The organism is Nocardia neocaledoniensis, assembly GCF_003182135.1.
Taxonomy (GTDB): domain Bacteria; phylum Actinomycetota; class Actinomycetes; order Mycobacteriales; family Mycobacteriaceae; genus Nocardia; species Nocardia neocaledoniensis.
Genome location: NZ_QGTL01000013.1, coordinates 57,244 through 170,582 on the forward strand (window position 1 = coordinate 57,244; position 113,339 = coordinate 170,582).

Here is a 113,339-nt window from a genome sequence, read left to right on the forward strand (position 1 = left end):
CGCCCTGACCGCCCTGGCGCGGCAGGGATTCGACCTCACCACGCAGACCCCGCTGCGCGCGCAGCTGCTGCGCGTGGCGCCCGGTGAGCACCTGCTCGGCGTCGTCCTGCACCACATCGCCGCCGACGGCTGGTCGCTCGGCCCGCTCACCCGCGATCTGGCGTTGTCCTACGTCGCCCGCTGCGGCGGATCGGCGCCGGACCGTGCGCCGCTGCCGGTGCAGTACGCCGATTTCAGCCTCTGGCAGCGCGAGGTCCTCGGCGCCGAGGACGACCCGGACAGCATCGCCGCCACCCAGCTCGCGCACTGGCGGGAGGCACTGGCGGAACTGCCCGACGAGCTGCCGCTGCCGTTCGACCGGCCGCGTCCGGCCGAGCCGACGGGTGAGGCGGGCAGTGTGCGGTGCGAGATCTCGGCGCCGCTGCAGCAGGCGATGCGGGAGCTGGCGGCCGAGACCGGCGTCAGCCTGTTCATGGTGGTGCGCTCGGCGCTGGCGGTGCTGCTGCGCAGTGTCACCGGCGGCCGCGACATCCCGCTCGGAACGCCGGTCGCCGGGCGCACCGACATCCAGCTCGACGACCTGGTCGGCATGTTCGTCAACACGCTCGTGCTGCGCTCCGACGTCGACCCGGGCCGCAGTTTCGTCGAACTCCTGCACGCCGATCGCGACGACGAACTCGCCGCGATCGCCAACGCCGACCTGCCGTTCGAGCGCGTCGTCGACGCGCTCGGCCGCGACAGCAGGTCGACCAACCGTCACCCGCTGTTCCAGGTCGCGCTGAGCATGCAGGACGAGGCCGCGCCCGCGCTGGAGCTGCCCGGGCTGCGGCTGGCCGCCGAGGAGCTCGACATCGCGCGCGCCAAGTTCGATCTCGAACTGCGGGTCGCCCCGGACGGCGACCGGTACCGCTTCGACTTCGTCTACGCGACGGAGCTCTTCGACGCGGCCACCATCGAGACCATCGCCGCCCGGTTCCAGCAGATCCTGCTCCAGGTGACCGCCGATCCGCGGCAACTGGTGTGCGAGATCGAGCCGCTGACCGTCGCCGAACACCGCGCGCTGGTCCCCGCGCTCGGTCCGGCCGTGGTGACGCCGGTGGTCCTGGCCGACATCATCGAACGGGCCGCGACCAAGTTCGCGCACCGGCCCGCGCTGCGCTGGTTCGCCGGCGGCAGCGTCGCCGGGGCCGTGGGCGAGCTCGACTACGCCGAGGTCGGCGTCCGGTCGCATCAGCTCGGTCGCGCGCTCATCGCCCGCGGCATCGGCACCGGCGACCGCGTCGCCGTCGGCCTGACCCGCGGACTCGACTGCGCGCTCGCGATCTTCGGCGTCGCGGCCAGCGGCGGCGCGTTCGTGCCGGTCGACCCGCGCTATCCCGCGGATCGGGTGCGGCACATGCTCACCGACTCCGGTGCCGCCGCCGTCCTCACCACCAGGTCCGACGCCGAGGCGCTGCGCGCGGCGGCGGGCGAGCTCGACACCCAGTGGCTGCTCGTCGACGACGAGGACCTGCTGGCCGAGCTGGCCTCCTACGACGGCGCCCCGATCACCGACGCCGAACGGATCCGCCCGATCCGGCCGGCCGACCTGGCCTACCAGATCTACACCTCCGGCTCCACGGGCCTGCCCAAGGGCGTCACGGTCACCCACAGCGGTCTGGTGAGCCTCGCGGTCGATCTGCAGGAGCGGATGGGCCTGGACCGGTTCGCCCGCACGTTCTTCTTCTCCACGCCCAGCTTCGACGTGTCCGTGCTCGACCTGCTGCTCGCGGTCTGGTCCGGCGCCGAGATGGTCATCGGCCCGATCGACGTCTACGGCGGCGACGAGCTCGGTGCCCTGCTGGAGCGCGAGGACATCACCCACACCTTCCTCACCCCGGCGGTGCTGGCCTCCATCGACGCGAGCCGCTGGCCGCTGCCGCATCTGCGCGGTCTCATGGCCGGCGGCGAGGCCGTGCCGCCGGACCTGGTGGAGAACTGGGCGCCGGGGCGGCGGTTCGTCAACGCCTACGGCCCCACCGAGTTCACCGTGATCGCGGCGATGTCGCAGCTGCGGGTCGGCGTGCCGGTGACCATCGGCACGCCGGTGCGCGGCGCGCGGGTACTGGTGCTCGACGAGCGGCTGCGGCCGGTCGTCACCGGGGTGCCGGGCGAGCTGTACCTGGGCGGCGCGGGCATCGCACAGGGTTACCACGAGCGGTTCGGCCTCACCGCCGGTCGCTTCGTCGCCGACCCGTGCGGTCCGGCGGGCAGCCGGATGTACCGGACCGGCGACGTCGTGCGGTGGACCGCCGACGGCGAGATCGAGTACCTGGGCCGTAGCGACCATCAGGTCAAGGTCCGTGGCTTCCGGATCGAGCTCGGCGAGATCAGCGCCGCGCTCGGCAGCCACCCCGCGGTGCGGTTCGCCCACACCGAGGTCCGCCGGATCGCCGGCGACGACCGCATCGTCGCCTGGGTCCAGCTGGCCGACGGGACCGACCCGGTCGAGCTGGCCGCCGTGCGCGCGCGGGCCGCGGCCCGGCTGGCCGGGCACATGGTGCCCGCCTCGCTGAACCTGATCGAGCGGGTTCCGCTCACCCCGGTCGGCAAGCTCGACCGCGCGGCGCTGCCGGAGCCGGAGTTCACCGCCACTGCGGGCCGGGCGCCGCAGACCGCGTCCGAGCGCCTGGTCGCCCAGGTCTTCGCCGACCTGGTCGGCGCGCGCGAGATCTCGGCCACCGACAGCTTCTTCGACATCGGCGGCAACTCGCTGCTCGCCACCCAGCTGGTCGCCCGGCTGGCCGCGGCCAGCACCGTGCGGCTCGAGGTGCGCACGGTGTTCGCGTCGCCGACCGTCGAGGAACTCGCCGCGCTCATCGACGCCGGGCCGTCCGGTGACGAACGCAGGCCCGACCTCGTCAAGCGCGATCGCCCGGAACGGATCCCGCTGTCGGCGGCCCAGCGCAGGCTGTGGTTCCTCAACCGGTTCAACGCCGGCGCCGAGGGGGAGACCCAGTCGGCGGGCGCCTACAACATCCCGGTCGTCCTGCGCCTGCACGGGCCGATCGACCTGGATGCGTTGATTGCCGCTTTGCATACGGTGCAACGTCGGCACGAGACGCTGCGCACCGTGTTCCCGGAGAGCGCGGGCGAGCCGGAACAGCTCGTGCTCGACCCCGAGATCGGCGCGGTCACCCTGTTCCACGCGACGGCGAGGCCGGACGACGTGGACGGCGCGGTCACCCGCTTCGTGACCCCCGGCTTCGACCTGTCGGCCTCGGTGCCGATGCGGGCGGCCCTGATCACCGTCGACCACACCGGGCTGCCGGTGCCCGCGCAGGCCAAGCTGGCCGTCGCGGGGTCCAAGGAGCACGTGCTGGTGCTGGTCGTGCACCACATCGCGATGGACGGCTGGTCGCTGGAGCCGCTCGCGGCCGAGGTGGCCGCCGCCTACCGCGGCATCAGGGCGGGCGAGGAGTTCGGCGAGCTGGTCCCGGAGATCCAGTACACCGACTACACCCTGTGGCAGCAGGAACTCCTCGGCACCGAGGACGACCCGGACTCGCTGATCAGCAAGCAGCTCGCGCACTGGCGCGGCGTGCTGGACGGCCTGCCCGAGCTGATCACCGTCCCCGCCGACCGGCCGCGCCCGCCGGTGCCCTCCTACCGGGGCGGCACCGTGGACTGCGCGGTCGACGCGGCCACCCACCGCGCGCTGCGCGGGATCGCCACCGCGCACAACGTCAGCATGTTCATGGTGCTGCACGCGGCGCTGGCGGTGCTGCTGCACCGGGTCACCGGTGACGACGACATCGCCGTCGGCACCGCGACCGCGGGCCGCGGTCACCCGGCGCTCGACTCGATGATCGGCATGTTCGTCAACACCCTGGTGCTGCGCACCGAGGTGCGCGACGAGCGCGCCTTCGTCGACCTGCTGCGCTCGGTCCGCGACCGCGATCTGGACGCCTTCGCCAATGCCGACATGCCGTTCGAGCGGCTGGTCGAGGTGCTCAATCCGGCGCGCTCGCAGTCGCATCACCCGCTGTTCCAGGTGATGCTGTCGGTGCGCAACACCCCGGTGCGGATGCTGGAACTGCCCGGCCTGCGCATCGAGGCCGTGGACGCCGACGCCGGGATCGCCAAGTTCGACCTGCAGTTCACCTTCACCGAGACCCAGACCGCCGAGCGCGTCGGCGACGGGATCGGTCTGTCGGTGAACTACGCGGCCGACCTGTTCGACGAGGTCACCGCCCGCAGGCTGGGTGACCGGCTGGTGCGGCTGCTCACCGCGGTGGCGGCCGATCCGAACACCGCCGTGGGCGATCTCGCGCTGCTCGACGCCGTCGAGTGGACCGCGCTGGCCCCGGTGCACGGCGCCCGCGCCGACGTGCCGGTCAGCTTCCCCGCGGTGTTCGACGCGGCGGTGGCCAGGGCACGCGACGGCGTGGCGCTGAGTTCCGGCGACACGGTGGTCACCTACGACGCCCTCGACCGCTGGACCAACCGGCTGGCCCGGGTGCTCATCGGGCAGGGGATCGGGCCGGAAAGCCTGGTGGCGCTGGGTATTCCGCGGTCGGTCGAGTCGGTGGCGACGATGCTCGCGGTCGCCAAGGCCGGCGCGGCGTTCGTGCCGGTCGACCCGAACTACCCGGCGCAGCGGATCAGCCACATGCTCACCGACTCCGGCGCGGCGGTGGGGCTCACCCTGCTCGCGCACCGCGACCGGCTGCCCGGCGACTGCCGCTGGCTGGTCCTGGACGACCCGCAGACCCGCGCCACCGTGCTCGGCACCGACGACGCGCCGATCACCGACGCCGACCGGATCCGGCCGCTCCGGGTGGGCAACCCGGCCTACATCGTCTACACCTCCGGCTCCACCGGCACCCCGAAGGGCGTGGTCGTCACCCACGGCGGCATCTCGAACTTCGCCGCCGAGTGCGCCGACCGGTACGACGTGCGGCCGGGCAGCCGGATCCTGCACTTCGCCACCCCGAGCTTCGACGGCGCCATGCTCGACATCCTGTTCGCGCTCGGCGGCGCCGCGACGCTGGTGATCGCGCCCCCCGGCATCGTCGGCGGCGAGGAACTGCGGCAGCTCTACATCCGCGAACGCATCACGCACGCCTTCGTCACCACGGCGGCGCTGGGCACCGTCGACCCGACCGGGGTGCACTCGCTGGCGCACGTGCTCGTCGGCGGCGAGGCGCTGCCGCCGGATCTGCTGGCGCGGTGGGCGCCGGGCCGCAACTTCTACAACGTGTACGGGCCCACCGAGACCACCATCGTCACGCTGATGCCGCAGCCGATGAGCCCGCAGGGGCCGATCACCATCGGCGGCCCCATCCGCGGCGTCGCGGCGACCGTGCTCGACCGGCGGCTGCACCCGACTCCGATCGGCGTCACCGGCGAACTGCAGCTGGCCGGGTCGGCGCTGGCCCGCGGCTACCACAACCGGCCGGGGCTCACCGCCCAGCGCTTCGTCGCCAATCCCTATGGCGCGCCGGGCGAACGGATGTACCGCACGGGCGACCTGGTGCGCTGGCGCGACGGCGCGAAGTCGGCGCTGGACGTGGAATACGTCGGCCGCACCGACCACCAGGTGAAGGTGCGCGGGTTCCGCATCGAACTCGGCGAGATCGACGTCGCGTTCGGTCGTCACCCCGATGTCGAGTTCGCGCTCACCATCGGGCACAAGACCGCGGCGGGCTCGACCGCGCTGGTCTCGTACGTGAAGGCGCGGGCGGGCCTCGCGCCGACGGTGCGGGAACTGCTCGACCACGTCGGCGCGCACGTGCCGAACTACATGGTCCCGCAGTCGGTCATGCTGCTCGACGAGGTGCCGCTGAACCCGGTCGGCAAGCTCGACCGGGCCCGGCTGCCCGAACCGGTCTTCACCGCGACCGAGGGGTACCGCGCGCCGGTGACCGCGGCCGAGGTCACGCTGTGCGCGGTCTTCGCCGACGTGCTCGGCGTGGAACGGGTCGGCGCCGACGACGGCTTCTTCGAACTCGGCGGCAACTCGCTGCTGGCCACCAAGGTCGTCGCGGCGCTGCGCGAGCAAGGCTACGACATGCCGGTCCAGCTGATGTTCGGCGACGCGACCCCGGCCGGGATCGCGGCCAGGCTCGACGGCGCCGACGCGGGCGCGGCGATGGCGGCGGCCACCGCCCCGGTGCTGCCGATCCGCCCGTCGACCGGTCCGCACGACACCCCGCTGTTCTGCGTGCACCCGGCCATCGGCCTGTCCTGGTGCTACGCGGGGCTGCTCGCGCACCTGGCGCCGCAGCGCCCGGTGTACGGCCTGCAGGCGCCGCACGTCTCCGGCGACGAACGCTTCACCTCCATCCCCGAAGCCGCCGGACACTATGTGGCCCACATCAAGTCGATCCAGCCGCACGGTCCCTACCACCTGCTCGGCTGGTCGCTCGGCGGCCTGATCGCGCAGGAGGTCGCCGTGCAACTGCAGGACGCGGGGGAGGACGTCGCCCTGCTGGCCATGCTGGACAGCTACCAGCTCGGCGATCGCTGGCTCGACACGTCGATGCCCAGCGTCGCCGACATCCTCGGCGAGTTCGGCGCCGACGTCCTCGGTGGGGCACCGGTGCCCGCCGACATCGACCTGCACGAAGCGGCGGATCTGCTGCGGGCACAGCCGGGCCCGTTCGCCGCGCTCTCGGTCGAGAACCTCGAACGGCTCTACACCGGCTACGCCGACGGCACGGTGATGGCGAACCGGTTCCGGCCCCGCACCTTCGACGGTGATCTGCTGTTCTTCACCGCCGCGGCGGACGAGATCAACGCCGCCGACCCGGCGCGCCGGGCCGAGGCGTGGCAGCCGTTCGTCACCGGCAACATCCACAACCACGACCTGCCCTGCAGGCACGCGGCGATGACGACGCCGGAATCGCTGGCGGTGATCGGCCCCGTGCTGCATCGCCACCTCGACGCCGTCCCGGAGATCACCGTGTGCGGCGGCGGCCAGAAGGAGATGCGTCCGTGAGTTTGGCGGTAGAAGTACGCGGCCTCGCCAAGAGTTACGGCAAGGTGCGGGTACTGAAGGAGATCGACCTGGAGATCCCGGCGGGCACCGTGCTCGGCCTGCTGGGGCCCAACGGCGCGGGCAAGACGACGACCGTGCGGATCGTCACCACGCTGTTGCGCCCCGACGCCGGCTCGATCCGGGTCGCCGGGGTCGACGTGCTGGCCGACCCGGCCACCGCGCGGACCCGGATCGGCCTGTCCGGTCAGTACGCGGCGGTCGACGCCAACCTGACCGGCTACGAGAACCTGCGGATGGTGGCGCGCCTGTACGGCATGTCCCGCAAGCAGGCGGTCGAGCGGGCCGAGCAGCTGCTCACCGCGCTCGGCCTCGACCACGCGGCGAGCCGCCGGGCAGGCACCTACTCCGGTGGCATGGCGCGCCGGCTCGACCTGGCGGGCGCGCTGGTCGCGCGGCCGCCGGTGGTCGTGCTCGACGAGCCGACCACCGGCCTCGACCCGCGCGGGCGGCTCGACATGTGGCAGGTGATCGGCGAACTCGTCGACGACGGCACCACCGTGCTGCTGACCACGCAGTACCTGGAGGAAGCCGACCTGCTCGCCGACCGCATCACGGTGATCGACAAGGGCACCGTGATCGCGCGCGGCTCGGCCGACGAGCTCAAGACCTCGATCGGCGGCGACCGGCTCACCGTCACCCTGGCCGCCGGGCAGGACGCCTCGGCCGCGATCACGGTGCTCGGGCAGGTCGGCGTCGGCGAACCCATCCACGAACCGGGCAGCGACGAAGTGTCGGTGGTGGTCGGCAACGGCTCGCGCACCATGGTCGAGGCGCTGCGCCGCCTCGACGACGCGGGCGTGTGCGTCGTCGACGCCGTGGTCGTGCGGCCCACCCTCGACGACGTGTTCCTGTCTCTCACCGGCACCCCGGCCGAACCGGCCGTCGAGCCCGAAACCGACGATGTGCAAGAGGAGATTCTCTCGTGAGTTTGGTGCCGGATATCGCGGAAGATCCCGACACCCGCGACATGCCGATCCCGGCGAGTTCCCCGCGGCCCGCCGCCCCCGAGCAGGCTGCGCCGCGGGCGCGGTTCCTGCGCGACAGCGCGATCGTGGCGCACCGCAACCTGCTGACCATCCTGCGGGTGCCGACGCTGCTGGTCACCGCCACCATCCAGCCGCTGATGTTCGTGTTCCTGTTCGCCTACATCTTCGGCGCCTCGCTCGGCGGCGACCAGTACCGCGAGTTCCTGCTGGCGGGTATCTTCACCCAGACGGTGGCGTTCAACGCCGCCTTCACCACCGTCGGCCTGGCCGGTGACCTGCAGAAGGGCATCATCGACCGGATGCGGACGCTGCCGATGTCGCGGCTGGCGGTGCTGATGGGGCGCACGCTGTCCGACCTCGTCGTCAACATCCTGAGCCTGGGCGTGATGGTGTTCTGCGGCTACATCGTGGGCTGGCGCATCCACGGCAGCCCGGCCGACGCCGCGCTGGCCTTCGCCATCATCCTGTTGTTCGCCTTCGCGATGTCGTGGGTGGGCGCGCTGACCGGGCTGATCTCGCCGACGGTCGAGGTGGCCCAGAGCGCGGGCCTGATCTGGATGTTCCCGCTGTCGTTCATCTCCTCGGCGTTCATCTCCGCCGAGACCCTGCCCGGCCCGCTGCGCACCATCGCGGAATGGAATCCGATCACCGCGGTGTCGGCGGCCGGCCGCAAGCTGTTCGACAACGACGCGCCGCCCTCGTTCGCGCCCGCCACGGGCTGGGCGGCCGACAACTGCATCCTGTACGCGGTGATCTGCTCGGTCGTCATCCTGGCGATCGCGATGCCCGCCGCGCTGCTGCAGTACCGGAAGGTCGCCAGCCACTAGCGCTGCGAACGACGAAGGCCGCCGCCCCGATTCGGGGTGGCGGCCTTCGTCGTCGGGGTGGGTACCCGTTACCCGCGGCGGCGGGTCTTGAGCAGTTCGAGGCGCTCCTTGAGCAGCTCCTCGAGCTCCTCCTTGCTGCGCCGTTCGAGCAGCATGTCCCAGTGGGTGCGCGGCGGCTTGACCTTCTTGGTCTCCACCGTGGTGCCCTCCATGAGCTGCCCCTCCTGGCCGTTGCGGCACAGCCAGGTGGGCGGGATCTCCGCGTCGTCGGCGAACGGGACGTCGAATTCCTCACCGTTGTCGGTGCGGTAGCGGGCGATCCGGCGCGGGGCCAGGTCGTGGTCGCGATCGGTCTCGTAGCTCACCGCTCCGAGCCGACTGCCTCGGAGTACGCGATCTGCCATGTGTGCTCCCTGTCTTCGGCGGCTGACGCCGCGGGTCCGCGGCCGTGGCGGTTCTCGGCGCGCGAACTGGTCGTGGTCCTACCGTTAACGCGCGGGACGTCTGAACTGTTCCATTGTAGTGGAACCGCCGAAGATGCCGAGCGCGCCATGAGCCGTGCCCGCTGAGCGAGACCTGAGCCGGTGTTTCGGCCGCCGGACGGCTAGGGTTTCGCAGCATGTCGCGCAGTCGCCTGCTGTCCTGCCTGTGGTGCGGGCGGGAGATCGTGGATTCCGAGTCGGGTCGCCGCCGCCGCTATTGCCGCCAGTCGTGCCGTCAGCGCGCCTACGAGCATCGCACCAGCCTCAGGGGGACGGGGATTCCGGAGGACGCCGTGGTGCTCTCCGCCCAGGAAGCCGCCGATCTGGCCGACCGGTGGTTCGCCGCCCGGTGCGCCGCCGAGGACGTGGCCACCGCGGTCGATGAGGGCGCCGAGCACGACGAGCTGGCGAAGCTGAGCGCGACCCTCGTGCAACTGGCGCGCGAAGCCGAACGGTTGCGCTGACGCCGCGCCCCCGGTCAGGCCGGGTCGGCGCCGGCCCGGTCGAGCTCGCGGGCGCGCAGGTACACCGCCGTCACCCCGCCCGCCACCAGCACGGCGAGCGCGGCCGCCGCCCCGGCGGTCGCGAGGTCGGGGGCGGTCAGCGGCTGGCCACGCAAGGCCTGCCACAGCACGAGCGTGAGCAGCCCGAAGTACCCGAGGACCGCGACACCCAGCACGGCCGCCCTGACCTTCTCCGTGCGCAGCCACCGGTACCGGGGGGCCAGGGCGACCAGGCCCACCGCGAGCAGCAGCAGCACCTGGATGCCGTGCAATCCCACGAAATGCGGGATGCGCAGGTCGCCGCCGCTGGTGCTCCAGTGGGTGATCGGCATCGCGCCGACGCCGTCGCGTGCCGCGTCCCCGGTCGCGCCGCCGGCGTGCACGGTGTGCCCGGCCATCAGACCGACCACGGTCCCGTCGGCCTGGCGAACCAGCTGGGGTCCGGTGAAGCCCATGAGATAGCCGAGCGCCATGCCGGTCACCGCCAGCCACAACCCGGCCTTCAGCGCGATCGTGGTCGGCCGGTCGGCCAGCTTCTGCCACGAGATGATCACCGCCAGCACGAGATTGGCGAGGAACAGGCCGGGGACGCCGGAGGCGAACACCTGCTGCCCGATCTGGTTGACCGGATCCTGTGCGGTGTTGAAATGGCTGAACGTCCCGCGCGCGGCCTGCAGCGCGATGAAGCCGACATCGAGTACCCCGGTGACCGCGAAGACGGTGCCCAGCCACCAGGTCGCGCGGCGCCCCCGGTGCGGCAGCCGCAGGATCCAGGCCAGCGTGAGGCCGTAGAGGGCGAAGGCGAGACCGAATTTCGCCGGTTTGAGCCACACCGATTCGCCGAGCAGCGGCCGGTCGTCGACCACCATGCCGATCATCGACACCAGGACCAGCGCGCCCATCAGCGCGGAATTCACCAGCAGCGGCCCGTGCCACGGCGCGGTCGCAGCGCCGTGGCGCGCCGGTGCGGCGCGGAACCGGGCTCGGGACAGGGTGCGGGAGAGATCGATCGTCGCCATGGGATCGACGGTAGAAATCCGGTGTGCCGCAAGACCTCCCGCCGCGGAGTGGTTCCGCGCCCCCTACTCCGGTAGGGGCCGCCCTACCGGAGTGCGGCTCAGATGCCCAGGCGCCAGATGACGGCGTCGACCGCGCGCGGCGACACGGTCGCGACGGCCTGCAGGATCCGGGTGTAGCGCGGGTACAGCTCGATCGGCCTGGTGCGCAGGGCGGTGCGGATCCAGTCGGCGGCCTGCTCGGCGGTGAGCGCCGCCGCGTCGTCGTAGGCGCCGGTGGGCGCGATCATCTCGGTGCGCACCAGCGGGAATCCGAGCGTGGTGACGTGTACGCCCCGCGATCGCGTCTCGGCGCCGAGGCTGCGCCCGAACGCGCCGAGGGCGGCCTTGGACGCGTGGTAGGCGGTGAACTTCGGCATGCTGCCCGCCGCGACGCCCCAGGTGGCGACGTTGACGACGTGCCCGTCGCCCGCGGCGAGCATCGCGGGCAGCAGTCCCATGGTGAGCCGCGCCGCGCCGAAGTAGTTCAGCGCCATCGTGCGCTCGTAGTCGTGGAAGCGGTCGGTGGCCTCGGCCGCGTGGCGCCGGATCGACCGGCCCGCGTTGTTCACCAGCACGTCGACGGTGCCGTACTCGTCGAGCACCGTCTTGACCAGCGCGTCGGTGTCGTCGGCGTCGGACAGGTCGCAGGTGACGGCCTCGGCCTGACCGCCGTTCGCGCGGACCGCGTCGCGCACCTCGAACAGTGGTTCCGCTGTGCGGGCGACGAGGATCAGCCGGGCGCCGTCGCGGCCGAGCGCGTGGGCCGCCGCCCGGCCGACACCGGAGGACGCCCCGGTCAGCAGCACGGTCTTGCCCGCGATCTCGTGGCGCTCGCCCAGCACGAGCCGCGCCACCGTCCGCGGTACGGCCGGGGGATTGAGCAGCAGGGACCGGGCGAGGCGTTCGAGCACGAGGACTCCTGGGTGTCGGCGCGGCGGCAGGAATTTACCAAGTAGTAAATTACAAAGGGGTCAATCCGGTGTCAACGTCCGACGGCAACAGCTCGGCGAGCAGGGGAGCCCATTCGTACCGGCGGGCCGGAAAACACCGCTCGAGCAGCTCGCGCATGATCGAGGGGGCGATCGACGCGCCCGGCGAGGCGCCGAGCAGCCCGGCCACGGTTCCGTCGGCGCCGGTCACCAGCTCGGTCCCGAATTCGAGCACCCCACCGCCCTTGCCGTCGGGCTTCACCAGCTGCGCGCGCTGCCCGGCCCGCACCAGCTCCCAGTCGGCCGGGTCGGCAGTCGGATAGAACCGGCGCAGCTGGGCGAACTTGCGCCGCCGCGACGCCAGCAGCTCGCTGATCAGAAACCGCACCAGATCGACGTTGCGCAGGGCGACGGACAGCAACGGCCGGATGTTGTGCGGACGCAGCGTGGTGAACAGATCGGTGAGCTTGCCGGAGCGCAACAGCCGGGTGCTGAAGGTGGCGTACGGGCCGAACAGCAGCGACGCGGCACCGTCGACCTCACGCCGGTCCAGGTGGGGCACCGACATCGGCGGCGCCCCGAGCGCGGCCTGGCTGTAGACCTTGGCGTGATGCTCGGCGACGACGTCCGGATTGTCGGTCCGCAGGAACTGGGCGCCGAGCGGGAACACGCCGTACCCGCGGACCTCCGGCAGCCCGGCCCGCTGCAGCAGGCGCAATGCGTACCCGCCCGCGCCCACGAAGACGAACCGGGTGCGGACCTGAAAACGCCTGCCGCTGCCGAGGTCTCGGCCGCGCACCGTCCACAGGCCGTCCTTCTCGCGGGTGAGTCCGGTGATCTCGCGGTGCAGCCGGACCGCGTTGCCCGCCGCCGTCATCGTCGCCAGCAGCGCTCGGGTGAGCGCGCCGAAATCGACATCGGTGCCGGCGAGATGCCGGGTCGCCGCCATCTGCTCCCGGTCGTCGCGGCCGCGCACGAGCAGCGGCGCCCACCGCTCGATCACCGCGCGATCCTCGGTGTACTCCATCTCCGCGAAGCCCGGCTGCTCGCGCAGGGTGGCGTAGCGCTGCCGCAGGTAGGCGATGTCGCGCTCGCCGAACACCACGGTCACGTGCGGCGTGGGATGGACGAAGGCGCCCGGGTCGGTCAGCGCGCCGCGGGCCGCCAGCGCCGCCCAGCACCGGCGGGAGAGCTCGAACTGCGCGGCGATGCCGGCGGGGCGCGTCCCGTCGTGCGGGTCGGGCATGTAGTTGAGTTCGCACAGACCCGAATGGCCGGTACCCGCGTTGTTCCACGGATGGCTGCTCTCGGCGGCCGGTTCGCCGAGCCGCTCGAACAGCGCGATCGACCAGTCCGGCGCGAGGGTGCTGAGCAGTGCGCCGAGCGTGGCGGACATGATGCCGCCGCCGATCAGGACGGCATCGAGCACGTCCTCGCCGGTGACGGAGTGCAGGGGCGTGGTCTCGGTCATCTCGAACCTCCCGTGAGCTGATGTCCTGCCATCGTCAGGCCGCAGGGAGTGATCCGTCCAATACGGAATCGCCGAGGATATGATCCGAAAATGGATGAGAACGCGGATGCGCAGGCGCTGGCTCCGCTGCTGGCCGCGTTCGACGCGGCGGCCGAGGAGGGTCACTTCACCCGGGCGGCGCAGCGGCTCGGGGTGCCGCAGTCCTCGCTGAGCCGCCGGATCAAGACGATCGAGCAGACGCTCGGGGTGGCGCTGTTCCAGCCGGTCGGCCGGGGCGTGACGCTGACACCGCAGGGCCGCGAGCTCTACGCGCACACCCGGGGGCTGGTGCGCGCCCTCGACGACGCGGTGCGCCGCGTACGGGCCGACGCCGACCCCGACAGCGGTCTGGTCCGCTTCGGCTTCCCGCTCACCCTCGGGCCGGTGAGCATCCCGACGCTGCTGGCGCAGTTCCACACCGGGGCGCCGCGGATCCGGCTGCACCTGGTGCAGGCGCACGGCGAAGCGCTGGCCGACCAGGTGCGCGCGGGCGCGCTGGACCTGGCGGTGATGATCCCGCCGCCGACCGACCTGCCGACGGTGCCGCTGGGCAGACAGCGCATCGACCTGCACGTGGCCCGCACCCACCCACTGGCCGGGCGCACCAGGATCGACCTCGCCGACCTGGCCGGCGAGTCCTTCATCGCCAATCCGCCCAGCTACCAGCTGCGCAGCCTGCTCGACACCTGGTGTGCCGCAGCGGGTTTCACCCCACGGGTGGCCTTCGAGATCACCGAGTTCGAGACCCTGCGCGAACTGGTCGCGCTCGGGCTCGGGGTCGCGCTGCTGCCCGCGGCCGAGCAGCCGCATCCCGACCTCGCGGTGGTGCCCATCGATGGCGAACGCGACCGCGAGATCGGCCTGGTCTCGGGAGACCATCGGCCGACGCTCGCGGTCGCGCGGCTTCGGGATTTCCTGATCGCGCGGGCGGCGCGGATCAGGGTGTCGTGAGGATCAGTCCTGCGGAACGCCGACGTCGATACCGCGCGCGGCCAGCCACGGGTGCGGATCGATCGGGGCGCCGTAGAGGGAGCCGTCCGGCACGTGCACCTCGTAGTGCAGGTGCGGCCCGGTCGACTGGCCACGGTTGCCGACGGTGGCGATGACGTCACCGGCGTTGACGTGCTGACCGGTCTCGACCAGGATCTCGTTGACGTGGCCGTACACGCCGATGGTGCCGTCGTCCTGCTGGATGCGGACCCACAGGCCGAACCCGGAGGCCGGGCCGGTTTCGATCACGGTGCCGTCGGTCACGGCGAAGACCGGCGCACCGATCGGATCACCGAAGTCGATACCGTTGTGCGCGGCGCCCCAGCGAGGGCCGAAGTAGGAGGTCAGCCGGCCGTTGACCGGTCGGACGGTGTGCGGGCGGGGCGGCGGCGGAGGCGGCGCGATCACGGGCAGCGGCGGCAGCGCGAAGGCTGCGGCCTCACGGTGCTCCTCCAGGGGAGCGGGCGCGGTGCCCTGGGGGCCCTGCGCCTCGGTCGGGGTGTGCGCGGTGAAGCGGTAGGGCGACTGACCCGCGGCGATGGACTCCGCGGCGCTCGCGGAGATCGTGGTGTCGGAGGCCGGGGTCTCGGGCTCACCGAAGGTGGCGGCGGAAGTACCCACGAGGGCGGACAGAGCCACCGCACCCGCGACAACGCCTCCCCAGCGACCGGCGAGGGCGTCGGAGACGCGAGCAGATAACGGGTTGGTCACGAACATGTCTCGAACGTAGCGAAGTCGTAACCTCGACACCGAACGATGTGGCTGTGATCACGGACGGCTATAACGCCAGTTGATCTATAACAACGGTATAACGAATGCGGAAATTCCGGGGACCGACCGGGGTATCTGCCCAGTTCGCAAGATCATTGCCGAATTGCTGCTTCCCGGGGACACTGATTCAGTGGACACTAACGGAGTTCGTGCCATCACGGCCCTGTCCGACCCCACCCGCCGCGCGATCTTCGAGGCCCTCCCGCAGGGTCCGCGCGCGGTGGCCGAGCTCGCCGCCGCCACGGGGATCACCAGTTCCGCCGCGTCGCAGCACCTGCGAGTGCTGCGGGAAGCGCATCTGGTGAGCATGCGCCGCGACGGCAACCGTCACCTGTATTCCCTCGACCCGCGCGGCCTCGCCGATGCCCGCGACTACCTCGACCAGTTCCGGCCCAGCGCACTGGCCGCGCACGCCGCGCGGTTGCGCGACGCGGCCGGTCCGGATCCGGCTCAGCCCACCCGGCGGTAACGCGAGCGGGTGGACTCGGCCCAGTCCTGCTTGTCCAGCTGGGCGTCGACCGCGGCCACGACCTCGGGGACACCGATCCGCAGCAGGCCCGGATCCGGCACCCGGCCGTCGGGATCGCCGACCTGTCCGGCCCACAGCACCGCGTGCCTGCCCAGCAGATGCGCCGGGGGGCCACCGCGCCGGGGCGGTGTCGGTCCGAAGAGTAGGACGGTGCGGGTGCCGAAGGCCGTCGCCAGATGCGCCACGCCGGTGTCGCCGCTGATGACCAGTGCGGCCTCGGCGACCGTGGCGGCCAGATCGGTGAGGTTCTGCCTGCCCGCCAGCACCCGGCCGTCGGGCAGTCCGGCCTGGGCGGCCACCTGCATCGCGATCTCGCGCTCGAACGGGTCGCCGGTGAGCACCACGTCGCGGCCGAGGACCAGCAGATGGCGCACCACCGCGGCGAAACGCTCCGGCGGCCACCGGCGCGCGGGCGCGCCCGCGCCGATGTGCACGACCACGCAGTCGCGCCGGCTGAGCGAGGCCACCGGCGGCACCAGTCCGAGGTTGCGGCGGTCGGCCACGATCCCCTCCGACTCGAGCAGCTGGCACCACCGGTCCACCGCGTGTGCCTCCGGGTCCCAGCGCGGCCCGGCGAGCTTGGGCAGCGCGGGGGAGCGGTGCCCGATGATCCGGTCGGCGCCGGTGTCGGCGAGCGCCCGCGCGCTGGCACTGTCCGCGCCGTGCAGGTTCACCGCCAGTTCGGGCGCCGGTCCGTCCCAGATCAGGGCCGCCGGATCGGCGGTGGGAACCAGTTCGTCGACCGAGGAGATCAGGTCGACGATCTGTTCCAATCGATGCGGCGCCGCCAGCACGATCTTGCTGCGCGGCTCGGCCCGACGCAGGGCACGCAGAGCCGGGACCGCGGCGAGCAGATCACCGAGGCCCCGAGCTTGCAGCACGAGTACAACCGACACTTCCATGACCTACCCGAGACCCAGGGGCGTTAAACGTTCGCGCGGGCAACGACGTGGCGGTGGTCACGAGCGGGCCCGCACCGGCATATTCGCGGCGGACCGGGTGGTCGCGACACGGCAACAGCGCCAGCTAATCTCCGGAAAACGAGAGTGGATCGGCATAACATCACGTCATGACGACAAATACCGTGTTGGAGAGCCCAATCGCGGCTCTTGCCAAGAAAACCTGGCAAACGATTCTCGTCACCGGCCTCCTCGCGGTGATCCTCGGCATCATCATGCTGGTGTGGCCGGGTCCGTCCTTGTTGGTCGCCGGCATTCTGTTCGGTGTCTACATGGTGGTCAGCGGCATTTTCCAGCTGGTCGCCGCGTTCACCCACCTGCCGAGCACCAGCTTCCGGGTGCTGTCCTTCATCAGTGGTGTGCTGTCGCTGATCATCGGTGTGTTCTGCTTCCGCGACGACTTCACCTCGATCGTGTTGCTCGGCTTGTTCATCGGCATCAGCTGGCTGTTCCGCGGCGTGGCCGTCCTGTTCGCCGCGCTCGCCGAGCCCGGCGTCCCCGGTCGCGGCTGGCAGATCTTCTACGGCATCATCAGCGCGATCGCCGGCGTGGTCCTGATCGTGTGGCCGATCGGCTCGATCGCGACCCTGGTGGTGGTGGCCGGCATCTGGCTGATCGTCATCGGGATCATGGAAATCATCACCGCCTTCGGCGTGCGCAAGGATTCGCATCTGCTCGACCAGCAGGCCGTCTGACACGCACGGAATTGTTCGTCGGAAATCGGCCGGTGTCTTCGGGCACCGGCCGTTTTCGCGTGAACTACGCTCGGCGTTCATGGAATTCGTTTATGACCTGGTGGTTGTCGCCCACCTGCTCGGCATGGCCGCACTGGTCGGTGGCTTCGTCGCCGCCCGCCCCGTCGTCTCCGAGCTCATGGTGTGGGGTGCGCGGGCGCAGCTGATCACCGGCGTGATCCTCGCCGGCCTGGCCTCGGGCGTCGAGTCGCTCGACAAGGAACCCGACACGACCAAGCTCGCGGTGAAGCTCGCGATCTCGGTGGCTGTCGCCGCGCTGGCCGAGATGGGCAGGGCCGACGCCAAGCGCGGCAAGCAGATCGACTGGATGACCGACGCCGCGGGCGGCCTCGCCATCGTCAACGTCGCCGTGGCCGCCCTCTGGAACTGAGCCGGACCACCGTCGTCGAGCCGCCCGCCGCGCGTCGGATCAGCCCGCCGCGCGCGCCCGGCGGGCCAGTTCGACCGTCGCCGAGCGCAACTCACCGATCTCGGTGAGCGGCTGCGCGTAGCCGACCCGCGTGCGGGCCACCCCGCGCGGGGTCTCCACCCGGAGCTCGAGCCCGTAGCGGTCGGCCCGCTCGCAGGCGGCGGCGGTGGCGTCGGGGAAGCCGCCGAGGTGCTGGGCCATGGCCAGCAGGGCGTCGGCGTGATCGGCGTTGAGGTGCGCGATGCCCGGCGCGGCCTGCGGCACGATCGGATCGGGACGCGCGGCCAGGTACTGCTCGGCGGAGGCCGAATCCATCCGCCCGTAGCCGCCGACCCACCGCACCCGCTGCACGCGCAGGACCCACAGCGTGAAGTCGCTGTAGTCGATGTAGTACTTCGCCGCCGGGATCGCGGCCAGGTGCGCGGCCCGCGCCGCCTCGGCCTCCGCGCCGACCGGCTGCTCCACCACTCCCGCCAGCGTGATGCGGGTGCCCGCCAGCGGATCGGCGGGAATGTCGGGCGTCACGATCGCGATGCTGGCCCGCGGATCGGCGGCCAGATTGCGGCCGTGCTCGGCCAGGCGCGAGACGCTCAGCACCGGCGCGCCGTCGAGCAGGCCGTAGGTGATGAACGAGGCCCACGGCGCGCCGTCGGCCGTGAGGCTGGCCAGCGTGCCCGTATTGGTCGCCGCCGCAATCGTTCTGGCCTCCTCGGCCGCCGACGGGCGCGCCTCGTTGGCCAGGGGGGTCAGCGGCAGCGGGATGGCGGGCGCGTCGCCGGGATCGCCGTGGTCGAGAGTCATGGCGACAGCGTATCCACCCCGACCGCCCTGCGGGGCGTGCTCGTCAGCCAGCCGTGCAGGGCGCGGTAGACCGCCTCGTGATTGAGCAGGCTGAAGTGGTGTGCCGCGGGGACGTGCAGGCCGTCGACGCCGCCCATGCCGATCCGCCGGGTCCGCCCCCGGCCCGATCCGCTGCCGGTGAGGACCAGGCCGTCACCGATGATCCGCCCGAGCGGATGCCGGGCGCTGCGCGTGACCGTGGCGGTGACGAAGTAGTGGTCGGTGTCGGCCAGCAGCGGCACCTCGCGGACCGCCCGCGCGCGCAGGGTGTCGACGTCGAGATCGCGCCAGTCGTCGTCGACCAGCGAGCCCTGCCGCAGGTCGCGGATGCCCGCGCTGCGTCTGCGCAGCAGAGTGGCCAGCGGCCGGGTCTCCGGCAGCCGGTCGAACGCGGCGGCGGCGTAGTGCGCGGCCTGTTCCAGCGGGGCGCCCAGGTGCGGCGAGCCGAGGCAGACGACTTGGCGGACCGCGCGCACCCACGCCTCGTCGGCTTCGTCGGCCTGATGGCAGGCGCTGCGCGCGACCAGCCCGCCCATCGAGTGGCCGAGCAGGCAGATCTGATGGACCGGCAGCGGCCAGGCCGCCACCAGCCGGTCCAGCAGCGCGCTGAGCAGTGCCGCGTTCTCGGAGATGTGCAGCCCGGTGTTGTAGCGGACGAAGATCGGGGTGTAGCCGAGGTCGAGATCCAGGCGCTCGCCATAGGCGGGACGGCCGCCGAGCCGCCAGGCGTGCTCGGTCTCCACCAGTCCGTGGACGTGGACGACGAGCCGGGAGGTCGGCACCGCGAAGTGCGCGGCCAGCTGCTCGGGCGGGACCGGGGCGCCCTCGACGCGGAAGGTCATGGGGGCGGCCAGGATCGGGGCCTCGTCCTCGAGCTCGTCGCCGATCAGGCCCTGCAGGGCGGCCAGCGCGCCCGCGCCCCACACCGTGCGCGAGGGCGCGGGCAGCTGGGGGAGTTGCACGGCGCCCGCGACCTCGCTCACCACGAAGCCGGTCCCGCCGACGGCCGCGTACACGCCGGCGGTGATGGCATCGTGCACGGCCTTGACCGGCGCTGCGGCGGGGCCGACGCCGATCCGCACGGCCGCGAACACGCGGTCGGAGATGGCACGGTGGATCGCCGCGATCCCGTCGACGGCGCCGAGGAACTCGTCGCCCGCCAGCCGCGTGAGTGCCTGTACTTCGGCCTGGGACTGGGGGATCTGCTCGGTCACGGAATTGAGAGTACAACTGTGCACTGAAAAACGCGCGGGGTGGGTGCCGACTCACGAGGAAGGCCGCCGTGCACGGGGCATCGTCACAAAGAAGAACATGAAAGTACCGAGATATGCGCATCTAATTATGTGTTTGCCATGGGTAGAACCACCAAAAAGAAGGCGAAGGACGGCGGGGAAGAGACCCGCCGCCCTCGGCCACGGATCACGGTTGATGGACGATCGCGTACCACAGCGCGCCGAGCGTGCCCAGCACGAAAAGCGGCGAGATGACCCAGGTTTCGACCCGGTTGCCGGTCCGGTCGATCAGCGGCACCCGCGTGCGCAGCGGGAACGGCCACAGCAGCCGGACCCCGCGGTCGGTGAGGCAGTCGCCGAGCAGATGCGCCAGACAGCCCAGGCCCACGCAGATCGGCAGCCACGCGGGCCGGTCCACGATCCAGTGGTCCACCGCGAAGGTGCCCGCCGTCGCCAGCACGATGACCGTCCCGTACGTCCGCAGGCTCTTGCCCGGCGGGCACAGGTGCAGCGAACGCACCGCCAGGGCCAGCAGGAAGAAGACGAGGGCCAGGGTGAACGGCCTGCCCAGGTAGTGCTCGCCCGCCCACGTGGCGGCGATCGCGACGACCACGAACAGCAGCGAGTGCGTGCCGTGCCGGTGCCCGCCCGAGGCCCAGGAGATCAGCCGGCACAGGTGATGGGACACCGGGCCGAGCACATGCGAGATGGTCCCGCTCGGATGATCCGCGTCCGGCAGCAGCGCCGCGCCCGCCGTGAGCAGTGTCCCCATGATCAATTCGGCGATCCCGAATCGGGTTGTGTCGCTGTCGAACAGGGGAAACGCGGCGACCGTGAGGGGGAGCGCCGCGGCGGTTCCCGCCCAGGCCAGCGCCCCACTCGTCGCATGTGAATGTCCAAGCACCCCGCAACGTTAGAGGAGCTCACTACTTGGGCGCATATGCCGAGGAAGACGCCCGGCGGCGAAACACACCGGGCCGTCGGGGAGTTCGTCGCGCGCTCGAGCGGAAGGCTTGCCGGGGCGGCGCGGCGCTGGTTCGATCGGCCCGTGACCGAAACCTCCGACGCGCCCCGCATCGTCCATGCCACCCGCGATGTCGCGGCGAGCGCCGCCACCGTCTTCGAGCTGATCGCCGACCCCGCCCAGCAGCCGCGCTGGGACGGCAACGACAATCTCGCGCAGGCGAAGCCGGGTCAGCGGGTCCGCGCCGTGGGCGCGGTGTTCACCACGACCCTGACCAACGGCGCCGACCGCGACAACCACATCGTCGAGTTCGAGGAGGGACGCCGCATCGCGTGGAATCCGTCCGAGCCCGGCCAGACCCCGCCCGGTCACCTGTGGCGCTGGGAGGTCGAGCCGATCGACGAGCACACCGCGCGCGTGACCCACACCTACGACTGGACGAACCTGCACGACGAGAAGCGCGAGGTGCGGGCCAGGGCCACCACCGCCGACAAACTGCTGGCCTCGGTGGACCGGCTGGCGGCGATCGCCGAAGGCGAAGCCTGAGTTCGCCCGCCCCACACGACAACACCCCGCGATCCCGGTGATCGCGGGGTGTTTTCCGTCGGAGGCTCAGACCAGGTCGAACCGATCCAGCTCGCTCACCTTCGTCCACGCGGCGACGAAGTCGTGCACGAACTTCTCCCCGGCGTCGTCGGTCGCGTAGGCCTCGGCCAGGGCGCGCAGCTGCGAGTTCGAGCCGAACACCAGGTCGGCGCGGCTGCCGGTCCAGGTCACCGCGCCGGAGTCGCGATCCCTGCCCTCGTAGAGGTTCTCGTCAGCGGCCGAGGGTGCCCACTCGGTGCCCATGTCGAGCAGGTTGACGAAGTAGTCGTTCGTCAACGCCCCCGGCGTCGCGGTGAACACGCCGACCGGCGACTGCTGGTGGTTCGCGCCGAGCACCCGCAGCCCGCCGACCAGCACCGTCATCTCGGGTGCGCTCAGGGTGAGCAGGTTCGCCTTGTCGACGAGGAGATACTCGGCCGGGATCTGCTGATCCTTGGCCAGATAGTTGCGGAACCCGTCGGCCGTCGGCTCCATCGCCGCGAACGACTCGACGTCGGTCTGCTCCTGGGTGGCGTCGGTGCGACCGGGTGTGAACGGCACGCTGACGTCGTGGCCCGCCACCTGGGCCGCCTGCTCGACGCCGACGGCGCCACCGAGAACCACCAGGTCGGCGAACGAGATCTGCGAGCCCCCTTCGGCGTTGAAGCTCGCCTGGATGGTCTCGAGCGTGCGGACCACGTGCGCCAGTTCGTCGGGCTGGTTGACCTCCCAGCCCGCCTGCGGCTGCAGCCGGATCCGGCCGCCGTTGGCGCCGCCGCGCTTGTCGCTGCCACGGAACGTCGACGCCGCCGCCCACGCCGTCGACACCAGCTGCGCGACGCTCAGCCCCGAGGCCTGGATGTGGCTCTTCAGCATGGCGATCTCGGTGTCGCTCACCAGCGGACCGGTGTGCGCGGGCACCGGGTCCTGCCAGAGCAGCTCCTCCTGCGGCACCAGCGGGCCGAGGTAGCGCGCCACCGGCCCCATGTCGCGGTGGGTGAGCTTGTACCAGGCCCGGGCGAAGGCGTCGGTGAGCTCGTCGGGGTGCTCGAGCCAGCGGCGGGTGATGCGCTCGTAGGCGGGGTCCATGCGCATCGAGAGGTCGGTGGTCAGCATGACGGGGGTGCGCTTGACGGCGGGGTCGAACGGATCGGGCACCGTGCCCGCGCCGGCGCCGTCCTTGGGGATCCACTGGTTGGCGCCCGCAGGGCTCTTCGTGAGCTCCCACTCGTAGCCGTAGAGGGTTTCGAGGAAGTTGTTGTCCCAGGTGATGGGGGTGCTGTTCCAGATGCCTTCCAGGCCGCTGGTGATCGCGTCCGCGCCGACCCCGGTGCCGTGGGCGCTGTGCCAGCCCAGGCCCTGCCGCTCGAGCGGGGCGGCCTCGGGTTCGGGGCCGACCAGGTCCGCGGGTCCGGCGCCGTGGGTCTTGCCGAAGGTGTGGCCGCCGACGATCAGTGCCGCGGTCTCCTCGTCGTTCATGGCCATCCGGGCGAAGGTCTCGCGGATGTCGATCGCGGCGCGGAGCGGATCCGGATGGCCGTTGGGGCCTTCGGGATTGACGTAGATCAGGCCCATCTGGACCGCGGCGAGCGGACGCTCGAGGGTGCGCTCGCCGGAGTAGCGCTCGTCGCCGAGCCAGGTCTGCTCGGGACCCCAGTAGACGTCCTCCTCGGGCTCCCAGGCATCCACCCGGCCGCCACCGAAACCGAACGTGGGGAAGCCCATCGACTCGAGCGCGACGTTGCCCGCGTAGACGATGAGGTCGGCCCAGGAGAGTTTCCTGCCGTACTTCTTCTTCACCGGCCACAGCAGGCGGCGCGCCTTGTCCAGGCCGGCGTTGTCGGGCCAGCTGTTGAGCGGCGCGAACCGCTGCATGCCCGAACCCGCGCCGCCGCGGCCGTCGCCGACGCGGTAGGTGCCCGCCGAATGCCAGGCCATCCGGATGAAGAACGGGCCGTAGTGGCCGAAGTCGGCGGGCCACCACGGCTGCGAGGTCGTCATGACCTGCTCGATGTCCTGCTTGACCGCCGCGAGATCCAGCGTCGCGAACTCCGCCGCGTAGTCGAAGTCCGGGTCCATCGGGTTCCCCGCGGGCGGATTCTTGTGCAGGATCGTGAGATTCAGCTGATGCGGCCACCAGTCGCGGTTGCTGCCCCGCGCGTCCGCCGAGGCGAACGGTCGTCTGCCGGTGACGGGACAACCGCTCGCGCCGGGCTCGGTGTTGGCTTCCGCGATGGGTGGATGGTCCTCGGGCACGGTGATTCCTTTCACGAGTGCACCGCGCCGAAGGGTGACCCCGACCCGGCTCAGGAAGTGTCCTGCATGGACACGTTCCGGATTATTACTCGTTCCAGATGGCACCGGTGCCGTTTCGGCACAAGCGAGGTCTAGGTGGTCACCGGGGTCCGGGTCGCGCGCTCGATCAGGTACTCGACGAGGTGGGTCAGCACCGCCTTGGCCGACGGACGATCCCGCGCGTCACACAGCATCACCGGTGTGTTGGGGTCGAGATCGAGCGCGTCACGTACCTCGTCGACGGTGTAGCGGGGCGCGCCCTCGAAGCAGTTCACCGCGATCAGGAACGGCAGCCCGCGCCGCTCGAAGAAGTCGACGGCGGCGAAGGAATTGCTCAGCCGCCGGGTGTCGGCGAGCACGATCGCGCCGAGCGCGCCGCGGCACAGCTCGTCCCAGAGGAACCAGAACCGGTCCTGGCCCGGCGTGCCGAACAGGTAGAGCACCAGATCGCGATCGATGGTGATGCGGCCGAAGTCCAGCGCCACCGTGGTGGTCGACTTCTGCTCCACCCCCGACAGATCGTCGACGCCGGTGCTGACCTCGGTGATCAGCTCCTCGGTGCGCAGGGGCGCGATCTCGCTGATCGAGGAGACCATCGTGGTCTTGCCGACGCCGAAGCCGCCGGCGATGAGGATCTTCACCGAGGCGGCCAGGTGCTGCCCGCCCGATGCTGTGGGGTCAAAGTTTTCGGATGCCATCCAGAACCGCTCGCAATACGTTGAGGTCTCCCGCGCCGGCCTCGGCCGCCACCGGAGCCCGGAAGATGAGGTGGCCCTCGCCGATGAGATCACCGACGAGGATCTTGGTCACCGCCAGAGGAAGTTTCAGCACGGCCGAGACCTCGGCCACCGACTGCGGACGCTTGCACAGCCGTGCGATCGTCGCGTACTCGGGTTCGGGCCTGCGCAGGGTGGGGGCGGGGTGCACGGCCACCACCACCGTGAGCATGTCCAGGTCGTGCGCCGCACCCATGGTGCGGCCGCGGGTCACCGCGTACGGCCGGACCAGGGGTCCGGCCGCGTCGTCGAACCACGGATCGCCGAGTCGAGTCATGATGACGCTTCCTATAGCTCCGCAAGTCCGTGCCGCGGTTCGGTCGACAGATAGCTGCCGACCCGCTGCACGGTGAGATTCATTTCGTAGGCGACCATGCCGAGATTGGCCGACTCGTTCGCCTGCAGGGCCAGGCACGCGTTGTCGCCCGCCGAGGTGACGAACAGGACCGCGCGGTCGAGCTCGATCACCGCCTGCCGCACGCCGCCGCCGTCGAAGCGGCTGCCCGCACTGCGCGCCAGCCCGTAGAGGGTCGACGACATCGCCGCGAAGTGCTCGGCGTCCTCGCGCTTCATCTGCGAGGAGCGTCCGAGCAGCAGCCCGTCGGTGGACAGCACGACCGCGTAGCGGACCCCGGCCAGCCGGTCGACGAGATCGTCGAGCAGCCAGTTGAGATCACCTGGGGAAGAGTTCACCTCAGCCTTCCTGTTCCTGATTCGAATTGCTCAGTGGTTTGCGACCCTGCCGGGTGCCGTTCTCGATCGCGGACATGATGTCGCGGGCCTGCTCGGGCGAGCGCGGCCGCTCCGGGGTGGCGGCGGCCTCGGCCGCCGGTTCCTCGGTGAGTTCGGGCACCAGATTGGTCTGGCGCTGGCGGCGCGGCAGGGCGGGCCGATCCTCGTTGCGCGGCGGCGTCGCCGGGATCTGTGGCACGGCCGGAACCTCCGACGCGGTGGGGAATTCGGGAACCGGGGGGAATTCGGGCACCACCGGCGCCGGCGGCTCGGCGACCAGGGTGGCCACCGGGGCCGGGGCCGAGTCGACCGCGGTCAGCGGCCCGGTCACCACCGGGGAGGGCAGGCCGCGGCGCTGCGCCGAGGACAGCGCGGGCGGCGAGCTCGGCATGTCGTCGGCGCCGTCGGCGAGCAGCGTGGTGGGCACGAGGACGATGGCCCGGATGCCGCCGTAGTCGGATTCGCTGAGCCGCACCGAGACTCCGTGTGTGGTGGCCAGGCGGGCGACCACGAACAGGCCGAGGCGCGAGTCCGAGGACAGCGTGCCGACGCCGAAGTCCGGCGGATCCGCCAGCATCGCGTTGAAACGCTCCATGTCCTCGGGGTTCATCCCCATGCCCTGGTCGGTGATCTCGATGACCACGCCCTTGCCGACGACGTTGCCGCCCGCCTCGACCCGAGACTGCGGCGGGGAGAACGCGGTGGCGTTGTCGACGAGCTCGGCGAGCAGGTGCACGAGGTCGGCCACCACGGTCCCGACGACGCTCACCTCGGGCAGCTTGGTGACGCGCACCCTGGCGTAGTCGAGGGTCTCGCCGATGGCGCTGCGCACGACGTCCATCACCGGCACCGGCTTGCGCCACTGCCGTCCCGGGCGGCCGCCGCCGAGGATGATCAGGTTCTCGGCGTTGCGGCGCTCGCGGGTGGCCAGATGGTCGAGCCGGAACAGGGTCTCGAGCAAAGCCGGATCCTCTTGCCGCCGTTCGGCTTCGTCGAGGATCTCGAGCTGGCGGTGCACCACGATCTGGCTGCGGTGGGCGATGTTGAGGAACACCGCGCGCACGCCCTCCCTGGTGCGGGCCTCGTCGACGGCGGCGCGCAGCGCGGCCGCGGCGGCGTGCTCGAACGCGTTGGCCACCTGACCGATCTCGTCGCGGCCGAAGTCCAGCGTCGGGGTGATCTGGGCGGGGTCGACGTCGACACCGTCGCGCAGCGCGCGCATGGTGGACGGCAGCTGTTCGTCGGCCAGCGCGAGGGTTTCGGTGCGCAGGCGGCGCAGCCTGCGGATGATCCGGTTGGCCAGGATCACCGCGACCAGCAGCACGATGCCGGTGAGCCCGAGCACGCCGCCGCCCGCCGCCCACGCGAATCCCTCGGACTGGCGCGAGGAATCGGCGGCCAGGCCCTGGACGTAGCGGTTGTGGGTCGAGTACAGGTCGAGCAGGGCCTGATCGACGGCGCCCAGCGCGCTCTGCCATTCGGCCGAGGTCATCGGCAGCGCGTCCGGCGCGGCCTGCCTGCTGCTGCTCGTCGAGCTGCTCGCCGGCTTCGCGTACCGGGCGATGATCGCGCTCTCCATGGCCGCGAGCTGCTGCCACTGCGGCGAGGCCGTCAGCGACTGCAGCACCTCGCGTTCGGAAGCGGTGAGCTCGGGGATGAGCTGGGTGAGTTCGGTGCGGTAGAAACCGGTCTGGCGGATGTACTCGTCGAGCGGCACGGCGAACTGTCCTTCGGCGGCGACGAGGGCCGCACCGAGGGCGTTGCTGCGCGACATCGCCTCGATGCCGGCGAGCAGCTTCATGCCCTCGCTGACGCCGCCGGCCACGATCGCGTTCGGCGCCTCGGTGAGCACCAGCTTGGTGCCCGCGAGGAAGCTGTCGATCACGACGTTGAAGAACATGTACGCCTGCTCGGCGGGGAGCATGCCCGCGTCGGCGCCTGCCCGCATGCCGCTGAGGTTGGTCCGGAGCAGTTCGTGCTCGGCCTGGTTGTCACCGAGATCGGTGCTGTCCACGTCGCGCAGCTGCTGCACGACGGCGTTGAGCGCGTCCAGGGCGCTGTCGGTGCGCGCGCGAGCGGCGGCGAGACCGGGCAGCGTGGTGGGGTCACCGGCGACCAGCGACAACGTCAGGTGGCGCTCGGACTGGATGGCCTCGATGAGATCCTGGGTGGGTGCGACGGCGCCTTGCAGGGCCGAGGCCCACTCCTTGGCGGTGTTGCTCTCATTGACCAGGTATCCCGCCGTGCCGACGCCGACCGCCACCAGCGCCACACTGGGAATGAGAGCGATCGCCAGAATCCGGGTACGAACACCGAGTCTCGCTAAGAACATCGCCATAACGTAACGGAATCGTTGCACTGTTGTCGCGCCTGTCTCGGTGAGCGAGACGCGATTTGGATTGTCGCCGAAGACATTTGCTAGGGCGGCGTGGACACGGAAAAGCGGCGAGCTCACCCCGCCGGCTGAGCCGCGATGGCCCAGTCGGCGGGGGCTCGCCGTGTCCTGGCCGCGCCGGGAAGGGTCCGGCCAGGTCAGGTCCTCGCGCCGCTACAACGTGCGGTCGGCGCCGGTCCGTGGGGGCGGGGCCGCGGCCAGCGCCGCGTTCTCCGCCGGGGTGAGCTGCCGCGCGCGCAGCACGAAACGCATGCCGTGGCCCGCCTCGAGCGACCGCTCGTCGGCCTGGCCACGCACCGCGTCGACGGTGAGATGGGTGTCCTTCCAGTGTTCGAACTGCGCGGGGCTGATCCAGAATTCGGTGTGCCAGGTGAGCCTGCCGAGCAGCACGTCGGCCTTCTCGATCGGGAACTCCTTGGCGGAAAGGCAGACCGGCGCGACCTCGCGCTCGCCGCTGCCGCCGGACTGGCGGAACAGCACCGGGCCGTTGTCCTCGATCAGCCTGCGCAACAGGGTCTGCGCGCGCTCGGTGATCTCCACGCGATGGATCCGGTTCTGCATCAGAACATCCCGGGGTTCGTCGTCGAATGGCTGACCAGTACCTTCTTGGTCCGCTGGTAGTGCCCGAGCAACATGGCGTGATTCTCCCTGACGGCGCGCGCGGGGTAGGGGTCGTAGCAGTTGGTGAAGATCCGGCCCGCGTCGATCTCGCGGGCCAGCCGGTGGGCGGTGGCGATGTCGCGGGTCCACACGCCCGCACCGAGACCGTGACGGGTGTCGTTGGCGAGGCGGATCGCCTCGTCCATCGTGTCGTAGCGGGTGACGGCGACAACGGGTCCCAGGATCTCCTCGCGGAAGATCCGCATCGTGTTCTCGCCCTCGAACACGGTGGGTTCGATGAAGTACCCACCGGGCAGGCCGTCGACCTTACGTGCTTCCCCTCCAGTGAGCACGCGGGCGCCTTCGGCTCTGCCGATGTCGAGGTAGGACAGGATCCTCTCGTACTGGTCGTTGCCGGCCTGCGCCCCGATCATCGTCTCGGTGTCGAGCGGATGACCGGACACGATGGCCTCGGTGCGGGCGAGGCAGCGGGCGAGGAACTCGTCGTAGATCGACGAATGGACCAGCGCGCGTGAGGGACACGTGCACACCTCGCCCTGGTTCACGGCGAACGTGACGAAACCCTCGACGGCTTTGGCGAGGTAGGCGTCGTCGGCGGCCGTGACATCGGGCAGGAAGACATTGGGGCTCTTGCCGCCCGGGTCCGGGGTGTCGACCTTGGCCAGTCCCGGATGACCGGTCAACGGGGCGAGCACCTGCGCGGTGCGCCCGTTCACCACGTTGAGCACGCCGGGTGGCAGCAGGTCGGCGATGAGCTCGACCACCAGCAGCAGTGAGGCGGGCGTCTGCTGGGCCGGGACGAGCACCACGCAGTTGCCGGCGGCCAGGGCGGGCGCCAGCAGCGCCGCCGCGGACAGGATCGGGAAGTCCCAGCCCGCGCGCTGGCCGATCACCCCCAGCGGACTGTGGAAGTGATAGGACACGGTGTCGAGGTCGAGCGGCGCGATCGCGCCCTCCTGGGCCCGCAGGACGCCGGCGAAGCAGCGGAACTGGTCGACCGCCAGCGGCAGGTCCGCGTGCAGGGTCTCCCGGACCGGTTTGCCGTTGTCCCAGGTCTCCGCGACGGCCAGCGGCTCGATGCTGTTCTCGATCCGGTCGGCGATGGTGGTGAGGATGCCGGCCCGCGCGGCGATCGGGGTCGCGGCCCAGCCGTCGGCGGCCCGCTGGGCGGCCTCCACCGCCAGCTCGATGTCGGCGGCGGTGGATCCGGCCACCGCGCAGAAGGTTTCGCCGTCGACGGGGGAGGTGTTGTCGAAATAACGGCCTTCGATCGGCGCGACCCAGTCGCCACCGATGAAGTTGTCGTATCGGGCGGCATAGCTGACTATGCCGGTGTCCGATCCGGGCTTGCCGTAGATCATGCGCCTCGCTCCTCGCGGCCTGTGCGTGGTGGGACACACTATGGTCGGCGAAGGTTGGTACGAGGTAGGTGCGGGTGTTCACGCAGGTCAGGACTGGCGCGCGGTGTAGAGACGTGCGGTGACGACCGCGCGGCGCACATCGTCGCGGGGGAGCAGGCGCAGCGCGTGCTCGTGGATGGCGATGTCGCCGGGGCAGCGCTGACCGAAGGCGACGGCGTGTTCTGGGCGGTCGCTGCCGAGCACGGCGTTGCGGATGCCGACATCGAGGTGCGCGCGCCACTGTTCCACGCCGGGCAGGTCGGAGCCGGGCAGCAGCGGACCGCGGTAGAGCCACAGGGCCGAGGTGAGGTCGCCGCCCTCGATGGCGGCGAGCAGGTCCACCGCGTCGCAGGAGATCGGCCCGGTGAGCATGTAGCGCCGGTTGGCGATCTCGCCGCGGGTGGCCCGGCGCAGGTGCGAGACATCGGCTTTGAGCGTGTTGAGCGAGACCGACCGCTCGCCGTAGACCGCGGCGTGCAGTTGCTCGGGGGTGTAGCCCTCGGGTTCGAGCGCCAGCAGGGCGAGGATCTCGAGCTGCCGTGGCGGCAGGGGCACCGGCCGCCCGTCACGGAGAAGCCGTGCGGCGCCGAGACATTCGAGGCGCACGCCGGGCGCCGGGGCGGGCGCCTCGGCCCGCAGCATGGTCTCCACCGCGGTGACCAGGGCACGCACGGAGGTCATCACCATCGGATGGGACCGCTCCCAGCTCGAGGACAGATCGAGCACGCCGACCTGGCGGCCGTCGGGTCCGTGGATGGGCGCGGAATAGCAGACCCACCCGTGCAGCGCCGCCACGAGATGTTCGGCGGAGAACACCGTGCAGGCCTTGTCGTCGTGCAGGGCCAGGGACAATCCGTTGGTGCCCATGTGGCTTTCGTCCCAGACCCCGCCCGGGGCGAAGTTCACCTGCTCGCCCTGTCGGCGCAGCGTTCGATCGCCCGCGGTCCACAAGATGGTGCCCGATTCGTCACTGACGACAGCGAGATAGCCGGAGTCCTCGGCGATTCCGCGCAGCTGGCCTGCGAGTTCGGTCACCGGCCTACGCAGCGGCGATTCCGACCAGCGGTCGCTGATGTCGTTGAAGCCAGGTGCGACGGTCTGTCCCGGATCGACCGTGTGCAGCGAGCGCTGCCAGGACTTGGCGACTTCTTCGCGCACCGGACCCGTGTCGCGGGGCAGCTGCATCGGGCGCGAGGGCGCGGCGAGCCGGTTCCACTGTTTCTCCAGCGCACCGCGATAGTCCGCGAGCCGGTCGGGCCTGGGTGAGCCGGCGCCCGGGTCCTCGTGTGCGCCCACGTTCACTCCCTGCTCTCCGCCGTGCCCTGTCCTGTCTATCAGCTGGGCGGGCGACGTGTGCGCTGTTTTCCGGCGGACGACCAGGTCGCCGGTGGCTGCCCTGTCGTGGCGGCTTGACGGAACCGCGGTTACTTGTTCAGGAACAGACCGGCGATATCGGCGTTCTTGATGGGGGTGTCGACGTTGCGCTGGCCCGCGCACAGCAGGTCGACCTGCACGATCATCGAATCGACCAGGGTGCCGGCCGGTTCGTTGTCGGAGCCGGTGCGCTCCTTGATCGCCTTGGTGATGGTGATCCGCTTGGTGTCGGGTTCCTGGTTGACGTAGTCGCGGCAGGTCGTGTCGCCGCCCTGGTTGAGCGCCCGCTCGACCTCGCTGCAACCGCTCGCCAGCACCGCCAGCACCGCGACGCCGAGCGCGAGGGTCCCGGTTCGGGTGGTGGACTGCATGGTTCCTCCTGGAGGGTTCGCTGAGCGCGCCGCGCGCGATCGGGTGGCCCCAGCCTATGCGGTGCGGCTCAGGTGCGGTGGATCCGCAGGGGGACGAGTTGTTCGGCGGCGGTGAGTGAGCCGTGATGGCCGACCATCATCGTCTGCACCGGCTCGGCGGCGGTCCGCACGATGCCGCTCGTGCCCAGCGCGGCGACCACGAGATCGCCGATGCGCGAGGTGAATTCACCGGCCACCGGTCCGAACCAGCCGGCTTCGACGGCCTCGGCGCGGGTCCGGACGAGGAAGTCGGCGCCGAGGACGGCCCGCCAGGTCGCGGCGACGTCCGCGGCCGCGCCGTCGCGGGTGTACACATGCCGGGCGCGCGGTTCGCCGCCCAGCTCGGCCACGCCGTCGGGCAGCTCGGGGTGGGTGTCGAAGTCGATGCGGTCGACGAGTTCGACCATGCCGTGGTCGGCGGTGACGATCAACGCCGAGCGGGCGGGCAGCCGGGCGGCGAGTTCGGCGGCGATCCGGTCGACGTGGGCGAGCTCGAAGCGCCAGGCCCTGGTGGCGGGCCCGCGCGCGTGCCCGGTGGTGTCGAGCTCCGAATGATAGGTGTAGACCAGGGTTTTCGGCGCCGAGCCGACCGCGCGCAGCACACCGTCGAGCAGATCGCCGACCGAGTAGGTGGGCCGGAAGTCGCCGCCGCGCCAGCCCGCCCTGGTCAGGCCGGAGCCGTTCTGATAGCCGGGCGCCACCTGGACGGCGGGGATGCCGGCGGCGATCGCGCGCTCGAAGGCGCTGGGTCGCGGCTGGACGTGCTCGGGCGCGAAGGCGGTCAGCGCGTCGACCTTCGGGCCCTCGCCGTGCAGCCGCCAGCGCAGGGTGTTGAAGAGCCGGTCCTGGCCGGGCAGGCGCAGCAGGTAGCTGAGGATGCCGTGTTCGCCCGGCGGCAGGCCGGTGCCGAGGGTGGTGAGGCTCGTGGCGGTGGTGCTGGGGAAGCCCGCGGTGAGCGTCGCGGCGGGCAGGCCGGTCAGGAACGGCGCGGTCGCGGCGTTCTCGGCCAGCGCCAGGGCGCCGAGCCCGTCGACGAGCAGCACGCACACGTGGTCGACGTCCAGCGCGAGCCCGAGCCGGTCGGTCTCGCCGGCCACGCCGAGGCAGGCGAGGACCGAGGGGAGCAGGTCCGCGAGCGAGGCCTCGCCGTAGCGGGGGACGAGCACCGAATCGTGGATCGCGGTGGCGGACATCGGGTCTGCTGCTCGGTGCTGCACGAGTCCACTGTAGGGGAGCCGACGCGCCGGGCAGAGCGGATTTCCCGCGCGCGTCAGGCGTGGTCGCCGCGCGGGGCGATCAGGTCGGCGAACGACCGCATGATCGTGTCGACCAGGTCCGCGGTGGGGGTGCCCAGCTGGGCGCTGCGTTCGTCGAGCTTCCCGTCCAGCCACAGCGAGGCCAGCCCGTGCCCGAGACCCCACCAGGCGATGGTGATGACATCGGCCCGCCCCGCGGGCAGTATCCCGGCGGCGATGGCCTCGCGCACCGTATCGGCCAGCACGGCGAAGGCGGCGTCCCCGGCGACGTGGGCGTCGGGGTGTTTCTCGGACTGAGACAGCTCCGGCCGGAACATGAGCCGGAACTGGGCGGGGTGGTCGCGCGAGAAGCGCACGTAGGTCTCGCCGAGCGCCGACAGCGCGCCCAGCGGAGTGGTCGCGGCCGCCTTGGCCGCGGTGAGTTCGGCGGCGAGCTTCTGGAAGCCGTCGACCGAGAGCGCCGAGAGCAGCGCGGCCCGATCGGGGAAGTGGTGATAGGGCGCTCCGCTGCTGACCCCTGCTTCCCTCGCCACCCGGCGCAGGCTCACCGCCGCGAGGCCCTCGGTCTCGATCAGGCGCAGGCAAGCGTCCATCAGGGTGGCCCGCAGGTCGCCGTGGTGGTAACTGGTGCGCTTCACCCCTGTGAGCGTAGGCGACCCGGTCGCGGGAATTGGCACTGGACATCGAATCTATGCAGTGTTTAGATTATTTGAGCACCGCTCAGATAGGGCGGGCCCGCACCGATAGGTGAACACCATGACCACACGGGTACTCGTCACCGGCGCCACCGGTTTCGTGGCCGGACACTGCATCGCCGACCTGCTCGAGCACGGGTACGCCGTCCGCGGCACCGTGCGCGACCTCGCCGCCCACACCAGGCGCGCGCACCTGACCGACCTCGCCCGCCGCACCGGCGGTGAGCTGGAATTCGTCGCCGCCACTCTCGACGACGACGCGGGCTGGGCCGAGGCGGTGGCGGGGTGCGACGCCGTGCTGCACGTCGCCTCGCCCTTCCCGTCGGCCCCGCCCGACGACGAGCGCGCCCTGATCGAACCCGCGGTCGAGGGCACCCTGCGCGTGCTGCGCGCCGCCGCGGCGGCCGGGGTCCGGCGGGTCGTGCTCACCTCCTCGGTCGCGGCGGTGGCCTACGGCCACGAGCGGGACGAGGTGCGCACCGAGGCGGACTGGTCGGTGGTCGACCGGATCCCCGCCTATCAGAAGAGCAAGACCCTCGCCGAGCGCGCCGCGTGGGACTTCGTCGAATCAGTGCGCGGGACAAGCGAACTCGAACTGGTCGTGGTGAATCCGGGCATGGTGCTCGGTCCGCTGCTCGAGCCGACGACCAGCACCTCGCACGAACCCGTGCGCCGCCTGCTCAACCGGGACGTCCCCGGTTCGGTGCGGACCGGCTGGACCCCGGTCGACGTGCGCGACCTGGCCGTCGCGCACCGACTGGCGATGGAGGTGCCGGAGGCGGCGGGCAACCGATACCTCTGCGCGGCCGACCCGTTGTGGATGGGCGAGCTGGCCGCCCTGCTGGCGCGCGAGTACGGCCCGCGCGGCTTCCGGGTGCCGACCAGGGTTCTGCCGAACTGGCTGGTGCGGCTGGTCGCGGTGTTCGACAAGGGCGTCCGGCTGACTGTTCCCGTGCTCGGCCGCACCGAACGCGTGAGCGCGGAGAAGGCGCGCCGCGAACTGGGCTGGACGATGCGCCCGATCGAGGAGACGGTGCGCGACACCGCCGACAGCCTCATCGCCTTCGGCGTCGTCGGCACGCCCGGTGCCCGCCCCGCGGCGCCCGCCGCGGCCGGGACCCGGTGAGCGGGCGGGGCAGCGATGCTGATCACCGCTCTCGTCCTCGCCCTGGCCGGCTTCCTCCGGCGTGGCCGCGGTCGGCGCGCCGACACCGCCACCGCGCCGCGAGCGCCTCGCGTCGGCCGGGTCGTGGCCGCGGTGCGGCGCGGTGCGGTCCGGCTCGTGCGTGAGCCGATGCCCGCGCTGTCGGCCGCCGTCGCGGTGTTCGGGCTCGCGATCGTGGGCACGCATCTGCTGTGCGCGGGGCCCGCGTGAGCGCTAGCGCCACTCCTGGCGTTGCAGGTCCAGGATCACCGGCCGCATGAGGGTGGAGACCTCGGGATCGACCGCGCGGCGGTCGGGCGGGAACACCGTGGCCGCGGCCAGCGTGCGATCGTCGAGGGAGCGCAGCGGGCCGGGGGCGCGCAGGGCCGCGGCCGGTGGTTCCGGGGTGACGGCGGCCAGGACGTAGCCCCAGTCGCCGAAGCTGGGCACGTCCACGTGATACGGCGTGGTCCGCAGTCCCGCCGCCCGCAGCGTGGCTTCGATCGTCCAGAACGAGCGCGGCGCGAAGAACGGCGACCCGGACTGCACCACCATCCTGGCGCCAGGGGCGAGGACGTTCGCCGTCATCGCGTAGAACTCCTGCGAGTACAGCTTGGCGACCGAGGTCTGGTCCGGGTCGGGCAGATCGACGATGATCGCGTCGAAAAGCCCTGGGGCGCCGCGCAACCAGGTGAAGGCGTCGGCGGTGACCACCCGGACGCGGGGGTCGTCGAAGGCGCCCTGGTTGAGGGCGGTGAGCCGCTCGTCGGTGCGGGCGAGCTCGATCATGGCCGGGTCGAGCTCGACCAGGGTCACCTCGGCGACGTCGGGATAGCGCAGGATCTCGCGCAGCGCGAGCCCGTCACCGCCGCCGAGGACCAGCACCGAGCGGTGCGTCCCGGCGAGCACGGGATGCACCAGCGCCTCGTGGTAGCGGTACTCGTCGATCGAGGAGAACTGCAGGCCGCCGTTGAGATAGAGCCTGGTGTCGGTGGTGCCGAACGGCGAGAACGATTCGGTGAGCACGATCTGCTGATACGGCGTGCGTGACTGCCACACGATCGGATGGGCGAACAGGGCCTGCTGGGCGGTGACCTCGAACCGGTCCGCGTAGACGTAGGTGCCGCCGAGGCCGGCCGCGACGACGGCGGTCGCCGCGACCAGCACCCGCCGCGCGCGTCATCTGCGCGCGAAAGAAGAAGAACGCCAACGCCAGTCCGGCCACGGCGTTCACCACGCCGACCACGAGACTGCCGCGGATCTGCCCGAACACCGGCAGCAGCAGGAACGGGAAGGCCAGGCCGCCCAGCAACGCGCCGACGTAGTCCGCCGCGAACAGATCGGCGACCGCGCCGCTGGCCGACTGCTTGCGGATCTGCTGGAGCAGCTCCATGAGCAGCGGGATCTCGGCGCCGACGAGCATGCCGATCACGGCCGCGGCCACGATGAGGGTGCCGGTGTAGACGTTGAGCCAGGCGTAGCTGGCGTAGAGCAGGGCCACCGACAACCCGCCGATCACGGCCAGCGCCAGCTCGACCGCGACGAACGCGGCGGCGGCCCAGCGGCGCAACGGTTTCGCGGCCAGCGCGCCGATGCCCATCGCGCACACCATCACGCTCAGCGTGATAGAGGCCTGCGCCGCGGTGTCACCGATCAGATAGCTGCCGAGGGTGACCAGCGACAGTTCGTACACCAGACCGCAGGCGGCGCAGACGAACACCGTCGCCAGCAGCGCCACCCTGGCCAGGCGGTGTAGCGGCATCAGGTCAGGCCCGCGGCCACCACCAGCGCCACCGCGACGTGCGCCGAGGCCGTGACCCACACCGCGGGATGCGGTTCCGGATCGGCGACGACGGCCCGGAAGTCCCCGGGGGTGAGCGCGTCGAGCAGCACGAACGCCAGCGCCATCGCGGCCAGCCCGATCACACCGTAGACCGCGCTCGCCAGCAGCGCCTGCGCGATCCTGCCGTCGGCGGTCCAGATGGCGGTGGCCACGATGAGGCCGACGCCGAACAGGTTCGAGGCCAGCAGGATCGCCGCGTTGCGGTTGCGTTCGAGCCAGATCTGGGCGCGCAGGTCGCCGGGGGTGAGCAGGTCGACGATGCCGAAACCGACGGCCATCAACACGATTCCCACCGCGGAAAAGGCGAGCGCGGCCCCCGCGTCCGCCGCCAGGTCGGCGAGCATGAGTGTCCTCCTGTGCTGTGTGAGGCCGAGTGCCTCGATGAACTACTTACCGCCGGAGTCGCTGCCGCCGCCACGGTAGTCGCCCGCCGCGGAGCCGCTGTTCCAGCCGTAGGCGCTGGTGTGCGAGTGATGGCGGCGGGTGCCGTTGGCCCAGCTGTCGACGAGCACGAGCGAGCCGCCCGCGTGCGGGGACACCGCGACGAGGTCCTTGTCGAAGCGCAGGTAGTGGTTGTCGCCGGTGTTGCGGCGATCGCGCGGGTCGGTGGCCTTGGCGATGGCGGCGGCGACGGCGGCGGGCGCGGCGGCCGCGGTGAACGCGATGCCGTCGTTGGCCTGGTCGAGTTGCCTGGCCCGCTGGTACTTCTCGCTGACGAAGGCGCGCGGATCCTGGTCGCGGGTGACCGCGACGACGACGATCACGGCGATCAGCGTGAGAACCACGGTGACGGCGCCGGCGATGATCCACTTCTTCCGGTTCACCGCGCCACCCCGAAACCGGTGCGCCGCCGGGCGGTCGGCGTTGTACTGATGAGAATTCCCTCCCCGTGCAAAAACTGGCCGGACTGTATCACCCGGCGCGGCGCACGAGAAACGGTGGCGTCAGCGCGGGCGCCGCCACACCAGGGTGTACCGCCACATCAGCCGGCGGTGGATGCGGGCTCCCGGCAGCAGTTCCGCGGCCACCGCGCGGATCTCGGCCAGCGTCTCCTGCGGGTCACGCACGGTGGCACCGGGACCGCCGCGCCGGCCGCGGCGCCACCAGTCGAGGCCACGGATCGCGGGGATGAGGGGGAGATAGTGGATGTCGGTGAGCGGGTGCATCTTCCACAGTCCGACGACCGCGAGGGTGCCGCCGGGGGCGACCAGGTGGCGCAGGGCGGCGACGCCGTCGCGGATCGGGACGTGATGCAGCGTGGCGACCGCGGTCACCATGTCGAAGGTGTCGTCGAGGTCGCGGAAGTCGGCCTTCTCGAGATGCACGTTCGGCGCGGACGGCGCGGTGGCCAGGACGTTCTCGTCGATGTCGACCCCGAGCACGGCATCACAGCGGGTGGCCAGCTTGCGGGCGAGCAGGCCGTCGCCGCAACCGATGTCGAGCGCGGTGCGGGCGTGGGCGGGTACCTGTTCGAGGATCCATGGGTGGTAGTGCGTGTTGTGATTCCAGTAGGGATCGGTCGACATGCCAGGTCAACGCGCGACCGGGCGCGTGGGTTCCGGAACCGCCGCGCGGGTCAGCCGCGGGTGCGGGCGAATTCGGCCAGCCAGGAAGGGAACTCGACGAGGTCGTCGAGGACGACGTCGGCGCCGGCGGCGCGCAGGCCGTCGGCGTCGTAGGGCCCGGTGGTCACGCCGACGGCGAACGCGTCGGCGGCTTTGGCGCCGCGCATGTCCCCGGCGTGGTCGCCGACGAACACGTGCGCGGACTCGGCGCGCAGCACGTCGGCCTTGCCGGTGGACCAGAGGTCGCCGGCCAGCCGGTCGACCTGCCAGCCGAAGTGGTCGACGTGCAGTCGCGCGTGCGGTTCGAACTTGCCGGTGACCACGAGCGCGCGGCCCCCGCCCGCGCGCACCGCGTCCAGCGCGGCGCTCGCGCCCGGCAGCGCGGGAATGCGGGTGATCACCGCGGGATAGAGCTCGCGGTAGCGGGTGACCAGGTGGGGGATCAGGTCGTCGGGTGCGCCCGCGTCGCCGAGCAGGGTGGCCAGCGGCGGACCGAGGTGCGCGGCGAAGTGGCTGCCGACGATCGGCAGATCGAACTCTCCGGCGAGGGTGTCGATCGCGAGGCTCACGCCGGGCCGGGAGTCGATCAGGGTCATGTCCAGGTCGAAGCCGACGGTGATGGTCACCCCGCGAGCGTATCGGCCCTGGTGGCGGCGGCCTGATTCACGTGGAACCCCGGCTGCACTCGATGCCGAAATCGGTTGGGGGAGAGGGGGTGCGCGCTGCACGGCGTGCAGGACGGCACGCGTTCCCCGAGGTACCGGGGTTTCGGTCGGGCCCGTGCGCGGGCATGTCCGCATGGCATTCTCTGGATCGAGGCGGCGGAATCGACGGTAACGCGCAGCGGGCGCATGATGGCATCGACTGCCATTCCGGGTGCGTGCGACGACGCCTTCGCGCCGGCGAACAGGGGCCGGACACGACAATGGCAAGGAGGAAAACCACTCCTTGCCACACTCAATGTATAGCGCACCCCCGCTCTTGCGGCAAGACCCCCGTGCTCGGGCACAATCGCCTGTCGAACGCTCTGACCTGCGCGAATGAATGGGGAACAGATGATCGACGTGCTTGTGGCCGGTGCCGGGCCGACCGGGGTGATGCTCGCCGCCGAACTGCGGTCGCGGGGCGTGCGGGTGCTCGTCGTTGACCGGGACCCGGCGCCGACGCCGGTCGTGCGGGCCATGGGCCTGCACGCCCGCAGTCTCGAGGTGCTCGACCAGCGCGGCCTCGTCGACAGGTTCCTCGCGCTGGGCACGACCCACCCGCTCGGCGGGTACTTCGCGGGGATCGTGGCCCGGCAGCCCGAGGGGCTCGACACCACCTATCCGTACGTGCTCGGCCTCCCACAGACCGTCACCGAACGGCTGCTGACCGAGCACGCCCTGGAGCTCGGCGTCGAGATCCGGCGGGCCACCGAGCTGGTCGGGCTCGAGCAGGACGCGCACGGAGTGACCGCGGGGCTGGCCGACGGCTCCACGCTGCGGGCGCGCTATCTGGTCGGCTGCGACGGGGGACGGTCCACCGTGCGCAAGCTGCTCGGCATCGGCTTTCCCGGGGAGCCGAGCCGGGTCGACACGCTCCTGGGCGAGATGCGGGTCACCGCCTCGCCGGACACCGTCGCCGCGATCAACAGCGAGGTCCGCACGACGCAGCTGCGCTTCGGGGTGGCGCGGATCGGCGACGGCGTGTACCGGGTCGTCGTGCCCGCCGACGGGGTAGCCGAGGACCGGGCCGCTCCCACTTTCGACGAGGTGAAGCGGCAACTGATCGCCACGGCGGGCACCGACCTGGGCGCGCACGAGCCGCGCTGGCTCTCGCGCTTCGGTGACGCCACCCGCCTGGCCGAACGCTATCGGAGCGGCCGGGTGCTGCTGGCGGGCGACGCCGCCCACATCCATCCACCGCTGGGCGGGCAGGGCCTCAACCTGGGGATCCAGGACGCGGTCAACCTCGGCTGGAAGCTGGCCGCCGAGGTGAACGGGTGGGCGCCTGCGGGGCTGTTGGACACCTACGACGTTGAACGCAGGCCCGTCGCCGCGGAGGTGCTGGACAACACCAGAGCGCAGATGGAACTCGTGTCGCTGGAACCGGGTCCGCGCGCCGTCCGCGGTCTCCTGACCGAGCTGATGGCCTTCGACGAGGTCAACCGGTACCTGATCGAGAAGATCATCGCGATCAGCGTCCGCTACGACCTCGGCGACGGGCACCCGCTGCTCGGCAGGCGGTTGCGCGACCGGCCGGTCCTCGGCGGCCGCCTGTACGAGCGGATGCGCGCGGGACGAGGGCTGCTGCTCGACCGCACGGGAGCGCTGTCGGTGGACGGCTGGGCCGATCGCGTGGATCCGGTCGTCGACCCCGCGGTCGACCTCGACGTGCCCGCGGCGCTGCTGCGGCCCGACGGGCACGTCGCGTGGGTGGGCGCCGACCAGGCGGATCTACGGGTTCACCTGCTGCGCTGGTTCGGCGCGGCGCGCTGAGGTCTCAGCTGCTGGCCGCCGCGGTGAACGGTGTCACCACCGGCGCCGCGGCGGGTCGCGACGGATGCCGCCACACGCCGCGCCGTTCCAGGATCGGCAGGACGCCCTCGCCGAACCAGTACGCCTCCTCCAGGTGCGGATAGCCGGACAGGATGAAATGGTCGATGCCGAGCGCGGCGTACTCGAGCAGCCGCTCGGCCACCTCCGCGTGCGAGCCCACCAGCGCCGTCCCGGCCCCGCCGCGCACCAGGCCGACACCGGCCCACAGATTGGGCGCGATCTCGAGTCCGTCGGTGCGGCCCTCGTGCAGCCGGGCCATCCGGCGCTGGCCCTCGGACTCGCTCTGGGCCAGGCTGGCCTGCACCCGCGCGATCTCGCCGGGCGCGATGCCCGCCAGCAGCCGGTCGGCCTCGGCCCACGCCTCGGCGGCGGTGTCGCGGCTGATCACATGGATACGCAGGCCGAAGTCCACGGTGCGGCCCTCGAGCGCGGCCAGGCCCCGGATCCAGTCGAGCTTCTTCGCGACCGCGTCCAGCGGCTCGCCCCACGTCAGATAGGTGTCGGCGTAGCGTGCCGCCACCGGGCCGGCCGGGCCGGAGGAGCCGCCGAAGAACACCGGCGGGATCGGGTCCGGCCGGGCGCTCAGCAGCGCGTCACGCACCCGCAGGTGCTCGCCGGTGAAGCTGAACGGCTCGGTGGAACGCCACAGCTCGCGCACGATGTGCAGGAACTCGCCCGTCCTGGCATAGCGCTCGGCCTTGTCGAGAAAGTCGCCGTAGGCCTGCTGCTCGCGCGGCTCCCCACCGGTGACGACATTGAGCAGCAACCGGCCGGCGGAATGGCGCTGGAAGGTCGCGGCCATCTGCGCGGCCAGGGTCGGGCTGGTCAGGCCGGGCCGCAGCGCCACCAGGAACTTCAGCGTCTCGCTGGTCTGCACCAGCATGGCGGTGGTCAGCCAGGCGTCCTCGCACCAGGCGCCGGTCGGGGTCAGTACACCCTCGAACCCGTTGTCCTCGGCCGCCGCGGTGAGCTGGTTCAGGTAGCGCAGCGTGGCCGGTCGATCGCCGGACATGAAACTGCCGTGGCCGCCCGCGACCAGCCCCCGCGAATCGCCGTAGGTGGGCAGGAACCAGTGGAACGACAGTGTTTGCTCGGTCATGCCACTGATGCTGACCGGCGGGCCCGGCCCCGTCACGGATTCGGATCACCGTGCGCGCAACTCCGGCACGCCGCGCCAAACTAGACGTAACCATGCGAAACACGTAACCTCGAAGCAGGCTCGGGCAACGATGCCCGGGCGGCGACGACCCTCACGAAACGAGTTTCCTCAATGACGCGGCATGTCGACGTACTGATCATCGGCGCTGGCCTGTCCGGAATCGGCACGGCCTGTCACCTGACTCGCGAGCAGACCGGACGCAGCTACGCGATCCTCGAGCGCCGCGAGAACATCGGTGGCACCTGGGATCTGTTCAAGTACCCCGGCATCCGGTCCGACTCGGACATGCTCACCTTCGGCTTCGGGTTCCGGCCCTGGATCGGCACCAAGGTGCTCGCCGACGGCGCCAGCATCCGTCAGTACGTCGAGGACACCGCCAAGGAATACGGCGTCACCGACCACATCAACTTCGGCCGCAAGGTCGTCCACCTGAACTTCGACCGGTCCCGCGCGCAGTGGACCGTCGAGGCGCTGATCGAGGCGACCGGCGAGACCGAGACCTGGACCGCCGACTTCGTCGTCGGCGCCAGCGGCTACTACAACTACGACAAGGGCTACCGTCCCGAGTTCCCCGGCGAGGCCGACTTCACCGGGCAGATCGTGCACCCGCAGCACTGGCCCGAGGACCTGGACTACACGGGCAAGAAGGTCGTGGTGATCGGCTCCGGCGCCACCGCGATCACGCTGATCCCGTCCATGGCCGACAAGGCCGCGCACGTCACCATGCTGCAGCGCTCGCCCACCTGGATCCAGGCGCTGCCCTCGGACGACCCGGTCGCGATCGGCTTCAAGAAGACCCGTGTGCCCGACGCGATCGCCTACAAGATCGGCCGCGCCCGCAACATCGCCCTGCAGCGCGCCAGCTTCCAGCTCTCGCGCACCAACCCCGAGCTGGCCAAGAAGCTGATGCTGGCGCAGGTGCGTTTGCAGCTGGGCAACAAGGTCGACCTGCGCCACTTCACCCCGTCCTACAACCCGTGGGATCAGCGGCTGTGCGTGGTGCCCAACGGCGACCTGTTCAAGGTGCTCAAGTCCGGCAAGGCCGACATCGTCACCGACCGGATCGCGAAGTTCACCGAGAAGGGCATCCTGACCGAGTCGGGCCAGGAGCTCGAGGCCGACATCATCGTCACCGCCACCGGTCTCAACGTCCAGATCCTGGGTGGGGCGACCATGAGCATCGACGACGAGCCGGTGAAGATGAACGAGACGGTCGCCTACAAGAGCGTGCTGTACTCCGACATCCCGAACTTCCTGATGATCATCGGCTACACCAACGCCTCCTGGACGTTGAAGGCCGATCTCGCGGCCGCCTACCTGTGCCGCGTCCTCAACATCATGCGCGACCGCGGCTACACCACCTTCGAGGTGCACGCCAACCCCGAGGACATCGCCGAGGAGTCGCTGATGGGTGGCGCGCTCACCTCCGGCTACATCCAGCGCGGTAACGGCGAAATGCCTCGTCAGGGTGCGCGCGGCGCCTGGAAACTGGTGAACAACTACTACCGCGACCGCACGCTGATGCACAAGGCGCCGATCGAGGACGGCATCCTGCGTTTCAGCAAGGTCGGCACGGCCGTCGAGCCTGCCGAGAAGGTCGCCAACGCCTGATCCGGGGCACCACACGACGCGGACGGGGTCCGTCACACCATCGGGTGTGGCGGACCCCGTCCGTTCGTCCGGTCCGCGGCGCCCGAACCGGTTGCGCGCGGGCGCTTCTGGTACCCGGGCGAATTCTCAGCGCCTCCCGTACTATCGCGATCGAAGACACCGCCCGGGGAGACGAAGGAGGACGGTGTGGGATCTCGCCTACCGGCGACCATCCGAGACGCGGGGATGTGGGTGCGGCGTTTCGCCGCGACGACACCGGGTGTGATCGGCGTGGTCCTCGTGGTGACCACGGTGGCCTGCCTGGTCGCCGGATCGACCGCGGGCCAGCAACTCGGCGCGAAGATCACGCGGACGGAGCAGGTCCTGGACCGGACCGAACCGCTGGCCTTCGCCGCGCAGAGCCTCTACGTGTCGCTCTCGGCCGCCGACGCAGGCGCGGCGACCGCCTTCCTGTCCGGCGGTATCGAATCACCGCAGGTCCGTGACACTTACGAGCAGGCGCTCGCCGAGGCCGCCGCCGCGCTGGCCGAGGCGACGGCGGGCGCCACCGACGCCAGGTCCAGGGCCATCGTCGCGCGCATCGCGGCGGATCTGCCGACCTACACCGGGCTGGTGGAGACCGCGCGCGCGAACAACCGGCAGGGCTTCCCGGTCGGCTCCGCCTATCTGCGCCAGGCCTCGGACCTGATGCAGACCTCGCTGCTGCCCCAGGCCGAGCAGCTCAACCAGGCTCGTTTCGCCGCCGTCCGCGAGGACCAGCGCCACATCGGCGCGCTGCCGATGACCACGATCGTGCTCCTGCTGCTGGTCCTGCTCGCGTGCGCGATCGGCTCGGTGCTGTTGCTGCGCCGTACCAACCGGCTCGTCAACGCGGGCGTGGCCGCGGCCGCGGCGGCCGCGCTGCTGGCCATCGTGTGGGCGGCGGGGGCGACGCTCACCGCCGCCCAGCTGCTCGACACCGGGGACACGGGAGCCGGTGCGCGCGTGGAGAATCTGGCCGGCGCGCGCATCCTGGCCCAGCAGGCCCGCACCGACGAGACGCTGGCCCTGATCACGCGCGGCGACATCACCGCCCCCGAGGCGTCGTTCCAGACCCACACCGTCGACCTGGAGAAGCGCCTCGCCGCCGCGGGCGCCGCGGACTCCGAAGCGGCCAGGGCGCTGACGAATTGGACCGCGGGCCACAACGCCCAGCGCACCGCCTACGAGAAGGCCGACTACGCGGGCGCCGTCACCCAGGCCATCGGCACCGGACCCGACAGCTCGGCCACCAGCTTCGCCCGCCTCGACCACGAATTGCGCGACGCGCTCGCCCAGGCGCGGACCGATCTGCGCGACGGCGTCGACGCGGCGGGCGACACCTTCACGCTGAGCCCCGTCGGCACCCTGCTCCTGCTGCTGGCCGCTGCCGGTGCGGTGGTCACCGGCCTGTGGCCCCGAATCAAGGAATTCCTATGAGAACCAGGCGTCCCCTGCTGGTGGCCGTGGCCGCGGCGCTCGTCCTGGTGGCCGGGTGCGGTGACGCGCCCGAGCCTTCGGCCATCGCGGCCACCGCCGTCGCGCCGCCGCTGCCCGGCGCCGAGGCGATCACCACCGCGCCGACCGCCGAGGGCACCGGCACCTGCGACACCGAGGCGACCCTGGCGCCCACCGCGCAACCGCGCCCCGGCGCGATGCCGGCCGGGTCGTCGATGGCGGCCATCGTCGCCAACGGTCGCCTGCGGGTCGGCGTCGACCAGAACACCTACATGTTCGGCTTCCGCAACCCGTCGACCGGACGGCTGGAAGGCTTCGACATCGACCTGGCCCGCGAGATCGCGCGTGACCTGTTCGGCGACCCGAACAAGATCGAACTGCGCTCCGTCTCCGCCGCCGACCGGATCCCGCTGCTGCAGGAGAAGAAGGTCGACATGATCGTGCGGACCTTCTCCGCCACCTGCGAACGACGCCGCGATGTCGACTTCTCCGGCGTCTATTACCGTGCGGCGCAACGCATCGCGGCGCCGAAGGGCTCCGGCATCACCGGTGCGGCGGGGCTGGCGGGCAAGCGGGTGTGTGTCACCAAGGGCACCACGGCCGCCGCGCCGCTGTTCGAGCTGCCGACGGTGCCCACCGTGTTCGGCGTGACCAACTGGACCGACTGCCTGGTCGCCCTGCAACAGGGCACGGTCGACGCGATCAGCGGCGACGAACCGATCCTCGCCGGTCTGGTGGCCCAGGACCGCAACCTCGAGCTGGTCGGTGAGTCGATCGGGGCGGGCGCGTACGCGGTCGGCGTGCCCAAGGGCAGCGACGACCTGGTCCGGTTCGTCAACGGCGTGCTCGACCGCATGCGCGCCGACGGTTCCTGGCAGCGGATCTACGAGCAACATCTGTCGACCCTCGGCCCGCCGGTCATGCCCGTGCCCCGGTACGTCGGATGACCTCGCCGATGCTCGGCCTCGCCGAGCTCGATCGCGAACTCGCCACCCGCACGGCCGAACTGGCCACGGTGACGACGACCCTGCTCGAACTCGACCGCCACCCCGGCCTCGCCCTGGTGCGCCGGTATCCGCCGACGGGGGAGACCGCGCGCCGGTGGGCGCCGGTGCAGACCGCCCTCGGCGAACTGTGGGAGGACCTGGGCCGGGTGCGCGCCATCGTGTCCGAGGCCGAGACGGTCCGTGGGGGCAGGGGGCGCATCGACGACCGTGCCCGTGCGCGGCTGACCGAACTGCTGCGCGGCCGCCCGCACGAGATCGCCAGGATCCCGATCCCGCTGTCCCAGCGCGGACTCACCGGGCCGGGGGAGACCGTCGTGACGGTCGGCATCGCCGACTGCCTGGACCGGATGCGCGCGGCCTTCGCCTTCGTCGCGCCGTTCGCCGACGAGGTCGCGGCGGTGGACCGGCAGGTGCTCGGCGCGCTGGCGCCCCTGCAACAGCGGATCGAGCAGGCCCATGGCGCGCTCGACGCCGCCGCCGAGCCGGTGGCGACGCTGCTGCGCCGCGCGGGCACCGATCCGCTCGGCTTCGCCGAGGGCGAGATCGAAACGGCGCTCGCGGCGGTCACGGCCCTGATCGAAACCGAAACCGCCCGCCACGCCGAACATCTCGCGATCGCCGCCGATCTGCCGGGCGCGGTCGACGCGCTGCGCCGCCGGCTGCGCGCGGTGGCCGAACTCCAGCGCGATGCCGACGACACCGCCGCGCGCGCCGAGCACAGGATCCTCGCGGGCGTCCTGCCCGAGGGCGGCGAACCGGCGCAGCGGCTGCGCGCCGAACTCGACACCCTCGGCGCGGAACCGACCAGGCCCACCGTCGAACACCTGCTCGCGCTGCGCGCCCGCGCGGACGCGGCGGCCGAGACCGCCACGCGGCGGGCGGAATTGGCGCGCGGACTGCTCGACCGGCGCGCCGAGCTGCGCGGCAGGCTCACCTCCTATCGGGCCAAGGCCGCGCGCCTCGGCGTGAGCGAGGACCGCGACGTCCTGGCCGCCGACCGGATCGCCGCGGGCCTGCTCAGCCGTACACCATGCGATCTGGCCGCGGTCACCCGCGCGGTCGCCGACTATCGTTCGATCATCGGGGAGAAAGCGGGGCGGACAGCATGATCTGTAGTGAACCGGGGTGCGGCGGCGCCGTCGAGGACGGCTACTGCGCCGTCTGCGGCACCGCACCGGTGGCGGCCCCGCCCGCACCGACGGTCGCTCCCGCCGGTGGGCGCTCGGCGCGGACCACCGCGCAACCGCGCAAGGGCGCCCCACCACCGCCGCCGCCACCGCTACCGGGGGTGTGCGCCGAATCGGGTTGCGGCGGAACGATCGTCGACGGCTACTGCGAGACCTGCGGCACCGCCCCCACCGCGACCGCCGCCTACAGCCCGTCCGCGCCGACCATCAGCGCCAGCGGGCGCACATCGAGCCGCTCGGTGCGCACCCACCGGTCCGGCTCAACCCGCTCGGCGGGCCGCGGGCGTCTGGGCGCCGGGCTCGTCGAGGTGCCGCCGGTCCCGCGCGTCGACCCGGCCACCGCGGTCCTCGCCGACCCGCAGGTCCCCGAAGCCGACCGCTACTGCGGCAAGTGTGACAAGCCCGTCGGCCGCAGCCACGACGGCGTCCCCGGCCGCACCGCGGGCTTCTGCCCGCACTGCGGCACCCGCTATTCGTTCGTGCCCCGTCTGCGGGCCGGCGAGCTCGTCGGCGGCCAGTACGAGGTGGCAGGCGCGCTGGCGCACGGTGGCCTCGGCTGGATCTATCTGGCCACCGATGAGCGGGTCAACCGGCGCTGGGTGGTGCTCAAGGGCCTCATCGACACCGGCGACAGCGACGCGCAGGCGGCCGCACTGGCCGAACGGCGCTTCCTCGCCGAGGTCGACCACCCCAACATCGTCAAGATCCACAACTTCACCGAGCACGCCGACGCCGACGGGGAACCGGTCGGCTACATCGTGATGGCCTATGTCGGCGGCACCTCGCTCAAGCAGATCCTGCGCAAGCACCGTGCCGAGACCAAGACCTACCTGCCGCCGGCCCAGGCGATCGCCTACGTGCTGGAAATGCTGCCCGCACTGGGCTATCTGCACGCGCGCGGGTGGGCGTACTGCGACTTCAAGCCCGACAACGTGATGCAGACCGAGGAACGCCTCGAGCTCATCGACCTCGGCGCGGTCATCTCGATGGACGACCGCACCAGCCCGATCTACGGGACCCTGGGCTACCAGGCGCCCGAGATCGCCGAGACCGGTCCCACCGTGGCCACCGAGGTCTACACCGCGGGCCGCACCCTGGCGGTGCTGATGATGCGGCTGGCGACCGTCGACGGCAAGCTGGGCCCGCTGCCGACGCCCGAGGCCGAACCCCTGCTCGCCCGGCACGATTCGCTGCACCGGTTCCTGCTGCGCGCCACCGACGCCGACCCGCTGGCCCGGTTCGGCTCGATGGCGGAGATGGCCGACCAGCTCACCGGTGTGCTGCGGGAGGTGCTCGCCACCGAGGACGGCCTGCCGCGCCCCGGCATGTCGAGCTCGTTCGGCCCGGCCCGTGCCGTTTTCGGGATCGACAGCGCCACACCGGAACCCGCCGCCCTGATCGCCGGACTGCCCGCGCCGCTGGTCGACCCCGGCGACAGCGGCGCCGCGCTGCTGGCCACCACCGACGCGGCGACGCCCGCCGAACTGGAGGAGGCGCTCACCGCCGGTCTGCGCGCGGTGGTCACCGGGGCGGGCGAATCCGTGGAGATCCCGCTGCGGCTGGTCCGCGCCGAACTCGAGGCGGGCGCCCCCGAGGCGGCGCTGGCCCGCCTCGACAACCTCGCCGAGGACCTGGCCTACGACTGGCGCCGGGTCTGGTACCGGGCGCAGGCCGCGCTGCTCACCGGCGAATACGACAGCGCCGCCGCCGATTTCGAGGCCGTGTACAACGCCCTGCCCGGCGAGCCAGCGCCCAAGCTCGCCCTGGCGGCCGCGCTGGAGCTCGGCGCGGCCGACGACACCGCGCGCCGGCGCGCGCTCGCACTCTACGAACTGGTGTGGCGCACCGACCACACCTACCTCGCGGCCGCCTTCGGCGCGGCCAGACTGCGGCGCGCGGCCGGTGACCGGCCGGGCGCGGTCGCGGTGCTCGACCAGGTGGAGCGCACCTCCTCGATGTACACCGAGGCCAGGGTCTCGGCGGTGGAAACGCTGCTGGCCCGTCGCGATCCCGCCGAACTCGACGAGACCCTGCTGCGGGAGGCCGGCGCGCGGGTCGAACGGCTCACCCTGGACTCGCGCACGCGCACCGCCCAGGTGCGCATGCACGTGCTCGAGGCGGCGCTGAGCTGGATCCGGTCGGGACAGCGCCCGGGTACGCCAGGCAAGCTGTTGGATGTGGAATTCACCGAGCAGGGAGTGCGGACGGGGTTGGAACGATGCTTGCGGACATTGGCGCGCGAGGCCGAGGACATGTGGACCCGCTTCGTGCTGGTGGATCAGGCGAACGCGGTGCGCCCGAGGACCACTCTGTGACCGCGCCGGGGTGTCCCGACTGCGGGCGCTCGGGCCGGGCCGGGCACCGCTACTGCGAGGGGTGCGGGCGTGAGCTCGGCGTGCGCAAGGTCGCGCTGCCGATCCACGATCCCGCGGCGGCACCGCAGTGCTCGACCTGCGGGGAACGTCGCTACGAGGGCGGCTTCTGTGCCCAGTGCGGCAGCCCCAAGCCCGTGCCGGACCGGTTCGAGGACGACCTGGGCTCGATCTACGTCCTCACCGACCGCGGCATCAGCCACTCCCGCAACGAGGACGCCGTGGCGGCGGCCGTGCGCGAGGGCGACGGCACCCGCGTGATCGTCGTCAGCGACGGCGTGTCCACCTCGCAGGATCCGCAGGCGGCCTCGGGCACCGCGGCCCGCGCCGGTGTCGACGCGGCGCTGGCCGCCCTCGCCGACGGCCTGTCCGCGCAGGACGCCGCGATGGCCGCGATGGCCACGGCCACCGCGGCGGTGCGCGGGATGTCGCGCTCGCCCGAGTACGCGCCCTCCTGCACCTACGTGTCCGCGATCGTGCGCCAGACGGCCGAGGGCACCGAGATCACCGTCGCCAATGTCGGTGACAGCCGCGCCTTCTGGCTCGCCGCGGGCGACCCGACGGCCTCGCGCCGGCTCAGCGTCGACGACTCGTGGGCCCAGGCCCTCGTCGACGCGGGCGCCCTGGACTCCGAAGCCGCCATGCGCGACCCGCGCGCGCACACCCTGCTGCGCTGGCTCGGCGCCGACGGCGGGGAAGCGCCGTGGTCGGCGAACTGCCTGCAGCGCATGGTCGTCACCGAACCCGGCACCCTGCTGCTGTGCAGCGACGGCCTGTGGAACTACCTGCCCGACGCCGTCGCCCTCGCCGGATTCACCGTCGAGACCTCACCGCAGGCCGCCGCCCGCGCGCTCGCCGACTTCGCGTTGAACAGCGGCGGCAGCGACAACATCACGGTCGCGCTGGCCCCGGTGGCAGCGCCCGTCGCCGTACCGCACGATCCAGGAGTGTCATGAGTTCCGCTGAGACCGCAGGTATCTCGATCGCCGTCGACCAGAACGAGTTCCTCGCCGAGGGCGCGAGCGTGGTCGACGCGGTGCTGACGGTGGCCACCGGACCGGAACTGGCCGTCGCCGCCACCCCGCCGCCCCGGCTCGAGATCCTGATCATCGACTGCTCCGGCTCGATGGGGAACAAGCGCAAGTTCGAGAACGCGCGCAACGCCACCCGCACCGCGCTCGACGAGGTGCCCGACGGCACGGCGTTCGCGATCATCGAGGGCACCGAGCAGGCGCGGATGATCTTCCCGACCAACGCGATGTCGGCGCAGGCGAACCACGCCAACCGCACCGCCGCCCGGCGCGCGCTGGACCGGCTGCGCCCCGACGGCGGCACCGCCATGGGCACCTGGCTCGCGCTGGCCAGGCAGGTCGCCGTCGCCCATCCGGGCACCCAGGCTCATGCCATCCTGCTCACCGACGGCAAGAACGAGCACGAGACGCCGGAGCAGTTCGCCACCGAACTCGACCGTGCCGAAGGGCTTTTCGTCTGCGACTGCCGCGGCGTCGGCGACGACTGGATGCCCGCCGACCTGCACAAGATCTCGGCCAAGCTCTCCGGGGACGCCGACATCGTGGCAGATCCCCAGGATCTGGCCGCCGACTTCGCCGCCATGATGCGGTCCTCGGCAGCGAGGGTGATCCCGGAGCTGACGTTGCGGGTGTGGACGCCCGCGGGCGCGAAGGTGCGGATGGTCAAGCAGGTCGCGCCGGTGCTCGAGGACCTCACCGGGCGCCGTGCCGACACCGGCCCGCAGGTGGGGGAGTACCCGCTGTCGTCCTGGGCCGCCGAGGAGCGCGAATACCACCTGCAGATCGAGCTCGAACCGGCCGCGCCCGGCCGGGAGAAGCTGGCCGCGCGGCTGAGCGTGCTGGCCGGCGACGAGGTGCTCGGTCAGGGGCTCGTGCGCGCGGTGTGGACCACCGACACCTCGCTGTCGACCCGCATCAGTACCCGCGTCGCCCACTACACCGGGCAGGTCGAACTCGCGCAGGCCGTCCAGGAGGGTCTGGCGGCGCGCCGCAACGGCGACCTGGACACCGCCACCGCCAAGCTGCGGCGCGCGGTCGAACTGGCGGCCGCTTCGGGCCACGAGTCCACCGCCAAGCTGCTGCGCGGCGTGGTGGAGGTCGAACGCGACGGCACCGTGAAGCTGCGCGGTGAGGTCTCCGCCGCCGACGAGCTTGCCCTCGACATCCGCTCCACCAAGACGGCGCGGGTACGGAAGGAGCACTGAGATGCCGCTGTGCGCGGACGGACACCAGTCGCGGTCGATCGACTACTGCGATGTCTGCGGGTCGGCGCTGGGCGAGCCGCCCGCCCCGGACCGCGGCGATCTGCGGCTGTGCCCGTCCTGCGCCACGCCGACCAGCGGCCGGTTCTGCGAGGTCTGCGGCCATGATTCGGCGCTGCCCGCCGGGCCGCCGCGCACCGAGACCCCGATCGATCGTGACCTCGACGCGAGCCGCTCGCCCGGAGCGGCCGAGCCGAAGGTCTGGTCGGCGCGCGTCTTCGCCGACCGCGACTTCTACACCAGGGTCCAGGCCGACAAGGGCCCCGACGCCGACCGCGTCGAGTTCCCGGAGTTCTATCCCGAGCGTCGGATCCTGTTGCGCGGCAACCAGTTCCTCATCGGCAAACGCTCCGCCTCGCAGGGCATCGCGCCCGAGATCGACCTCGGCATCGCCCCGGCCGACATCGGGGTGTCGCGCGCCCACGCGCTGATCCGGGTCGAGTCCACAGGCGAGCTCACCCTCACCGACCTCGGTTCGACCAACGGGACCAGTCTGGACGGCGCCGAGACGACCATCGCGCCGCAGGTGCCGGTGCCGTTGCGCGACGGCAGCCGGATCCATGTCGGTGGCTGGACCACCATCGAGATCGCCGCCGAACCGTAGACGTAGGTGTTCATCGAACCGTAGGGTCGCCACCATGACGAAGTTCGACGGGAAGACCTGCCTGATCACCGGCGCGGCCAGCGGCCTCGGCCGGGCCACCGCCTTCGCCGCCGCCGCCAAGGGCGCGGCCCTCGTGCTCACCGACATCACCGCCGACGCGCTCGACGCGACCGCGACGGAACTGCGCGCCGCCGGGGCGACGGTCCATCTGGCGCACGCCGCCGACGTCAGCGACCATTCCGCCGTGGTCGGCCTGGCCGCGCACACCTTCGAAGCCGTCAGTCACGTCGACATCGTCATGAACGTCGCGGGCATCGCCACCTGGGGCACCGTCGACAAGCTCTCGCACCAGCAGTGGCGGCGCACCGTCGACATCAACCTGATGGGTCCGATCCACGTCATCGAGGAATTCCTGCCGCCGATGATCGCGGCCGGGCGCGGCGGCCACCTGGTGAACGTGTCCTCGGCCGCGGGCCTGTTCGGGCTGCCGTGGCACGCGCCGTACAGCGCCACCAAGTTCGGGCTGCGCGGCGTCTCGGAGGTGCTGCGCTTCGACCTGCGCCGCCACAAGATCGGCGTCAGCCTGGTGTGCCCCGGCGCGATGGCGACCCCGATGGTCGACAGTGTCGACATCGCCGGCGTCGACCGCGACAACGCCGCCCTGCAGAAGGCGATGGGCCTGTTCCTGCGCCACGCCGTCACCCCCGAGCAGGCCGCGGCCGCCGTGGTCAAGGGCGTCGAGCGCAATCGCTACTGGGTCTACACCTCCCGCGACATCCAGCTCGCGCACTGGGGCCAGCGCTACGTCCCGTACGGCTACACGCTGGCCATGCGCGGACTCAACTCGGTGATGACCAACTACGCCACCAAGAACGAACTGGTCCGCTGACCGTCCGGGCCCCGGGCAAATGTCCAAGGGCCCGAACGGTTTTCGGTCAGTTCGCCGCGGCGTAGGCGCCCGGCACGTAGCCGCCGCCCTGCTGGCGCACGATCACACCGAGCCGGTTGGCGGCGTTGATCTGGGCGATCAGCGCGACGAGCGCGGCGAGCTGATCGTCGTCGTAGTGCTCGCGTGTCTCGGCCCAGGTCGCCGCCGAGACGCCGGGGTGGGCGTCGGCGATACGGGTGCCCTCCTCTGCCAGCGCGAGCGCGGCCCGCTCGGCATCGGTGAAGACCGTGGCCTCCCGCCACGCCGCGACCAGATTGATCCGCACGGCCGGTTCCCCGGCGTGGGCGAGGTCCTTGCTGTGGACGTCGGTGCACCAGCCGCAGCCGTTGATCTGGCTGACCCGCAGCATCACCAGATCCTGGGTGGCCTTGGGCAGGCCGGACCGCAGCACCACCAGGCTGGCGTTGCCGAACCGCTGGGCGAACTTCGCGCCGATCTCGTTGTCCACCAGGGTGAATCGGGGTTCCATGGGCTTCTCCTCGGGTCGGTTGTCGGTGGGACGACCATGAAGATGCCGGTGCGGCGTACGACGTGACGGCAGTACGGAGTGACGCACGACACAGGGCGCGGCGGTCACAGAACCTCGTCGGCCGGCATCGGATGGTCGGCAGCGACCACGCGAACGAGGAGCGAACCATGGCCGACACCCCGGATCCCGCGACGGCGGCGTTCCTCGCCCACCGGAATCTGCTCTTCACCGTCGCCTACGAGATGCTCGGTTCGGCAGCCGACGCCGAGGACGTGGCCGCCGATGTCGAACTCGCCGAGAGTGTCTCGCTGGCGATGCTGCTCGTGCTCGAGACCCTCGCGCCGACCGAGCGCGCGGTGTTCGTCCTGCGTGAGGTGTTCGACCTGCCCTACGGCGAGATCGCCGACGCGGTCGGCAAGACGCCGGCCGCCGTGCGTCAGATCGCGCACCGGGCCCGCGCCCACGTCGCCGCGCGCCGGCCGCGTGGCGCCGTCTCCTCCACCGAGTCCCGGGCCGCGGTCGCGGCGTTCCACCGGGCCGTGGCGACCGGCGACCCGCGCGGACTGCTCGACCTCCTCGCGCCGGACGTTGTCTTCCTCGGTGACGGCGGCGGCCGCGCGCGGGCCGCGCTCGCGCCGGTGGTAGGCGCCGACGCGGTGGCCGATCTGCTCCGCGGCAGCCTGCCGAGGATCGGCGCCACGATGACGGCGACAGCGGCGCAGGTCAACGGGCATCCCGCGGTGATTCTGTCCCGTGACGGCGGTATCGATACGGTGTTCGCGCTGCGGGTCGACCACGGCCTGATCTCGGGGGTCTACGCGGTGCGCAACCCGGAGAAGCTGGCCCGCGTCGAGCACGAGACCGTGCTGCGCCGCTAGGTGGCCAGGTCGGTGGGGTCGGTGTTGGCGCCGCAGAGGATGACGCAGACGCGCTCGCCCTCGTCGGGGCGGTAGGCGGCGCCCGCGCCGGTGTCGAGCAGGGCGGCCAGCGCGGTCGCCGCGCCGTTCTCGACGGCGATCCGGTGCTCGTCCCACAGCTGCCTGCGCGCGCGACGGATGGCGTCGTCGTCGACCAGCACCGAACGCACGCTCTCGTGCCGGGCCACGTCGAGAGCCATCTGCGAAACATTCGGTGCGCCCAGCGAATCCGCGGCGATCGACTCGACGGTGACCTCGACGGGGCGCCCCGCCTCGATCGCGGCGTTGAGCGAGCGGCAGTGCACCGGCTCCACCGCGACCGTTCTGACCCCGAAATGCTGCGCGGCGAGCGCTGTCCCGGTGAACAGCCCACCGCCACCGACCGCGACGAGCACCGTGTCCAGATCGGGAATCCTGGCGTGGATCTCGCGCATCAGGGTGCCCGCGCCCGCGGAGATGAGCGGATGGTCGTAGGCGTGTGCCGAGAGCGCCCCGCTGGCGGCGGCGAATTCCCGGCACGCGGCCAGCGCCTGCTTGTACTCCGGACCGATCAGTCGCACGTCGGCGCCGTAGTCACGCAATCGACGGATTTTCACCGGCGGCGCGGTATCGGGCAGGAAGACCGTCGCAGGCACGCCCGCGGCCCGCGCCGCCCACGCGCACGCGAGGCCCGCGTTGCCCCCTGAGGCGATCGTCACACCGGCTTCCGGGAGGGTCCCCTCGGCCGCATGCGCGCGCACGAAATTCTGCGCGCCTCTGGCCTTGAAGGAGCCGGTGAACTGCAGGTACTCGAGTGCGAACCAGCGGGGATCGGCCCCGGTCGTCGCGGGTGCGACGGCGACCGGGCGGACCGATCCGTCGATCCGCGCCGCGGCCGCTTCGATGTCGGCGAAGGTGGGTGTCACGCCTCGACTATGCCACCGCGAACGGGGCCGCGAACCGGCCGAATTGTTACGGCGGGTTTACGCAGACCCGAACGTGGGTACATAACGGATTGGTAACAAGCTCGAAGGCGGGATGTCGTGTCGGTCTGGGGACGCGAAATCCCCAGGTGGTCCGGCGCACGCCCCGGCGTGTCAGCAAAGGATGTGCACATGAGCGAGCGAAACGAGCGACCGGATCACAGGGTCGCGTTTACGGTTCGGCGTGAGCAGGGCGAGAGTGGGGCCCTGGCATGAGTGCGAACCTGATGATCGTGGACGACGACGTCCAGATGCGCGGTGATCTGCGCCGCGCGATGGAAGACGAGGGCTACGCCGTCGCCGAAGCCGGCGTCCCGGAAGACGCACTGGACCGCCTGCGCAGCGACGGTCCGCCCGACCTGATGATCGTGGACCTGATGCGCGGCGAGACCGACGGTTTCGACTGCATCCGGGAGATCCGCCGCGACCACGACGTGCCGATCATCGTGATCAGCACGCGCTACGACACCCACGATGTGGTCGCCGCGCTCGAAGCGGGCGCCGACGACTTCGTCAGCAAACCGTTCGAGATCAAGGAGATCACCGCGCGGATGCGCGCGCTGCGCCGTCGCGCGCGGATCGCCGCCGAGCGTGACAGCACGCCGGAGGCGGTGCTCGACGCCGATCCGGTGGCGCCGCTGATCCTGGCGGCCGACGCGGGCGCGGTGCGCCGCGGCGCCGAGGAGATCCATCTCACGGTCACCGAATTCCGGTTGCTCTGCGAGCTCGCGGAGACGCCGGGCCGGGTGCTCAGCCGCGCCGTGCTGCTCGAAAGAGTCTGGGATCAAGGCTTTTTCGGCGACGAGCGGATCGTGGACGTCCACGTCCGCCGCCTCCGCACCAAGATCGAGCGCGATCCCTCGGATCCGCGCATCGTCGTCACCGTGCGTGGACTGGGCTATCGGCTCGATCCGCAATCGCAGTAAAAGACTCGTCATACAACTGCAAAGAGCTCGACATGAAGACCGCAAAGTCTGTTGGCAACTGTAGAGATATGCCTTCGTCCACCATGTCCACCGAATCTGCCACCGCCCCAGCGGTTCTCGGTACGGAACCGATTCTGCGTCCACCTCGTCTCGGCGACGGCGCGCAGTTGTGGCGGATCGCCCGCGACTCGCAGGTGCTCGATGTCAACTCCAGCTACGCCTACCTGCTGTGGTGTCGGGATTTCGCCGCGACCTCGATCGTCGCCGAAGTCGACGGCCGCGCGGTGGGATTCGTCATCGGCTACATCCGGCCCGACGCGCCCGACACGGTGTTCGTCTGGCAGGTCGCCGTCGACGCGGAGTTCCGGGGTCGCGGCCTCGCCGCCGCGATCCTGCACGCCCTGCTCGACGCGGTGGTCCCGGCGGGCATCACCACCCTGGAAACCACGATCTCACCCGGCAACACCGCCTCCCAGGCGTTGTTCGCCGCGGTGGCCCGGGAGCGCGGTGCGGAATTGCGCACCGTCTCCCTGTTCGAAACGCACGATTTCCCCGATTCACACGAGGCAGAGCAGCTGTATGTCATCGCACCTGTTCAGCGCCAGGAGGAACGACGATGATCACGACCACCGACACCAGCATTTTCGAGGCCATGGAATCGAATGTGCGCGGATACTGCCGTGACTGGCCGAGCGTCTTCGCCTCCGCGCAGGGTGCCTGGATCCGCGACGAGCAGGGCCGCGAATACCTCGACTTCTTCGCCGGCGCGGGCGCGCTGAACTACGGCCACAACAACCCGGTGCTCAAGCGGGCGCTGATCGACTACATCGCCGCCGACGGCATCACCCACGGCCTCGACATGTCCACCGTGGCCAAGCGCGAGCTGCTCGAGACCGTCCGCGACACGCTGCTCTCCCCGCGCGGTCTCGACTACAAGGTGCAGTTCCCCGGCCCGACCGGCGCCAACGCCGTCGAAGCCGCGCTGAAGCTGGCCCGCAAGGTGACCGGCCGCAAGACGGTGCTGAGCTTCACCAACGCCTTCCACGGCATGACCCTGGGCGCGCTGTCGGTCACCGGTAACGCCGCCAAGCGGGCCGGTGCCGGCGTGCCGCTCGAGCACGCCACGCCGATGCCCTACGACGGCTACTTCGACAACACCATCGAGGACTTCGGCTGGATGCAGCGCGTCCTCGACGACAGCTCCTCCGGCTTCGACCGCCCCGCCGCGGTGATCGTGGAGACCGTGCAGGGTGAGGGTGGTGTCAACCTGGCCCGCGCGGAGTGGCTGCGGCACCTGGCCGGACTGTGCGCCGCGCGAGACATCCTGCTGATCGTCGACGACGTCCAGATGGGCTGCGGCCGCACCGGCCCGTTCTTCTCCTTCGAGATCGCGGGCATCACCCCCGACATCGTCACCCTGTCCAAGTCGATCGGCGGCTACGGCCTGCCGATGGCGCTGGTGCTGCTCAAGCCCGAGCACGACCAGTGGGCGCCCGGTGAGCACAACGGCACCTTCCGCGGCAACAACCCGGCCTTCGTCACCGCGACCGCCGCGCTGCGCGAGTACTGGTCCGACGACAAGCTCGCCCAGCGCACCGCCGCCAACGGCGAGTACGTGGGCCGCACGCTGCAGGCCGTCGCCGACCGCCACGACGGGGTCTCGACCCGCGGCCGCGGCATGGTGCACGGCATCGTCTTCGACGACCCGTCGCAGGCGGGCAAGGTCTGCCGTACCGCGTTCGAGCAGGGCCTGCTGGTGGAGACCTCGGGCTCGATGGACGAGGTGGTGAAGCTGCTGCCGCCGCTGACCCTGGGCAGCGACGAACTCGACCGCGGCCTGTCGGTGCTGTCGGCCTCGATCGACGCCGTGTGTGGCGGTGCCGCATGATCGTGCGCACCACCGCCGAGATCACCGGCACCGAGCGGGACGTGGCAGGGCCCGGCTGGCGCAGCAAGCGCATCGTGCTGGGTGGCGACAAGGTCGGCTTCTCGTTCCACGAGACTACGATCGAAGAGGGCACAGTCCACGAATTCCATTACCAGAACCACGTCGAAGCGGTGTGGCTGGTCGAGGGCGAGGGCACGCTGCACGACCTCGACAACGACACCGTCTACCAGCTCGGCCCCGGCACGATGTACCTGCTGAACGGACACGAACGTCACCAGGTGACCGCACGCACCCGGCTTCGGATGCTGTGCGTGTTCAATCCGCCGGTCACCGGCCGCGAAGTACACGATGAGAACGGGGTGTATCCGCTCGTCGTCGAGGAGGAGGATGCCAGTGTCTGATCGGCTCGACCGCTACCCGACCCGGCTCACCGAGCCCGCGCCGCATCTCGAGCGCACCGACCCCACCGTGTGGGGTGAGGTGACCTCGCCCGAGCTGGCCGGTTTCGACGCCAACGGGTACGCGATCATCCCGGACCTGCTCTCGCAGGAGGAGGTGGCGGCCTTCGGGGCGGAAATCGGCCACCTCGCCGCCGACCCGGTGCTCTACGGCGACGAGCGCGTCGTCGTGGAACCGGTCGCGGGGCAGGTGCGGTCGGTGTTCCAGGTACACAAGCTCAGCAAGCCGATCGCGGAGCTGGTGGCCGAATCGCGGATCGTCGGCCTGGCCGAGCAGATCCTCGGCTCGGAGGTGTACCTGCACCAGACCCGGGTGAACTACATGCCCGGGTTCGGTGGCAGCGGCTTCACCTGGCATTCGGATTTCGAGACCTGGCACGCCGAGGACGGCATGCCCGCGCCGCGGGCGGTGAGCCTGTCGATCGCGTTGACCGACAACTTCCCGTTCAACGGCAGTCTGATGCTGATGCCGGGTTCGCACCGCACGTTCGTGCCGTGTCTGGGGGAGACCCCGGAGGGGCACTATCGGGAGTCGTTGCGGGAGCAGCGGATCGGGGTGCCGACCAACGACGACATCACCTTCCTCGCGGCACGCTTCGGCATCACGCAGTTCACCGGGAAGGCCGGGTCGGCGTTGCTGTTCGATTCGAACCTGATGCACGGGTCGTCGAACAACATCACCCCGTTCCCGCGCTCGAACATCTTCCTGGTGTTCAACAGCGTGGAGAACGCGCTGACCGAGCCGTTCGCGGCGCCGGTGCGCAGGCCGACGCACATCGCGGCGCGCGAGGTGACACCGGTGCGCGAGGTGGCTCCGCTGGCCGATCAGGCGCGCTGAGTCAGTTCGGACAGGGAGGTCGCGGCCCGCGGATCGTCGGGGGCCGCGGCCTTCCACCATTTCTCGGCTCCGGCGCGGTCGCCCGCGTCGAGCAGCAGCGCGCCGAGATCGTGCGCCGCGCCGCGGTGCCCGGCCTCGGCGGCCTGGGTGAGCAGGGTGCGGGCCGAATCGTGGTCGCCGCGTTCCCGCATCGCGGTGCCCAGTTCGTAGAGGGCGCGCCCGATGCCCTGACCGGTGTCCGCCGCGGGCATCGGCGATGCTGCTTCGGTGCGATCCGTCGCGTCGGCGGCGTGGGTCGGCAGCGGCGTCGCCGGGGCGGTCGAGATGGTCGGTGCCGGTGCCGGTGCCGGTGCCGGTGCCGGTGGTGCGGGGACGGCCGGTGCCATGGCGGGCGGCAGCACCGTGAGCGGCATCGTCACCAGCGCGGGCGCGGTCGCCGCGATCGAGACCTCCGCCGACGGGATGGTCGTCAGTTCCACGACCAGCTCGTTGAAATCCGGTGTGCCGGGCCCGGTGCTGCACCACAGCGTGGACGAGCCGCCCGGCAGCAGGTCCACCACCATCCCGTAGTTCCCGGTCCAGGACTGCTGGGTGCCCGATTCGGCCACCCACACCGGCGTCAGGGTGAACAGCGCCTGGGGAGCGTTCGCGGTCACCGAGATGTCCACGCCCTCGGTGAGCGCGTCGGACCAGATGTCGACGCCGACGAGCGAGCGCCCGTCCAGATCCACGTGCCCGTCCTGCACGGTGAGCCCGAGCCCGAGCCCGGAGACCCCGGCGGGCGGCATCACCGACACCGCCCGCAGCCGCACCGCGGTGGTGCCGACGGCGAGGGTCTCGGTGTACATCGGATAGACCGCGGCGCCACACCATTCGATCGGATCGGCGGCGGTGTAGCGCTGATCGAGCGACACGGGCTCGTCCGGCAGACGCGCGCCGGGATCATTCATCGGTGCAGCCCACCCTTTCCGCGATTCGACCCCCTACGCGACGCCGACGCCGCCACGGTTGCGCGCTACACCGTACTCGCGTCTACGCGAAACCGCGAGAGTTTCCCGGCGGATCCGGATGATCCGCAACGGGTTTCACCGGGCTCGGCGCGGCTCAGACGGCGACCGATTCGCCGATCTCCTCCTCGACCGCGGCGGGGGCGACCGGTGCGGGCGCGTGCCGTGCCTCGTATCGGCCCGCGATCACGACCAGCAGCGCGCCGACGGCCAGCCAGGCGACCAACCCCAGCAGGCGCCCGCCGAATCCCGCGGTGGAGTCGAAGTAGAGCAGGCTGCGCAGCCCCTCGACGAAATCGGCGCCGTTCCAGAACGTGTGCAGGGCGCCGAAGAAGCCGTTCTGCAACTGCGGGCCGTACACCCCGCCGGAGGTGGTGAAGTTCAGCATCACGAACAGCGTGATGAGCGCCAGCGTGGTCCAGCGCTTCAGGAAGGTGTGCAGGCCGATGCCGATCAGGATGATGCCCGCGCTGTAGAGCCACGCGATGCCGAACACCGCGGCGTGGTCCTGATCGATCACGTCGAACACCGGGCCCGCGACCACCACGCCGATCACGCTCACCACGAACGCCGTGCCCACGCCGATCGCCGCGCGCACCCGCATCCGCAGCGTCGCGCCCGCGGCGCCGATGACGGCGACGCTGCCGTACGCGCCGACGCTCAGCGCCACCAGGAGGAAGAACAGCCCCTGTCCGGTCGGATCCCCGCCCGCCTTCGCCGTCACGTCGGTGACGGTCAGTGGCACGCCCTGCTGATCGGTCACCTGCCGGAACACCACCTCGGCGGCCATCGCGCTGGTGTCGGAGCCCGCCGTGGCCACCAGGAGTTCGGGGCGCTGGGCGCCGGGCACGAACGCGCCGGTGAGCTCGCGGTCGTCGAGCGCCGTCACGGCCGCGTCGCGGCTGGGCAGGGTGACGATGTCGACGGCCGGGCCCGCCTTGTCCTTGATGGTCTGCGCCAGCACCATCGCCTGCGGCGAGTCGCCGACCACCGCGAGGGCGAGATGGTTCGGCGTCGGCTGATGGAAGGCGCCGAGGTAGGCCAAGGCCATACCGAGACACATCAGCAACGGCGTGAGCAGGTGACCGGCGACATGCCGGAACTGGGAGCGAGTCATCGGGGCGGAATCTCCAAACAGTTGGTAAATACAACTATGATTGTTGTATCGTACAACTGTGAACGCGCGAGACACAAGGGCCGAGGCCGTCGACACCATCCAGCGGGAACTCACCGCCTTCGCCCGGCGCGCCCGTGGTCGCGCCGCGGAGCTGCACCCGGAACTGAGCCTGGTCGCCTACAGCATCCTCGATCTCGTCCTCGAGCGCGACGGCTGCCAGGCCACCGATCTGGCCGAGCAGTTCCTGCTCGACAAGTCGACGGTCAGCAGGCAGGTCGGCGCCTTGGAGAAGCTCGGCTACCTCGACCGCGAGGTCGACCCCGGCAACCGGCGCAACCACCTGCTGCGGGCGACCGCGGCGGGCCGGGCCGTCGCGCGGGCGGCCGAGCACCGCAGGCGGGAAGCCTTCACCGCCCGATTCGCCGACTGGACCGACGCCGACGTCGAGGCGATGGCCGGCTATCTCGTGCGCTACAACCACGGCGGCTGAACGCGCCGCGCACACCCGCTACCACGCCCGATCCGGCATCCGGCGGGCTATCGTCTCGGTCACCGCCCGCGATGGGCGATGACGCGGCGGACGGGTCGAGTCGGTATAGTCGCCGCGGATGAGTAGTGACACCACCCACCCCCCGCAGCAGGATTCCCCACGCCCGATCCATCGAGCATGGTGGCTGGTGCCGGTGTTGCTCACCGTGGTGTCGATCGCGTGTGTCCGGATCCCGCTCTGGCCGTTCGAGCAGTATTCGGGCGGTTTCATCGACCTGCAGGTGTACCGCCTCGGCATCGAGGCCATGCGCGACGGCGCCGACATGTACGGGCAGCTGCCCAAGACCTCGGCCGGGATCGGCTTGCCGTTCATCTACCCGCCGTTCGCGGCCGTGGCGCTGGCACCGTTCGCGCTGCTGTCCTGGGGCCTGGCCAAGATCCTCTACGTCGTCGTCTCGATCGCGGCCCTCGGCTGGACGCTGTACCTGGTCGCGCGTCGCTACCACCGCGACAACCGTCAGGCCGCCGTGCTGGTCGCCGCATGCGCGCTGCCGCTGGCCATGCTGCTGGAGCCGGTGCGCTCGACCATCGACTTCGGTCAGGTCAACCTGTTGCTGATGGTGCTCGTGGCCACCGACTGCCTGCTGCTCAAGACCCGCTATCCGCGCGGCATGCTCATCGGCCTGGCCGCCGCGATCAAGCTGACCCCGGCCGCGTTCGTGCTGTTCTTCCTCGTCCGCAAGGACTACAAGGCCGCGGCGACGGCGGCGGCCACCGGCGCGGTCGCCACCATCGCCTCCTTCGCCCTGCTGCCCACCGAGTCCACCCGCTACTGGTTCGGCGGCCTGGGCAACGTCTCGGGCCTGAGCGGCTCGGCCTTCCACACCAACCAGTCGATCCAGGCCGTGCTGGCCCGTCTGCACGTCACCGGGCTGCCCTTCGACGCCCTCTGGCTCTTCTTCGGCGCGCTGCTGCTTGCCCTGGTCGTCGCCGCCATGCGCAAGGCCGCCGACGCGCCTGCGATCGCGCTGGCCCTCAATGCCGTGTTCACCCTGCTGCTGTCGCCGATCTCGTGGTCGCACCACTGGATCTGGATCGCGCCTGCGCTGCTGGCCATCGTCTGCCACGCCCGGACGCTGCCCGCGTCGAGCGCGCGCGGCTGGTACGCCACCGCGGTCGTCGTGGCCGCGGTCTTCGTCATCGCGCCGCACAGCTTCCTGCCCGACGGGGAACACCGCGAGACGTCGTGGTCGTGGTGGCAGCACATCTTCGGTGACACCTATGTCTGGCTCGCCGTCGCCCTCGTCGCCCTGTTCCTGCTCACCGGCCGGCATCTGCCGTCGAAGGCCGCGGCCGAGCCCGAACCCGTCGGGGAACCCGCTCGCGCCGTCTGAGGACTTCCGGTCCGGCAATTGTTTATGGATTTCTACGACGATTTTCCGCACGGTGCATAGATACGTCAAAAGCCGTGCTAAACATGGTGATTCGCCGTACGGGCTGTGATTGCATCGTGATGTCCCGAAGCTGGGACGTGTCATATTGTGCAACCGAGGAAGATCGTATGAATTCCAGAACTGCCCGTCCGCTCGCCGTCGTCGCCCTCGCGCTGTCCGCGTGTGCGCTGAGCGCCGGAACCGCCACCGCCGCGGCGCCGACCCCCGTCTCGGGCTCGGTGGAGGTGTGCGTCCCGCTCCCGCTCGGGCCGATCGAGGTCAGCCTGTGCCTGTAGGCGGTTAGCCAGGTTGTCCGGGGCGGTGGCGGAACCCCTTGTCGGCGCGCGGCATTGCGCGGTGCCGTCGCCGATCCGCCACTGTCCCCGGGCAGTCCGGCGCCGAACTGCGCGACCGAGGTGCGGCACCGTAAGAAATCCGTAAACCCCCACCGGCACAGTTCTCTCATCGCTCGAACACCGACTGATTCAGGAGAAGAGCATGGGCAAGCTGATCGAATCCACCTTCGTCACCCTCGACGGCACCATCGACGCACCGCACGAATGGAGCGCGCCGTATTGGGACGACGAGCACGCCGCCTACGCCGCGGACCTGTTGTCCGCGGCCGACGCCCTGCTGCTGGGTCGCGAGACCTACGAGAGCTTCGCCGAGGCCTGGCCCACCCGCCCCGCGGGTGACCCCTACACCGATCGCATCAACGCACTGCCGAAACACGTCGCGTCCACCACGCTGGCGCAGGGCGACCTGACCTGGAACGCCGAGCTGCTCGATGCCGACCCCGTCGAGGGGGTGCGCGCGCTCAAGGCGAAGACGGACGGCACCCTGCTGAAATTCGGCACGGGCGCCTTCTCCCGGACGCTGCTCGACCACGGCCTGGTCGACGAGTACCACTTCTGGATCTTCCCCGTGATCGCCGGGCAGGGCGAGCGGCTCTTCGGCGGCCGGACCGACACGACGCACCTGCGCCTGCTCGACACCACCCGCTTCGCCTCCGGCATCGTCGTGCACCGGCTGGCGCCCAGCTGACGGCCCGCACCGCCGGCCCCTGTACCCCGGGACCGACCACTTCACCCTGCTGGGCGCCGCGGCAGGCGACGAGCGCGAGTTTCTCACCCGGGTTCTCCCGGCACGCTGAACGGCGCCGACCCGCCCGGCGAGCGATCGGCCGGGTGGGTGGTGTCGGCCGCGAAGTGGCAGGCGCCGTGCCGGGCGAACGGTTCCGCGAGTTGCGCCAGGTAGCCCGCGGGGTAGTCGGGTTTCGCGGCCATGCCGAGGTCGGCACTCGTGAACCGGCGGGCGGGGTCGTAGCTGTAGGTGTGCAGCAGGTGGTCCCAGACGAGGGTGAACAGCCCGAAATTGACATCGCCGACACCGGCCCATTTGAGGTGGTGGAAGCGGTGGCCTTCATTGAGGGCCAGCACGTGCTTGAACGGTCCGACGCGGTAGTCGGCGTTGGAGTGCTGCAACAGCAGCTGCACCGCCACCGCCAGCGACAGCGCGGCGGCGACCGGGACCGGGATCCCGGCCAGCAGCAGCGGGGTGACCCCGGCGGTCGTCTCGATCGTCTGGTGCAGCGGATGTTTCATCAGGCCGTTGAGCCCGTAGAAGCGGGTGACGCTGTGGTGCACGGCGTGGAACCGCCACAGCACCCCGATCCGGTGACTGGCGTAGTGGGCCAGGGTGATCCCGAAGTCGGCGACGAGCACAGCGGCCAGCACCTGCGCGACGAACGGCGCGTCGTGCGGCCAGATCCCGGCCCCGGGGACGAGCGCGGCGAGGGCGGGGACGGCGGCCACACTGGCGAGGATGAGGGTTTCGTTGACGAAGCCGTGGGCCGTGTCGCGGCCGAGGTCGCCGTGGGAGGTGTTCCAGGAATCCTGATACGGCAGCAGTCGTTCGGCGGTGAACGACACCGCGACCGCGACCGCAAGCAGGGCGATCAACCAGGCCTTGGGCGCGCCGGAGGCGGCCAGGACGATGCCGGCACCGTTGACACCGAGCAGCATGAACGGAACGTAGCCGTAGCGGATGAGGGGGCGGACGAGCGTGGACGTCATGGGAATCAGCGTCGCGTCCGGACCGGGTGGTGGACTTGAAGAAATCAGCCGACTTCGCCGCGGCCCGCGGGTGCCTGCCGCCAGCCGGTGGCGATGAGCGCCTCGGTGGGGGTGATGCCGATCAGGTCGCGGCAGGTGCGGGTGAGATGCGCGCTGTCGGCGAACCCGGCGGTGTGCGCGGCCTCGGTCAGGGAACCGCCGGCGCGCACCACGGCGAAAGCCTGATGCAGCCGGGTCCAGCGCCGCCACGCCGCATACGGCAACCCCACGTGTTCGGTGAACACGTGCGACAGGCGACTGCCCGAAAGTCCCACCCGGGCAGCGAGTTCGCCGAGAGCGGGCGGGCCGCCCGGCCAACCGCCCGCGGTCCGCAGCGCCTCGGTGACGACCGGATGCGCGCGGCGCCGTCGAGCCGGAGCGCCAGGCGACGGTGGGCGCGGGCAGGCGGCGGCGACCCAGCTCATGGCGCGATCGCCGGGTAGCCCGGCCAGGCGCTCGACAGCGGCGTGCGCGGTCACGGAATCGGGGTCGAGGAACGCCACGAACCCGCTGGTGCCGGGTTCGGCACCGACCTGATGGCCCACACCGGGCGGGATGATCGCGGCCTGCGCGGACGCGGTACGGCCGGCCGTATCGGTGAGAGTGAGCGCGCCGCGGGCGACGAACAGCACCTGCACCGCGGCGTGCGCGTGCGCGGCGGTGTCGCCGATGCCCCCGGTGAACGCCATCAGCCCCGGGCTGAACACCAGCCCACCGCGCCACCGCGCCACCCCGGCGACCGCCGTCATGACGGTGACCCGCTCAGCCGGACCGCATGACTCTCTTCGACACTCGACACAGAGCCAATCTCGCCACCGGCGGGCCGTGCCGGTGACCGGGCGCGGCTCGCTGCCTGCTCCCTGCCCTGGTTCTCGCTCCGTCCGTGGTGGTGTCGGCCTGCGTGCGTGGTGGTCAGCGGCCCGGCGCCGAATTCTTGTAGCAATCCATAAAGCCCGGCGAATACCGTTGCCGCCTATCACAAATGAACGCGGGATGGCGCTAGCTACCAGCGGGTAGATTGGGGGCTTGCTCAGTGATCTGGGTGGGAAGGATTCACCATGGCTGTATCGACCTCCATCACCCCCTTTCTGACCGCCGCGGGCCGTCCGGTCTCGACCCCGCTGCGCGACGTCCGCGCGATCTCCCGCCAGATGGTGGGACATTTCATCGAGAACGTCGTGCCCTGCGGAACGCTGCCCGGCGAGGCGCTCGACGGCGACGTCACCACGGTGACGCGGGTGTGCCTCGAACTGACCAGGAGCATGCTCGACGGCCGTGACCAGCCCGGCCGGATGGAGCGGATCCAGGCCGCGGCCGCCGACTGGGCGCGGGAGGGCATCCCGATCGACACGATCCACAACGCCGTGCACGAGGGCTTCAAACTCGGCTTCGACCTCGTCCTCACCAATGTCGCCGGCCACGATCAGGACATGATCATCAAAGTGGCCCGCAGGCTCACCGAGGTGCAGAGCATGATCACCTCGGCCGTCTCGGCGGCCTATGTGCGCGAGCTGCGCTCGGTCGTCAGCGAACACCACACCGCCGTCCACACCCTGACCTCGGCGTTGCTCGGCGGCCAGAGCACCTCGACGATGGCGCGCGAGTGCGGCATCGAGATCGCCGACCGCTACCACGTCATCGCGCTCGCGCTCCCCGCGCACCCCGACGAATTCGATCCCGATCTGGACGGGAACGTGGTCGCCCGGCGCAAGCTGCGGCGCGTGCAGGCCGAACTCGCGAACCAGTGCGTCGGCAAGGTGCTCTCGCTGCTCAGTGTCGAAGGCGGCACGCTGCTGCTGCCCGTCGCGGAATTCGACGAACCCGCCCTAGACGCGCTGATCGCCGGCCTGTCGGGCGCTGCCCGGGTTCCGGTGCGCGCGGTGGTGATGTCGGCCGCGCCCGCCGAGATCCCCCGGGCGGCTGAGCAGGTGCACGAGCTGGTCGAGATCGTGCATCGGCTGGGCGGGCCGAGCAAGGTGTACCGGCCGCACGAATTGGCGTTCGAATACCAGCTGACGCGGCAGGGACCCGCGCGCGAACACCTCAGTTCGGTCGTCGACGCCCTGGAAGCGCACCCGGAGCTGTTGCAGACGCTCGAGGTCTATATGGCGACCAATTTGCAGCGCTCGCGCACCGCGCGCGAACTGTTCGTGCACACCAACACCGTCGACTATCGATTGAAACGGATCAGTCAGCTGACCGGTTTCGATCTGAATTCCGTCACCGGCATCTGCCATCTCCGGGCGGCGCTGCTGATTCGTTCGCATCGCGGCGGCGGCACCGCCGACGTCCTTCGGCTCGAGCGGCAGGCCGGTTCCCGCGCGGGATAGACGACGACCTCCGGCTGGTGCTCTGTCGCGCGCAGGCTGAGGAGGTCGGCGGCGGTACCGCCGCTGGTGTCGGGGTGCCGCGGTCAGTGTGCCGACGCCGGGGCTGCCTCCGGGAAGCGGGCCGTGATCACCGCCGCGTCCCTGGCGTAGGGTCGGTACAGCGCGGCCGAGCCCACCGCGTTGGCGAGGGTGAGCACCACCGTGACGGCCAGCAACGCGCCCTGCAGCCCGATGGCATCGCCCAGCCTGCCGACGATCAGCGCGTAACCCGCGTAGGCCAGCGCTTCGACGGTCGACACCGACACCGCGAACGCCAGCCCGCGCAGCGGCGGCGGCACCACCGCCATGATCAGCGGGCGGTTCACCACCGGCACCTGCCCCTGCAGGAAGCCGAGGAGCCCGAACAGCGCCGCGTACATGCCGATGCTGTGCCACCCGATCTGGGTGGTGAGGAAAGCGACACCGGCGAAACCGAATTGGCTCAGTTGCAGCATCGCCACCCGGCCGGTGCGCGGATGCCGCCGGTGCACCAGGTCGTTGACCCGGCCGCCCGCGAACGTGCCCGTCATGTATCCGATCGCGAACGGCAGGGCGATCACCGAGGCGGTGGCGGTGCTGAGCCCGCGCTCCTCGACCAGAAACACCGCGCCGAAGCTCATGATCACGTTCTGCCCGGAGAACAGCCGCTGCACGAGGATGTAGCGAAAGGTGCGCACCCCGAGCAGGGCTCGCAGCGACTCCTTCAGCCCGCGTGCCTTGTCCTCGATCCGGTCGAGGGTGGGCACGTCGACGTCGTGCCGTTGTCCCGCCGCGGGGTCGTCGAGAAAGACCATGATCAGCACGCCGATCACGACACAGACGGCGCCGGAAAGGTAGAAGCCGTAGCGCCAGCCCTCCTCGACGCCCGACAGCTGCCCGACCAGCGGGGCCGAGACTCCGCTGATCAGCGCCACCCCGCCGTAGAGCATGCCGGTGGCGCGCCCGCGATGGCTGTCCCGGTAGAGATCGCCCAGGATCGACAGCGCGATCGGGCCCGCCCCGGCGAATCCGGCGGCGGCGACGGCGTAGAGCAGGACGAACTGGCCGAAACTGCCCGCCGCGCCCGCCGCCATCGACCACACGCCCCAGAAGCCCGCGCAGACCGCCAGCACGGTCTTGCGCGGAAACCGGTGGGCCAGTAGGACCCACGGGATCCCCGCCACCACACCGACCGCCTTGCCGACGGCGACGATGGTGCCCAGGGCGGAGGCCGAGAGCCCGAGCGATTCGCGCATGAGGGGGAAGAGCACGCTCGTCACGTTGGCCTCGGCGTTGTCCATCGCCGAGGAGGCGGTGAGCAGCGCCAGGTTCTTGCCGCGGCGGCGCCGCGCGCCCGGTGCCGCGAAATCCACAGTGGTCATGGCGATGCCCTTCAGGCGGGGGTGTCGGTGTCGAGCGCGGCGGCGATCCGCGCGTAGGCCGCGACCAGCGGGGTGGGCGGCACCGACGGCGAGAGCACCTGCGCGCCGAAATGCACGACGACGAGTTCGCGACCGGGCGAGACGAACAGGTGCTGCCCGTGGATGCCACTGGCCAGATAGGAGCCGTACGGGTCGTCGAGAATCCACCAGAAGTCGTGATAGCCCAGGCGGGGCGGGGCATCGGAGGTGTCGCGGGGCAGGCGGACCCGCCGGGTCGGTCCCGCGGGCACCTCGGTGATCGACCGGACCACCGACTCCGGGAACACCTGCCGGTCACCGAGCGCGCCGCCGCGGCGCAGAACCTCGCCGAGCCGTGCGACATCCTTGGCGGTGGCGGCGAAACCGCCACAGGCCATCTCGTTCCCGGCGGGGTCGAGCACGTAGTAGCCGTCCTCGGCGGCGCCGATCCGCGACCAGACCAGGTCGCTGAGCAGCTCGGAGATCGACACGCCCGTCACGCGGCGCAGCACCTCGGCCACCACCTCCACATTGGCATTCTCGTAACGGAATTCGGTGTCGAACGGCCCGGTCGCCTCGGCGGTGGCCAGGTGCTCGAGGATGGTCTGCGCGCCGGTGTAGCCGGCCGGGCGCAGTCCGGGCGCGACCACTGCCCAGAAGCGATGGGCCTCGAGGACACGGTCATAGGGTCTGCCGCCGAAGCGCACCTGGGTCGTCATGTGCAGAAGTTGTTGCAGCCGTGCCGAACCCAGACCGGTGCCCGCCAGCTCCGGGATGTACGTCGCCGCCTCGTCCGCGCGCCGGAGCAGTCCCTGCTCGTCGAGGAGTGCCGCGAGCAAACCGATCCAGGACTTCGCGAGCGAGGCGGTGAGATGCGGGATGTGGGCCCGGTACCCGTGCAGGTACTGCTCATGGACGACCCGCCCGCGATGCACGACCACGAGCGCGTCCGTCTCCGCTTCGCGCAGTGCCTGGGCCAGCGGGACGGTGCGATCGAAGGTCCAGGGCACCGGCAGGTCGGACAGTGCCGCCGGGGCGTCCGGCAGGGTCGACGGCGCGCCGGTGCCCCGCCACACGGCACGGGTCGGCGACATCTCGCGCACGGTGGTGACATGGCGGCGGACGTGCGCCGGATCGAGGAAGCCCTTGGTCCACGCCATGTCCGCGGGGCTGAGGGATTGCGTCATCGGAATCTCCTGTCGGAAGTCTCGGCTCAGCCGAGCAGCGGAAGCGCGGCACCCGCCGTCATGGCGGTGCCCGCGCAGATCGCCACGGCCGATGCCGTGGGAAGGGGTGCCGCGGCGACAAGGTCGGCACGGTAGCGGCGGTGTCGCTCGCGCGCCGCCGCCAGGATCGCGGCCAGGGTGGCGGCCGCGCAGCCGAGGGCGAGCGGCGCGGCCGGCGCATCGCTCGTGACCACCGCGCGGACCAGCAGGACCGTCAGCACGGTCGCCGCCAGTGCGGTGCGGCGCCACGCGAGCACCGTGCGTTCGGGCTGCAGGCCCGGCGGTGCGGTCATCCGGCGACCAGCGCGACCGAGAGCATGGCCGCCACGCACACCCCGGCCAATGTCACCGGCACCAGCGGCGGCCGGGGCAGCGGCGCGTCACGGCGCATGGCGGTCTGGACGCGGCGCCACTGCCGGAACGCCCCGACCGCGATCAGGCAGGCCAGCACCGCGCACAGGGCCCCGACCGCGGTGCGCACGCGCGGATCCGTTCCCGCCGAGGCGAACTGGGCCACCGCGACCCCGCCGGCCAGCAGGCCGAGGGCCGTGCGGATCCAGGCCAGGAAGGTGCGCTCGTTGGCCAGGGTGAACCGGTAGTCCGGCTCCCCGCCTTCGCTGTCGTCGGACGTGGCGTTCACGACAGCAGCAGCTCGCGCGCGATGCCGTTGCGCTGGATCTCCGAGGAACCGGTGAGAATGCGGAACATGCGCAGCCGCTGGAACAACCCCTCCACCTCACCGCCGCGCACCACGCCCGCCTTGCCGTGGATCTGCACCGCGTGATCGGCGATCGAGAACGCCTTCTCCGCGACGAACAGCTTGCACAGGAACGCCTCGGTGCGCGGGCGCTGCCCGGCGTCGAGGGCGGCCAGCGCGTCGTAGGTCATCGCGCGGGCGGCGTAGTAGTCGGCGGCCATGTCGGCGAGGCGGTGCTGGATCGACTGCAGCATGCCCAGTGGCGCGCCGTTCACCTGCCGGGTCTTCGCGTACCCCACCGACAGTTCGAGCGCGCGCCGGGCGCCGCCGAGCGCGGTCGGACAGTGCAGCAGCCGGTTGACCGTCACGCGGCCCAACCCGATCCGCAGCCCCTGCCCGATTTCGCCGAGCAGCTGTTCGGGGCCGACGTAGCAGTCGTCGAGGACGATGTCGGCCTCGATGTGCTCGCCCGACATCGGCGTATCACCCTCGGCCACCGTGCATCCCGGGGAGTCCAGGTCCACCAGGAAGGTCGAGAACGTCTCGGTCGGTGTGCCGTCGGCCTCGGCCATGCGCGCCACGAGGATCGAGAAGTCCGCGAACGGACCCGCGCTGGAGAACACCTTGTGGCCGGTGAGCCGCCAGCCGTCGCCGTCGGGCGTGGCGGTGGTGAGGATGCCGCGAACGTCCGAGCCGGCGTCGTGCTCGGTGAGCGAGAAGCAGCAGGCGCGTTCGCCGCGCAGGACCGGCAGCAGGTACTTCTCCAGTTGATACGGGGTGGCGTACTGGAAGATCGACCCGACGCGCAGCGGCCCGCCCATGTCGCCGAGCACCGAGGTGGCGAACAGGCGCGGTGAGGCGCCCACCTCTTCCTTGAGCGCGGCGAGTTCGGTGAACGTCAGGCCTTGACCACCGTGTTCGGCCGGGAGATGGATGCCGTAGAAGCCCAGTTCGCGGCTGCGCTGCCAGACCGGCTCGAGGACCTCGCGGCCGTAGCGCGACTCGCGGATGAGCCCGAGCCCGGCCTCGTATTCGGCGAGTTCGCCGTCGAGATAGTCGCGCAGCGCGCCGACCAGCTCCTGGAGGCGGGGGTTGTCGTCGTAGGTGGGGGAGAGGGTGAAGGTCATCGAATTGTCCTGTGTCAGTTGATTTGCCGGTCCGCGTCGGCCCAGTAGCCGGCGCGGACGAGGCGGCGATCGATCTTGCCGTTGCGGTTGACCGGCAGCGCGGCGACGAAATCCACCGACCGCGGCTTCTTCATGCGCGCCAGCCGGGTGGCGCAGTGGTCGATGAGGTCCTGCTCGCTCGGCGCCCGCTCCGGACGCACCACCACCACGGCTTTGACCGCCTCGCCCCACTGCTCGTCGGGGACGCCGACGACGCACGCCTCGGCGACGCCGGGGTGCTCGTAGAGTGCGGCCTCCACCTCGCTGCAATAGATGTTGAAGCCGCCCGAGATGATCATGTCCTTCTTGCGGTCGACGATGAACAGGTAGCCGTCGGCGCGGAAATAGCCCACGTCCCCGGTGTGCACCCAGCCGTCGCGGAAGGTCCGCGCCGACAGCTCGGGCTCGTGCCAGTACTCGCGCACACAGTCCGGGCCGCGTGCCACGATCTCGCCGATCTGTCCGGCGGGCAGCGGGACCCCGGCGTCGTCGACCACGCGGACCTCGGTGTCGAACACCGGTCTGCCGCACGACATCAGCAGTTCGGGGTCGGATTCGATCGCGCGCGTGATGTCCTCGGCGGTGAGAATCGTGATGCCACTGGTGGTTTCGCCGAGTCCGTAGCCCTGCATGACGATCGGGCCGAACACCTCGACGGCCTCCCGCAGCCGCCGCGGCGACACCGGCGCGCCGCCGACGCCGAGGGTGCGCATGGCCGACAGGTCGACCTCGGCGATCAGCGGGTGGCCCATGAGCATGTTGAGCATGGTCGGCACCACGAACGTGCTGGTGATGCGCTCGGATTCGAGGGTGCGCAGGAAGGTCGCGGTGTCGAAGGCGGGCAGGACGACCACCGCCGCACCGCGCGCGAGCAGTGACAGCAACACCATCCCGGAGGCGTGGGTGATGGGGCCGGGCGCCAGGTAGCGGTCCTCGGGCGTCGGCGCGCCCGAGGGACTCATGAGCCGCTTGCGCATATTGGCCAGGCGATTGCCGTGGGTCTGGACCGCCGCCTTGAGCGTGCCCGTGGAACCGGAGGTGTAGTTGAGCACGGCGGGGGCGTCGGCGTCGACATCGATGGCGATCGGCTCGTCGGTGCCGGTGTCGAGGAGCTCGCGGTAGTCCTCGCTCTCGTAGTCGAGCACCGCGCAGTCGGTGCCCGCCGCCGTGACCGCCGCGCGGGCGGCGTCGACGTGCGCGGTGTCGACGAACAGGACGCGTACGTCGGCATCGTGCACAACATGCGCCAGCTCGTCGCCGGCGAGCCGCGCGTTGACCGGTACCCGGATGAATCCGCCTTTGGACAGCGCCATCTCGGTGATCACCAGTTCGCCGCGGTTTGCCGCGAAGGTGCCGATCGCCTGTCCCGGCTCGATGCTTCGCCGCAACAGCGCCGAGGCCAGCCGGTTGGCCTCGGACTCGAGTTGCCGGTAGGTCCAGCGCGCCGGTCCGCAGACCAGCGCTTCCCGCTCCGGCCAGTAGGTGGCGCTGCGGGTCAGATAGTGGCCCAGATTCATGAAGACTCCGAAATCGACACAACGAATGTTATTAGGCATGGTGTCTACTTACGGCCTGAATGTCAACGTCGCCTATGCTCGGCGGAAAGGATTCCGGAGAGAAAGGGCGCCCGTGCCACCCGAAGACCGCCGTGTGCGCCGCAGTCGCCGCGCCCTGCGTGACGCGCTGATCTCGCTGATCCTCGAGCGCGGGTACGCCAACGTGACCGTCGAGGACATCACCGAGCGCGCCGACCTGGGGCGGGCGACCTTCTACAAGCACTTCACCGACAAGGACGACCTGCTCGATCGCATCGTCACCGACCTGACCGAGGAACTCGCCGAACGCCTGGGCGCGCTGCTGTCCACGTCGTCGGTGGGGTTCACCGGCAAGCCGGTGCTGGAGATGTTCCGGCATGCCGACGAGGAGCGCGACGCCTATCGCGTCATCCTGCGCGGCGAGGGCGACGGCCGGGCGCTGCGTCGTTTCATCGACGACCGAACCGCCGCCGCCACAACGATTTTCGCCGCGCGAGCCGAGGCCAAGGGCGTCACCCCGCGCATCGACCTCGAGGTGCTCGCCCGCGCCTGGGTGGGAGAGCAGGTCGCCGTGTTGCGATGGTGGCTGGAATCGGACCCGCGCCCCATGACGCTGGAGGAGGTCACCGGGATGCTGCGTGACCTGTCGCTGCGTGGCCGCTACTGGGCCTCGGGCTTCGAAGGCGACTTCGACTGAGGCCGGTGCGCGGCTCCGCGGAGCGGTCTCGCCGCGTCCTATGCTGACGGGCGTGGCACAGAGCGAAGGAACCCGAGCGCCCGGCCGTCCGGCCGCGGCCAGCCGTGACGACGTGTTGGACGCGGCCATCGCGGCGTTCCTGGACGGCAAGCGGGTCGACGCGAATGCCATTGCCGCGCAACTGGGTCTGGCTCGCACCAGCATCTACCGGTGGTTCGGATCCCGCGACGGGCTGCTCGGTGCCGCCTTGGCGCGCCAGCTCGAGCGCATGGTGGTCCACGCCGAGCGGCGCGCCACCGCCACGGGCGGCGAGCGGATCGTGGAGATCCTCGACCGGGCCATCCACTGGCTGGTCGACGACGGGTCGCTGCGCACCTATTTCGACCAGGAATCCACCGGCGCGTTGCGCCTGATCACCCGCAGCGACGGGGTCGTGCACCCCGCGGCCGTCGCGATCGTCGAGGGCTTGCTCGAACGCGCGGAAGACCAGGGCTACCAGCCGCCGATCGACCGCGCGACCCTCGCGTACGCACTGGTCCGGTTGTGGGAAGCGTTCCTGTACAACGACGCCGTGGCCGGATTCCAGGGCGACGTGGAGCGCCTGAGCCGCGTCCAGGCCGCCCTGCTGCGCGCCTAGACCGGGCGACCTCGCGCCCATTTGCTACACGGGCGACTCTGTGTAACATACCGGCCATGCAACTGGCCTTCACCGAGGACGAGCTCGCCTTCCGCGACGAGCTGCGCGCCTTCTTCCGTCGTGAGATCCCCGCGGACATCCGCGAGCGGCAGCGGCACCTGCGCGAATTGAGCAAGGACGACTACGTCACCACCCAGCGGATCCTCAACGCCGCCGGCCTGGCCGTCCCGAACTGGCCCGTGGAGTGGGGCGGGCGGGACTGGACGCCCGTGCAGCACCACATCTGGCACCACGAGCTGCAGCTGGCCTCGGTCCCGGAGCCGCTCACCTTCAACGCCAACATGATCGGACCGGTCCTCGCCGAGTTCGGCTCGCCCGAGCTCAAGGCCCGCTTCCTGCCCGCCACCGCGAATCTCGACATCTGGTGGTGCCAGGGCTTCTCCGAGCCCGACGCCGGATCCGACCTGGCCTCCCTGCGGACGGTCGCGGTGCGCGACGGTGACGACTACGTGATCAACGGGCAGAAGACCTGGACCACCGCCGCCCAGAGCGCGGACTGGATGTTCTGCCTGGCCCGCACCGACCCGGCCGCGCCGAAGAAGCAGGCCGGCATCTCGATGCTGCTGTTCCCGATGGACACCCCCGGCGTGACGGTGCGGCCGATCGAGTTGATCGACGGCGGCTTCGAGGTCAACGAGGTGTTCCTGGAGAACGTGCGGGTGCCTGCCGATCAGCTGGTCGGCCAGGAGAACCACGGCTGGACCTACGCCAAGTTCCTGCTCGGCAACGAGCGCACCGGCATCGCCGCGGTCGGGCAGACCAAGGTCCGCCTCGAGCTGGCCAAGGAATACGCCGCCCGCACCGCGCTCGGCGTGGGCACCCTCCTGGACGACCCGGCCTTCGCCGCCCGCGTCGCCGATCTCGACAACGAGCTGCTGGCACTGGAACTGGTGCAGCTGCGGGTGGCGGCGAGCTCGAGCGACGGCGCCCCGAACCCCGTCTCCTCGATTCTCAAACTGCGCGGCACCGAACTGCAGCAGGCCGTCACCGAGCTGTTCGTCGACATCGCCGGACCCGCCGCCGTCGCCAGGGTGGGGGAGACCGACGACTGGACGCGCCGCGCGCTCGCCGGATACCTGAACTACCGCAAGACTTCCATCTACGGAGGGTCGAACGAAGTGCAGCGCACCATCATCGCCTCCACGATCCTCGGACTGTGAGCAACCGCCATGGATTTCACCTTCACCCCTGAGCAGACGATGCTGCGTGACACCGTGCGCAGCGTGCTGACCCGCCACTACACCCCCGAGCACCGCGCCGCGGTCGTCGCCGACGATCCCGGCTGGGATCCGAAGGTGTGGTCGGCCTTCGCCGAGATCGGCCTGCTCGGGCTCACCGTGTCGAGCGAGGACGGCGGCATCGGCGGCGGCCCCGTCGAGACGCTGCTGGCCATGGAGGAACTCGGTCGCGCGCTGGCGCCGGAACCGGTCTTCGACTGCGCCCTGCTGCCCGCGCTGCTCATCGGCCGCGCGGGCACCCCGGACCAGCGCGCCACTCTCCTGCCCGGCATCGTCGACGGCGAGCGGCTGTTCGCGTTCGCCCACGCCGAGCCCGGCGCCCGCTGGCCCTACCCCGAGCCGCGCACCCTGGCCGTCGACGACGGTGGCCGGTGGACGCTGACCGGACGCAAAAGCCTTGTGCCCGGCGGTGATCGGGCCGACCAGCTGATCGTCTCGGCCGTGGTGCCGACCGGCGAGACCGCGCTGTTCCTCGTCGACGCCGCCGACGCGGCCCTCGTGCGCAGCCCCTACCGTACCTACGACGGGCGCCGCGGCGCCGACATCGAACTCCGTGGCGCGTCCGGCACACTGCTCGGCACCGCCCTCGACGCAGGCGCGGTCATCGACGAAGCCGTGATCACCAGCCAGGCGGCCCTCGGCGCCGAAGCGGTCGGTGCGATGGCCGAGGCGCTGCGCCTGACCACCGAATACCTGAAGACCCGCAAGCAGTTCGGGGTCGCGCTGCGTACCTTCCAGACCCTCACCCACCGCGCGGCCGACATGTACGTCTCGCTGGAACTGGCCCGCAGCATGAGCCTGTACGCGGCGATGTCGCTGGCCGACGGTGTTGTGGACGCCACGGTGGCCTCGCGCGCGAAACGTCGCATCGACCGCTCCGGCAAGCACATCGGGCAGGAGGCGATCCAGCTCCACGGGGGCATCGGCATGACCGCTGAGTACCCGGTCGGCCACTACACCGCCCGGCTCGCCGCCATCGAACACACCCTGGGCGATCAGAGCGATCACCTGCGCGCCCTGTCGAGTCCGCTGGGCGAGCACGCGAAAGCGGAGCACTGATGCGCATTCGCGGCGCGGTCCTCGATCACCACGACCGGCCGCGGCCCTTCGCCTCGTCGCGGCCGATCGGGGTGTACGACCTCGAACTCGACGAGCCGGGCCCGACCGAGGTGCTGGTGCGGATCGAGGCGGCCGGCGTGTGCCACTCCGATCTCAGCGTGGTCGACGGCAATCGCGTGCGGCCGCTGCCGATGCTGCTCGGACACGAGGCGGCGGGCATCGTGGCGGCCGTCGGTGACGAGGTCGACGATCTGGCCGTCGGCGACCGCGTCGTCATGTCGTTCCTGCCGCGCTGCGAGCGCTGCGCGGCGTGCGCCCGGGGCGGACAGCTGCCGTGCACCGAGGGCACGAGGGCGAACACGGCGGGCGAACTCCTGCACCACCCAGGCAGATTGAGCAGGGACGGCGAGCGCGTGCGCCACCATCTCGGAGTCTCCGGCTTCGCCACGCACGCGGTGATCGACCAGGCCTCCGTCGTCCCGGTGGGCCGCGATGTACCCCCGGAGGTCGCGGCCCTGCTGGGGTGCGCCGTCCTCACCGGGGGCGGCGCGGTGCTCAACGTCGCCGACCCGGCGCCCGAGGACGACCTGATGGTGGTCGGGCTCGGCGGCGTCGGCATGGCCGCGCTGCTCACCGCGGCCGCGATCGGGGTGCGGCGCCTCGTGGCGGTCGACCGGCTGCCCGCCAAGCTCACGGCGGCGCGCGAACTCGGAGCCACCGAGACCTACACGCCGGAACAGCTAGCGGCGCAAGGTATTCAGGCCCGCTACGTGATCGAGTGCGCCGGCCACCCCGCCGCGTTCGAGACGGCGTTCCTCGCCACCGCCGCGGGCGGAACGACCGTGACCGTCGGTCTGCCAGCACCCTCGGCCACGGTGACCCTGTCGCCACTGACGCTCACCGCGCAGGCCCGCACCGTCGTCGGCAGCTACCTCGGCTCGGCCGTCCCCGCGCGCGACATCCCGCGCTACGAGCAGATGTGGCGCGCGGGCAGGCTGCCGGTCGAGAAGCTGATCTCGGCCCGCATCGGCCTCGACGACCTCAACGAGGCGATGGATCAACTCGCCGACGGCGCGGCGGTGCGCCAGGTGATCGTCTTCGACCCGCCCACGGAGGCACGATGACCCACACCGACCTTCCGGTCGCCCAGTTCCTCGGTGGCCGCTGGGTGGCGAGCGCGGCGACGATGCCGGTCGTCGATCCGGCGACCGGCGCCCAGATCGCCACGGTCGCCGACGGCGACGAGGTGACCGGTCTGGCCGCGCTGGACGCCGCGGCCGCCGCACAACACGACTGGGCGGCCACCGACGCGCGCCACCGCAGCGACATCCTGCTGCGCGCGTTCGACCTGCTGCACGCCGACGCCGAGCGGATCGCCCGCACGATCACCTTCGAGATGGGCAAACCGCTCGCCGAGGCGCGCGCCGAAGTGAGCTACGGCGCCGAGTTCCTGCGCTGGTTCGCCGAAGAGGCCACCCGCGCCAGTGGCGCCTACTTCCGCGCACCCGCGGGCGGACGGCGGATCGCCGTCCGGACACAGCCGGTGGGGCCGGTTTTCGCGATCACACCGTGGAATTTCCCCCTGGCCATGGTCACCCGCAAGATCGCGCCCGCCCTCGCGGCCGGCTGCACCGTCGTCCTCAAGCCCGCGCCCCAGACACCGCTCACCGCACTGGAATTCGTGCGCATCCTGGAGGCGGCGGGAGTGCCGCCCGGTGTGGTCAACTGTGTGACGACCTCGCGCGCCCCGCAGGTGTCGGCGCCGATCATCGCCGACCGCAGGCTGCGCAAACTCACCTTCACCGGCTCCACCGCGGTCGGTCGCGCGTTGCTGGCGCAGGCCGCGCCGGGCGTGCTGCGGGTTTCGATGGAACTCGGCGGCAACGCGCCGTTCGTCGTCCTGGAGTCCGCCGACCTCGACAAGGCCGTCGAGGGCGCGGTGCTCGCCAAACTCCGCAACGCCGGCCAGACCTGCGTGGCCGCCGACCGATTCCTCGTGCACGCCGCGCGGGCCGCGGAATTCACCGAACGATTCCTCACCGCCGTCGCCGCCCTGCCGGTGGGCGACGGCAAGGACGAAACCACGCGCATCGGACCGGTGATCGACGACACGGCGGTGCGCCGGATCTCCGCCCTCGTCGACGACGCGGTCGATCAGGGCGCCCAGCGGCACCTCCTGGGACCCGACATCGACGGACCGGGTCACTTCGTGCGACCCACGGTCCTGACCGATGTCGACGCCCGCACGCGCCTGTGGAACTCGGAGACCTTCGGCCCCGTCACCGCGCTGCGCACCTTCACCGACCCGGCCGCGGCGCTGCGGCTGGCCAATGCCGGCTACTCCGGCCTGGCCGGGTACGTCTTCGGCGAAAACCTCGGCGAGACAATGGAGTTCGCCGAGAACCTGGAGACCGGCATGGTGGGCGTGAACACCGGGATCATCTCCGATCCCGCCGCGCCGTTCGGTGGGGTGAAGTCCTCCGGACTCGGCCGGGAAGGCGGCAGCACCGGGCTGGCCGAGTATCAGGAACAGCAGTACCTGGCCATCGCGCGCTGACCCGCTCGGCTCAGGTCGGCCGGTTCACCACGGCGAGCGCGAGTTCCGTGCACAGCGCGGCCACCTCGGTGGTCGGCTGGCTGGGGTCGCGCAGCCAGGCCTCGACGAGCTGATTGATGCCGCCGACGACGAACAGCGCCTCGCGGTGGCGCACCTCCGGATCGGCGGGAGCGTCGAGGAACTCCGCGCTGTAGCGCAACACGAGATCGGTGACGATCTCGACGGCATGGGTGCGCAGTTCCTCGAGCCCGGCCACGCTGTGCGCCTCGCTGGTGAGGATGCGGTGCACGCTCGGGTCGGCGGCGATCGCGTCGAGGTAGGTCGTCAGCGCCCGCCGCAGTTTGCTGCGGAGCGTGCCCGGCTCGGCCTGGCTCGCCGCGACCAGCGTGGCGAACAGCTCCTCGTGCACCTGCTGGGCGACGGCGAGCACCAGGGCGTCCCTGGTGTGGAAGTGCTCGTAGAAGTAGCGCGGGGTCAAGCTCGACGCCGCGCATACGCGCCGCACGGTGACCTCGGTCAATCCCGCGTCGCCCCAGATCTGTCGCGCCGCGGCGAGCAGCTTGTCGCGGCGTTCGTCGCGCCGATTCGCCGCGCTGATTCCCCGGTAGGACCGGACCACCTCTGTACGCGCCATTGACAGCACTTTAACAGCAGGCCTACTTTGGATATCAGTCGTTATCCAGTTTGCGTCGCTCAACGAGGAGTGCCGATGACCACCGTTCCCACCCGCCATCCCGATCGCCCGCACCGGGTTCCGGCGATCGTCGGCGGCTTCGCCGCGATGCTGGGGGTCCGCGGCCCCGACGCGGCGCAGTGGCGGCGCCTCGGCGAGAGTCTGCTCGTCGGCGACGAACCGATGGACCGCCTGGTCGACTGGATGGTCACCACGGGCAGCAAGCAGACGCGCCCGCTGTTCGATCGCGCGCTCGCCCACGGCATCGCCGCTGTCCCCGAGGCTCCCGAACCGCTGCGCGAGTTCTTCACCGCGGTCGAGACCGCTCCGGCCTGGGTCGACCCCGAGACGCTCGCGCGCGGCGCCAAGGTGCTGCTCAGCAGCGGCGCCGACGGCATGTACTTCGCGCGCGACGTCGCCATGATCGGCGGCTACCAGTTCTCCGGTTTCAACAAGACCCTGCTGCGCACGGGCGCCCTGGAGAAGGGCTCCAACCAGCGCTGGGCCGAGACCATGCAGTGGGCGATGGACGTGCTGTCCGAGGACGCGCTGGCTCCGCTCGGGCGGGGTTACCAGTCCACGATCCGGGTCCGCCTCATCCACGGGTTCGTCCGCCGTCACGTCGCCGCCATGCCGGACTGGCAGGTCGAGGACTGGGGCCTGCCCATCAACCAGACCGACATGGCGGCCACCCTGGTCGGCTCGTTCATCGCGCCGACGGTGGGCGGTCTCGGGATGGGCCTGCTGCTCGGCCCCGCCGACGCCGACGCCGTCGCGCACCTGGTCCGCTACGTCGGCTGGCTGCTCGGTGTCGAGGAGCAGTGGCTGCCGCATTCGTTCCGCGACGGGGTGCGCGTGCTGGTGCACACCCTGTCGGCGCTGGCCGACCCCGACGAGTCGACCCGCGTCCTCGCGGTGCCGATGTCGCGGGATCCGTTGTCCTGGAACTACGATCGGCTGCCCACGGTGCGCCGCCGCCTCGCCTACGCCCAGCATCTGTCCGTGACGGGAACCTTCCTCGGCTCCCGCACGATGCGCGCGCTCGGGCTGCCGACGGTGATCGTGCCCTGGTACCCGGCACTGCGGATCCCCGCCAACGTGGTCCGCTCGGCCACCCGGCTGCTCCCGGGCGGGCTCGATCGAGCGGCGCAACGCGGTGCGCGCGAGAACGATCGATTCATGCGCACGCTGGTCAGCAGCGGGCCGACCGTCGGCGGCTCGGCCGCGCGGCTCACCCACGCGGCCTGAGCGAGGTCAGGAGCCGGAGCGCAGCGCGGTGACGAGATCCCGGATGTGGTCGTCGCGCACCGGATAGCCGGGGAAGTAGCAGCACACCCGGTCCGCGAAACCGCCGAAGCGGTCCACGACGGTGGTGGCGCACTCCTCCGGGGTTCCGAACACCGCGAGCGTGTGGAGCATCCGCTCGTCGACGAGGTCGGTCATGGCGGCGACGTCGCCGCGCTTGGACAAGGCGTTCAGGCGCGGCTGCAGCTCGGACCATCCCTCGACCTCCAGGACCGGACGGTAGGCGGGAGTGGATCCGTAGAAGGCGAGCAGCCTGCGCACGCCCACCGCCGCCGCGTCGAGCTCGGCGGCGGTCCGGCCCGTTCCCACGATCACCTGCGGGTAGATCGCGAGCTCGCTCGGTGCGCGACCCGCCCGGGCGAGTCCCTCCTCGATCGCGGGCCAGGTCCGCTCGGCCAGATGACGGGCGCTGTTGAACGGCATGATCAACAGCCCGTCGGCGACCTCGGCGGCCATCCTGGTCATGATCGGACCCAGCGCGCCGAGGCAGATCTCCGGTATCCCATACGGATTCGGCCCCGGATCGAAGGTCGGCGCCATGAGGGTGTGCCGGGTGAACTCACCCTCGAAGCGCAGCGGCGCGCGGTGCTGCCAGGCTTCCAGGATCGCCTTCACCGCCAGCACGCTCTCCCGCATCCGCGCCGCCGGACGCGACCAGGTCCCGCCGTAGCGCTTCTCGATGTGCGGCCGGATCTGCGACCCGAGCCCGAGCCGGAACCTGCCGCCACTGAGCAGCTGCAGGTCATAGGCGGAGTGCGCGAGGTGCAGCGGGCTGCGCGGCAGCGCGATCGCCACATTCGTCATGAGATCGACCCGCGTGGTCCCCGCGGCCGAGACGAGCGGCAGGAACACATCGTGCGGCCCCTCGAACGTGAACAGCCCGTCGGCCCCGCACGTCGCCAGCTCCGCCGCCCGGACGGCGGCATCCTCCGGCCGCCCGTCCAGCTGCAGATCCACCTTCATCGACACACGCGTCATCCCCGCATTGCACCCCATGACCGCACCGGCAGGTGCTGATATCGGCCAGACCGCCTCCGCTGCTGCGAAATTCGCGCGCCCGAACACCGGGCTCAGCGCAGGAAGTCGACGATGAGCGGGATCGTCTCGGCCGGGCAGTCCTCATGGACGGTGTGGCCGCAGCCGGGCAGGACCGTGGCGGTCGCGTGCGGGATACGCGCGGCGAGGCGGTGGGCCTGGTGCGCGGGCAGCCACTCGTCCGCACCGCCCCACAGGATCTGAGTTACGGCGCCGACCTTGTGCAGATCCCGGTCGGTCAGGCGGTAGTCGAGGTTGCGCCACAGGGCGAGAAATCCGGCGCGATGGGCGGGCTCGGCGAACGGCGGCCACAGCTGGTCGATCATTTCCTCGGTCACTGCCTGCTTGCGCGCGAACGTGCCGCGGATGCTCTCGGCGTAGAACTCACGGGTGGTGAGTTCCGTAGCTACCTCACCCAGCAGTGGCGTGGTGAAAAGTGGCGTCACGGGGGCTTTTTCGGCATCCAATCCGGGTGAGTCGAGCACACTCAGCCGCGCGACGCGCTCGGGGTACTGCTCGGCGAAGTACAGGCTCCACGCCCCGCCCCACGAATGCCCGACCAGCGCGGTGCGGTGCAGACCGACCGCGTCGAGGAATGCGGCGAGCGCGGCGGCCATCGAGGGCAGGTCGTACGCGAAGCCTGGTCGCTTCAGCTCGGTGTAGCCCTGGCTGGGCAGATCGACCGCGTACACGGTGTGTTCGCGCGCGAGCGCGGGAATCACGTCGCGCCAGGAGTACTGCCACAGTCCGCCGCCGGCGACGAGCACCACCGGTGAGCCCTGCCCCTGCACGGTGTAGTGGAAACGGGCGAGTTCGGTGTCGGCGTAGCGGGAATCGATGTGGTCGAGGTAGGTCGGCCGGTCGGTGTGGTCCGGCAGGTTCTCGGCGTGCGCGACCGGTGTCGCGACGGCGAGGACCGCGGCCACGACGACCGCCAGTCGGCGAATGCTCATGCTGCGCCTCCATGATCGAGTGAGTAGCTGTCGATCCATGGACGAGATGCCCGTCCGCGACGTGACGCGTGGTGGCGCGCCTCACGCGGCGAACGGGCTGCTCCGGCTGCCCGTCGCAGCCTCGGGCTATCGGGCGCCCGGCGGGGAGTTCTTCGACGTCGCCGCCGGAGTCCTGGCCTCCGTGCGGTGCTGGTCCCACCAGGCGGCGCCGTCCTGGCGCGCGGGGCTGGGTTCTCTGGAAGGTGAAGGCGCGCTGGGTATTCCGAGCACGCGCAGCCGCCAGTCGTCCTCGGGAATCGAGGCCACGATGCGGACCGGGACGACGGCGGTCAGCAGCAGGTAGTTCCCGACGCAGATCATCAGGCACAGCGGGGGCAGCGAGACCACGGTCGCGGTCTCGAGCGTGCCCATCTCGATCGGCGCCCGCGAGATGGCCAGCACGTTCCCGATGATGCTGGCGAGCACCGCGGCGATCAGCAGCAGTTCGTAGACCCGCACCATCGAGGTGGCCTTCTCGTCACGGATGCCGACCAACGTGATGAACGTGCAGGCGACCAACGCGACGGTGAGCCCGACCACAACCGGCCACAACCAGGTCAGGTGCTCGGGCACCCCGGCCGCGCGGGCGAGGGTGGAGGTGAAGGTGAACGACGTGATCGCCGCGGCGACGACCAGGAGCGACCCTAAGCCCACGAGTAGCTTCGGCACTGTGAAGGGAACAGGGCGGGGGAAAGGGTCCGAGTGGTCCATCAGGCTCCATCCTAAGGGCTACGGCCACCAAACATGCAGGCACTCAATAGAGTACGGGCACCCGGCGGGTCCCCGCCGCAGAGCGTGGCAGCGCCCGCCGTCACAGGCGGACGGGAGTGAGGATCTGCCAGGCCTGCAGAGCGGCCCCGAGGTCGCGTACCGCCGCGGGATCCGACAGCGAGCGCCCGGTGAGTTTCTCGACGCGGCGCAGCCGATAGCGCACCGTATTGGGGTGCAGGAACAGCCGCTCGCCGGTGGTCGCCGCGGAACCGCCCGCGGCGAACCAGGTTTCGAGCGTCTCCAGCAGACGGACGCGTTCCTCGTGGGGTAGCGCGAGTATCGCGCGCAGGCGCAGATCGACCAGGTGCGCCGCCTCGGCGGGCGCCGCGGCGACCACCATGCCCAGGGGATTGTCGTCGAAGCGGGCGACCCCCGAGGCGCGGTCGGCGAGACCGACCAGCGCGAGCCGGGCGAAGTGCAGCGCCTGCGGCGTCTCGGTGAGCGACTCGTACGGCGGACTCACGCCGATCCTGGCACGGTGTTTGCGCAGGGCGGCCAGCGCCGCGGACTCGCGATCCACCGCCAGCGCGAGCACGCCGATCTGCTGATCGGGCTGCAGCCGCCAGGCGGAGGTGATCCGGGCGTGGCGCAACGCCGCCTCGATCCCGGGCAGCGCCTCCCGGCCCGCGACGCCCACCTCGGCGGCCACCACGACGAAGCGCCCCCGCGCGGGCAGCCCGAGAATGCGGGTGGCCTCGCCGAGGGTGGCCGGGTCGGCGATGACCCCGGTGAACAGGGCCTCCACCAGCACCGAACGCTCGTGCTCGCGTTGCAGCATGAGCTCGGAGCTGCGCTCGCGGTAGGCGGCGGCCACGGCGACCGAATACTCACCGGCCAGCGCCCACACCTCCGCGGCCAGATCGACCAGCACCGCGTCACTCACCGCCTGATGCCGCCGGGCCTCGGCGACCAATTCCGACCACAGGAATTCGAACCCGATCCGGAAGGCGTGCAGCGTCTCCGCCAGCGGCACACCCTGCTGGGCGCGCAGCCTGCCCGTCTCCCGCGGCGGCGCGGGATCCACCGGTTCGTCGGTGGTGAAATGCTGCGCCATCAGCCGCAGATTGCGGGTGCAGGAGATCTGGATCGTCGTGAACGGCACCACCTCCTCGTCGCGGTAGGTGTCGAGCTCCGCGACCAGGATCCGGGCCAGCTGCAACCCGAGATCGTCGATGCGCGCGAGCAGCGCCGCGGCGACCTCACCGATCGGGCTCGGTGGTGATGTTCGAACCATTTCCGCAGCTTACCGGCGGTGCAATTGTCCCCGTGGACAATGCCGACCCGCCGATGCTGTCCGGCGGCCCATGGGAGCGGCGGCACCACGGTGCGACGATCTCCTGCAGTGCGTTTCGCCCGGCCTCCGGCCCGCCCGCGCACGCCTTGCTCGCCCATCACCCAGGAGTCGCCCATGTTCACCTACCCCAGCAGCGACGGCACGACCATCCACGTCCGTTCCTGGCTGCCCGCACGCGGGGCGGATGTCACCGGCGTGGTCCAGATCGCGCACGGGATGGGCGAACACGGCGGACGATACCGCCCTGTCGCCGAGCGCCTCACCGACCTCGGCTACGCCGTCTACGCGGCCGACCATCGCGGCCACGGACACAGCATGGCGGGCGAGCCCGGTGACCTCGGCGCGAACGGCTGGAACCTGCTCGTCGAGGACATGGCCGCGCTGACCACGATCCTGCGCCGAACCCACCCGGAGCTGCCCGTGGTGCTGTTCGGGCACAGCCTCGGCTCGTTCGCCGTCCAGCAGTACCTGCTCGATCATGCCGCGCTCGTCGACGCGGCGGTGCTGTGCGGCACCACCGCCGTCGACGGGCTGTTCGTCGAGATCGCCGCAGCCGGAGGCGACTTGCTCGACCTGTTCAACCGGGAATTCCAGCCGACGCGCACGCCCGCCGACTGGCTCAGCCGCGACACCGCCCAGGTCGACGCCTATCTGGCCGACCCGTGGTGCGGCTTCGAGATCGATGCGGCGAACATGGCGCTGCTGGCCGGGGCGGGCACCGAGCGGCTGGCCGAGCCCCGGGGCATCAGGCCCGGGCTGCCGCTCTACGTCATGGTCGGCGCCCGGGATCCGTTGAACGCCGGCGTGCGGCTGAGTGATCTGCAGGTCCAGCGCTACCGCGACGCCGGGCTCACCGACATCACCTATCGCGTCTACCCGGACGCCCGCCACGAGATCCTCAACGAGATCAACCGCGCCGAGGTGGAGAACGACCTCATCGCCTGGCTTTCGGCGCCCCGGGCGGTGGCACGCTGACCACCGCCGCCGCTATCGGGTGCGCTGCGTGCGCCCCCGGTCGGCGATGCGGAACTCGACCGTCACCGGGATGGCGGTGAGCTCGAGCGCCGTCTGCAGCCGGGGCACGGCGTGGCCGAGGATCCGCTGGCGCAGAGCGGACAGATCGGCGGCGGGCTCGGCGTCCACCAGCAGATGCAGATCGGGGGCGAGCGCGTTGCCCGAGAGCCGCGCGGTCGTGGCCCGCACCCCGTCGTAGGACTCGATGTCGGCCTCGACCGCCTCGGCCACCGTGCCGGACCCGAGTTGCGTGCGTCCGGCGTCGGTGTCGCTGATCCGCCACACCGCGCGCTTGGGCAGCCGGGTGAACTGAGCGGCCAGCCAGCGCAGCGCGAGGAGAGCGAGCACCACCGCCGCGGCGATGACGAGGACGAAGACGAACCGCGGCGGTTCCTCGGTGCCGGGCACCAGCGGTGCGTCGGGGGAGACCCGGAAGGCGCCGAAGTGCGCCGCGATCAGCAGTCCGCCCGCCCCGGCCGTCAGCAGGCCGAGCAGTCCGAGCACGCTCCGGTTGAGCCGCGCGGGACGGTTGGCGGTGGTCATCGTTCACCTCCCGGTGCGAGCCTGCGCAGGCTGGTGCGCAGGCGGGGAACCTCGGCCGGCTTGATGCGGTCCAGCCGCTCCGCGACGGCGAGGCCGACCTCCCGCGCGGTCTGTTCGGTCGTGTGGTGCGTCCGGCCCGAGACGTGGATCTTCTTGCGGCGCAGCCTGACCCGCGTCTTGTCCAGGCCGTCGACGGTGCCCGCCGCGTCGGCGAGCGCGGCCCGCAGACTCCGGCGGGCGATCCCCGCGTCGATGCCGTCCCCCGATTCCAGCGCGACGACGACCGGCCTGCCGGGCAGGGCGGCCACCGCCAGCAGCGCCATACCGAGCACCGCGACCGCGATGCCTGCCCCGAGCACCCACCCGCTACCCCACGACGTGTCGTGCAGCCAGGTCGCGACGCTGTCGTAGGAGACCCATTCCCTGGTCCCGGTGAGCCGCTGGATCAGCGACACCACCACCAACACGGCCAGCGCGCACAGCAGCACCGCGACGACGACGGCCGGGACGACCCGGCGTGGACGGCGTGTCATCGCACTCTCCTCTCCGGCGGTTCCGGCACCATCGCCGAGACCTCGATATCGACCCGCGGCACGGTGAGCCCGGTCAGTTCCTCGGTCCGGGCGATCAGATGCGACCGGCACTCCTCGGTGACCCGGCCGACCGGCAACGGATAGCGCACGGGGAGCCGGACGCTCAGCGTCGCACCGGTACCGATCACCTGCGCGCTGACCTGCACGCCCGGCTCCACTCCCGGCACCTCACCCGCGGCCCGCTGGGCCAGGCGACGCACCGCGCGCTCACCGATCGTGGTCGTCCCGGGGAGCGGGACGGCGGTGCTGGTCACCGCCTGCCCCGATCCTGGGCCGAGCGCACCAGCCCGGACAGGTCGACCTCGCCGTCGAGCCAGCGTCCGACCAGCAGACCGAGGCCACCGAAGATCAGCACGACGGCGAACGCGCCCAGCCCGCCGAACGCGGCGGCGAACCCCAGGGACAGACCCATCACGAGGCAGATCGTGGTGGCACTCATGTCACTGCACCCGGTCGCGGCCGGCCGACTGCTGCTCGTCGGTGTCGTCCTCGATGAACACGTCGTTGACGTTGATGTTCACCTCGACGACCTCGAGCCCGGTCATCTGCTCGATGGCCGTGATCACGTTGCGGCGCACCGCGATCGCAAGCTCCGCGATGGCGACGCCGTATTCGACGACGAGTTCGAGGTCGACGGCGGCCTGCTTCTCGCCCACCTCGACCGACACGCCCTGGCCGATGCTGGAGGAAGCGCCCGGAATGCGGTCACGCAGGGCGCCGATCGCGCGCGCCGTGCCGCCGCCGAGGTCGTGCACCCCGCGCACCTCGCGCGCCGCCAGGCCGGCGATCTTCTGGACGACGGCGTCGGCGATGGTGGTGGTGCCCTGGTCGGTCACCAGGGCGCTGGGGCGATTCGACGCGTCCCGGCCCGCGCCGATCTTCTCGACGGTCTTGGCGTTCTCGGTGGTCGTGCTGGACATGATGCCTCCCGATTGTGTTGTGCTCCAAGGGCTGACGAACTGTCATAGGTAGGACACCGGGCTCGCCCGATCGTCACGGTCCCGGCGAGTGATCTGGATCTCTGTGCGAGCCGACCGCGTCGACGTGCAGGTCCACGACATGCACACGCAGCACCGCGTCGGCCCAGCGGGACGCGGCGAGAACCGGCCGCACCGCCGCGTCCAGTTTTCCGAGCAGCGGCGGCAGCGGCAGGGTCGTGGCCACCACCCGGATCTCGACCACCGTCTCACCGAGATCGACGGCCGCCCGGCCGGCGTTCCACGGCAGCCAGCGGCTGTTCTGCAGACCCATCGGCACCGCGGGGTGCGCGCCGTCGACGGCGTCGATCGCCGCGATGATCCGATCGGTCATCTCGTCTTCGATGTTCACGGCCGCCCCGGTTCGATGTCGAGCACGTTCACGCGGACCGAATCGACCTCGGCGCCGGTGGATTCCGTGACAGCCTCCGACACCGCCCGCTGCACGGCCCGGCCCACCTCGACGACGGCGCCCGACCCCGACAGCGCGAGATCGATCTGGATGTGGAGCAGGCCACCGGCGCGGCGCACCCGCACCCCGGCCGACGCGGCGGGTTCCTGCCCGATCCACAGCTGCCGTCCCGACCTGGCGAGCTGGCCGACCAAGCCGAGCACACCCGGCTCGAGCCGGGCGACTCCGGGAACCCGCGCGGCCGCCGCCGCTGCCACACCCGCGATCACCGCGTCCCCGACGACCAGTTCGGTCGCCGGGGCCGTACCGGTCATCGCTGCTCCTCGTAGAGATCGACCACGGTGATGTCGAGCCTGCCGAGCCGCACACCGACGCGCGCGGTGGCCGCGGCCCGCGCGCGTTCACGCACCGTCGCGACGAGCGCGTCGATGCTGTGCACGCCCGAACGCACGGCGATGGTCATGTCGACCGCGATCACCTGCTCACCGTCGGTCCCGGGTTCGCTGCTGCGCACCCGGCAGTGCCGGGCCCGGACGCCGTCGACGGTGTCGGCCGCGAACCGCAACACCACGGCCACCGCCTGCTCGCTGACCTGGATCCCGCCGGGATGCGTCGTGTCGACGGTGAGGGTGCGGCCGCGGCGCACGTCGGCGCGCACGGCGGACATGATCCGGCCGAACAGATCGGGCGGTGGGGGATCGGGCTCGTCGATCAGCTCGCGGGTCGCGTTGCGCAGCGTCAGCAGGCTCTCGCGTGCCCCCGCGCAGTGCGGGCAGCCCGCTTCGTGCCGGTCGAGCTCCGCCTCGTCGAGTCGCTCCCACACCTGTTCGAGGCCGCGTCCGCAGGGGAGCAGGTAGTCGTTGTCGATGTGGTTGGTCACCGCCATGGCTTCATCACCTCTGCCAGTTGGGCTCGGGCACGGGCGATCCGCCCGCGCACCGCCGTGCTGTTGGCGCCGACGATCTCGGCGATCTCGTCATAGGACCGGCCGTGCACCTCGCGCAGCAACCAGCAGGCCCGCTGCTCGGGCGTCAGCAGTTGCAGCGCGTCGGTGAGCGCGGCCAGCTGGCTGCTCACCTCGGTCGCGTGCTCGGGCCTGGTGTCGGTGCGTGGCGACGCCGTCGTATCCGGGTCGACGTCGGCGGGCAGCCGGCGCGCCCGCAGCACATTGAGACACCGATTGGTCGTCATCCGGTACAGCCAGCCCGCGAAGGCCGCGTCGTCCTGCAACCGGCCGATCGTGCGCCAGGCCTTGAGGAACACCTCCTGGGTCACGTCCTCGGCCTCGGCGCGATCGGCCAGCATCTTCGCGGCCAGCCGGAACATCGGACCCTGATAGCGCAGCACCAGCTGCTCGTATGCCCGGACATCGCCGTCACGCGCCCGACCGGCGAGGGTCGCGTCGTCCAGCTCTGTCTCGGGTGCGGGCGACGTCGTGGTCACACCGGCACCTCCTCCGCTGCTCCTGTGTTGGACACGTGTGCGCAGGAATTCGTCACGGCAAGTATCAGTGATGGTCGTCTCACCCCGGGTCGTGCGATTCGGGGTGTCGCGAAGTCGCTCCGGATCGAGGGACCGGATCCCGGTCGACACGCCGCTGTGTCAGCCTCTGTAGCGAGCCGAGAAACAACGGCAAATCCCCAGGTCATCCAGGCGATTTGGTTTCCGACAGCGCGTCGGATAATCTTTTGGCACACCAGCAAGTCCGGGTGGCGGAATGGCAGACGCGCTAGCTTGAGGTGCTAGTGCCCGTATTAGGGCGTGGGGGTTCAAGTCCCCCTCCGGACACCAGCGCTATCCCCAACAGGGGATGTCGTAATGACCATTCGATGCTCCAAGTGCGCGTAGCGCACTTGGAGCTCGATTGCGTTGTAGAGCTCTTTCTTGTGCTCGGGAGCCCCTCTCGCCAGGATCAGGCGGACATTGCCTTGGGATTCGATGATCTTGCGGAACTCGGTCTCAGTGAACTGCTCCAGTGCCGGGAGGTTGTTAAGCTCGACCTGCGCGGCGGCTTTGTCGGCTTGGGCGGCGTTCATTGCTTCGACGACTGCTTGTGGGTCGATGCCTGCTTCGATCGCGGCGAGGTGACGTTCGATCCGCGTCGACGCGTGCTCGATGCGACGTCGTAGAGAGGCTCGGCGTGTGTCACCGTCATCCTCACCCTGTGCCGAGAGGAGTGCGGCGATCGTGTGATCGAGGCGGTCGGGGTGGAACAGTGTGGACAGCCATTCGTCGACGGGTGTGGTGATGTCGGATTCGCGAAGGTTCACCGTTGGTGGGTGGATTGCCCGCACGGAGCTACCGGGTGGGAGGGTGCGTGCTCGGCACCGGTAGTAGACGGCCTTGCGAAGCACCTCTCCCTGCATCTTGCGGTTGCAGATCTCGCAGTAGACCCGCCCTCGGAACAGATAGGTGTTGCCGGAGTTGATCGGTCTGGTTCGTTCGAGGCGGCTACGGGCGCGGTTGCTGGCCCCGGCGCGCTGCTTTCGTTCGAGGGTGGCTTTGGTGAAGGTTTCGACGGAGATGATGGCGGGATGTGCAGGCTTCCGGGAGCGGACGATGCGCTGTGCGGGCGAGCGGGCGAACTTGATGATGTTGCCGGCGGCGACGTCGTCGGGGTCGAGGAGTTGTTCGGTCTTGGTCCACCGTCCGAAGACCGCGTAGCCGGTGTAGCGAGGGTTCTGCAGTATTGCTCCGACCGTGGTGGCCTGCCAGCCGTCGCCGGATCGATGCCGGTTCTGCTCGGGGCGGTGCGCTGATGGGCACGGGATGTTCTCCCGATTGAGTTCGGTGGCGATAGCTCGATCGCTTCGCCCGTCGAGGTAGAGGCGGAAGATCCGTTGCACCACAGGGGCGGTGGCGGCGTCGATGGACAGGATGCGCAGTTTCAGGTTGTCGGCGGCCCGGTTTGGGTTGGGGTGTGGTGGCCCGTCGACGACGCGGTATCCGTAGGGTGCTCGTCCTCCTTGGTGGCGTCCTTCGTTGAGGACTTGGGCGTTCATGCTGGCGCGGGTGCGTTGCTGAACATGCTGGCGTTCGGATTCGCTGAGCCCGCCGAGCATGTTCATCATCATGGTGTGGGTGACGTTGTCGGGGTCGTAGCGGCCGCCGAGTTCGGGGACCCAGATCGAGACGCCGTAGGCGTGGATGCGGGGTGCAACGAGGCTGAACTGGTTGCCGAACCAGCATCGGGTACCTTCGCCGACGACGATGCCGACCCAGCCGCGGCCGCTTTCGCGGAGGTCGTCGAGGAGTTTGGCGGCTTCGGTGCGGCGGTGCCAGGGAACCGAGCGTGATTGGCCGACGTCGAAGTAGCTCTTCACGATTCGTCCGCTGACGAACTTCTGAGCGTTCCCGAGCTGCCACTGGTAGGAGGTTTCGGGGTCCTGGTTGTCCTCTGTGCTGCAACGCCCATAGAAGGCCAAGTCCTGTTCGACGACCGGTCCGAGGTCGGTCGTCTCCAATCCGAAAAGGTCATCCAGCGTGGCCCACTCATTGACCTCGGTTGTCATAAGAGTCCTTGTCTTCCTGGTCTGTTGGCGCGGAACCGTGTGTGTCATGGGTCATCAGCCGTAGAAGGGCACGCGCCGCTGACGTGGTGAGTGGAGGTGGCTGACCAGGGCATACCACCTCGAGATCATGTGGGGTGGCTGGCTCTGGCAGGCTGGAGCCTGGCCTACCCGACATGCAGCGCAACTTTCGTGGCTGCGACAGGCATGTCTTGGTTGCGGCCAGCCGCCCGGGCTATTCCTTCCGGCGCTGGTGGCGACGCGGTCTCTGGTGCGCGACCGAATCCTGCTGTACGGGGCCGGGATCGGCGAATCAGTCGCGAGGTTTTCGAGCGCGGGGATGTCGAGAAGCGGGAAGAATCCATGGGGTACCTACATGCCGGGTTCCCCTGTCGATGGCTCTTCCGCCACTCATTGTAGCGCGGGAGTTTGTGGACGCTTGATATCGGTCGGGCATGAGCCGCGAGCAATGGCGCTGCCAGGCAGTCGAACACGCTGGTCTGGCACAGGAGCTCGGTGTCCTGAGGAGAAGGCTCGAACGTTGACCGATGTCCTGGACTGGTGGCGTGCGCTGCGCGGCAGGCGATCGTCCTGGTGTGCTTGAGTTCGGTCGCATGCAGTCTCGATCGGGGGGCGACGCCCATCGTTTGGCCTGCTGCCGTAGACTGGACGGCGCCAACCACTACTTATGCCAAGTCTGTGCGCGGTCGATTACCCAGTCGTGAACGCCCCGAACTCCTTGCGAGTGCGGGGCACTCGCCATTTTCGGCGGAGTGCCTACACGGTCCGAGCCAGGTGGCGAGCGCATTCTTGTGCTGGCTGCATCGGCGGGCGCGACCGTTCGACGTGTGTATTTGGCGACGAGCGCTGCCGCTCCATAACGCTCGCTGAGCAAAAGGTCGAGCATGGTTCTCGAGATGGTCGTCTCCGACGGATGCCGTTCTGACGATGTGGCTTGCTCAGAGATCTCCCGAGGCCGAACTGCGGGTGGTTGCGGACCGCCCTGGACTTCGCGCAAATTGTCGCCGTCCACGAGATATCCAGCGCAATGATTCGTCCCTGGTCCTCGCGGAAGTCTGGGTCGAAGGTTCGGCATGTCCTGGCTCTCTCCCCCTAGAGGGCCCTGCAGTCATAGGGTCCTCGATCGAGTTCTTGAAGGGCATGGTGAGGCCGGTTGTTTGGTGGATGCGTCGCGGGCTGGCAATGCGGGTTCGCTCTTCGGTGTTTGTGTGGCGTTGGGAAATGTGGGAAGTCGGGCGGCGAGCATGGTGAATGTCGCGAGGGAGATGGCACCGATGACTACGAGGGTGGTGCGCGGTCCCCAGGTTGAGGCGAATGCGCCAGCGGTCAAGGCGCCAGCCGGTGCGATGCCCCATGACAGCAGCCTGGTTATGCCGGTGGTGCGGCCGAGGAGTTCGATCGGGATGACGGTCTGGCGTAGTGCGGTAGAGGCGATGTTCCACAGAGCCGTTGCGGCGCTGCAGAGGAGGCATGCGACGGCGAGGAGGATCGGGCCGGGGGCTGCTGCGATGCTCAGCTGAGCGAGGCCGAGCAGGGCGACACTGGTCAGGAGCGTGGTGCGGTTCCGGTGCTCGGCGCCGCGGCCGATGGGAAGGCCGACGGCGATGCCGCCGGCTCCGCCTACGGCCAGGGCGAACCCGTACTCGCTGGGAGACATGTGAAGTGTGGTGTGTGCGAAGGTGACGAGAATGGCCGCTTGGCCTGTGTAGGCGAGATTGAGAATTGCTGAGGCAGTGGTCAGTTGTCGGATTGTGCGATCTGTGCGGAGGTGTCGTAGTCCGTCGCGGATGCTGGCTGCCAGACCGAGTTGCGGGATGGCCGACCGGATGGTGGGGAGGCGGTGGATGGCTGCGGCGGAGAGGAGGAAGGTTGCGGCGTCGGTGAGTAGAGGTGCGGCGCGGGCGGTGGTGTAGAGGATGCCGCCGATGGCCTGACCGATCAGGTCTCGCCCAATGAGCTGTCCGGATGTCAAGTGCCCGTTGACAGTGACGAGGCGTTCGGACGGGACGAGGCAGGGCAGCAGTGCGGTGGCGGCGCAGTCGAAAAGTACTCGTGCGCTCCCGAGGAAGAATGCCAGTGCGGCCAGTACCCACACGGATATTTGGTCGAGGGCGACTAAGCAGCCTGTCACAACGAGAGCTGCGCCGCGGATCAGGTCGGCTGCGATCATGATGCGGCGCCGGTCCCATCGGTCGGCGTAAGCGCCTGCTGGTAGTCCGAGGACGAGCCAGGGGAGTGAGGATGCTGCCGAGATTGCTGCCACTTGGAAGGGGCTGGCGAGTGTGGTGGCGGCGAGGAGGGGGAGTGCTGTCGAGCGGATGCCGTCTCCGATTGCTGATCCGGTCGATCCTGCGAGTAGCCAGCGGAGGTTGGTACGTTCAGAGGAAGATGGCGGCACGGAGTTCGCTCGTGTAAGAGTGACCGCGGTAGGTCAGCCAGCGTTGCCCGGGTGCCGGCAGCATCTCCGACAGCTCGACCTCGCCGTCGTTGCCGTGCAGCAGTCTGAGGAATTGGCGCACCAGCAGTGGTGAGTCCCAGTCCACGTACACCGGTTTCATTTCGGTGTTGATCTTGGCGAACATGTGTCGTGGCAGGCGGTGTTGTCGTCGTGTGTTCTGAGTCGCGAGGTACAGGGCCGCTTCTCGTCCGGCCGTTGCGGCGGCTGTGGGCGATGGTTCGAAAGATTCCAGCGGGAAACGCCAGGTTTCCCGGTGGAGAACGACGCGGCCGTGCATTACTCGGGGAACGTGTGACATGTGCCTGGTCCGCAACAAGCTGCCGCCCATGTGGCGTGGAAAGGTCAACGGGGACAGCGGATCTTCGACGATGCTCGGTCCACCAGCCGGAGCGCCGGTAAGGCGCAGTCTCGCGTCCAGGCCTTCGGCGTAGAGGCCAAGTCGCCCATCGCGTAGGGCGACTGACAACTGCGAGGGAATTAGCACCCGGGATCGGGGTTTGGGGGAACGACCGCTGACTTCCAGGTCGTAGCCGGGATACATGAGTTGTGTGATCGTCTTGTCGGCGTGGTCGCGGACGACGTCAACGAGTATCTCGTCGTCGGCGAGCAGGCTCAGGTAGCCCTGATGAATTGTCGGCAGCAATTGGGGTGCGTGGCGTTGCAGCAGTGGCGCGGCACTGCTGTGGGTCAACAGTTCCCGGGCGGCGTGGATTTCTCCGACCACGACAAGGAATTCGTCGCTGGTTAGCGCGGCGGGATCCGCAGCAGCGAAGAGGATATCGGCGTCGATCACTGCGGGCGGGTCACTGTCCAGCAACTCCAGCAGGGCGATGGATGCTGCAGGAGGAACAACTATTTCGTGGGCGTCTGAGACGGCATTGACGAAGACCAGATTGCTGATCTTCTGTTCCAAGGCGGCGACGTCGGCGGCGACCTCGGCGCAGGTGTCCACCAGCTGGTCTCGGTCCCGGAAGTACTGCCGGTAAAACCGGTCCAGTGAGACTTCGGAGTCGGTGGGGAAGCGGTCCGTGAACCAGGCGGTGAGGATCTCGTGTTCGCGGCGCATCAGCAGGCGCGGTCCGGCGAGAGCGATTTCATATGCGATCCGCAGGTCGTCGGTGAAGGCCGCTGCGATGTTGCTGCCGATACTCAGCTGGCGTAGGCCGCTGTCGGCCTCTTCGAAGAAGATTCCGCGGTCGGCGTAGTGATGTCCGGCGTAGCGGTGTGGTGGCCGTCCGGTGGCCAGCTCGAACCGGTCGCGGCTTCGGGCCATGATCGTTTCCCGCTCGGACAGTGACGCCTGCGGGAGTCGTTCGAGGTCGGGTTCCCACTTCTGTAGCTGCGATAGCCCCGTTGCCGCGGATTCAGGGGGCGCGGTGTTCAGCAGGTCACGCAATTCGTGCATCGGGCGGTTCGTCCCGACGGGTATCTCGAAGCCGGGGGCCACAACGCCATAGTCGATGAGGCCAGCCAGCGCCGCGTCGAACGACCCCACTCTTTCATCGCCGGGACCGTTTGGGCCGGCCCACATTCGGCGTAGCTGCGCAAGCGTGTGGTCCCCGTCGCACCGGTGCCAGAGCCAAATCCAGGCCGGGGCCATAGGTTGGCTGGCCAGGTGTCGCAACTGCCAGTGCTCCTCGGGGCCTGTGTAGGCGCGATGGGCGTACCGGTCCAGGAGGTGGCCGCTGACGAACGTGAGGGGCGTCCGTCGAGGTCGGGAGTGCTCGTTGAGCCTGGGGTCGGAACGAAAGGTATCGGCGAGTGCTTGCGCGGCCCAGTGCGTGAGGAAGGTGTGTCGTTGCAGGCCGGTGTCAGCGGTCCAGCGGATCCCTGCATGATCGGTGCGCACCTCTGCGGCTGTTACTGGGCCGAAGTGTGAGTTCGTTTCGTTCTTGGTCGTTACCCGCTGCAGATACATCGTCAGAAGGTCGGTGATCTTCCGGGCACGTTTGTCGATGGTTCCGTTGAACGCGTCGAGCCAGGTCGCGAATTGTGGATACGCCGTGTCGTTGGAGACCAGCAGCACCTCGCGCAGATTGTTGTCGTCGAAGATCTGCACAACGCGGCGGCGAGTCTCGTCCATTCGGGCGCGGTGCAGCCGGCCGAAATCCATGTACTCGCTGCGGAGTTCGGCGACCACCCGCTGATACCACGCCACGCACCTGACGCCCGAATCGTTGCCGTCGAACGCCTTGATCGCTACCCGGCGGAGTCGGGTCGACAACGGTCTGCGCTCGCCGATACGGGACAGACATTCCCCTCGGACCGGGTGATCCGTCGAACGAAGCAGCTCGCGGAATCGCTCGGCTGCGCGCTCCACTTCGCATTTGCGGGTATCAAGTGCCGCTGCTGCCTGTGTGATGTCCGCGTCGACCAGCGGATCCAGCAACTCGAGTGGAAATCCTGCCTGCCGCAGCATCATTATCGGCGCAAGCCACGGTGGTCGTCGAGACCGGAGGACTGTGTCCTGGGTGCAAGGGGCTTCGTCGGGGGTGATCATCATCGCCACCGTCGCGATCGGGTCAACATGTCGACGACCGGACCGAACGGAGTCGCCTCCCGGGACAAGTCCTTGGATGCGGTCAGTTCGTGCATGCCGATCAGCCGGAAAATCATGGCGCGCAAGGTCATCTGGTAAGTCTGGTCGTTGTCGATGAGCTCGGGTAAGCCGTCGGACCAGATCAGGGCGTCGGCGATCACGATCCCATCGGCGTACGCTGGAGGCCGCCAGTACGGGGAGAAGTCGATCACCGCTGGCGCGTGACCGGGCGCGAACAGAATGTTCTCACTCATGTCTCCGTGCACAATCTGCGCCGCGGCGTCGACCGGTCGCAGTCGCTCACTCAATCGCTGTACTAAGTACCGCACTGGTGTGCGCAGCGCGACGGCCTCCTGTTCGTCCCACGCGCATCGATCCGCTATCGCATAAGCGTGGCTGGCCGATGTGATGAAATCGGGTCGAGGTAGTGAGGCCGTCGCTCGATGGAACGCACGCCCGACCGCCAACACCTCGTGCCACCGGCCTGCGGAGCCGGTGACGCCGGGCAACCACCGCGATGCGCTCCACCCCGCCGCGACCCAACGCCCGTCGACTGCCCGCAACGGTTGTGCAACGCGGAACCCGTTGCACGGCAAAACATTCATCACCTCTGCCACCCATTGCGCCTCGTCCGGATCGTCAACTGGTTTGAGCACTGCGTCACCGACACGCACGCAGCGGCCATAGCCCCCAGGCATCGGCGATACCTGTCCACCGAGCCCGAACATCGCCAGTACATCGGGCGAGGGGATCGGCCGGGCTGCCACTGCGGATCCCGAGGTCAGCGCGTAATCAGCGGCCATTGGTTCCACCGCCTTTCCGATCGCCGGGCGGCCCTGGCACAGGGCAGCGCATTGATCCGACGTCAACCGAGCCTCCTCGCCCGGTTCGGAACACGCTACCGGCCACGCCGAGCAGGGATTCCCAGCTCTGGGGACCCGGTCAGGCGGGGTGGAGTTGAGCAGGCCCTGCGCGTCGTCTGAAGACAAGCCGGGCCGGGGTGACGGGGCAGCCGATGGCCCGGATGCCCGACACTCGGCACCCTTGTCTGGGTAATTGCTGGGATCAAGCGGGGCCGGTGTCGTTGGTCTCGCAACTTCGGTGTGGCAACGCTATGCCCACAGCTGGGAACTGGTTTGATGACTCGCTGACGGCTAAGCGTACCGTTCGTTCGGTATTGTTTTGTGCAGGGACGCCGAGCATGTCGGGCGGCCCTGAGCTCGACGGGGCGGTCAACCATGCCAGATCTGCAAGCCGTGATGGGGCGTACTGGGAATTCGTGGCGTTTGTGGGCTGTGGTCGGCGCCGCCGAAGGGCTTATCGGCATCCAGCTGTGGCATGTGATCAGGGAGCAGAACCGGTGGCCGTTCTGTAGCTACAACATGTTCAACTACCGACTCGGGGATCGGTCGTCGCAGATTCGCGTGGTGCTGGCAACGGACAGCGGACAGATAGACGGTCCGAACGACCCGTGGGGATTGTTGCCGCTGGAGATGTTCCGCATCGACTCGATGTTCCGACTGGTGTTCGACGGGGACGTGCCCAGCGCGGTGAGGGACAGCTTTTGCAGGACGGTACTGGATCGGTTGAACCGACACAGTTGGCCGCGATGGGATCAGGTCCGGCGGTCGCTGCGCCCGCCTGCGGGCGGCCGGTTCGTGGCGATTGCTGTATATCTGGTGCTGGTCGACTTCACCGTGAACAATCCGGAGGATCGCGCAGACGTCGTCGGAACTCGGTTGCTGCACCGGTACGACCCAGACGGTCGGCTCTCCTCCTCAACGCATGATCTATGGCACGGTGTGACAACATGACTCGGCGGCATGCTGTCGGGCGCTCGGTTCGACGTTGGTGGACGCGCCAAGAGGATGCGGCAGACCGACTTGCGCTCATCCGTCTAACGACTGGCCTGGCTATGCTGCGGGCCACCTGGCACTTGCCGCCCGGCTCGGTGTTCGGCCACGAAGGCCCGCTTCTCGACGCAGCGGCGGGGCATCGCCCGAAGCTACGCCTCTCGCGCAGGCAATTCGACGCAACGCGCTGGGTGTCTCTTCTATCAGTGGCGGCATGGACGCTTGGCTACGAGCACTGGCTGGTGAGAGCAAGTGCCAACGTGAGCTCGTGCATGGTCCACTGCCAGAATGCCCGCCTGCACGAGCGGTCGTGGAACTATGCATCGCATCTGCACGTGTTTCTGCTTTCGCTGTCAGCAGTTCGGACGCCCACGACCGAAACTCAATCTGCATTGGTCGCGGGCCTGCAATCGTATTTTGCGTCGATATACGCTCAAGCTGGGCTGTCGAAGTTGATCGCTGCAGGCCCACACTGGGCCGACGGCGCGACGTTGCGAGGAAGCTGGGCCGAGTACGGCACTCCTCTCGGTAGACGACTCAGCACCAGTGACCTGCGGATAGCGGCCGCCGCGAGTGGCGCAACGCTGCTGATCGAACTCGGGTTGCTGCCACTCCTGTTTCTCGCCGGTCGACGCGGGTGGAAGATCGTCGGCCTGTCATCGCTGGCGTTTCACGCAGCCTCGAAAGCCACCATGGATATCTCCTTCTGGCATCTCGCCTGGTTCGCCTACCCTCTGTTCCTCGCCGATACGACCGCTGTGTGCCCCAGGCTGGTAGCAGGATTGCCGCCCCACAACAAACACCCCGTCACATGAACAACGCGCACTGGGCCGTCTGACCCCATTCAACGGACACGCCCGCATCTGTCACAACTGCCACGACAACCGGAGCGGCGACGACCGGGCCGGATGGACGGGGCGCATCACTTGGAGGGGGTTGGACTGGGTGGGGTCCCGGTGAACCTTTGCCACTCTTGTTCCAGGTACTTTCCGTAGTCATCGCGGTATGCCCTGGAATGATCACGTAGACGGTCGGCGAGAAGATCGATTGCGGCGGGTCTGGTCAGATCATCGGCGACATAGCGGCCGTAGGTGGCTTTGGTGGCGCCGTCGATGTTGCCGATGTCCGGCCCGCTGTTGTCGAGGATTTCCCGCCGCACTTGGGCGGTGGTCAATCCTGCATTGGATTCGTCCTGAAACGCCCTGTACAGATTTTTTTCGAACCACTGCCGATAGTCTTCGCCGGGTTGGGGTTCGGTGGCCAAGAAACTGTATTCGGGGCTGGCGGTTGCGTGGCCACTTTCGTGCGCCAATACCGCTGTGATCAGTAGCGGATCGTTCTCTCCGGCCGGGTTGATGACGATCTCCTTCTCTTCCCGGCTGGTGATGCCTTGGGCTCCGATTGGGCCGTAACTGATCGTCCAGCCGTCGGCGAGAAGCTGCTGCACCTTCTTCGACAGGGTCGGCGACATCGCGACCAGCCGGTCGACCTCCGCCCCCAGACCGGTGGACTCTTCGGGCTCTTGCCCCGGATCATCCATCACGAGTTGCATACCGGAATAGATCCCCACGCCGGAAGTGAGCCCGAGCGCGAAACCTTTCACCAGCATCATTGCGCGGGCCTCGCGTTCGGCCAGGTCGTCGGCTGCCGGGCGCACGACCGAACTGGTCGCACGGTAACGCATCGAGGCCGCCGTAGCGAGGTGCCGAAGCCTCGAAGCCAGCACCTGCGCGCCGGCCTTGACGCTCTCGGTGATCGGTGCCCTCATTCTGAACCGGCTGCCAACACCCGAAAAGGCACCACCGGCGTGGTGGTGTTCGGTCGCGGCCGTGGCCGGAGCCACTTTCTTGAGGAGACCGACTGCGCCGCAAGGGGGTTCATGAACCAGCCTGCGATCGCTCCATCGACGTCGATTGTGTGCGCACCGGCCGCATCACCCATCGCAAATCCGCGATCGTGTGGGTCACGCGCCAGTTCCGATCGGTCGTGAGCTCAGTCAGGCCAGGTGTGCGGGTGACCTCTGGCAACGGAATGACCTGCGCCGCGGCGACAGGGGCGTTGAACTTGTCTGGGCCGATCTTTCCCCCGAATCTGAGTTGTTCCTGCATGAACATCGAGCCCTTCTTCGACCGGCAGTGTCACAATGGGAGGGGGGCCACTAGGGCTTGTCCGCTTCGGCAGCTGCTCCCGTCACCCATCGTGGCAGTGTCGAGCCCCGGTGCCCGACAGGTATCCCCAGCAGTGGGGCGGCCATGTAACGATCGAGCAGTCGTCCAAGTCGTTCCGCAGTTGCAGGAACAGCTCTTCCGGTTCTGGGGCAGGTCCATCGCGCGGGTCTCACATCGCTTGCAACTCGGTGCAGCGGCCCTGGCCATAGACCGCTCACGCGGCTGGCATGCCGGAGGGCGATTAGCGCCTCATACGGGAGTCTGGCTAATTCCTGGGGCGACCCTTCTGTTCACCGCACCAGCACGGCGTCCCCTACAAGTCCCACGGTGTGACGCTCTCCACCAATGGGGACAACGACGACACATCCCAGGTGTAGGAAAGGGGAGGCGACGGGTAGGGGAATCCCCGGGTGAGGTTCGACGAGTTAGCTGCCCTCATCACCGGCCTGGGCTATCGCATCGAACCGGACAACAACACGACGACCACCGACATCCACCGATACAGGGTCCCCGAGTCCGGCGCGAGGATCTTCGTCGTCGCCGACGCTGATCCTTACGGATGTGCTGATGTGGCTGCGGAGGACCCTGTCGAGCACAGAGTGGGCGATGTCTGGTCGATCACTTGTTCTCTGCTTGGTGGTCGCGCTGAAGCCTGAGCGAGGACACTGCGCCACCACCCCCACGGCGGTGCCGAAATGCGGACCGCATCACACTCCATCAGGGGATGTTCGAACGTTTTCGTAGCGCAGCATCACGAGCGCGTCCTCCGCCCACTCCGAGATACTTTGAGGTGGGGGTAGTTCCACGCCCGCAACGCCGCTCGTGGCGCCGAACTCCTGGGCCAGCGCTGCTATCTGCACTGAAGCCTGGAACAGTATCGCGGGGTCGTTGTCCGGGTCGCGTTGACGGCGATGCAGTCCACGAGCGCCGCGACGATGTCCGGGTGCATGCCAGACCTACCATTGACGATCTGGTTCACCCGGACGATCATCGACGCGCGAACAACGTGGCCGTGGTAATCAACCGGCTTCCAACGCGACCCGCAGCAATCTGGCACTTCCACGCCGATTGCCCGGCCGGGCCTCTTGTCTCGGATAACTCCGCGGAGGACTGGTCGCTCGCGGCATCCGCTCAACCGTGCGCGCGCGGCGGCGTTGTTCAGCCTGAGGCAACGATGCCGAAACCAGTCCTCGCCGAATCCTTGGGATGTCCAACGCTACCGATGCGGATGGACGGCGGTCCCTGCGAGTAGGTATGAGTGCCTACTCAGAGGCCGGAGTTCCGGCGATCCCGAAGACATCCGTCAGCATGAGAATTCGCTGTGCTCGAGCGAGTATCGGTAGGTCGCAGCCCTCGGTGATGTTTTCGCCGTTGTCGCCGAACTTCTCGACCGTCATCGCGGCCCAGGTGACATCTGTGGGGCCGGGCATGAAGTGACGATTGACGACCGGTGCGTCCATCGGGTCGATGCACAGCATCCCAGTCATTCCGGCACTCATCGCCACAAGGGCGGCATCTTCGAGTGCCGGCATACCTGACAGGCAGGGACCGTCGATCGGGCCCGGCAGGCGGGCTGCCCGGCTGGCGTTGACGAGGCGGCCGCGGACGAACGACAGCGCGACGGGGTCATCGGCGGTGAGCGTGTCACGGCGGTAGTCGCCTTTGCCGAATGCGAGTCGGGTGGTCGCCGGTGCCGAGGCGATGTCGAAGGCGTGTTCGACCCCGAGCGCCGTTTCGATCAGAGCCACGATCGGCAGCGCGGGTAGCTCGCTGGCCAATTGTGAGACCTGCTCAGGTAATTCAGTTTTCGCGAGCACCACGCCCTGCAGGCCGGGTGCAGCCCGAAGTGCCGTCACGTCCGCCTCATAGTCTGCGGTCCCGCTTGCATTGATGCGTACCCAGGCGTGGGACCCCTGCAGATGCTCGACGACGTTGCGTCGCGCGGCGGAGCGGCGGGTGCGGACGACGCCGTCTTCTAGATCGAGGATCGAGACATCCGCATCGGTAGTGGATGAATAGCGGCAGGTATCAGCTGCCGACATCAGCAGCCACGAACGCGCGAACTCGGTCGGGATCGTGATGCTCGGGAAGGTGGTGGGGTGCATGCCTGATGACATCCTTCTGGGCGGGGCGCGTCGGGCTTCGACGTGGAGCTCACTTGTTTCAGATGAGGCGAGATCGTTAGCTGAGCACCGCAGACAGCTGGTCAGCTAGCGCAGCTCAGCGACGGTCACTAAGGACTGGCTGGCTCGGGTACACATCGGGGGCCGACCCGCCAATACGCGTCGAAGGAAGCAGGTTCATCGCAACCGCGTGCAACGCACGTTGTTCCACCGAGCGAGTCACACGCCGTCTCGCTGGTAGCGGTCCAAGCAAACCTCCGGGCGATGTTCGCAACCAGCCTGCGAATTCCGACATGCCGTTGACCCTATTGCTTGACGTGCTGATTGGATTGCCAGCATTGGGAAGCGGTTCATCGGTTCCGATCCGAGATCTTTGGTCTGAAGTCGGAACGAGACGTGACAGCGCGGGTCATCCCGCTTCCCGCTATGCGTGCATGACAGCCTGGTCGAGGCGTTGTTGCTGTGCGTCGTTGAGTCCGAGTTTTGTCGCAGTGAGGTTCTCTTCGAGGTGAGCGAGAGAAGCGGTTCCGGGGATCGGCAGAATGACGGGGGAACGGGCGAGTAGCCAGGCGAGCATGACCTGGGGCGCGGTGGCATCGAGTTCGGCGGCGATGCCGGCGAGTGCGGTGGCACCGTTGGGGGCGGTCGCGGCGGCGACGGGTTGCCAGGGAAGAAAGGCGACACCGGCGGCCTCGCATTCCGCCAGGACGGATTCGTGGCCTCGGTCGAAAAGGTTGTAGCGGTTCTGTACGCTCGCGATCTCGGCGGTCTGCTGGGCCTCGGCGAGCTGCTCGGACGTGATCTCGGACAACCCGATGTGGCCGATCTTCCCTTGCTGTTGGAGGTCTCGGAGGGTGCCGACCTGATCGGCGATCGGAACTTTCGGGTCGATCCGGTGCAGCTGCAGGAGGCCGACGCGCTCGGTCCTGAGTCTGCGCAGGGCCTGCTCGACTTGCTTTCGCAGGCTCGCTGGCTGTCCGTCGTGTTCCCACTCATTCGGCCCGGACCGGGTGATGCCGACCTTGGTGGAGATCAGCAAGTCGTCCGGGTATGGATGCAGGGCCTCGGCCAGGAGTTCTTCGTTGGCGCCCCACCCGTACATATGGGCGGTATCGATCAAGGTGACGCCCAGTTCGACGGCGCGCCTGGCCACGGCGATCGCGGATTCCCTTCGATCGAGTGGCTCCGTCGGTAGTCGCATCGCGCCGAACCCGAGCCGAGAGACTTGGCATTCGCCGCCGATCGCGAACGAGCCTGCAGAGCCCGGAGTATTGGTTGGAGCTGACGTCATCGGGTTTCCCGTCATCGGTTCAACGATCCTTGTGTGCCCCATCCTGCCCTTGACCACGATGTTGCGCACCTGGGCCGAGTTCTGCTTCCGCATTGAAGCTGCTCAGGCGTGTTAGTCAGTGTGAGCAACGCCCGATTCAACCTTACGCACAGAAGCCGATCAGTCCGAATCCTGGTTGCGCCTGTGCGCTTCGTAACCACGAAACGCATTGCATGACGCCGCGACGGACCTCGGAGTCGACTGGTGGGGCGTCTTTTCCCTGGGCAATCGCCCGTTCCGCGACTTCGAACTGCTCGAGCGCTTCCGCGATCTGATCAGGCGTCCATTCCCCGCAGCTGGGCGGGAACCCGATCGGCAGTGAAGCCGGGAACCCATCAGCGCCGAGGAACGAGTCGACCGATACCGCGGTGATTCCGAGCTCGCGCATTCCCTTGTCCACCTCGGACAACCAGTCGCCTCGGAAAGGACTGAACCTGTCGTTGTCGAGAAACGAACCGGTGACTGAGCAGAGCCGCTTGTAGGCATAGCCGTACTGGAACGTGTGGCTACGGCCGGTGCTGAACGGACCGCCGTGAATCACCGCGTGCAGGGCCGCGTACGCGGTCGGTGCTCCTTCTTCGATCTCGTCACTGAAATAGTCGTCGTCACGGCGGAGTTGGTCGCCGTGTTTCGTGCGGATGGATTCCAGGAAATGGTCATCGCGTGATCCTACGAGGGCACGCGTGGCAGCCACATCCAGCAGGTAGATCTCCAGGCCGTAGCTCATCCGACGAGCCTAAGCGCCCTCTGCGAAGCTCGAAGTCCCACAGCTGGGGAGAGTGCCCGGGCGAGTGCCCTCGCGAATCGTATCGCGTGTTTACCTCGCTCGTCACGAGCTGGCGATCGCGATATCGGCGCCGCTGAACAGCAGGTCGGCCGGCCGTCTGGTACTTGTCGGAACCAGCTCGGCGTGTGGAGCCAGCGCGTGTAGTTCCCGGAGGAATACCTCGATCGCCAGTGCGGCCAGTTGCTTTCCGGGGCAGATGTGACGGCCGAAGCCGAAAGTCAACGGCAGCTTGCCCTTTCCGTCCATGCTCCACAGGTCAGGAAAGGCGGCCGGGTCCCGGTTGGCCGCCGCGAACAACGCCAGCACCGGTCCTGTTGACAGGGTCGCGCCGCTGGGCAGGGTGATCGGTCTTTCGGCTTTGCGTTTCCACGCCACCAGACCGGGGTCGAGCTGCAGCAGCTTCAATGCGACTCTGCCCGCCTGGCTCTGTTCGGCGAGCATGTCCCACCAGCGGCGGTCGCCTGGCGTGAGTAGCCGTTCGAGGCCCTGCTGGATGGTTCCGCTGACCGTGTGAACGCCGGCGGCGAGGGAATTCGCCATGGCCGAAACAGCGACGCGACGCGGAATGTCCGCTTCCCGCAATCGATGCGCGAGGCCGGAACCGTCGGCTACCGTGCGGGCGGAGACCGTGAACAGCCAGCCGAGCGCCTGTACCGCTGTGCCGAGCTCGCGGCCGCGCAAGTGCCTGCCGAGCAGCCCGGACTGGGCTCCACTCCAGACGGCGACGTTCGGCCAGGCCTCCGGCGGCAATCCGACGGCTTCGGCGGTGATCCGTGCCGCGTATGTGATCGACAAGGCGGTCACATCGAGTTCAGATGTGGTGTCGGCGGCGTTCAGCGCGGCGTGAAAGTGCGCGGACATCGTTGCTGCCCGCGTATCGCGTTGCCCTGGGGGAATCGTGAAGTGGCCGTCGGCTCCCGCCATGGTTGACCAGACCTTGGCGTGAAGGACTTTGTCGGTCAGGTTCGCGGTCGCCTTGGCCGGCGGCGGGAATAGGTGCTGGACGAACGGGGGAATGGCCGAGGGTGTCGCCGCGATCCGCCGATACCCGACCAGCGGGTCCAACGAATTCGCCGCGCTGAGGCCGGGCACCGTGGCTTCGAGCACCGTGCGGACGTCGTCATACTTCCAGACCATCCGAAGCCCGGAAGGATGGTGATAACTCGTCTCGACCGCCTCGTGCAATCGCCGGTATCTCTCGTCTCGCCTCGCGTAGGACAGCTGGTTGGGCGTGACCGTGGCGAATGGAAAACTCATGATGCTGGATCCGTCCCGCGAAGACCTTTACCTCGAGATCCTGGGGTGTTCCCATTCCTGGAAAGGTTCGGACGGTGACTGGGCGGGATGCCCGCGCGCTGTGACCTGGTGTCCCGCGCGAGATCACGCGCGTGGTCTCCGTATGACAGCGCAGGTCACGATTCGTCGAAGACTTCGATGCGGTGGCTGTCGACGATGTGGCCGTTCTCGTCTTCGATCCGCAAGGCCTCAAGTCGGGATTTGACGGTCTGGTTGACTCCGTTCATGAAGTGCATTTTCAGCTGTGGTGGTTTGCCGTCGACCCAGTACTCGGTGTTCATGTGGGAGATGGCGAGCTGCCTGCGGGCCTGTGCTTCCAGTTCCTTCTGGAAAGAGCGTTGAGAGTCGGGGTCGTTGGTTTTGACTTCATGCCATACGCGACCCCCGTCGGTCACGATGTCCACTTCGCTGGCCATTGGCGTCCCGGTTGGTGTCCTGACATCGACGAGCGGGCCGAGATTATGGATGTTGTCCAGCTTCTGTGCCATCGTGACTTCACCCTCGAATCCACGGATTCCCGCGCCGGGGCCCTGCAAGGCGGCTTCGTTGATCATGCGTCGGGTGATCGGGTCTCCTCCCGTCGTGCCGTTTTGCACCGTGTCCTCGAAACGGGTGACGATCTTGCGGTAGGTGTCGATCCCTGCCTGCCATCGGTCAGCGCCCTTGTCCGCCAGCTCTGGCGACCTCTCCAGCAGCGCGGTCAAGCGCTCCTGGGTCGCATCGAGACGCTGGTGCATGGCTGTGAGTTTTTCGCTGGCCGCACGGAGCTCTGCTGCCGACAGCGGCTGCTGCTCGTACCGGTGCGTGTCCGCGAGCCGGTCGGCGATGCTGACCCCGTCGCGCTCAGCCGCTGTCTGCATCTTGTTGAACCACTGGTTGGTGTTGTTCGCCGCGACGCCGTCGATCATCCGTTGGGCCTTTGCCGTCTGGGCGAAAGCTTCGGTTTGGCGCTCGGCGAGGCGATCTGCCACGTGCGACGGGAATCCGCGTCGGGCGAATTCGGCCCGTTGCTCCAGCAGGGTGTCACGATATGTATTGACCATCGGTTGTCGCCGGTAATCGTGGTATCGGTCGTGCAGCAGAGCCCTGGCATCGGCCACTGTACGCGCGTCGGCACCGCTGTTCTCGATCCGATCCACAGCTTGCTTCAAGCCCTTTGGTAGCTGGTCGACCTGCGCGCCCTGCGTTGCGAAACGCTCGAGCATGTCGTCTGCGTGCCGGGACAAGATTCCTGCTGGTGAGGTGCCCACCTCACGCAGTACCGGGATGAGGCCGATTCTGTCCACCCATTCGGCGGTCCTTGCCGTCGCGTCACGGGTGATCAGTTGTTGTGCGCGCTCCCCGTGCAGGTATTCCCCAGCCTGGGACAGCGCGGACGCGTGGGCCGTGTCAGCGGAATCGCCGCGCTCCTGAAGTTCGCTGGACTTGTTGTTGAGAAACTCCCGCCGCAGTTGGCTCTCCCGCACCCGGCGCTGTTCGGAGTAGTGGTCTAGTATCGCTCGCTCGACCCGCGTCGTAGTCCGCGCGTCCGCCCCGGCAGCGCGGGAACTCGTCAGCAAACGTCGTATAGCCTCAGGAAGGCCGTGCCCTTCGCGACCGTTCACAGGGGAGCGTAACGACCTTTCCGCCTCACCCGCGGCCGCCACGATCTGCTGTTCGCCGCGCTGCTCGCCGCCTTCGAACCTGCGGATCGCGTGGCGAAGCTGATCACTGTTGTCCCCGTACGCATCGTGCAGATCTCGACCGAGCCGACGATGGAGCAGTTCGACCGAGTCGTCCCGCAGCCGCCGGAACAGCACAGCCAGGTCATCGGAAAAGAAGCCCCTCATCACACGCCACCGCGGCCAACGCACAGGTGAAGTTCGACTGCGAACACCATCACTTGGATCATGGCGCGGCAGTCGGTGCACGGCCGGGGTCTGAGTCCTGCACCCCGGCTGTGCGGGTTGTCGCTGCGCCTTGATGCGCGGCATCGGGATAGGCCACGTCCACCTCCTTGGCCGCCTCGCGGGTGCGATCCCCCACGGGCATGTGAGGACGAGAGTGACGGGATATCGAATCATCCGGGTGGGGAGGACTCACCCCCACAGGGTGGGGATTCAAGCGCCACGGCGACGAGCGCGGTGCTCAGCTTCTCGGCGAGGCGAAGCCCCAGAGCATCGGTTCACCCTCACCCGGTACGAAAATTGTGAGGAAGGGGCCCGCCGCGTCGGAGGTGTGCCGGGTCGATCGAAATCGCCTCCGCGCGTGGGACACCTGGCATTTCGAGTGCCTGCAGCAACTCGAGCAATGACTCACCCCACGTGTGTGGGAGGGTTGTTCGTCATGAGTGGTCGGTGAGTTCGCCGATGATCTTGCCGACCGTGTCAGCTCGCTCGGCCGGGCTGGCGGCTTTCATCAGCCGCAGGATGAGTCCGTATCGAGCGGTGCGACCGAGGCTTTCGAAGTTGGCTTGGGCTGCCGGATTGTCAGCCAGGGCGGCCGTCAGGTCATCGGGGACAGTCGCCGTCGACTGAGGTGCGTAGGCCCGCTCCCAACGACCGTCGGCACGGGCGGCTGCGATCGCGGCCAGGCCCGCCTCGCGCATACGTCCGGATTGGATTAGAGCCTCGGCTCTGGCGACGTTGACGGCGGACCACGAACTACGGGACGTCCTGGGAGAGTACCTCTGGAGGTAGTGAGAGTCGTCGAATCGACGGCGGATGCTGTCGATCCAGCCGTAGCACAGGGCACCGTCGAGTGCCTCGCTGATCGTGATCGTAGGAGTGCTCGCGCCCTTCTTGGCGATCTTGAGCCAGATCCCAGGGCTGCTCGCGTGATTGTCGGCGAGCCAGGTGTCCCACTGCGCGGCGGTGACGCAGGTGATGATCGGGATCCCACCGAATTCATCCATGATCTTCTCCAGCTCTCGGGGCGTTTGGTCGGTGATTCTCGCAATTCGGGGCGTCGGATTCATCTGACCCGGGCGATGAGGCGATCGCGAACGCGCTCGGTGGACTCGACCCAGGCGGGCGCGGCCGCTGCATTTCGCGCTGGCCGTCTGAGTGCCGCCGCCGCGACGAGCTGGACCATCGCGTCGTGGCGGACGAGATGAACAGCCAAAGCTGATCGGGTTCTCTCGACATCGACATGGTTGCGTCCGAGCGCATGATCGAGGCGAATCAGGTACGTGATGTAGGCCGCCAGATGGACGTTTCGCCGGCCGTCGGAGGTTGGCCCGTCGGTCGGCGAATCAACGGTCAAATTCGCGCAGCCGAATGCCAGGCGCGCCGGACTGACTGTGCCCCGGTCGATCTGGTCCCACAGGCGGTCGAGTTCGCGACGATGGGCAACGAAGCTCGCGGAGAAAAACGTGGCGATCAGTTCCGTCGTCGTGGCGTGTCGTTCCGATCGGCGAATCACCACCAGGATCACGAGGGTTCCGCTCACGATACTGGCGACAACGCCGAGGACAGTGGCCACTGTCATGTTCACAATTCGCCGTTTCTGGTCATCACGATAAAGGGGCCGCACTTCGCCGGAGGGAACGATAGGAGTCGAAGGCGATTTCCGCGCGTCCCTGGGTTCCCTGTCGTGGGAATGAATCCCGTGCCCATGCGATCGCGTGCGGGACACACTGCGACCGGGACGCGAACCGCGAATGTCGTCGCGCGATAGCGAGCAGGAGGTGTTGAGTGTCGAGCAAGCTGCACAACATCGGCATCGTCCTGGGGCAGCGGCTGACGCGCGCCACTGAGGCTTCGGTGCGGTGGGCGCACTATCGGTCCGGCTCACTGACGATCGTCATTCGCGACGCCCTGGATGACCTCGCTTTCCGCGACTCCGGACTAACCAGTCGTGGTCACTGCATCGACAGCGCGCGGCACTGGATGCCGCCAACAGCGGCACCACGCCCTCCCACCGGCGTAATTCTGAACGGCATGGATGTCGAAGGAAGGGAGCTTTCGCTGTTCTCTGGTGACATCAGTAAGGTGGTTCTCCGTGATCCGGCGGGCAATCCGGCAGGGATGGCGTACCCCACTGACAGCTCGGTCGCGGAGTTCTTCGGAAGGCTGTCCGTCCGCGGGAATGCTGGTGCCTTCACGGTGGTGAAGTTCCGAAATGCCGACAAGGCAGTGCCTGTCGGAGCAGACGAGTCGCCGTGGCTGGAGTCCGGCGGGGTCTTCGTGCACGCCACTCTTGACCCCGTCGCGCAACTCTTCCGGGTGAAGGCAGATGTTCCAACCCTCGAATCCCGCGGTGAGATCGGCGAAGGCGGTGGATCGACGATCTGGCTGACGCCGGAGAACATGGCGAAAGCTGTGGCCGACGAGCCTGTGCTGCGGAAGATCGCTGATGTGCGGGCTGAGCGGGCTGCCGTGGTCATGCTGAGCGGAGGTGCAGGATATCCGAACAGTACGGTGGCCGCGCGATTCGCCGACGCACTGCACGAGGCAGGCTTTCATCGAGACGTGTACTTCCCGACCGGTGCGCAAATCGTCGGCACATTGCCCTTCCTGAGTGTCGAGCGGCTCCTGGACGTGGGACCCGGTCTCTCGGCGTGGGATCTCTATCCGGCGACGTCTGGTCGTTTCGACCGGTTGGCGCCACCGGATGCGTAGCACAAGATCGGCGTTTCGGGCCTGAATGGGGAGTGCCCCCGCTGCTGAGTGGGGTAGGGGCAGCGGGGGCACTGTCGCCACGGTGCGGCGGGGGGACGCCGATCGGGCCGCTGATCGGTTTGTCCCTGTGCGGAGGAACGTGTCGCCCAGCCCGATGTGAATCGTGACGAGTTCGGCACCCTTCTGCGTTGGCGTGGTGCCGAACTCGAACCTAGCGGACGCGACAGAAGCGGGTGCCGTGCTGTTCCCAATGTTGGGAAGTCTCAAGATTCCCGCGGCTCGCTGTGGTCCAATCGCGCTGCGGCGACGATGATCACCAGGCAGACGACGGCAGTGACCGCGATGGCCGTCCCAGCGGTCGTGCGGTCGATCAGGACGCCGACGGCGGGTGTGGTCGCGGTCGCTCCGAGTGTCATCGCGAATCCGTGCAGGCCGGTGACCAGACCTCGGGCCTGATCCGGTGCGAGTTCACTGATCCGGACAGAACAGGCGGCGAGCGACGGTGCACATGCGAGACCTGCCGGCACGAGTAAGAGCGCGAGACCTTGCCAGGTGCCGACCGGTGCGAGCAAGAACGTGAACCCGGTCAGTGCGAGCGAGTACGAGAACAACCGAATCCCGCCACCGCTGAGGCCGTACACAAACCCTCCGGCCGCGGAGGCGAGTGCCCAGAGCGCGTAGATCGGCGCGATGAGTGCCTGCTGTCCGTGCGACTGAAGTTTTGCGACGAGCGTG

109 protein-coding genes, 1 tRNA gene and 1 pseudogene (2 of these 111 only partly in view) are annotated in these 113,339 nt (G+C 69.8%); 45 read left to right on the top strand and 66 right to left on the bottom strand.

What is annotated here, in order from left to right; genetic code table 11:
- The 3 genes in view from DFR69_RS27755 to DFR69_RS27765 are tightly spaced (at most 41 nt apart) and all read left to right on the top strand, a layout consistent with a single transcriptional unit that may run on beyond the window.
- Positions 1-6,982, top strand: the 3' portion of a protein-coding gene (locus DFR69_RS27755; protein WP_244198490.1) for an amino acid adenylation domain-containing protein. The gene continues 6,683 nt to the left of window position 1, outside the view; the window shows 6,982 of its 13,665 coding nt (coding positions 6,684-13,665); the start codon falls outside the window, past its left edge; its stop codon occupies positions 6,980-6,982.
- The gene (locus DFR69_RS27760) at positions 6,979-7,968 is read left to right on the top strand and encodes an ATP-binding cassette domain-containing protein (RefSeq protein ID WP_110040608.1); all 990 of its coding nucleotides are present in this window, start codon (positions 6,979-6,981) and stop codon (positions 7,966-7,968) included. Before DFR69_RS27755 ends, DFR69_RS27760 begins: the two co-directional genes overlap by 4 nt.
- 41 nt (positions 7,969-8,009) lie before the next feature.
- Positions 8,010-8,855, top strand: coding sequence for an ABC transporter permease (locus DFR69_RS27765; protein WP_373867036.1), 846 nt, complete (start codon positions 8,010-8,012; stop codon positions 8,853-8,855).
- 68 nt (positions 8,856-8,923) lie between these two features.
- On the opposite strand, the gene DFR69_RS27770 is transcribed toward DFR69_RS27765, so the two are convergent.
- Positions 8,924-9,259 (bottom strand): RNA polymerase-binding protein RbpA, encoded by a 336-nt coding sequence (locus DFR69_RS27770; protein ID WP_110040609.1) that lies wholly within the window; start codon positions 9,257-9,259, stop codon positions 8,924-8,926.
- Positions 9,260-9,474: 215 nt separating this feature from the next.
- On the opposite strand from DFR69_RS27770, the gene DFR69_RS27775 reads away from it, so the two are divergent.
- Positions 9,475-9,801, top strand: a complete 327-nt coding sequence (locus tag DFR69_RS27775) for a hypothetical protein (protein WP_110040610.1) — start codon at positions 9,475-9,477, stop codon at positions 9,799-9,801.
- A 14-nt stretch (positions 9,802-9,815) separates the two neighbouring features.
- Here the strand turns inward: DFR69_RS27775 and DFR69_RS27780 are convergent, their stop codons facing one another.
- From DFR69_RS27780 to mqo, 3 genes are all read right to left on the bottom strand, one after another.
- Positions 9,816-10,859: a hypothetical protein gene (locus DFR69_RS27780; protein WP_110040611.1), complete on the bottom strand. Its 1,044-nt coding sequence runs from the start codon at positions 10,857-10,859 to the stop codon at positions 9,816-9,818.
- A gap of 98 nt (positions 10,860-10,957) precedes the next feature.
- Positions 10,958-11,809 carry an SDR family oxidoreductase gene (locus DFR69_RS27785; RefSeq protein ID WP_110040612.1) on the bottom strand — a complete coding sequence of 284 codons (852 nt, stop codon included), beginning with the start codon at positions 11,807-11,809 and terminating at the stop codon, positions 10,958-10,960.
- 49 nt (positions 11,810-11,858) lie between these two features.
- Entirely contained in the window at positions 11,859-13,298 is a 1,440-nt protein-coding gene (mqo, locus tag DFR69_RS27790) for a malate dehydrogenase (quinone) (RefSeq protein ID WP_110040613.1), read from the bottom strand.
- A gap of 90 nt (positions 13,299-13,388) precedes the next feature.
- Between mqo and DFR69_RS27795 the strand changes: the two genes are divergently transcribed.
- The gene (locus DFR69_RS27795; RefSeq protein ID WP_110040614.1) at positions 13,389-14,288 is read left to right on the top strand and encodes a LysR family transcriptional regulator; all 900 of its coding nucleotides are present in this window, start codon (positions 13,389-13,391) and stop codon (positions 14,286-14,288) included.
- Positions 14,289-14,291: 3 nt separating this feature from the next.
- Here DFR69_RS27795 and DFR69_RS27800 read toward each other — a convergent pair whose 3' ends face one another.
- On the bottom strand, positions 14,292-15,044 hold the full coding sequence (locus DFR69_RS27800) for a M23 family metallopeptidase (protein ID WP_110040615.1): 753 nt from the start codon (positions 15,042-15,044) through the stop codon (positions 14,292-14,294).
- 184 nt (positions 15,045-15,228) lie between these two features.
- Between DFR69_RS27800 and DFR69_RS27805 the strand changes: the two genes are divergently transcribed.
- Entirely contained in the window at positions 15,229-15,567 is a 339-nt protein-coding gene (locus tag DFR69_RS27805; protein ID WP_110040616.1) for an ArsR/SmtB family transcription factor, read from the top strand.
- Here DFR69_RS27805 and DFR69_RS27810 read toward each other — a convergent pair.
- The gene (locus DFR69_RS27810) at positions 15,549-16,529 is read right to left on the bottom strand and encodes a glycosyltransferase family 9 protein (protein ID WP_110040617.1); all 981 of its coding nucleotides are present in this window, start codon (positions 16,527-16,529) and stop codon (positions 15,549-15,551) included. The two genes, DFR69_RS27805 and DFR69_RS27810, sit on opposite strands and share 19 nt — an antisense overlap.
- Positions 16,530-16,696: 167 nt before the next feature.
- On the opposite strand from DFR69_RS27810, the gene DFR69_RS27815 reads away from it, so the two are divergent.
- Both DFR69_RS27815 and DFR69_RS27820 read left to right on the top strand, forming a co-directional pair.
- Entirely contained in the window at positions 16,697-17,281 is a 585-nt protein-coding gene (locus DFR69_RS27815) for an HdeD family acid-resistance protein (RefSeq protein WP_110040618.1), read from the top strand.
- A gap of 79 nt (positions 17,282-17,360) precedes the next feature.
- Positions 17,361-17,711, top strand: coding sequence for a hypothetical protein (locus DFR69_RS27820; RefSeq protein WP_110040619.1), 351 nt, complete (start codon positions 17,361-17,363; stop codon positions 17,709-17,711).
- Positions 17,712-17,750: 39 nt separating this feature from the next.
- Here DFR69_RS27820 and DFR69_RS27825 read toward each other — a convergent pair whose 3' ends face one another.
- The 3 genes from DFR69_RS27825 to DFR69_RS27835 form a co-directional block, all read right to left on the bottom strand.
- Complete coding sequence (locus DFR69_RS27825) at positions 17,751-18,551, bottom strand: HugZ family pyridoxamine 5'-phosphate oxidase (RefSeq protein ID WP_110040620.1); 801 nt, start codon at positions 18,549-18,551, stop codon at positions 17,751-17,753.
- Positions 18,548-19,804, bottom strand: a complete 1,257-nt coding sequence (locus DFR69_RS27830) for a lipase family alpha/beta hydrolase (RefSeq protein WP_110040621.1) — start codon at positions 19,802-19,804, stop codon at positions 18,548-18,550. Before DFR69_RS27830 ends, DFR69_RS27825 begins: the two co-directional genes overlap by 4 nt.
- Before the next feature lie 205 nt (positions 19,805-20,009).
- Entirely contained in the window at positions 20,010-20,726 is a 717-nt protein-coding gene (locus DFR69_RS27835) for a metal-dependent hydrolase (protein ID WP_110040622.1), read from the bottom strand.
- Positions 20,727-20,870: 144 nt separating this feature from the next.
- Between DFR69_RS27835 and DFR69_RS27840 the strand changes: the two genes are divergently transcribed.
- Positions 20,871-21,332 (top strand): SRPBCC family protein, encoded by a 462-nt coding sequence (locus DFR69_RS27840; protein WP_208644060.1) that lies wholly within the window; start codon positions 20,871-20,873, stop codon positions 21,330-21,332.
- A gap of 66 nt (positions 21,333-21,398) precedes the next feature.
- Here DFR69_RS27840 and katG read toward each other — a convergent pair whose 3' ends face one another.
- The 11 genes from katG to DFR69_RS27895 all read right to left on the bottom strand — a co-directional run bounded on the left by katG (position 21,399) and on the right by DFR69_RS27895 (position 33,268).
- Positions 21,399-23,627, bottom strand: a complete 2,229-nt coding sequence (gene katG, locus DFR69_RS27845) for a catalase/peroxidase HPI (RefSeq protein ID WP_110040728.1) — start codon at positions 23,625-23,627, stop codon at positions 21,399-21,401.
- 131 nt (positions 23,628-23,758) lie between these two features.
- The gene (locus DFR69_RS27850) at positions 23,759-24,364 is read right to left on the bottom strand and encodes a GTP-binding protein (RefSeq protein ID WP_110040624.1); all 606 of its coding nucleotides are present in this window, start codon (positions 24,362-24,364) and stop codon (positions 23,759-23,761) included.
- Positions 24,345-24,719 carry a DUF742 domain-containing protein gene (locus tag DFR69_RS27855; protein ID WP_110040625.1) on the bottom strand — a complete coding sequence of 125 codons (375 nt, stop codon included), beginning with the start codon at positions 24,717-24,719 and terminating at the stop codon, positions 24,345-24,347. The genes DFR69_RS27850 and DFR69_RS27855 overlap by 20 nt, the downstream gene beginning before the upstream one ends.
- Positions 24,720-24,730: 11 nt before the next feature.
- The gene (locus DFR69_RS27860; RefSeq protein ID WP_110040626.1) at positions 24,731-25,135 is read right to left on the bottom strand and encodes a roadblock/LC7 domain-containing protein; all 405 of its coding nucleotides are present in this window, start codon (positions 25,133-25,135) and stop codon (positions 24,731-24,733) included.
- A 1-nt stretch (position 25,136) separates the two neighbouring features.
- Positions 25,137-27,506, bottom strand: coding sequence for a sensor histidine kinase (locus DFR69_RS27865; protein ID WP_308633255.1), 2,370 nt, complete (start codon positions 27,504-27,506; stop codon positions 25,137-25,139).
- Positions 27,507-27,722: 216 nt separating this feature from the next.
- Complete coding sequence (locus DFR69_RS27870) at positions 27,723-28,130, bottom strand: DUF779 domain-containing protein (RefSeq protein ID WP_110040628.1); 408 nt, start codon at positions 28,128-28,130, stop codon at positions 27,723-27,725.
- A complete protein-coding gene (locus tag DFR69_RS27875; RefSeq protein WP_110040629.1) occupies positions 28,130-29,551 on the bottom strand; it encodes an aldehyde dehydrogenase family protein in 1,422 nt (473 codons plus the stop codon). Before DFR69_RS27875 ends, DFR69_RS27870 begins: the two co-directional genes overlap by 1 nt.
- A gap of 87 nt (positions 29,552-29,638) precedes the next feature.
- Positions 29,639-30,886, bottom strand: coding sequence for a transcriptional regulator (locus DFR69_RS27880; protein ID WP_308633254.1), 1,248 nt, complete (start codon positions 30,884-30,886; stop codon positions 29,639-29,641).
- 128 nt (positions 30,887-31,014) lie between these two features.
- Positions 31,015-31,335, bottom strand: a complete 321-nt coding sequence (locus DFR69_RS27885; RefSeq protein ID WP_110040631.1) for a hypothetical protein — start codon at positions 31,333-31,335, stop codon at positions 31,015-31,017.
- Between the two features lie 68 nt (positions 31,336-31,403).
- The gene (locus DFR69_RS27890; protein WP_110040632.1) at positions 31,404-32,567 is read right to left on the bottom strand and encodes an alkaline phosphatase family protein; all 1,164 of its coding nucleotides are present in this window, start codon (positions 32,565-32,567) and stop codon (positions 31,404-31,406) included.
- A gap of 77 nt (positions 32,568-32,644) precedes the next feature.
- Complete coding sequence (locus tag DFR69_RS27895) at positions 32,645-33,268, bottom strand: TetR/AcrR family transcriptional regulator (protein ID WP_110040633.1); 624 nt, start codon at positions 33,266-33,268, stop codon at positions 32,645-32,647.
- A gap of 118 nt (positions 33,269-33,386) precedes the next feature.
- Here DFR69_RS27895 and DFR69_RS27900 point away from each other — a divergent pair, with 118 nt between their 5' ends.
- Together DFR69_RS27900 and DFR69_RS27905 are read left to right on the top strand one after the other, a co-directional pair.
- Positions 33,387-34,451: an NAD-dependent epimerase/dehydratase family protein gene (locus tag DFR69_RS27900; RefSeq protein ID WP_110040729.1), complete on the top strand. Its 1,065-nt coding sequence runs from the start codon at positions 33,387-33,389 to the stop codon at positions 34,449-34,451.
- A gap of 15 nt (positions 34,452-34,466) precedes the next feature.
- The gene (locus DFR69_RS27905; protein ID WP_110040634.1) at positions 34,467-34,700 is read left to right on the top strand and encodes a hypothetical protein; all 234 of its coding nucleotides are present in this window, start codon (positions 34,467-34,469) and stop codon (positions 34,698-34,700) included.
- A 3-nt stretch (positions 34,701-34,703) separates the two neighbouring features.
- Here DFR69_RS27905 and DFR69_RS27910 read toward each other — a convergent pair.
- From DFR69_RS27910 to DFR69_RS27930, 5 genes and pseudogenes are all read right to left on the bottom strand, one after another.
- Positions 34,704-36,231 (bottom strand): annotated as a pseudogene (locus DFR69_RS27910) (polyamine aminopropyltransferase).
- Positions 36,231-36,656, bottom strand: a complete 426-nt coding sequence (locus DFR69_RS27915) for a DUF350 domain-containing protein (RefSeq protein WP_110040635.1) — start codon at positions 36,654-36,656, stop codon at positions 36,231-36,233. Before DFR69_RS27915 ends, DFR69_RS27910 begins: the two are co-directional and overlap by 1 nt.
- Positions 36,657-36,698: 42 nt before the next feature.
- Positions 36,699-37,136, bottom strand: a complete 438-nt coding sequence (locus tag DFR69_RS27920; RefSeq protein WP_110040636.1) for a DUF4247 domain-containing protein — start codon at positions 37,134-37,136, stop codon at positions 36,699-36,701.
- Between the two features lie 120 nt (positions 37,137-37,256).
- The gene (locus DFR69_RS27925) at positions 37,257-37,838 is read right to left on the bottom strand and encodes a class I SAM-dependent methyltransferase (protein ID WP_110040637.1); all 582 of its coding nucleotides are present in this window, start codon (positions 37,836-37,838) and stop codon (positions 37,257-37,259) included.
- A 50-nt stretch (positions 37,839-37,888) separates the two neighbouring features.
- Positions 37,889-38,503 carry an HAD family hydrolase gene (locus DFR69_RS27930; RefSeq protein WP_208644061.1) on the bottom strand — a complete coding sequence of 205 codons (615 nt, stop codon included), beginning with the start codon at positions 38,501-38,503 and terminating at the stop codon, positions 37,889-37,891.
- A gap of 429 nt (positions 38,504-38,932) precedes the next feature.
- On the opposite strand from DFR69_RS27930, the gene rox reads away from it, so the two are divergent.
- The gene (rox, locus tag DFR69_RS27935; protein ID WP_110040638.1) at positions 38,933-40,354 is read left to right on the top strand and encodes a rifampin monooxygenase; all 1,422 of its coding nucleotides are present in this window, start codon (positions 38,933-38,935) and stop codon (positions 40,352-40,354) included.
- Positions 40,355-40,358: 4 nt separating this feature from the next.
- Here rox and DFR69_RS27940 read toward each other — a convergent pair whose 3' ends face one another.
- Complete coding sequence (locus DFR69_RS27940) at positions 40,359-41,513, bottom strand: LLM class flavin-dependent oxidoreductase (RefSeq protein ID WP_110040731.1); 1,155 nt, start codon at positions 41,511-41,513, stop codon at positions 40,359-40,361.
- A 171-nt stretch (positions 41,514-41,684) separates the two neighbouring features.
- Here DFR69_RS27940 and DFR69_RS27945 point away from each other — a divergent pair, with 171 nt between their 5' ends.
- The 9 genes from DFR69_RS27945 to DFR69_RS27985 all read left to right on the top strand — a co-directional run bounded on the left by DFR69_RS27945 (position 41,685) and on the right by DFR69_RS27985 (position 53,012).
- Positions 41,685-43,184: a flavin-containing monooxygenase gene (locus DFR69_RS27945; protein WP_110040639.1), complete on the top strand. Its 1,500-nt coding sequence runs from the start codon at positions 41,685-41,687 to the stop codon at positions 43,182-43,184.
- 186 nt (positions 43,185-43,370) lie between these two features.
- Positions 43,371-44,642, top strand: coding sequence for a hypothetical protein (locus DFR69_RS27950; RefSeq protein ID WP_244198492.1), 1,272 nt, complete (start codon positions 43,371-43,373; stop codon positions 44,640-44,642).
- Positions 44,639-45,607: a glutamate ABC transporter substrate-binding protein gene (locus DFR69_RS27955; protein WP_110040640.1), complete on the top strand. Its 969-nt coding sequence runs from the start codon at positions 44,639-44,641 to the stop codon at positions 45,605-45,607. The genes DFR69_RS27950 and DFR69_RS27955 overlap by 4 nt, the downstream gene beginning before the upstream one ends.
- Positions 45,604-46,776, top strand: coding sequence for a hypothetical protein (locus DFR69_RS27960; RefSeq protein WP_110040641.1), 1,173 nt, complete (start codon positions 45,604-45,606; stop codon positions 46,774-46,776). Before DFR69_RS27955 ends, DFR69_RS27960 begins: the two co-directional genes overlap by 4 nt.
- The gene (locus tag DFR69_RS27965; RefSeq protein WP_244198493.1) at positions 46,773-49,169 is read left to right on the top strand and encodes a serine/threonine-protein kinase; all 2,397 of its coding nucleotides are present in this window, start codon (positions 46,773-46,775) and stop codon (positions 49,167-49,169) included. The genes DFR69_RS27960 and DFR69_RS27965 overlap by 4 nt, the downstream gene beginning before the upstream one ends.
- Positions 49,166-50,182 (top strand): protein phosphatase 2C domain-containing protein, encoded by a 1,017-nt coding sequence (locus DFR69_RS27970; protein WP_244198494.1) that lies wholly within the window; start codon positions 49,166-49,168, stop codon positions 50,180-50,182. Before DFR69_RS27965 ends, DFR69_RS27970 begins: the two co-directional genes overlap by 4 nt.
- Entirely contained in the window at positions 50,179-51,462 is a 1,284-nt protein-coding gene (locus DFR69_RS27975) for a VWA domain-containing protein (RefSeq protein ID WP_110040643.1), read from the top strand. The genes DFR69_RS27970 and DFR69_RS27975 overlap by 4 nt, the downstream gene beginning before the upstream one ends.
- 1 nt (position 51,463) lies before the next feature.
- A complete protein-coding gene (locus DFR69_RS27980; protein WP_110040644.1) occupies positions 51,464-52,123 on the top strand; it encodes an FHA domain-containing protein in 660 nt (219 codons plus the stop codon).
- Between the two features lie 34 nt (positions 52,124-52,157).
- Complete coding sequence (locus DFR69_RS27985; RefSeq protein WP_110040645.1) at positions 52,158-53,012, top strand: SDR family oxidoreductase; 855 nt, start codon at positions 52,158-52,160, stop codon at positions 53,010-53,012.
- A gap of 46 nt (positions 53,013-53,058) precedes the next feature.
- Here DFR69_RS27985 and DFR69_RS27990 read toward each other — a convergent pair whose 3' ends face one another.
- Positions 53,059-53,541: a carboxymuconolactone decarboxylase family protein gene (locus DFR69_RS27990; protein WP_110040646.1), complete on the bottom strand. Its 483-nt coding sequence runs from the start codon at positions 53,539-53,541 to the stop codon at positions 53,059-53,061.
- 167 nt (positions 53,542-53,708) lie between these two features.
- Here DFR69_RS27990 and DFR69_RS27995 point away from each other — a divergent pair, with 167 nt between their 5' ends.
- The gene (locus DFR69_RS27995; RefSeq protein ID WP_110040734.1) at positions 53,709-54,419 is read left to right on the top strand and encodes a sigma factor-like helix-turn-helix DNA-binding protein; all 711 of its coding nucleotides are present in this window, start codon (positions 53,709-53,711) and stop codon (positions 54,417-54,419) included.
- Here the strand turns inward: DFR69_RS27995 and DFR69_RS28000 are convergent.
- On the bottom strand, positions 54,416-55,363 hold the full coding sequence (locus DFR69_RS28000) for a threonine/serine dehydratase (RefSeq protein WP_110040647.1): 948 nt from the start codon (positions 55,361-55,363) through the stop codon (positions 54,416-54,418). The genes DFR69_RS27995 and DFR69_RS28000 overlap by 4 nt on opposite strands.
- Positions 55,364-55,632: 269 nt before the next feature.
- Between DFR69_RS28000 and DFR69_RS28005 the strand changes: the two genes are divergently transcribed.
- From DFR69_RS28005 to thpD, 5 genes are read left to right on the top strand one after another with little or no spacing between them, the layout of a single operon-like run.
- Positions 55,633-56,346: a response regulator transcription factor gene (locus DFR69_RS28005; RefSeq protein WP_110040648.1), complete on the top strand. Its 714-nt coding sequence runs from the start codon at positions 55,633-55,635 to the stop codon at positions 56,344-56,346.
- 32 nt (positions 56,347-56,378) lie between these two features.
- Positions 56,379-56,966, top strand: a complete 588-nt coding sequence (ectA, locus tag DFR69_RS28010) for a diaminobutyrate acetyltransferase (RefSeq protein ID WP_425271611.1) — start codon at positions 56,379-56,381, stop codon at positions 56,964-56,966.
- Entirely contained in the window at positions 56,966-58,234 is a 1,269-nt protein-coding gene (ectB, locus tag DFR69_RS28015; protein ID WP_110040735.1) for a diaminobutyrate--2-oxoglutarate transaminase, read from the top strand. Before ectA ends, ectB begins: the two co-directional genes overlap by 1 nt.
- Positions 58,231-58,635, top strand: a complete 405-nt coding sequence (locus DFR69_RS28020; protein WP_110040650.1) for an ectoine synthase — start codon at positions 58,231-58,233, stop codon at positions 58,633-58,635. The genes ectB and DFR69_RS28020 overlap by 4 nt, the downstream gene beginning before the upstream one ends.
- Entirely contained in the window at positions 58,622-59,530 is a 909-nt protein-coding gene (gene thpD, locus DFR69_RS28025; protein WP_110040651.1) for an ectoine hydroxylase, read from the top strand. The genes DFR69_RS28020 and thpD overlap by 14 nt, the downstream gene beginning before the upstream one ends.
- Here thpD and DFR69_RS34660 read toward each other — a convergent pair.
- Both DFR69_RS34660 and DFR69_RS28045 read right to left on the bottom strand, forming a co-directional pair.
- Complete coding sequence (locus DFR69_RS34660; protein WP_167456428.1) at positions 59,518-60,480, bottom strand: SEL1-like repeat protein; 963 nt, start codon at positions 60,478-60,480, stop codon at positions 59,518-59,520. The genes thpD and DFR69_RS34660 overlap by 13 nt on opposite strands.
- Before the next feature lie 154 nt (positions 60,481-60,634).
- The gene (locus tag DFR69_RS28045; protein WP_110040655.1) at positions 60,635-61,654 is read right to left on the bottom strand and encodes a hypothetical protein; all 1,020 of its coding nucleotides are present in this window, start codon (positions 61,652-61,654) and stop codon (positions 60,635-60,637) included.
- A 58-nt stretch (positions 61,655-61,712) separates the two neighbouring features.
- Between DFR69_RS28045 and DFR69_RS28050 the strand changes: the two genes are divergently transcribed.
- From DFR69_RS28050 to DFR69_RS28060, 4 genes are all read left to right on the top strand, one after another.
- Entirely contained in the window at positions 61,713-62,144 is a 432-nt protein-coding gene (locus DFR69_RS28050; protein ID WP_110040656.1) for a MarR family winged helix-turn-helix transcriptional regulator, read from the top strand.
- Positions 62,145-62,262: 118 nt separating this feature from the next.
- Entirely contained in the window at positions 62,263-63,537 is a 1,275-nt protein-coding gene (locus DFR69_RS28055) for a glycosyltransferase family 87 protein (RefSeq protein WP_167456432.1), read from the top strand.
- A 167-nt stretch (positions 63,538-63,704) separates the two neighbouring features.
- Entirely contained in the window at positions 63,705-63,872 is a 168-nt protein-coding gene (locus DFR69_RS34665) for a hypothetical protein (RefSeq protein ID WP_167456433.1), read from the top strand.
- Positions 63,873-64,074: 202 nt separating this feature from the next.
- Positions 64,075-64,620 carry a dihydrofolate reductase family protein gene (locus DFR69_RS28060; protein ID WP_110040658.1) on the top strand — a complete coding sequence of 182 codons (546 nt, stop codon included), beginning with the start codon at positions 64,075-64,077 and terminating at the stop codon, positions 64,618-64,620.
- An 83-nt stretch (positions 64,621-64,703) separates the two neighbouring features.
- Here DFR69_RS28060 and DFR69_RS28065 read toward each other — a convergent pair whose 3' ends face one another.
- Positions 64,704-65,651: a sterol desaturase family protein gene (locus tag DFR69_RS28065; protein WP_110040659.1), complete on the bottom strand. Its 948-nt coding sequence runs from the start codon at positions 65,649-65,651 to the stop codon at positions 64,704-64,706.
- Positions 65,652-65,695: 44 nt separating this feature from the next.
- Positions 65,696-66,439 carry a helix-turn-helix transcriptional regulator gene (locus tag DFR69_RS28070; RefSeq protein ID WP_110040660.1) on the bottom strand — a complete coding sequence of 248 codons (744 nt, stop codon included), beginning with the start codon at positions 66,437-66,439 and terminating at the stop codon, positions 65,696-65,698.
- Between the two features lie 309 nt (positions 66,440-66,748).
- Here DFR69_RS28070 and DFR69_RS28075 point away from each other — a divergent pair, with 309 nt between their 5' ends.
- The gene (locus tag DFR69_RS28075) at positions 66,749-68,020 is read left to right on the top strand and encodes a PucR family transcriptional regulator (RefSeq protein ID WP_110040661.1); all 1,272 of its coding nucleotides are present in this window, start codon (positions 66,749-66,751) and stop codon (positions 68,018-68,020) included.
- Between the two features lie 83 nt (positions 68,021-68,103).
- Here DFR69_RS28075 and DFR69_RS28080 read toward each other — a convergent pair whose 3' ends face one another.
- The 6 genes from DFR69_RS28080 to DFR69_RS28105 are packed head-to-tail and all read right to left on the bottom strand — an operon-like array spanning position 68,104 to position 74,044.
- Positions 68,104-69,420 (bottom strand): MFS transporter, encoded by a 1,317-nt coding sequence (locus tag DFR69_RS28080; RefSeq protein WP_244198495.1) that lies wholly within the window; start codon positions 69,418-69,420, stop codon positions 68,104-68,106.
- Positions 69,421-69,431: 11 nt separating this feature from the next.
- Positions 69,432-70,625, bottom strand: a complete 1,194-nt coding sequence (locus DFR69_RS28085) for a serine hydrolase domain-containing protein (protein ID WP_110040662.1) — start codon at positions 70,623-70,625, stop codon at positions 69,432-69,434.
- A 26-nt stretch (positions 70,626-70,651) separates the two neighbouring features.
- A complete protein-coding gene (locus DFR69_RS28090) occupies positions 70,652-70,957 on the bottom strand; it encodes a DUF202 domain-containing protein (protein ID WP_110040663.1) in 306 nt (101 codons plus the stop codon).
- Positions 70,954-71,304 carry a YidH family protein gene (locus DFR69_RS28095; RefSeq protein ID WP_110040664.1) on the bottom strand — a complete coding sequence of 117 codons (351 nt, stop codon included), beginning with the start codon at positions 71,302-71,304 and terminating at the stop codon, positions 70,954-70,956. Before DFR69_RS28095 ends, DFR69_RS28090 begins: the two co-directional genes overlap by 4 nt.
- Positions 71,301-72,488: an acyl-CoA dehydrogenase family protein gene (locus DFR69_RS28100; protein WP_110040665.1), complete on the bottom strand. Its 1,188-nt coding sequence runs from the start codon at positions 72,486-72,488 to the stop codon at positions 71,301-71,303. Before DFR69_RS28100 ends, DFR69_RS28095 begins: the two co-directional genes overlap by 4 nt.
- A 14-nt stretch (positions 72,489-72,502) precedes the next feature.
- Positions 72,503-74,044 carry an acyl-CoA synthetase gene (locus tag DFR69_RS28105; RefSeq protein ID WP_110040666.1) on the bottom strand — a complete coding sequence of 514 codons (1,542 nt, stop codon included), beginning with the start codon at positions 74,042-74,044 and terminating at the stop codon, positions 72,503-72,505.
- Between the two features lie 112 nt (positions 74,045-74,156).
- On the opposite strand from DFR69_RS28105, the gene DFR69_RS28110 reads away from it, so the two are divergent.
- The 6 genes from DFR69_RS28110 to DFR69_RS28135 are packed head-to-tail and all read left to right on the top strand — an operon-like array spanning position 74,157 to position 80,310.
- Positions 74,157-74,759 carry a TetR/AcrR family transcriptional regulator gene (locus DFR69_RS28110; RefSeq protein ID WP_110040667.1) on the top strand — a complete coding sequence of 201 codons (603 nt, stop codon included), beginning with the start codon at positions 74,157-74,159 and terminating at the stop codon, positions 74,757-74,759.
- A gap of 52 nt (positions 74,760-74,811) precedes the next feature.
- The gene (locus tag DFR69_RS28115) at positions 74,812-75,396 is read left to right on the top strand and encodes a QsdR family transcriptional regulator (RefSeq protein ID WP_244198496.1); all 585 of its coding nucleotides are present in this window, start codon (positions 74,812-74,814) and stop codon (positions 75,394-75,396) included.
- 56 nt (positions 75,397-75,452) lie between these two features.
- Complete coding sequence (locus DFR69_RS28120) at positions 75,453-76,616, top strand: acyl-CoA dehydrogenase family protein (RefSeq protein ID WP_110040669.1); 1,164 nt, start codon at positions 75,453-75,455, stop codon at positions 76,614-76,616.
- Positions 76,617-76,625: 9 nt separating this feature from the next.
- Entirely contained in the window at positions 76,626-77,753 is a 1,128-nt protein-coding gene (locus DFR69_RS28125; protein WP_110040670.1) for an acyl-CoA dehydrogenase family protein, read from the top strand.
- Positions 77,753-78,877: an alcohol dehydrogenase catalytic domain-containing protein gene (locus DFR69_RS28130; protein WP_110040671.1), complete on the top strand. Its 1,125-nt coding sequence runs from the start codon at positions 77,753-77,755 to the stop codon at positions 78,875-78,877. Before DFR69_RS28125 ends, DFR69_RS28130 begins: the two co-directional genes overlap by 1 nt.
- Positions 78,874-80,310 (top strand): NAD-dependent succinate-semialdehyde dehydrogenase, encoded by a 1,437-nt coding sequence (locus tag DFR69_RS28135; protein ID WP_110040672.1) that lies wholly within the window; start codon positions 78,874-78,876, stop codon positions 80,308-80,310. The genes DFR69_RS28130 and DFR69_RS28135 overlap by 4 nt, the downstream gene beginning before the upstream one ends.
- A 10-nt stretch (positions 80,311-80,320) precedes the next feature.
- Here DFR69_RS28135 and DFR69_RS28140 read toward each other — a convergent pair whose 3' ends face one another.
- Complete coding sequence (locus DFR69_RS28140; RefSeq protein WP_110040673.1) at positions 80,321-80,944, bottom strand: TetR/AcrR family transcriptional regulator; 624 nt, start codon at positions 80,942-80,944, stop codon at positions 80,321-80,323.
- A 75-nt stretch (positions 80,945-81,019) separates the two neighbouring features.
- Here DFR69_RS28140 and DFR69_RS28145 point away from each other — a divergent pair, with 75 nt between their 5' ends.
- A complete protein-coding gene (locus DFR69_RS28145; RefSeq protein ID WP_110040674.1) occupies positions 81,020-82,231 on the top strand; it encodes an oxygenase MpaB family protein in 1,212 nt (403 codons plus the stop codon).
- A gap of 6 nt (positions 82,232-82,237) precedes the next feature.
- Here the strand turns inward: DFR69_RS28145 and DFR69_RS28150 are convergent, their stop codons facing one another.
- The 4 genes from DFR69_RS28150 to DFR69_RS28165 form a co-directional block, all read right to left on the bottom strand.
- Positions 82,238-83,251: a TIGR03617 family F420-dependent LLM class oxidoreductase gene (locus tag DFR69_RS28150; protein ID WP_110040737.1), complete on the bottom strand. Its 1,014-nt coding sequence runs from the start codon at positions 83,249-83,251 to the stop codon at positions 82,238-82,240.
- A 107-nt stretch (positions 83,252-83,358) separates the two neighbouring features.
- On the bottom strand, positions 83,359-84,276 hold the full coding sequence (locus tag DFR69_RS28155; protein WP_110040675.1) for an alpha/beta fold hydrolase: 918 nt from the start codon (positions 84,274-84,276) through the stop codon (positions 83,359-83,361).
- A 126-nt stretch (positions 84,277-84,402) separates the two neighbouring features.
- Positions 84,403-84,969, bottom strand: a complete 567-nt coding sequence (locus tag DFR69_RS28160; RefSeq protein ID WP_167456434.1) for a DUF2637 domain-containing protein — start codon at positions 84,967-84,969, stop codon at positions 84,403-84,405.
- A 157-nt stretch (positions 84,970-85,126) separates the two neighbouring features.
- Entirely contained in the window at positions 85,127-86,320 is a 1,194-nt protein-coding gene (locus tag DFR69_RS28165; protein WP_110040677.1) for a PucR family transcriptional regulator, read from the bottom strand.
- A gap of 174 nt (positions 86,321-86,494) precedes the next feature.
- Here DFR69_RS28165 and DFR69_RS28170 point away from each other — a divergent pair, with 174 nt between their 5' ends.
- The gene (locus DFR69_RS28170) at positions 86,495-87,355 is read left to right on the top strand and encodes an alpha/beta fold hydrolase (protein WP_110040678.1); all 861 of its coding nucleotides are present in this window, start codon (positions 86,495-86,497) and stop codon (positions 87,353-87,355) included.
- A 12-nt stretch (positions 87,356-87,367) separates the two neighbouring features.
- Here DFR69_RS28170 and DFR69_RS28175 read toward each other — a convergent pair whose 3' ends face one another.
- From DFR69_RS28175 to DFR69_RS28215, 9 genes are all read right to left on the bottom strand, one after another.
- Entirely contained in the window at positions 87,368-87,937 is a 570-nt protein-coding gene (locus tag DFR69_RS28175) for an alkaline shock response membrane anchor protein AmaP (RefSeq protein ID WP_110040679.1), read from the bottom strand.
- Positions 87,934-88,470, bottom strand: a complete 537-nt coding sequence (locus DFR69_RS28180; protein WP_110040680.1) for a DUF6286 domain-containing protein — start codon at positions 88,468-88,470, stop codon at positions 87,934-87,936. Before DFR69_RS28180 ends, DFR69_RS28175 begins: the two co-directional genes overlap by 4 nt.
- Complete coding sequence (locus DFR69_RS28185) at positions 88,467-88,784, bottom strand: Asp23/Gls24 family envelope stress response protein (protein WP_110040681.1); 318 nt, start codon at positions 88,782-88,784, stop codon at positions 88,467-88,469. Before DFR69_RS28185 ends, DFR69_RS28180 begins: the two co-directional genes overlap by 4 nt.
- Complete coding sequence (locus DFR69_RS28190; protein WP_110040682.1) at positions 88,781-88,969, bottom strand: hypothetical protein; 189 nt, start codon at positions 88,967-88,969, stop codon at positions 88,781-88,783. The genes DFR69_RS28185 and DFR69_RS28190 overlap by 4 nt, the downstream gene beginning before the upstream one ends.
- Before the next feature lies 1 nt (position 88,970).
- On the bottom strand, positions 88,971-89,450 hold the full coding sequence (locus tag DFR69_RS28195) for an Asp23/Gls24 family envelope stress response protein (RefSeq protein ID WP_110040683.1): 480 nt from the start codon (positions 89,448-89,450) through the stop codon (positions 88,971-88,973).
- 73 nt (positions 89,451-89,523) lie between these two features.
- Positions 89,524-89,859 carry a hypothetical protein gene (locus tag DFR69_RS28200; protein WP_110040684.1) on the bottom strand — a complete coding sequence of 112 codons (336 nt, stop codon included), beginning with the start codon at positions 89,857-89,859 and terminating at the stop codon, positions 89,524-89,526.
- Complete coding sequence (locus DFR69_RS28205; protein WP_110040685.1) at positions 89,856-90,233, bottom strand: Asp23/Gls24 family envelope stress response protein; 378 nt, start codon at positions 90,231-90,233, stop codon at positions 89,856-89,858. The genes DFR69_RS28200 and DFR69_RS28205 overlap by 4 nt, the downstream gene beginning before the upstream one ends.
- Positions 90,230-90,805, bottom strand: coding sequence for a hypothetical protein (locus DFR69_RS28210; protein ID WP_110040686.1), 576 nt, complete (start codon positions 90,803-90,805; stop codon positions 90,230-90,232). The genes DFR69_RS28205 and DFR69_RS28210 overlap by 4 nt, the downstream gene beginning before the upstream one ends.
- Positions 90,796-91,362: an RNA polymerase sigma factor gene (locus tag DFR69_RS28215; RefSeq protein WP_110040687.1), complete on the bottom strand. Its 567-nt coding sequence runs from the start codon at positions 91,360-91,362 to the stop codon at positions 90,796-90,798. The genes DFR69_RS28210 and DFR69_RS28215 overlap by 10 nt, the downstream gene beginning before the upstream one ends.
- A gap of 260 nt (positions 91,363-91,622) precedes the next feature.
- On the opposite strand from DFR69_RS28215, the gene DFR69_RS28220 reads away from it, so the two are divergent.
- A tRNA-Leu gene (locus DFR69_RS28220) sits at positions 91,623-91,710 on the top strand.
- Here the strand turns inward: DFR69_RS28220 and DFR69_RS28225 are convergent.
- The 4 genes from DFR69_RS28225 to DFR69_RS28240 all read right to left on the bottom strand — a co-directional run bounded on the left by DFR69_RS28225 (position 91,689) and on the right by DFR69_RS28240 (position 99,315).
- Positions 91,689-93,431, bottom strand: coding sequence for a recombinase family protein (locus DFR69_RS28225; RefSeq protein ID WP_110040688.1), 1,743 nt, complete (start codon positions 93,429-93,431; stop codon positions 91,689-91,691). The genes DFR69_RS28220 and DFR69_RS28225 overlap by 22 nt on opposite strands.
- A gap of 1,126 nt (positions 93,432-94,557) precedes the next feature.
- A complete protein-coding gene (locus tag DFR69_RS28230; RefSeq protein WP_110040689.1) occupies positions 94,558-95,847 on the bottom strand; it encodes an MFS transporter in 1,290 nt (429 codons plus the stop codon).
- Complete coding sequence (locus DFR69_RS28235) at positions 95,828-98,329, bottom strand: lantibiotic dehydratase (RefSeq protein ID WP_167456435.1); 2,502 nt, start codon at positions 98,327-98,329, stop codon at positions 95,828-95,830. Before DFR69_RS28235 ends, DFR69_RS28230 begins: the two co-directional genes overlap by 20 nt.
- Before the next feature lie 77 nt (positions 98,330-98,406).
- Positions 98,407-99,315: a phosphotransferase gene (locus DFR69_RS28240; protein WP_146229440.1), complete on the bottom strand. Its 909-nt coding sequence runs from the start codon at positions 99,313-99,315 to the stop codon at positions 98,407-98,409.
- Between the two features lie 369 nt (positions 99,316-99,684).
- Here DFR69_RS28240 and DFR69_RS28245 point away from each other — a divergent pair, with 369 nt between their 5' ends.
- Positions 99,685-100,260, top strand: a complete 576-nt coding sequence (locus DFR69_RS28245; protein WP_146229441.1) for a hypothetical protein — start codon at positions 99,685-99,687, stop codon at positions 100,258-100,260.
- 101 nt (positions 100,261-100,361) lie between these two features.
- Positions 100,362-101,114, top strand: coding sequence for a hypothetical protein (locus DFR69_RS34210; protein WP_146229442.1), 753 nt, complete (start codon positions 100,362-100,364; stop codon positions 101,112-101,114).
- A gap of 107 nt (positions 101,115-101,221) precedes the next feature.
- On the opposite strand, the gene DFR69_RS28250 is transcribed toward DFR69_RS34210, so the two are convergent.
- Positions 101,222-102,142 carry a hypothetical protein gene (locus tag DFR69_RS28250; RefSeq protein WP_146229443.1) on the bottom strand — a complete coding sequence of 307 codons (921 nt, stop codon included), beginning with the start codon at positions 102,140-102,142 and terminating at the stop codon, positions 101,222-101,224.
- Between the two features lie 34 nt (positions 102,143-102,176).
- On the bottom strand, positions 102,177-102,413 hold the full coding sequence (locus DFR69_RS28255) for a hypothetical protein (RefSeq protein ID WP_110040694.1): 237 nt from the start codon (positions 102,411-102,413) through the stop codon (positions 102,177-102,179).
- 464 nt (positions 102,414-102,877) lie between these two features.
- Between DFR69_RS28255 and DFR69_RS28260 the strand changes: the two genes are divergently transcribed.
- Entirely contained in the window at positions 102,878-103,123 is a 246-nt protein-coding gene (locus tag DFR69_RS28260; RefSeq protein ID WP_110040695.1) for a toprim domain-containing protein, read from the top strand.
- Between the two features lie 606 nt (positions 103,124-103,729).
- Here the strand turns inward: DFR69_RS28260 and DFR69_RS28270 are convergent.
- The 7 genes from DFR69_RS28270 to DFR69_RS28300 all read right to left on the bottom strand — a co-directional run bounded on the left by DFR69_RS28270 (position 103,730) and on the right by DFR69_RS28300 (position 111,477).
- On the bottom strand, positions 103,730-104,572 hold the full coding sequence (locus tag DFR69_RS28270) for an HpcH/HpaI aldolase/citrate lyase family protein (protein ID WP_110040697.1): 843 nt from the start codon (positions 104,570-104,572) through the stop codon (positions 103,730-103,732).
- A gap of 442 nt (positions 104,573-105,014) precedes the next feature.
- Positions 105,015-105,881 carry an aldo/keto reductase gene (locus DFR69_RS28275; protein ID WP_110040698.1) on the bottom strand — a complete coding sequence of 289 codons (867 nt, stop codon included), beginning with the start codon at positions 105,879-105,881 and terminating at the stop codon, positions 105,015-105,017.
- 142 nt (positions 105,882-106,023) lie between these two features.
- Positions 106,024-106,647 carry a DUF7691 family protein gene (locus DFR69_RS28280; protein WP_110040699.1) on the bottom strand — a complete coding sequence of 208 codons (624 nt, stop codon included), beginning with the start codon at positions 106,645-106,647 and terminating at the stop codon, positions 106,024-106,026.
- A 102-nt stretch (positions 106,648-106,749) separates the two neighbouring features.
- Positions 106,750-107,892 (bottom strand): cytochrome P450 family protein, encoded by a 1,143-nt coding sequence (locus DFR69_RS28285; protein WP_146229444.1) that lies wholly within the window; start codon positions 107,890-107,892, stop codon positions 106,750-106,752.
- Between the two features lie 227 nt (positions 107,893-108,119).
- The gene (locus DFR69_RS28290) at positions 108,120-109,832 is read right to left on the bottom strand and encodes a hypothetical protein (protein WP_110040701.1); all 1,713 of its coding nucleotides are present in this window, start codon (positions 109,830-109,832) and stop codon (positions 108,120-108,122) included.
- Positions 109,833-110,326: 494 nt separating this feature from the next.
- Positions 110,327-110,959, bottom strand: coding sequence for a YdeI/OmpD-associated family protein (locus DFR69_RS28295; RefSeq protein ID WP_244198497.1), 633 nt, complete (start codon positions 110,957-110,959; stop codon positions 110,327-110,329).
- A complete protein-coding gene (locus DFR69_RS28300; protein ID WP_147123841.1) occupies positions 110,956-111,477 on the bottom strand; it encodes a hypothetical protein in 522 nt (173 codons plus the stop codon). The genes DFR69_RS28295 and DFR69_RS28300 overlap by 4 nt, the downstream gene beginning before the upstream one ends.
- A gap of 200 nt (positions 111,478-111,677) precedes the next feature.
- Between DFR69_RS28300 and DFR69_RS34220 the strand changes: the two genes are divergently transcribed.
- Positions 111,678-112,604 carry a hypothetical protein gene (locus DFR69_RS34220; RefSeq protein ID WP_146229446.1) on the top strand — a complete coding sequence of 309 codons (927 nt, stop codon included), beginning with the start codon at positions 111,678-111,680 and terminating at the stop codon, positions 112,602-112,604.
- Between the two features lie 263 nt (positions 112,605-112,867).
- On the opposite strand, the gene DFR69_RS28310 is transcribed toward DFR69_RS34220, so the two are convergent.
- Positions 112,868-113,339: the end of an MFS transporter gene (locus DFR69_RS28310; RefSeq protein ID WP_110040705.1), read on the bottom strand. The gene runs 692 nt beyond the window's last position; 472 of the gene's 1,164 nt are visible here — the last part of the coding sequence; its start codon lies beyond the right edge, outside the window; it ends in the stop codon at positions 112,868-112,870.

Bases quoted from the DNA above. Each gene is read 5' to 3' on its own strand.
- DFR69_RS28170 (WP_110040678.1), top strand. From the start codon at position 86,495: ATGTTCACCTACCCCAGCAGCGACGGCACGACCATCCACGTCCGTTCC.
- DFR69_RS34665 (WP_167456433.1), top strand. From the start codon at position 63,705: ATGAATTCCAGAACTGCCCGTCCGCTCGCCGTCGTCGCCCTCGCGCTG.
- DFR69_RS28145 (WP_110040674.1), top strand. From the start codon at position 81,020: ATGACCACCGTTCCCACCCGCCATCCCGATCGCCCGCACCGGGTTCCG.
- DFR69_RS28135 (WP_110040672.1), top strand. From the start codon at position 78,874: ATGACCCACACCGACCTTCCGGTCGCCCAGTTCCTCGGTGGCCGCTGG.
- DFR69_RS27965 (WP_244198493.1), top strand. From the start codon at position 46,773: ATGATCTGTAGTGAACCGGGGTGCGGCGGCGCCGTCGAGGACGGCTAC.
- DFR69_RS27815 (WP_110040618.1), top strand. From the start codon at position 16,697: ATGACGACAAATACCGTGTTGGAGAGCCCAATCGCGGCTCTTGCCAAG.
- DFR69_RS28130 (WP_110040671.1), top strand. From the start codon at position 77,753: ATGCGCATTCGCGGCGCGGTCCTCGATCACCACGACCGGCCGCGGCCC.
- DFR69_RS28085 (WP_110040662.1), bottom strand. From the start codon at position 70,625: ATGACGCAATCCCTCAGCCCCGCGGACATGGCGTGGACCAAGGGCTTC.
- DFR69_RS27980 (WP_110040644.1), top strand. From the start codon at position 51,464: ATGCCGCTGTGCGCGGACGGACACCAGTCGCGGTCGATCGACTACTGC.
- DFR69_RS28195 (WP_110040683.1), bottom strand. From the start codon at position 89,450: ATGTCCAGCACGACCACCGAGAACGCCAAGACCGTCGAGAAGATCGGC.
- DFR69_RS27865 (WP_308633255.1), bottom strand. From the start codon at position 27,506: ATGTTCTTAGCGAGACTCGGTGTTCGTACCCGGATTCTGGCGATCGCT.
- mqo (WP_110040613.1), bottom strand. From the start codon at position 13,298: ATGACCGAGACCACGCCCCTGCACTCCGTCACCGGCGAGGACGTGCTC.
- DFR69_RS27990 (WP_110040646.1), bottom strand. From the start codon at position 53,541: ATGGAACCCCGATTCACCCTGGTGGACAACGAGATCGGCGCGAAGTTC.
- DFR69_RS28045 (WP_110040655.1), bottom strand. From the start codon at position 61,654: ATGACTCGCTCCCAGTTCCGGCATGTCGCCGGTCACCTGCTCACGCCG.
- DFR69_RS28100 (WP_110040665.1), bottom strand. From the start codon at position 72,488: ATGACCTTCACCCTCTCCCCCACCTACGACGACAACCCCCGCCTCCAG.
- DFR69_RS28270 (WP_110040697.1), bottom strand. From the start codon at position 104,572: ATGCACCCCACCACCTTCCCGAGCATCACGATCCCGACCGAGTTCGCG.
- DFR69_RS28150 (WP_110040737.1), bottom strand. From the start codon at position 83,251: ATGAAGGTGGATCTGCAGCTGGACGGGCGGCCGGAGGATGCCGCCGTC.
- DFR69_RS28295 (WP_244198497.1), bottom strand. From the start codon at position 110,959: ATGAATCCGACGCCCCGAATTGCGAGAATCACCGACCAAACGCCCCGA.
- DFR69_RS28120 (WP_110040669.1), top strand. From the start codon at position 75,453: ATGCAACTGGCCTTCACCGAGGACGAGCTCGCCTTCCGCGACGAGCTG.
- DFR69_RS28070 (WP_110040660.1), bottom strand. From the start codon at position 66,439: ATGACGGCGGTCGCCGGGGTGGCGCGGTGGCGCGGTGGGCTGGTGTTC.
- DFR69_RS27770 (WP_110040609.1), bottom strand. From the start codon at position 9,259: ATGGCAGATCGCGTACTCCGAGGCAGTCGGCTCGGAGCGGTGAGCTAC.
- DFR69_RS28190 (WP_110040682.1), bottom strand. From the start codon at position 88,969: ATGAGTGCCACCACGATCTGCCTCGTGATGGGTCTGTCCCTGGGGTTC.
- DFR69_RS28205 (WP_110040685.1), bottom strand. From the start codon at position 90,233: ATGACCGGTACGGCCCCGGCGACCGAACTGGTCGTCGGGGACGCGGTG.
- DFR69_RS28235 (WP_167456435.1), bottom strand. From the start codon at position 98,329: ATGATGCTGCGGCAGGCAGGATTTCCACTCGAGTTGCTGGATCCGCTG.
- DFR69_RS28140 (WP_110040673.1), bottom strand. From the start codon at position 80,944: ATGGCGCGTACAGAGGTGGTCCGGTCCTACCGGGGAATCAGCGCGGCG.
- DFR69_RS27925 (WP_110040637.1), bottom strand. From the start codon at position 37,838: ATGTCGACCGATCCCTACTGGAATCACAACACGCACTACCACCCATGG.
- DFR69_RS27915 (WP_110040635.1), bottom strand. From the start codon at position 36,656: ATGCTCGCCGACCTGGCGGCGGACGCGGGGGCCGCGCTCGCCTTTTCC.
- DFR69_RS28255 (WP_110040694.1), bottom strand. From the start codon at position 102,413: ATGTTCATGCAGGAACAACTCAGATTCGGGGGAAAGATCGGCCCAGAC.
- DFR69_RS27800 (WP_110040615.1), bottom strand. From the start codon at position 15,044: ATGTTCGTGACCAACCCGTTATCTGCTCGCGTCTCCGACGCCCTCGCC.
- DFR69_RS27900 (WP_110040729.1), top strand. From the start codon at position 33,387: ATGACCACACGGGTACTCGTCACCGGCGCCACCGGTTTCGTGGCCGGA.
- DFR69_RS27945 (WP_110040639.1), top strand. From the start codon at position 41,685: ATGACGCGGCATGTCGACGTACTGATCATCGGCGCTGGCCTGTCCGGA.
- DFR69_RS28055 (WP_167456432.1), top strand. From the start codon at position 62,263: ATGAGTAGTGACACCACCCACCCCCCGCAGCAGGATTCCCCACGCCCG.
- DFR69_RS28245 (WP_146229441.1), top strand. From the start codon at position 99,685: ATGCCAGATCTGCAAGCCGTGATGGGGCGTACTGGGAATTCGTGGCGT.
- DFR69_RS28065 (WP_110040659.1), bottom strand. From the start codon at position 65,651: ATGACGTCCACGCTCGTCCGCCCCCTCATCCGCTACGGCTACGTTCCG.
- DFR69_RS27885 (WP_110040631.1), bottom strand. From the start codon at position 31,335: ATGCAGTCCACCACCCGAACCGGGACCCTCGCGCTCGGCGTCGCGGTG.
- DFR69_RS27850 (WP_110040624.1), bottom strand. From the start codon at position 24,364: ATGGCATCCGAAAACTTTGACCCCACAGCATCGGGCGGGCAGCACCTG.
- DFR69_RS28005 (WP_110040648.1), top strand. From the start codon at position 55,633: ATGAGTGCGAACCTGATGATCGTGGACGACGACGTCCAGATGCGCGGT.
- DFR69_RS27810 (WP_110040617.1), bottom strand. From the start codon at position 16,529: ATGGAAGTGTCGGTTGTACTCGTGCTGCAAGCTCGGGGCCTCGGTGAT.
- DFR69_RS28290 (WP_110040701.1), bottom strand. From the start codon at position 109,832: ATGAGGGGCTTCTTTTCCGATGACCTGGCTGTGCTGTTCCGGCGGCTG.
- DFR69_RS27905 (WP_110040634.1), top strand. From the start codon at position 34,467: ATGCTGATCACCGCTCTCGTCCTCGCCCTGGCCGGCTTCCTCCGGCGT.
- DFR69_RS28060 (WP_110040658.1), top strand. From the start codon at position 64,075: ATGGGCAAGCTGATCGAATCCACCTTCGTCACCCTCGACGGCACCATC.
- DFR69_RS28155 (WP_110040675.1), bottom strand. From the start codon at position 84,276: ATGAGCATTCGCCGACTGGCGGTCGTCGTGGCCGCGGTCCTCGCCGTC.
- DFR69_RS28165 (WP_110040677.1), bottom strand. From the start codon at position 86,320: ATGGTTCGAACATCACCACCGAGCCCGATCGGTGAGGTCGCCGCGGCG.
- DFR69_RS28180 (WP_110040680.1), bottom strand. From the start codon at position 88,470: ATGACACGCCGTCCACGCCGGGTCGTCCCGGCCGTCGTCGTCGCGGTG.
- DFR69_RS27855 (WP_110040625.1), bottom strand. From the start codon at position 24,719: ATGACTCGACTCGGCGATCCGTGGTTCGACGACGCGGCCGGACCCCTG.
- DFR69_RS27780 (WP_110040611.1), bottom strand. From the start codon at position 10,859: ATGGCGACGATCGATCTCTCCCGCACCCTGTCCCGAGCCCGGTTCCGC.
- thpD (WP_110040651.1), top strand. From the start codon at position 58,622: ATGCCAGTGTCTGATCGGCTCGACCGCTACCCGACCCGGCTCACCGAG.
- DFR69_RS28080 (WP_244198495.1), bottom strand. From the start codon at position 69,420: ATGACCACTGTGGATTTCGCGGCACCGGGCGCGCGGCGCCGCCGCGGC.
- DFR69_RS28075 (WP_110040661.1), top strand. From the start codon at position 66,749: ATGGCTGTATCGACCTCCATCACCCCCTTTCTGACCGCCGCGGGCCGT.
- DFR69_RS34660 (WP_167456428.1), bottom strand. From the start codon at position 60,480: ATGAATGATCCCGGCGCGCGTCTGCCGGACGAGCCCGTGTCGCTCGAT.
- DFR69_RS28105 (WP_110040666.1), bottom strand. From the start codon at position 74,044: ATGAATCTGGGCCACTATCTGACCCGCAGCGCCACCTACTGGCCGGAG.
- DFR69_RS27875 (WP_110040629.1), bottom strand. From the start codon at position 29,551: ATGATCTACGGCAAGCCCGGATCGGACACCGGCATAGTCAGCTATGCC.
- DFR69_RS27955 (WP_110040640.1), top strand. From the start codon at position 44,639: ATGAGAACCAGGCGTCCCCTGCTGGTGGCCGTGGCCGCGGCGCTCGTC.
- DFR69_RS28225 (WP_110040688.1), bottom strand. From the start codon at position 93,431: ATGACAACCGAGGTCAATGAGTGGGCCACGCTGGATGACCTTTTCGGA.
- DFR69_RS27795 (WP_110040614.1), top strand. From the start codon at position 13,389: ATGGATGAGAACGCGGATGCGCAGGCGCTGGCTCCGCTGCTGGCCGCG.
- DFR69_RS27940 (WP_110040731.1), bottom strand. From the start codon at position 41,513: ATGACCGAGCAAACACTGTCGTTCCACTGGTTCCTGCCCACCTACGGC.
- DFR69_RS27975 (WP_110040643.1), top strand. From the start codon at position 50,179: ATGAGTTCCGCTGAGACCGCAGGTATCTCGATCGCCGTCGACCAGAAC.
- DFR69_RS28275 (WP_110040698.1), bottom strand. From the start codon at position 105,881: ATGACGTCAGCTCCAACCAATACTCCGGGCTCTGCAGGCTCGTTCGCG.
- DFR69_RS27960 (WP_110040641.1), top strand. From the start codon at position 45,604: ATGACCTCGCCGATGCTCGGCCTCGCCGAGCTCGATCGCGAACTCGCC.
- DFR69_RS34210 (WP_146229442.1), top strand. From the start codon at position 100,362: ATGCTGCGGGCCACCTGGCACTTGCCGCCCGGCTCGGTGTTCGGCCAC.
- DFR69_RS27775 (WP_110040610.1), top strand. From the start codon at position 9,475: ATGTCGCGCAGTCGCCTGCTGTCCTGCCTGTGGTGCGGGCGGGAGATC.
- ectA (WP_425271611.1), top strand. From the start codon at position 56,379: ATGAAGACCGCAAAGTCTGTTGGCAACTGTAGAGATATGCCTTCGTCC.
- DFR69_RS27765 (WP_373867036.1), top strand. From the start codon at position 8,010: ATGCCGATCCCGGCGAGTTCCCCGCGGCCCGCCGCCCCCGAGCAGGCT.
- DFR69_RS27890 (WP_110040632.1), bottom strand. From the start codon at position 32,567: ATGTCCGCCACCGCGATCCACGATTCGGTGCTCGTCCCCCGCTACGGC.
- DFR69_RS27825 (WP_110040620.1), bottom strand. From the start codon at position 18,551: ATGACTCTCGACCACGGCGATCCCGGCGACGCGCCCGCCATCCCGCTG.
- rox (WP_110040638.1), top strand. From the start codon at position 38,933: ATGATCGACGTGCTTGTGGCCGGTGCCGGGCCGACCGGGGTGATGCTC.
- DFR69_RS28090 (WP_110040663.1), bottom strand. From the start codon at position 70,957: ATGACCGCACCGCCGGGCCTGCAGCCCGAACGCACGGTGCTCGCGTGG.
- DFR69_RS28280 (WP_110040699.1), bottom strand. From the start codon at position 106,647: ATGAGCTACGGCCTGGAGATCTACCTGCTGGATGTGGCTGCCACGCGT.
- DFR69_RS28175 (WP_110040679.1), bottom strand. From the start codon at position 87,937: ATGACCACCGCCAACCGTCCCGCGCGGCTCAACCGGAGCGTGCTCGGA.
- DFR69_RS27995 (WP_110040734.1), top strand. From the start codon at position 53,709: ATGGCCGACACCCCGGATCCCGCGACGGCGGCGTTCCTCGCCCACCGG.
- DFR69_RS27820 (WP_110040619.1), top strand. From the start codon at position 17,361: ATGGAATTCGTTTATGACCTGGTGGTTGTCGCCCACCTGCTCGGCATG.
- DFR69_RS28125 (WP_110040670.1), top strand. From the start codon at position 76,626: ATGGATTTCACCTTCACCCCTGAGCAGACGATGCTGCGTGACACCGTG.
- DFR69_RS27985 (WP_110040645.1), top strand. From the start codon at position 52,158: ATGACGAAGTTCGACGGGAAGACCTGCCTGATCACCGGCGCGGCCAGC.
- DFR69_RS27870 (WP_110040628.1), bottom strand. From the start codon at position 28,130: ATGCAGAACCGGATCCATCGCGTGGAGATCACCGAGCGCGCGCAGACC.
- DFR69_RS28210 (WP_110040686.1), bottom strand. From the start codon at position 90,805: ATGGCGGTGACCAACCACATCGACAACGACTACCTGCTCCCCTGCGGA.
- DFR69_RS28020 (WP_110040650.1), top strand. From the start codon at position 58,231: ATGATCGTGCGCACCACCGCCGAGATCACCGGCACCGAGCGGGACGTG.